The sequence below is a fragment of the Arthrobacter agilis genome (assembly GCF_006494655.1).
In the GTDB taxonomy this organism is placed as follows: Bacteria; Actinomycetota; Actinomycetes; order Actinomycetales; family Micrococcaceae; genus Arthrobacter_D; species Arthrobacter_D agilis.
On record NZ_VHIM01000004.1, the window covers coordinates 284541 to 391922 of the forward strand.

General features: G+C 68.6%; 112 protein-coding genes, 1 tRNA gene, 1 pseudogene and 1 riboswitch (1 of these 115 cut by a window edge). Of the genes and pseudogenes, 52 read left to right on the forward strand and 62 right to left on the reverse strand.

Features of this window, described 5'->3' with window-relative positions:
• The 3 genes from FJV46_RS08235 to FJV46_RS08245 all read right to left on the reverse strand — a co-directional run.
• Positions 1 to 346, reverse strand: the 5' portion of a protein-coding gene (locus FJV46_RS08235; protein ID WP_087028491.1) for a VIT1/CCC1 transporter family protein. Its footprint begins 371 nt before the window's first position; only the first 346 of its 717 coding nucleotides appear in the window; its start codon is at positions 344 to 346; its stop codon lies beyond the left edge, outside the window.
• A 42-nt stretch (positions 347 to 388) separates the two neighbouring features.
• A complete protein-coding gene (gene dcd, locus FJV46_RS08240; RefSeq protein WP_087028493.1) occupies positions 389 to 964 on the reverse strand; it encodes a dCTP deaminase in 576 nt (191 codons plus the stop codon).
• A 77-nt stretch (positions 965 to 1041) separates the two neighbouring features.
• A complete protein-coding gene (locus FJV46_RS08245) occupies positions 1042 to 1896 on the reverse strand; it encodes a tryptophan 2,3-dioxygenase (RefSeq protein WP_087028495.1) in 855 nt (284 codons plus the stop codon).
• Between the two features lie 80 nt (positions 1897 to 1976).
• On the opposite strand from FJV46_RS08245, the gene FJV46_RS08250 reads away from it, so the two are divergent.
• The 11 genes from FJV46_RS08250 (at position 1977) to FJV46_RS08300 (ending at position 12115) form a co-directional block, all read left to right on the forward strand.
• Entirely contained in the window at positions 1977 to 3026 is a 1050-nt protein-coding gene (locus tag FJV46_RS08250; protein ID WP_087028496.1) for a M4 family metallopeptidase, read from the forward strand.
• Positions 3023 to 3451: a protealysin inhibitor emfourin gene (locus tag FJV46_RS08255; protein ID WP_087028498.1), complete on the forward strand. Its 429-nt coding sequence runs from the start codon at positions 3023 to 3025 to the stop codon at positions 3449 to 3451. The genes FJV46_RS08250 and FJV46_RS08255 overlap by 4 nt, the downstream gene beginning before the upstream one ends.
• 26 nt (positions 3452 to 3477) lie before the next feature.
• A tRNA-Gly gene (locus FJV46_RS08260) sits at positions 3478 to 3548 on the forward strand.
• Positions 3549 to 3668: 120 nt separating this feature from the next.
• Entirely contained in the window at positions 3669 to 4109 is a 441-nt protein-coding gene (panD, locus tag FJV46_RS08265) for an aspartate 1-decarboxylase (RefSeq protein WP_179195210.1), read from the forward strand.
• 176 nt (positions 4110 to 4285) lie between these two features.
• The gene (locus FJV46_RS08270; protein WP_087028500.1) at positions 4286 to 5605 is read left to right on the forward strand and encodes an extracellular solute-binding protein; all 1320 of its coding nucleotides are present in this window, start codon (positions 4286 to 4288) and stop codon (positions 5603 to 5605) included.
• A 56-nt stretch (positions 5606 to 5661) separates the two neighbouring features.
• Complete coding sequence (locus tag FJV46_RS08275) at positions 5662 to 6603, forward strand: carbohydrate ABC transporter permease (RefSeq protein ID WP_232008717.1); 942 nt, start codon at positions 5662 to 5664, stop codon at positions 6601 to 6603.
• Positions 6603 to 7451: a carbohydrate ABC transporter permease gene (locus FJV46_RS08280; protein WP_087028502.1), complete on the forward strand. Its 849-nt coding sequence runs from the start codon at positions 6603 to 6605 to the stop codon at positions 7449 to 7451. The genes FJV46_RS08275 and FJV46_RS08280 overlap by 1 nt, the downstream gene beginning before the upstream one ends.
• Positions 7452 to 7481: 30 nt before the next feature.
• Positions 7482 to 8879 carry an ABC transporter ATP-binding protein gene (locus tag FJV46_RS08285; RefSeq protein ID WP_087028504.1) on the forward strand — a complete coding sequence of 466 codons (1398 nt, stop codon included), beginning with the start codon at positions 7482 to 7484 and terminating at the stop codon, positions 8877 to 8879.
• A gap of 92 nt (positions 8880 to 8971) precedes the next feature.
• Positions 8972 to 10681, forward strand: a complete 1710-nt coding sequence (locus tag FJV46_RS08290; RefSeq protein ID WP_087028506.1) for a helicase HerA-like domain-containing protein — start codon at positions 8972 to 8974, stop codon at positions 10679 to 10681.
• Between the two features lie 13 nt (positions 10682 to 10694).
• Positions 10695 to 11105: a hypothetical protein gene (locus FJV46_RS08295; protein WP_104150520.1), complete on the forward strand. Its 411-nt coding sequence runs from the start codon at positions 10695 to 10697 to the stop codon at positions 11103 to 11105.
• 26 nt (positions 11106 to 11131) lie between these two features.
• Positions 11132 to 12115: a hypothetical protein gene (locus tag FJV46_RS08300; protein WP_232008502.1), complete on the forward strand. Its 984-nt coding sequence runs from the start codon at positions 11132 to 11134 to the stop codon at positions 12113 to 12115.
• 52 nt (positions 12116 to 12167) lie between these two features.
• Here the strand turns inward: FJV46_RS08300 and FJV46_RS08305 are convergent, their stop codons facing one another.
• The 10 genes from FJV46_RS08305 to FJV46_RS08350 all read right to left on the reverse strand — a co-directional run bounded on the left by FJV46_RS08305 (position 12168) and on the right by FJV46_RS08350 (position 22019).
• A complete protein-coding gene (locus FJV46_RS08305) occupies positions 12168 to 13262 on the reverse strand; it encodes an SDR family oxidoreductase (RefSeq protein ID WP_087028510.1) in 1095 nt (364 codons plus the stop codon).
• Between the two features lie 236 nt (positions 13263 to 13498).
• A complete protein-coding gene (locus tag FJV46_RS08310) occupies positions 13499 to 15487 on the reverse strand; it encodes an NHL domain-containing thioredoxin family protein (RefSeq protein ID WP_087028512.1) in 1989 nt (662 codons plus the stop codon).
• On the reverse strand, positions 15484 to 17634 hold the full coding sequence (locus FJV46_RS08315) for a bifunctional copper resistance protein CopD/cytochrome c oxidase assembly protein (protein ID WP_087028514.1): 2151 nt from the start codon (positions 17632 to 17634) through the stop codon (positions 15484 to 15486). The genes FJV46_RS08310 and FJV46_RS08315 overlap by 4 nt, the downstream gene beginning before the upstream one ends.
• 130 nt (positions 17635 to 17764) lie before the next feature.
• Positions 17765 to 18043, reverse strand: coding sequence for an HU family DNA-binding protein (locus tag FJV46_RS08320; RefSeq protein WP_055767099.1), 279 nt, complete (start codon positions 18041 to 18043; stop codon positions 17765 to 17767).
• A 278-nt stretch (positions 18044 to 18321) separates the two neighbouring features.
• Positions 18322 to 18627, reverse strand: coding sequence for a 30S ribosomal protein S14 (gene rpsN, locus FJV46_RS08325; protein WP_026532176.1), 306 nt, complete (start codon positions 18625 to 18627; stop codon positions 18322 to 18324).
• A gap of 2 nt (positions 18628 to 18629) precedes the next feature.
• Positions 18630 to 18797, reverse strand: a complete 168-nt coding sequence (gene rpmG / locus FJV46_RS08330; RefSeq protein WP_019481734.1) for a 50S ribosomal protein L33 — start codon at positions 18795 to 18797, stop codon at positions 18630 to 18632.
• Positions 18797 to 19033 carry a 50S ribosomal protein L28 gene (rpmB, locus tag FJV46_RS08335; protein ID WP_043441573.1) on the reverse strand — a complete coding sequence of 79 codons (237 nt, stop codon included), beginning with the start codon at positions 19031 to 19033 and terminating at the stop codon, positions 18797 to 18799. The genes rpmG and rpmB overlap by 1 nt, the downstream gene beginning before the upstream one ends.
• A gap of 307 nt (positions 19034 to 19340) precedes the next feature.
• Positions 19341 to 20483, reverse strand: a complete 1143-nt coding sequence (locus FJV46_RS08340) for a glucose-1-phosphate adenylyltransferase family protein (RefSeq protein WP_087028515.1) — start codon at positions 20481 to 20483, stop codon at positions 19341 to 19343.
• 17 nt (positions 20484 to 20500) lie between these two features.
• Positions 20501 to 21136 carry a MarR family winged helix-turn-helix transcriptional regulator gene (locus tag FJV46_RS08345; protein WP_087028517.1) on the reverse strand — a complete coding sequence of 212 codons (636 nt, stop codon included), beginning with the start codon at positions 21134 to 21136 and terminating at the stop codon, positions 20501 to 20503.
• A gap of 100 nt (positions 21137 to 21236) precedes the next feature.
• A complete protein-coding gene (locus FJV46_RS08350) occupies positions 21237 to 22019 on the reverse strand; it encodes an SGNH/GDSL hydrolase family protein (protein ID WP_087028709.1) in 783 nt (260 codons plus the stop codon).
• 80 nt (positions 22020 to 22099) lie between these two features.
• Here FJV46_RS08350 and FJV46_RS08355 point away from each other — a divergent pair, with 80 nt between their 5' ends.
• Positions 22100 to 23113 carry a diacylglycerol/lipid kinase family protein gene (locus tag FJV46_RS08355; protein ID WP_087028519.1) on the forward strand — a complete coding sequence of 338 codons (1014 nt, stop codon included), beginning with the start codon at positions 22100 to 22102 and terminating at the stop codon, positions 23111 to 23113.
• A 69-nt stretch (positions 23114 to 23182) separates the two neighbouring features.
• Here FJV46_RS08355 and FJV46_RS08360 read toward each other — a convergent pair whose 3' ends face one another.
• The 6 genes from FJV46_RS08360 to FJV46_RS08385 all read right to left on the reverse strand — a co-directional run bounded on the left by FJV46_RS08360 (position 23183) and on the right by FJV46_RS08385 (position 29672).
• Positions 23183 to 24235, reverse strand: a complete 1053-nt coding sequence (locus tag FJV46_RS08360; RefSeq protein ID WP_232008503.1) for a siderophore-interacting protein — start codon at positions 24233 to 24235, stop codon at positions 23183 to 23185.
• The gene (locus tag FJV46_RS08365; RefSeq protein ID WP_087028521.1) at positions 24232 to 25212 is read right to left on the reverse strand and encodes an ABC transporter ATP-binding protein; all 981 of its coding nucleotides are present in this window, start codon (positions 25210 to 25212) and stop codon (positions 24232 to 24234) included. The genes FJV46_RS08360 and FJV46_RS08365 overlap by 4 nt, the downstream gene beginning before the upstream one ends.
• On the reverse strand, positions 25212 to 26162 hold the full coding sequence (locus tag FJV46_RS08370) for a FecCD family ABC transporter permease (protein WP_232008719.1): 951 nt from the start codon (positions 26160 to 26162) through the stop codon (positions 25212 to 25214). The genes FJV46_RS08365 and FJV46_RS08370 overlap by 1 nt, the downstream gene beginning before the upstream one ends.
• A gap of 113 nt (positions 26163 to 26275) precedes the next feature.
• Positions 26276 to 27355 (reverse strand): FecCD family ABC transporter permease, encoded by a 1080-nt coding sequence (locus FJV46_RS08375; protein WP_087028522.1) that lies wholly within the window; start codon positions 27353 to 27355, stop codon positions 26276 to 26278.
• Between the two features lie 131 nt (positions 27356 to 27486).
• Complete coding sequence (locus FJV46_RS08380) at positions 27487 to 28500, reverse strand: glutathione S-transferase family protein (RefSeq protein WP_087028524.1); 1014 nt, start codon at positions 28498 to 28500, stop codon at positions 27487 to 27489.
• A gap of 80 nt (positions 28501 to 28580) precedes the next feature.
• Entirely contained in the window at positions 28581 to 29672 is a 1092-nt protein-coding gene (locus FJV46_RS08385) for a YihY/virulence factor BrkB family protein (protein ID WP_232008505.1), read from the reverse strand.
• Between the two features lie 146 nt (positions 29673 to 29818).
• On the opposite strand from FJV46_RS08385, the gene FJV46_RS08390 reads away from it, so the two are divergent.
• Complete coding sequence (locus FJV46_RS08390; protein WP_087028526.1) at positions 29819 to 30901, forward strand: NAD-dependent epimerase/dehydratase family protein; 1083 nt, start codon at positions 29819 to 29821, stop codon at positions 30899 to 30901.
• 22 nt (positions 30902 to 30923) lie between these two features.
• Here FJV46_RS08390 and FJV46_RS08395 read toward each other — a convergent pair whose 3' ends face one another.
• From FJV46_RS08395 to FJV46_RS08410, 4 genes are all read right to left on the reverse strand, one after another.
• On the reverse strand, positions 30924 to 33008 hold the full coding sequence (locus tag FJV46_RS08395; protein ID WP_186336549.1) for a sensor histidine kinase: 2085 nt from the start codon (positions 33006 to 33008) through the stop codon (positions 30924 to 30926).
• A gap of 263 nt (positions 33009 to 33271) precedes the next feature.
• Entirely contained in the window at positions 33272 to 34315 is a 1044-nt protein-coding gene (locus FJV46_RS08400) for an NAD(P)-dependent alcohol dehydrogenase (protein WP_087028531.1), read from the reverse strand.
• A 105-nt stretch (positions 34316 to 34420) separates the two neighbouring features.
• The gene (locus tag FJV46_RS08405; RefSeq protein ID WP_087028532.1) at positions 34421 to 35389 is read right to left on the reverse strand and encodes a helix-turn-helix transcriptional regulator; all 969 of its coding nucleotides are present in this window, start codon (positions 35387 to 35389) and stop codon (positions 34421 to 34423) included.
• A 92-nt stretch (positions 35390 to 35481) separates the two neighbouring features.
• Positions 35482 to 36273 carry a DUF7793 family protein gene (locus tag FJV46_RS08410; RefSeq protein WP_087028535.1) on the reverse strand — a complete coding sequence of 264 codons (792 nt, stop codon included), beginning with the start codon at positions 36271 to 36273 and terminating at the stop codon, positions 35482 to 35484.
• Between the two features lie 157 nt (positions 36274 to 36430).
• Here FJV46_RS08410 and FJV46_RS08415 point away from each other — a divergent pair, with 157 nt between their 5' ends.
• On the forward strand, positions 36431 to 37801 hold the full coding sequence (locus FJV46_RS08415) for a dihydrolipoyl dehydrogenase family protein (RefSeq protein WP_087028537.1): 1371 nt from the start codon (positions 36431 to 36433) through the stop codon (positions 37799 to 37801).
• A gap of 102 nt (positions 37802 to 37903) precedes the next feature.
• On the opposite strand, the gene FJV46_RS08420 is transcribed toward FJV46_RS08415, so the two are convergent.
• Positions 37904 to 38500 (reverse strand): nitroreductase family protein, encoded by a 597-nt coding sequence (locus FJV46_RS08420; RefSeq protein WP_087028539.1) that lies wholly within the window; start codon positions 38498 to 38500, stop codon positions 37904 to 37906.
• 119 nt (positions 38501 to 38619) lie between these two features.
• On the reverse strand, positions 38620 to 39252 hold the full coding sequence (locus tag FJV46_RS08425; protein WP_087028541.1) for a GNAT family N-acetyltransferase: 633 nt from the start codon (positions 39250 to 39252) through the stop codon (positions 38620 to 38622).
• 209 nt (positions 39253 to 39461) lie between these two features.
• Between FJV46_RS08425 and FJV46_RS08430 the strand changes: the two genes are divergently transcribed.
• The 3 genes from FJV46_RS08430 (at position 39462) to FJV46_RS08440 (ending at position 40681) form a co-directional block, all read left to right on the forward strand.
• Positions 39462 to 39800 carry a hypothetical protein gene (locus FJV46_RS08430; protein ID WP_087028543.1) on the forward strand — a complete coding sequence of 113 codons (339 nt, stop codon included), beginning with the start codon at positions 39462 to 39464 and terminating at the stop codon, positions 39798 to 39800.
• A 174-nt stretch (positions 39801 to 39974) separates the two neighbouring features.
• Positions 39975 to 40322 carry a hypothetical protein gene (locus FJV46_RS08435; protein ID WP_087028545.1) on the forward strand — a complete coding sequence of 116 codons (348 nt, stop codon included), beginning with the start codon at positions 39975 to 39977 and terminating at the stop codon, positions 40320 to 40322.
• 92 nt (positions 40323 to 40414) lie between these two features.
• Positions 40415 to 40681 carry a DUF6480 family protein gene (locus FJV46_RS08440; protein ID WP_087028547.1) on the forward strand — a complete coding sequence of 89 codons (267 nt, stop codon included), beginning with the start codon at positions 40415 to 40417 and terminating at the stop codon, positions 40679 to 40681.
• Between the two features lie 72 nt (positions 40682 to 40753).
• Here FJV46_RS08440 and FJV46_RS08445 read toward each other — a convergent pair whose 3' ends face one another.
• The 3 genes from FJV46_RS08445 to FJV46_RS08455 all read right to left on the reverse strand — a co-directional run bounded on the left by FJV46_RS08445 (position 40754) and on the right by FJV46_RS08455 (position 42761).
• Complete coding sequence (locus FJV46_RS08445; RefSeq protein WP_087028716.1) at positions 40754 to 41080, reverse strand: PRC-barrel domain-containing protein; 327 nt, start codon at positions 41078 to 41080, stop codon at positions 40754 to 40756.
• An 80-nt stretch (positions 41081 to 41160) separates the two neighbouring features.
• Entirely contained in the window at positions 41161 to 42216 is a 1056-nt protein-coding gene (locus FJV46_RS08450; RefSeq protein ID WP_087028549.1) for an iron-siderophore ABC transporter substrate-binding protein, read from the reverse strand.
• 110 nt (positions 42217 to 42326) lie between these two features.
• Positions 42327 to 42761, reverse strand: coding sequence for a ChaB family protein (locus FJV46_RS08455; protein ID WP_087028718.1), 435 nt, complete (start codon positions 42759 to 42761; stop codon positions 42327 to 42329).
• 249 nt (positions 42762 to 43010) lie between these two features.
• On the opposite strand from FJV46_RS08455, the gene FJV46_RS15695 reads away from it, so the two are divergent.
• Both FJV46_RS15695 and FJV46_RS08460 read left to right on the forward strand, forming a co-directional pair.
• Positions 43011 to 43136, forward strand: a complete 126-nt coding sequence (locus FJV46_RS15695; protein ID WP_256940812.1) for a hypothetical protein — start codon at positions 43011 to 43013, stop codon at positions 43134 to 43136.
• The gene (locus tag FJV46_RS08460) at positions 43133 to 43519 is read left to right on the forward strand and encodes a hypothetical protein (protein ID WP_087028551.1); all 387 of its coding nucleotides are present in this window, start codon (positions 43133 to 43135) and stop codon (positions 43517 to 43519) included. The genes FJV46_RS15695 and FJV46_RS08460 overlap by 4 nt, the downstream gene beginning before the upstream one ends.
• A 78-nt stretch (positions 43520 to 43597) precedes the next feature.
• Here the strand turns inward: FJV46_RS08460 and FJV46_RS08465 are convergent, their stop codons facing one another.
• The gene (locus FJV46_RS08465; RefSeq protein WP_087028552.1) at positions 43598 to 44545 is read right to left on the reverse strand and encodes an ATP-grasp domain-containing protein; all 948 of its coding nucleotides are present in this window, start codon (positions 44543 to 44545) and stop codon (positions 43598 to 43600) included.
• A gap of 189 nt (positions 44546 to 44734) precedes the next feature.
• Here FJV46_RS08465 and FJV46_RS08470 point away from each other — a divergent pair, with 189 nt between their 5' ends.
• Positions 44735 to 45646 carry a hypothetical protein gene (locus FJV46_RS08470; RefSeq protein WP_087028554.1) on the forward strand — a complete coding sequence of 304 codons (912 nt, stop codon included), beginning with the start codon at positions 44735 to 44737 and terminating at the stop codon, positions 45644 to 45646.
• A 43-nt stretch (positions 45647 to 45689) separates the two neighbouring features.
• Here the strand turns inward: FJV46_RS08470 and FJV46_RS08475 are convergent, their stop codons facing one another.
• Together FJV46_RS08475 and FJV46_RS08480 are read right to left on the reverse strand one after the other, a co-directional pair.
• Positions 45690 to 47261 (reverse strand): AbgT family transporter, encoded by a 1572-nt coding sequence (locus tag FJV46_RS08475; RefSeq protein ID WP_087028556.1) that lies wholly within the window; start codon positions 47259 to 47261, stop codon positions 45690 to 45692.
• A 57-nt stretch (positions 47262 to 47318) separates the two neighbouring features.
• Entirely contained in the window at positions 47319 to 48638 is a 1320-nt protein-coding gene (locus FJV46_RS08480) for an amidohydrolase (protein WP_087028558.1), read from the reverse strand.
• Positions 48639 to 48812: 174 nt separating this feature from the next.
• On the opposite strand from FJV46_RS08480, the gene FJV46_RS08485 reads away from it, so the two are divergent.
• Entirely contained in the window at positions 48813 to 49034 is a 222-nt protein-coding gene (locus FJV46_RS08485) for a hypothetical protein (protein ID WP_087028560.1), read from the forward strand.
• 24 nt (positions 49035 to 49058) lie between these two features.
• On the opposite strand, the gene FJV46_RS08490 is transcribed toward FJV46_RS08485, so the two are convergent.
• Positions 49059 to 49628: a dihydrofolate reductase family protein gene (locus tag FJV46_RS08490; RefSeq protein ID WP_232008506.1), complete on the reverse strand. Its 570-nt coding sequence runs from the start codon at positions 49626 to 49628 to the stop codon at positions 49059 to 49061.
• A gap of 133 nt (positions 49629 to 49761) precedes the next feature.
• Between FJV46_RS08490 and FJV46_RS08495 the strand changes: the two genes are divergently transcribed.
• The 3 genes from FJV46_RS08495 (at position 49762) to FJV46_RS08505 (ending at position 52660) form a co-directional block, all read left to right on the forward strand.
• Positions 49762 to 51399 carry an ABC-F family ATP-binding cassette domain-containing protein gene (locus FJV46_RS08495; protein WP_087028562.1) on the forward strand — a complete coding sequence of 546 codons (1638 nt, stop codon included), beginning with the start codon at positions 49762 to 49764 and terminating at the stop codon, positions 51397 to 51399.
• A gap of 45 nt (positions 51400 to 51444) precedes the next feature.
• Positions 51445 to 51510, forward strand: a riboswitch (guanidine-III (ykkC-III) riboswitch).
• Between the two features lie 10 nt (positions 51511 to 51520).
• Positions 51521 to 51835: a DMT family transporter gene (locus tag FJV46_RS08500; protein WP_087028564.1), complete on the forward strand. Its 315-nt coding sequence runs from the start codon at positions 51521 to 51523 to the stop codon at positions 51833 to 51835.
• A gap of 183 nt (positions 51836 to 52018) precedes the next feature.
• On the forward strand, positions 52019 to 52660 hold the full coding sequence (locus FJV46_RS08505; RefSeq protein ID WP_126130646.1) for a hypothetical protein: 642 nt from the start codon (positions 52019 to 52021) through the stop codon (positions 52658 to 52660).
• Between the two features lie 6 nt (positions 52661 to 52666).
• Here FJV46_RS08505 and FJV46_RS08510 read toward each other — a convergent pair whose 3' ends face one another.
• Positions 52667 to 53863, reverse strand: a complete 1197-nt coding sequence (locus FJV46_RS08510) for a TerC family protein (RefSeq protein WP_087028568.1) — start codon at positions 53861 to 53863, stop codon at positions 52667 to 52669.
• A gap of 114 nt (positions 53864 to 53977) precedes the next feature.
• On the opposite strand from FJV46_RS08510, the gene FJV46_RS08515 reads away from it, so the two are divergent.
• A complete protein-coding gene (locus FJV46_RS08515) occupies positions 53978 to 55096 on the forward strand; it encodes an alcohol dehydrogenase catalytic domain-containing protein (RefSeq protein ID WP_087028569.1) in 1119 nt (372 codons plus the stop codon).
• A 76-nt stretch (positions 55097 to 55172) separates the two neighbouring features.
• On the forward strand, positions 55173 to 56036 hold the full coding sequence (locus tag FJV46_RS08520; protein WP_087028571.1) for an aldo/keto reductase: 864 nt from the start codon (positions 55173 to 55175) through the stop codon (positions 56034 to 56036).
• 60 nt (positions 56037 to 56096) lie between these two features.
• Here FJV46_RS08520 and FJV46_RS08525 read toward each other — a convergent pair whose 3' ends face one another.
• The 3 genes from FJV46_RS08525 to FJV46_RS08535 are packed head-to-tail and all read right to left on the reverse strand — an operon-like array spanning position 56097 to position 58574.
• Positions 56097 to 56759, reverse strand: a complete 663-nt coding sequence (locus FJV46_RS08525; RefSeq protein ID WP_087028573.1) for a cyclase family protein — start codon at positions 56757 to 56759, stop codon at positions 56097 to 56099.
• Entirely contained in the window at positions 56746 to 58152 is a 1407-nt protein-coding gene (locus FJV46_RS08530) for a purine-cytosine permease family protein (RefSeq protein WP_087028575.1), read from the reverse strand. Before FJV46_RS08530 ends, FJV46_RS08525 begins: the two co-directional genes overlap by 14 nt.
• On the reverse strand, positions 58149 to 58574 hold the full coding sequence (locus tag FJV46_RS08535) for a YybH family protein (protein ID WP_087028577.1): 426 nt from the start codon (positions 58572 to 58574) through the stop codon (positions 58149 to 58151). The genes FJV46_RS08530 and FJV46_RS08535 overlap by 4 nt, the downstream gene beginning before the upstream one ends.
• 159 nt (positions 58575 to 58733) lie before the next feature.
• Between FJV46_RS08535 and FJV46_RS08540 the strand changes: the two genes are divergently transcribed.
• Complete coding sequence (locus FJV46_RS08540) at positions 58734 to 59438, forward strand: SDR family oxidoreductase (protein WP_087028579.1); 705 nt, start codon at positions 58734 to 58736, stop codon at positions 59436 to 59438.
• 29 nt (positions 59439 to 59467) lie between these two features.
• Here the strand turns inward: FJV46_RS08540 and FJV46_RS08545 are convergent, their stop codons facing one another.
• The 3 genes from FJV46_RS08545 to FJV46_RS08555 are packed head-to-tail and all read right to left on the reverse strand — an operon-like array spanning position 59468 to position 62507.
• Positions 59468 to 60229, reverse strand: coding sequence for a YqjF family protein (locus FJV46_RS08545; protein ID WP_232008507.1), 762 nt, complete (start codon positions 60227 to 60229; stop codon positions 59468 to 59470).
• Positions 60226 to 61389 carry a glycoside hydrolase family 26 protein gene (locus tag FJV46_RS08550; protein ID WP_232008508.1) on the reverse strand — a complete coding sequence of 388 codons (1164 nt, stop codon included), beginning with the start codon at positions 61387 to 61389 and terminating at the stop codon, positions 60226 to 60228. Before FJV46_RS08550 ends, FJV46_RS08545 begins: the two co-directional genes overlap by 4 nt.
• A 50-nt stretch (positions 61390 to 61439) precedes the next feature.
• Positions 61440 to 62507, reverse strand: a complete 1068-nt coding sequence (locus FJV46_RS08555) for a spore photoproduct lyase family protein (protein ID WP_087028581.1) — start codon at positions 62505 to 62507, stop codon at positions 61440 to 61442.
• A 153-nt stretch (positions 62508 to 62660) separates the two neighbouring features.
• On the opposite strand from FJV46_RS08555, the gene FJV46_RS08560 reads away from it, so the two are divergent.
• Positions 62661 to 62873 (forward strand): hypothetical protein, encoded by a 213-nt coding sequence (locus tag FJV46_RS08560; protein ID WP_087028583.1) that lies wholly within the window; start codon positions 62661 to 62663, stop codon positions 62871 to 62873.
• Positions 62874 to 63050: 177 nt separating this feature from the next.
• Positions 63051 to 63413, forward strand: a complete 363-nt coding sequence (locus FJV46_RS08565) for a hypothetical protein (RefSeq protein ID WP_126130647.1) — start codon at positions 63051 to 63053, stop codon at positions 63411 to 63413.
• 50 nt (positions 63414 to 63463) lie between these two features.
• On the opposite strand, the gene FJV46_RS08570 is transcribed toward FJV46_RS08565, so the two are convergent.
• From FJV46_RS08570 to FJV46_RS08585, 4 genes are all read right to left on the reverse strand, one after another.
• On the reverse strand, positions 63464 to 64096 hold the full coding sequence (locus tag FJV46_RS08570; RefSeq protein ID WP_087028587.1) for a uracil-DNA glycosylase family protein: 633 nt from the start codon (positions 64094 to 64096) through the stop codon (positions 63464 to 63466).
• 128 nt (positions 64097 to 64224) lie between these two features.
• A complete protein-coding gene (gene mgrA / locus FJV46_RS08575; protein WP_087028589.1) occupies positions 64225 to 65271 on the reverse strand; it encodes an L-glyceraldehyde 3-phosphate reductase in 1047 nt (348 codons plus the stop codon).
• Positions 65272 to 65336: 65 nt separating this feature from the next.
• On the reverse strand, positions 65337 to 66476 hold the full coding sequence (locus tag FJV46_RS08580; RefSeq protein WP_087028591.1) for a Gfo/Idh/MocA family protein: 1140 nt from the start codon (positions 66474 to 66476) through the stop codon (positions 65337 to 65339).
• Positions 66473 to 67207 carry a sugar phosphate isomerase/epimerase family protein gene (locus tag FJV46_RS08585; RefSeq protein ID WP_087028592.1) on the reverse strand — a complete coding sequence of 245 codons (735 nt, stop codon included), beginning with the start codon at positions 67205 to 67207 and terminating at the stop codon, positions 66473 to 66475. Before FJV46_RS08585 ends, FJV46_RS08580 begins: the two co-directional genes overlap by 4 nt.
• A 113-nt stretch (positions 67208 to 67320) precedes the next feature.
• Here FJV46_RS08585 and FJV46_RS08590 point away from each other — a divergent pair, with 113 nt between their 5' ends.
• Both FJV46_RS08590 and FJV46_RS08595 read left to right on the forward strand, forming a co-directional pair.
• Positions 67321 to 68340, forward strand: a complete 1020-nt coding sequence (locus tag FJV46_RS08590) for a LacI family DNA-binding transcriptional regulator (protein WP_087028594.1) — start codon at positions 67321 to 67323, stop codon at positions 68338 to 68340.
• A 240-nt stretch (positions 68341 to 68580) separates the two neighbouring features.
• Positions 68581 to 69771, forward strand: coding sequence for an ATP-grasp domain-containing protein (locus FJV46_RS08595; RefSeq protein ID WP_087028596.1), 1191 nt, complete (start codon positions 68581 to 68583; stop codon positions 69769 to 69771).
• Between the two features lie 60 nt (positions 69772 to 69831).
• Here the strand turns inward: FJV46_RS08595 and murJ are convergent, their stop codons facing one another.
• On the reverse strand, positions 69832 to 71361 hold the full coding sequence (gene murJ, locus FJV46_RS08600; protein WP_232008509.1) for a murein biosynthesis integral membrane protein MurJ: 1530 nt from the start codon (positions 71359 to 71361) through the stop codon (positions 69832 to 69834).
• Between the two features lie 199 nt (positions 71362 to 71560).
• On the opposite strand from murJ, the gene FJV46_RS08605 reads away from it, so the two are divergent.
• The 3 genes from FJV46_RS08605 to FJV46_RS08615 all read left to right on the forward strand — a co-directional run bounded on the left by FJV46_RS08605 (position 71561) and on the right by FJV46_RS08615 (position 74572).
• On the forward strand, positions 71561 to 72034 hold the full coding sequence (locus FJV46_RS08605; RefSeq protein ID WP_232008510.1) for an aminoacyl-tRNA deacylase: 474 nt from the start codon (positions 71561 to 71563) through the stop codon (positions 72032 to 72034).
• Between the two features lie 116 nt (positions 72035 to 72150).
• Positions 72151 to 73653 carry a four-carbon acid sugar kinase family protein gene (locus FJV46_RS08610; protein ID WP_087028600.1) on the forward strand — a complete coding sequence of 501 codons (1503 nt, stop codon included), beginning with the start codon at positions 72151 to 72153 and terminating at the stop codon, positions 73651 to 73653.
• 13 nt (positions 73654 to 73666) lie between these two features.
• Complete coding sequence (locus FJV46_RS08615; RefSeq protein WP_087028602.1) at positions 73667 to 74572, forward strand: NAD(P)-dependent oxidoreductase; 906 nt, start codon at positions 73667 to 73669, stop codon at positions 74570 to 74572.
• 57 nt (positions 74573 to 74629) lie between these two features.
• Here the strand turns inward: FJV46_RS08615 and FJV46_RS08620 are convergent, their stop codons facing one another.
• A complete protein-coding gene (locus FJV46_RS08620) occupies positions 74630 to 75118 on the reverse strand; it encodes a MerR family transcriptional regulator (RefSeq protein ID WP_370684673.1) in 489 nt (162 codons plus the stop codon).
• Between the two features lie 174 nt (positions 75119 to 75292).
• Between FJV46_RS08620 and FJV46_RS08625 the strand changes: the two genes are divergently transcribed.
• The gene (locus FJV46_RS08625) at positions 75293 to 76816 is read left to right on the forward strand and encodes a SulP family inorganic anion transporter (RefSeq protein WP_087028604.1); all 1524 of its coding nucleotides are present in this window, start codon (positions 75293 to 75295) and stop codon (positions 76814 to 76816) included.
• 16 nt (positions 76817 to 76832) lie between these two features.
• On the opposite strand, the gene FJV46_RS08630 is transcribed toward FJV46_RS08625, so the two are convergent.
• Positions 76833 to 77945 (reverse strand): hypothetical protein, encoded by a 1113-nt coding sequence (locus tag FJV46_RS08630; RefSeq protein WP_087028606.1) that lies wholly within the window; start codon positions 77943 to 77945, stop codon positions 76833 to 76835.
• Between the two features lie 231 nt (positions 77946 to 78176).
• On the opposite strand from FJV46_RS08630, the gene cls reads away from it, so the two are divergent.
• From cls to FJV46_RS08650, 5 genes are all read left to right on the forward strand, one after another.
• The gene (gene cls / locus FJV46_RS08635) at positions 78177 to 79649 is read left to right on the forward strand and encodes a cardiolipin synthase (RefSeq protein ID WP_087028607.1); all 1473 of its coding nucleotides are present in this window, start codon (positions 78177 to 78179) and stop codon (positions 79647 to 79649) included.
• Between the two features lie 89 nt (positions 79650 to 79738).
• A complete protein-coding gene (locus FJV46_RS08640; RefSeq protein WP_197715698.1) occupies positions 79739 to 80335 on the forward strand; it encodes a DUF305 domain-containing protein in 597 nt (198 codons plus the stop codon).
• 218 nt (positions 80336 to 80553) lie between these two features.
• On the forward strand, positions 80554 to 81102 hold the full coding sequence (locus FJV46_RS08645) for a hypothetical protein (protein ID WP_087028609.1): 549 nt from the start codon (positions 80554 to 80556) through the stop codon (positions 81100 to 81102).
• Positions 81103 to 81151: 49 nt separating this feature from the next.
• Complete coding sequence (locus FJV46_RS15210) at positions 81152 to 81322, forward strand: hypothetical protein (RefSeq protein ID WP_158250091.1); 171 nt, start codon at positions 81152 to 81154, stop codon at positions 81320 to 81322.
• A 21-nt stretch (positions 81323 to 81343) separates the two neighbouring features.
• Positions 81344 to 81724, forward strand: coding sequence for an iron transporter (locus FJV46_RS08650; RefSeq protein ID WP_087028610.1), 381 nt, complete (start codon positions 81344 to 81346; stop codon positions 81722 to 81724).
• A 170-nt stretch (positions 81725 to 81894) separates the two neighbouring features.
• On the opposite strand, the gene FJV46_RS08655 is transcribed toward FJV46_RS08650, so the two are convergent.
• Positions 81895 to 82236: a hypothetical protein gene (locus tag FJV46_RS08655; RefSeq protein ID WP_087028612.1), complete on the reverse strand. Its 342-nt coding sequence runs from the start codon at positions 82234 to 82236 to the stop codon at positions 81895 to 81897.
• Between the two features lie 108 nt (positions 82237 to 82344).
• Positions 82345 to 82887, reverse strand: a complete 543-nt coding sequence (locus tag FJV46_RS08660; RefSeq protein ID WP_087028614.1) for an HPP family protein — start codon at positions 82885 to 82887, stop codon at positions 82345 to 82347.
• A gap of 64 nt (positions 82888 to 82951) precedes the next feature.
• Between FJV46_RS08660 and FJV46_RS08665 the strand changes: the two genes are divergently transcribed.
• On the forward strand, positions 82952 to 83437 hold the full coding sequence (locus tag FJV46_RS08665) for a MarR family transcriptional regulator (RefSeq protein ID WP_087028615.1): 486 nt from the start codon (positions 82952 to 82954) through the stop codon (positions 83435 to 83437).
• A 78-nt stretch (positions 83438 to 83515) separates the two neighbouring features.
• Here the strand turns inward: FJV46_RS08665 and FJV46_RS08670 are convergent, their stop codons facing one another.
• From FJV46_RS08670 to FJV46_RS08680, 3 genes are all read right to left on the reverse strand, one after another.
• Positions 83516 to 83977 (reverse strand): hypothetical protein, encoded by a 462-nt coding sequence (locus FJV46_RS08670; protein ID WP_087028618.1) that lies wholly within the window; start codon positions 83975 to 83977, stop codon positions 83516 to 83518.
• Complete coding sequence (locus FJV46_RS08675; protein WP_087028619.1) at positions 83974 to 86463, reverse strand: molybdopterin oxidoreductase family protein; 2490 nt, start codon at positions 86461 to 86463, stop codon at positions 83974 to 83976. The genes FJV46_RS08670 and FJV46_RS08675 overlap by 4 nt, the downstream gene beginning before the upstream one ends.
• A gap of 269 nt (positions 86464 to 86732) precedes the next feature.
• Positions 86733 to 87404, reverse strand: a complete 672-nt coding sequence (locus FJV46_RS08680; protein WP_158250092.1) for a peroxiredoxin-like family protein — start codon at positions 87402 to 87404, stop codon at positions 86733 to 86735.
• Between the two features lie 481 nt (positions 87405 to 87885).
• Here FJV46_RS08680 and FJV46_RS08685 point away from each other — a divergent pair, with 481 nt between their 5' ends.
• Positions 87886 to 89103: a glycoside hydrolase family 26 protein gene (locus tag FJV46_RS08685; protein WP_370684674.1), complete on the forward strand. Its 1218-nt coding sequence runs from the start codon at positions 87886 to 87888 to the stop codon at positions 89101 to 89103.
• Positions 89104 to 89136: 33 nt separating this feature from the next.
• On the opposite strand, the gene FJV46_RS08690 is transcribed toward FJV46_RS08685, so the two are convergent.
• The gene (locus FJV46_RS08690; RefSeq protein WP_087028623.1) at positions 89137 to 89985 is read right to left on the reverse strand and encodes a DNA-formamidopyrimidine glycosylase family protein; all 849 of its coding nucleotides are present in this window, start codon (positions 89983 to 89985) and stop codon (positions 89137 to 89139) included.
• Between the two features lie 222 nt (positions 89986 to 90207).
• On the opposite strand from FJV46_RS08690, the gene FJV46_RS08695 reads away from it, so the two are divergent.
• The gene (locus FJV46_RS08695; RefSeq protein ID WP_087028625.1) at positions 90208 to 90459 is read left to right on the forward strand and encodes a hypothetical protein; all 252 of its coding nucleotides are present in this window, start codon (positions 90208 to 90210) and stop codon (positions 90457 to 90459) included.
• Between the two features lie 106 nt (positions 90460 to 90565).
• Positions 90566 to 90970, forward strand: a complete 405-nt coding sequence (locus tag FJV46_RS08700) for a YtxH domain-containing protein (protein WP_087028626.1) — start codon at positions 90566 to 90568, stop codon at positions 90968 to 90970.
• 214 nt (positions 90971 to 91184) lie between these two features.
• On the opposite strand, the gene FJV46_RS08705 is transcribed toward FJV46_RS08700, so the two are convergent.
• Both FJV46_RS08705 and malQ read right to left on the reverse strand, forming a co-directional pair.
• Complete coding sequence (locus tag FJV46_RS08705) at positions 91185 to 92099, reverse strand: NAD(P)/FAD-dependent oxidoreductase (protein WP_256940813.1); 915 nt, start codon at positions 92097 to 92099, stop codon at positions 91185 to 91187.
• Between the two features lie 102 nt (positions 92100 to 92201).
• Entirely contained in the window at positions 92202 to 94367 is a 2166-nt protein-coding gene (gene malQ, locus FJV46_RS08710; protein ID WP_087028628.1) for a 4-alpha-glucanotransferase, read from the reverse strand.
• 202 nt (positions 94368 to 94569) lie between these two features.
• On the opposite strand from malQ, the gene FJV46_RS08715 reads away from it, so the two are divergent.
• Positions 94570 to 94869, forward strand: coding sequence for a hypothetical protein (locus tag FJV46_RS08715; RefSeq protein WP_087028630.1), 300 nt, complete (start codon positions 94570 to 94572; stop codon positions 94867 to 94869).
• Here the strand turns inward: FJV46_RS08715 and FJV46_RS08720 are convergent, their stop codons facing one another.
• Together FJV46_RS08720 and FJV46_RS15215 are read right to left on the reverse strand one after the other, a co-directional pair.
• A complete protein-coding gene (locus tag FJV46_RS08720) occupies positions 94870 to 95343 on the reverse strand; it encodes a MarR family winged helix-turn-helix transcriptional regulator (protein WP_087028632.1) in 474 nt (157 codons plus the stop codon).
• A gap of 62 nt (positions 95344 to 95405) precedes the next feature.
• Positions 95406 to 96419 carry an MBL fold metallo-hydrolase gene (locus tag FJV46_RS15215; protein WP_158250093.1) on the reverse strand — a complete coding sequence of 338 codons (1014 nt, stop codon included), beginning with the start codon at positions 96417 to 96419 and terminating at the stop codon, positions 95406 to 95408.
• Between the two features lie 192 nt (positions 96420 to 96611).
• Between FJV46_RS15215 and FJV46_RS15220 the strand changes: the two genes are divergently transcribed.
• The gene (locus FJV46_RS15220; RefSeq protein WP_158250094.1) at positions 96612 to 97685 is read left to right on the forward strand and encodes a hypothetical protein; all 1074 of its coding nucleotides are present in this window, start codon (positions 96612 to 96614) and stop codon (positions 97683 to 97685) included.
• A 216-nt stretch (positions 97686 to 97901) separates the two neighbouring features.
• On the opposite strand, the gene FJV46_RS15800 is transcribed toward FJV46_RS15220, so the two are convergent.
• Together FJV46_RS15800 and FJV46_RS08735 are read right to left on the reverse strand one after the other, a co-directional pair.
• Positions 97902 to 98006: an MFS transporter small subunit gene (locus tag FJV46_RS15800; RefSeq protein WP_414973594.1), complete on the reverse strand. Its 105-nt coding sequence runs from the start codon at positions 98004 to 98006 to the stop codon at positions 97902 to 97904.
• A 1-nt stretch (position 98007) separates the two neighbouring features.
• The gene (locus FJV46_RS08735) at positions 98008 to 99396 is read right to left on the reverse strand and encodes an OFA family MFS transporter (RefSeq protein ID WP_087028636.1); all 1389 of its coding nucleotides are present in this window, start codon (positions 99394 to 99396) and stop codon (positions 98008 to 98010) included.
• A 180-nt stretch (positions 99397 to 99576) separates the two neighbouring features.
• Here FJV46_RS08735 and FJV46_RS15805 point away from each other — a divergent pair.
• Positions 99577 to 100903 (forward strand): annotated as a pseudogene (locus FJV46_RS15805) (APC family permease).
• Positions 100904 to 101047: 144 nt separating this feature from the next.
• Here FJV46_RS15805 and FJV46_RS08745 read toward each other — a convergent pair.
• Positions 101048 to 101590: an acyl-CoA thioesterase gene (locus FJV46_RS08745; RefSeq protein ID WP_087028638.1), complete on the reverse strand. Its 543-nt coding sequence runs from the start codon at positions 101588 to 101590 to the stop codon at positions 101048 to 101050.
• A gap of 60 nt (positions 101591 to 101650) precedes the next feature.
• Here FJV46_RS08745 and FJV46_RS08750 point away from each other — a divergent pair, with 60 nt between their 5' ends.
• Both FJV46_RS08750 and FJV46_RS08755 read left to right on the forward strand, forming a co-directional pair.
• Complete coding sequence (locus FJV46_RS08750) at positions 101651 to 102385, forward strand: maleylpyruvate isomerase family mycothiol-dependent enzyme (protein WP_087028640.1); 735 nt, start codon at positions 101651 to 101653, stop codon at positions 102383 to 102385.
• 65 nt (positions 102386 to 102450) lie between these two features.
• Entirely contained in the window at positions 102451 to 103452 is a 1002-nt protein-coding gene (locus FJV46_RS08755) for an NADP-dependent oxidoreductase (RefSeq protein ID WP_087028642.1), read from the forward strand.
• A 174-nt stretch (positions 103453 to 103626) separates the two neighbouring features.
• Here FJV46_RS08755 and FJV46_RS08760 read toward each other — a convergent pair whose 3' ends face one another.
• Positions 103627 to 104259 (reverse strand): GNAT family N-acetyltransferase, encoded by a 633-nt coding sequence (locus tag FJV46_RS08760; RefSeq protein WP_087028644.1) that lies wholly within the window; start codon positions 104257 to 104259, stop codon positions 103627 to 103629.
• Positions 104260 to 104485: 226 nt separating this feature from the next.
• Here FJV46_RS08760 and FJV46_RS08765 point away from each other — a divergent pair, with 226 nt between their 5' ends.
• The 3 genes from FJV46_RS08765 (at position 104486) to FJV46_RS08775 (ending at position 106539) form a co-directional block, all read left to right on the forward strand.
• Positions 104486 to 104770 carry a hypothetical protein gene (locus FJV46_RS08765; RefSeq protein WP_087028646.1) on the forward strand — a complete coding sequence of 95 codons (285 nt, stop codon included), beginning with the start codon at positions 104486 to 104488 and terminating at the stop codon, positions 104768 to 104770.
• A 110-nt stretch (positions 104771 to 104880) separates the two neighbouring features.
• Positions 104881 to 105708 (forward strand): aldo/keto reductase, encoded by an 828-nt coding sequence (locus tag FJV46_RS08770; protein WP_087028648.1) that lies wholly within the window; start codon positions 104881 to 104883, stop codon positions 105706 to 105708.
• 54 nt (positions 105709 to 105762) lie between these two features.
• A complete protein-coding gene (locus FJV46_RS08775) occupies positions 105763 to 106539 on the forward strand; it encodes a sulfite exporter TauE/SafE family protein (protein WP_232008511.1) in 777 nt (258 codons plus the stop codon).
• Between the two features lie 44 nt (positions 106540 to 106583).
• Here FJV46_RS08775 and FJV46_RS08780 read toward each other — a convergent pair whose 3' ends face one another.
• On the reverse strand, positions 106584 to 107246 hold the full coding sequence (locus tag FJV46_RS08780; RefSeq protein ID WP_087028650.1) for a pyridoxine/pyridoxamine 5'-phosphate oxidase: 663 nt from the start codon (positions 107244 to 107246) through the stop codon (positions 106584 to 106586).
• A gap of 9 nt (positions 107247 to 107255) precedes the next feature.
• A partial coding sequence (locus FJV46_RS08785; protein ID WP_140995578.1) for an integrase core domain-containing protein occupies positions 107256 to 107382 on the reverse strand: 127 nt, incomplete at its 5' end.

A 107382-nucleotide genomic window follows, 5' to 3' on the forward strand; every position in this document is an offset into this window, starting at 1 on the left:
GGGTCAGCCCCTTGGCCTCGTACAACCCGATGAGCTCCGCGAGCTCGCCGTCCGGGTCATCCCGCAACTCCTGCCGTTCCTTCTCGATGAGGGATTCCTGGCTGTCCTTCTGGCTACTGACGGAGACGTACTCCCCGAGGGCCATCGACACGGACCCGCCCACCACTGCGGCTGTGCCTGCGACCAGGATCGGCGCCAGCGTGTTCGTGACCCCGGCCACCCCGATCACGGTCGCCGCTGTGGACACTATGCCGTCATTCGCTCCCAGCACAGCGGCACGCAGCCAGTTCAGGCGCGCTGCCACACCACTGTCATGAGGTTCCACGGAGCTCTGCTCACTCGTCACAGCAGCAGTAAAGCACCAACCGCCCGGAGTGTGCGGGGAGGGCTAGATGTCCGTCCGGTGGAAGTTGAGGTGGCTGCGCGACGCCGTCGGGCCCCGCTGACCCTGGTACCGATTCCCGTACTCGCCCGAGCCGTAGGGGTGCTCGGCGGGCGACGTCAGTTTGAAGAAGCACAGTTGCCCGATCTTCGAGCCGGGCCAGAGCTTGATCGGCAGGGTGGCCATGTTGGAGAGCTCGAGGGTCACGTGACCGGAGAAACCCGGGTCGATGAAGCCCGCCGTGGAGTGCGTCAGGAGGCCGAGACGCCCGAGGGAGGACTTGCCCTCCAGCCGCGCCGCGATGTCGTCGGGCAGGGTGACCGTCTCGTAGGTGGAGCCCAGGACGAACTCCCCGGGATGCAGAATGAACGGCTCGTCGGGTGCCACCTCCACCAGGCGCGTGAGATCCGGCTGGTCCTCTGCCGGATCGATGTGGGCGTACTTGTGGTTGTCGAACAGCCTGAAGTACCGGTCGATCCGCACATCGACGCTGGAGGGCTGCACCATCGCGGGATCGTGCGGTTCGAGGACGATCCGGTGGGCGGCGACTTCTGCTCGGATGTCGCGGTCTGAGATCAGCACCGTTCAAAACTACCAGTCTGATGCCGGCCGTTCCCGCAGCGTTCCCCGCGATGATCGGCCGTGCTCGCGTCCGCGCGTCAGGCCCCGATCTCGGTCCGGACCGCGAAGAGTTCGCGGAAGAACGTCAGCTCGAGGGCCCGCTGGAGGAACCCGACGCCGGAGGAGCCGCCGGTGCCCGTCTTGAAGCCGATGGTCCGGGCCACTGTTTTCAGGTGGCGGAAGCGCCACAGCTGGAAGTTGTCCTCGAGGTCCACCAGCTCCTCGCATGCCTCGTAGATGTCCCAGTGGGCGGCGGCGTCCTCGTAGACCTGCTTGTAGACGGCGACGAGCGCGGGCGTGAACTCGTGCGCGAGCGCCACGTCGCGCTGGAGGAGCTCCTCGGGGATCGCGTAGCCCCGGCGCGCCAGCAGTGCGATGAATTCGTCGTAGATGCTGCTCTGCCCGAGCAGTTCCGTGAGCAGCGCCTGCGCTGCGGGGTCCGACGCGAAGACCTGGATCATGGCGGCGTTCTTGTTGCCGAGCAGGAACTCCACGGCCCGGTACTGATAGGACTGGAAACCGCTCGAAGCTCCCAGGTCCTTGCGGAACTCCGCGTACTCGGAGGGGGTGAGGGTCGCGAGGACGGACCACTGCTCGGTCAGCGAACGCTGGATGTGCTTGATCCGGGCCACGCCCTTCATGGCGGCGCGCAGGTCATCCGACCCGAGGTGCAGGCGCACGGCCCGGAGCTCGTGCAGCACCAGCTTCAGCCAGAGCTCGGAGGTCTGGTGCTGGATGATGAAGAGCATCTCGTCGTGGTGCTCGGGGGAACTCACCGGATGCTGTGCCTCGAGCAGCTTCCCGAGCTCGAGGTAGGAGCCGTAGCTCATCTTGTCCGAGAAATCCCGCTCGATGCCCTGCTCGAGATCGCGGGTGTTCCGCTCCACATCCATGCGGACCAGCCTACGGGTCGGCGCTCAGCACAGAATGTCGCCCTGCTGGTCTAGGTTGGGACCACGTCGAGGAGGCATTCATGCACCGTACCCACTGCGGCATCGTCCCGCCGCACCTGCTCACCCGGCTCGCTGCGCTGCAGGACCCGAGGCTCTCGGCCGCCTCGCGGGCGGCACGGCACGCGCTGCTCGAACTGCAGCCCGTGCATCGGATCCGCGCGGACGCGCTGCGGGCGCCCGTGCGCCGCGGCTCCGCCGTCGTCGGAACGCTCGCACGCCGCATCCACGACGCCGGAGGACGGGAAGAGCTGCCCGGGACCGCGGTCAGGCCCGAAGGCGGTCCCGTCACGGGTGACGCTGCGGCGGACGAGGCCTACGACGGCCTCGGTGCGACCTATCGACTGTTCAGCGAGGAGTACGGGAGATCGTCGATCGACGGCGCCGGTAAGCGACTCGACGCGACAGTCCACTACGGCTCCGACTACGACAACGCGTTCTGGGACGGCGAACGCATGGTCTTCGGTGACGGCGACGGCGAGATCTTCGGACGATTCACGGCGTCCCTGACCGTCATCAGCCATGAGCTCACGCACGGCTTCACCCAGTACTCCACGAACCTCGAGTACCAGGGCCAGTCCGGCGCCCTCAACGAGTCCCTGTCCGACGTCTTCGGCGTGCTGGTGGAGCAGCGCGAGCTCGGCCAGGATGCCGCGGCGGCGCCGTGGCTCATCGGCGCGGGAATCTTCACCGAGGACGTGCAGGGCGTCGCGCTGCGCTCCCTGAAGGCCCCGGGGACGGCCTACGACGACGACGTCCTCGGTCGGGATCCACAGCCGGCCACCATGGCCGACTACGTGCGGACGACCTCCGACAACGGCGGCGTGCACATCAACTCGGGCATTCCGAACCACGCCTTCTATCGTGCCGCGACCGCCCTCGGGGGTGAGGCCTGGAAAGCTGCGGGCAGCATCTGGTACGACGCCGTGCTGAGCGGGGACATTCCATCGGACTGCGATTTCCCGACCTTCGCGCGGGCCACGGTCCGTGCCGCGGACAAACGATTCGGCAGCGGGAGCCGGGAGGTCGGGGCGGTGGCGGAGGCCTGGGCGCAGGTCGGGGTCGTGCCGTGAGGATCGAGATCACCCGCTCGGGAGGGTTCGGCGGGCTGACGCGGACGTGGAGCCTGGAGGTGAGCGCGTCCGAAGCCGAGCAGCGCTGGCTTCCGCTGGCGGCAGAGGCGGAACCGGGGCCGGCACCGGAACCGGCACCGGAACCGGGGCCGGCACCGGGCGAGGAACCCACGGCATCCGGCGGGAGCGGTGCGCACCGGGACCGGTTCACCTATCGCATCACCATCGGCTACACGGAGGTGCTCGTCCCGGAAGAGCGCCTCGAGGAGCCCTGGCGGGAACTCATCGACCGCGCGCGTGCCGCTCCCGTTCCCGGCCCGCCGGCGCCGTCCCCCGGCGATTCCGGACCCGGAACGGACTCGAAGCAGCAGGCATCCGACGGCCCCGGCGCGGGTGGGCAGGAGAGCCCCCGCAAACTGTTGTAAGGTGATGAAGCGGTTCCAACTGCCGCGCGGGCGTAGCTCAATGGTAGAGCGCTAGCTTCCCAAGCTCGATACGCGGGTTCGATTCCCGTCGCCCGCTCTTTTCCTCCCCACTCGCGGTTCACTCCGCGGGCCGGCCGACGCGGCACGCATGCGCGATGTGCCCAAGGACACCCGCCGCGATCGGTGTGCGGGTCCTGCCGGACAGTATCCTTGACCCGTGAATCGCACCATGTTCAAGTCCAAGATCCACCGCGCCACGGTCACCCACGCGAACCTCCACTACGTGGGTTCCGTCACCGTCGACCTCGATCTGCTCGACGCCGCGGACATCCTTCCGGGTGAACTGGTCTCGATCGTCGACGTCACCAACGGCGCCAGACTGGAGACGTACACCATCGCGGGAGAGCGCGGCTCTGGCGTGATCGGCATCAACGGCGCCGCTGCGCACCTCATGCAGCGCGGCGACCTGGTCATCCTCATCACCTACGCGCAGATGTCGACGGAGGAAGCGCGGGAGTTCGTCCCCACGGTCGTCCACGTCGATGCCGACAACGGCATTGTGGAGCTCGGCTCCGACCCGGCGGAAGCCGTCACCGATGGCATGGAGCGGCCCCCCTTCGCCCTCGACAATTCCACCGTCTCCCCCGCCACCGCCTGAACCCGGCGTACCGAGGCGCCCGCCGGAACGGGTGGCCATCCGATGCGGGATCGTGAGCGAGCTGTCTAGCGGTTTGGGTCTGCAAGGCATAGGGTCGAAAAGCAAGCTTGCTTAGGCTGTCGATTCGATCGAACCGTCAGCCGGGCTGTCTACGAGGATGTGGAGGCTCGGTACGAATGCAGACAAGTCAACGAACGCGCAACGGCGCGAGGACCCGTCCGAGGGCGATCGTCCTGGGGGGCCTGCTGATCGGCACGCTGGCCATGACCGGCTGCGGGCCGGGAGACGACGACAACTCCCTCACCTGGTACATCAATCCGGACGCGGGCGGCCAGGCCGCCATCGCCCAGAAGTGCAGCGAGGAGTCGGACGGCCGCTACAGCATCCAGACCTCGCTGCTTCCGAGTGATGCCGCGTCGCAGCGCGAGCAGTTGGCCCGACGCCTGGCGGCCGGCGACTCGTCGCTCGACATCATGAGCCTCGATCCCCCCTTCATCCCCGAACTCGCCGAACCCGGCTTCCTGGCACCCGTGCCCGAGGACGTCGCCGAGAGCACCACCGAGAACGTCGTGGAGGGCGCCCTCGCCGGTGCACGGTGGAAGGACGAACTGGTGACGGTCCCGTTCTGGGCCAACACCCAGATCATGTGGTACCGGAAGTCCGTGGCGGAGGCGGCAGGTCTGGACATGAGTGAGCCCGTCACCTGGGACCAGATCATGGAGGCTGCCGAAAGCCAGGACAAAGCCCTCGGCGTCCAGGGAGCACAGGCCGAATCCATGACGGTCTGGGTCAACGCGCTCATCGAATCGGCCGGTGGTTCCATCATCGTCGACCCGGAGGCGACGGCGGACGAGATCGAACTCGGTCTCGACTCCGAGGCAGGGACGGAAGCAGCGCGGATCGTCTCGACCATCGGCAAGGAGGGGCTCGGCGGGCCAGGCCTGCCCACGCAGAACGAGAACGGCTCGCTCATCGCGTTCCAGGGGGATTCCGGCTCGTTCATGGTGAACTACCCGTTCGTCTGGCCCGCAACCGTGGCTGCCGTCGAAGCGGGCACCCTCGACGAGGCCGTGCTCGAGGACATCGGCTGGGGTATTTTCCCCCGGGTCTTCCCGGACCAGGAGGCGGCACCCCCGCTCGGCGGCATCAACCTGGGCGTCGGCGCGGAGAGCGACAATCCCGCACTCGCCTATGAAGCCATCGAGTGCATCGTGTCCGTCGAGAACCAGGCCGAGTACTTCCTGACCAACGGCAACCCACCGTCCAACACCGAGGCCTACGAGGATCCCCGGATCGAGGAGTCCTTCCCCATGGCGGAGACCATCCGGGACTCCCTTCAGGTAGCAGCACCGCGCCCCCAGACCCCGTTCTACAACGAGGTCTCCACCGGCATCCAGCAGACTTGGGCGCCGCCGTCGTCCGTTGATCCGGAGACCACTCCGGAGGCGTCGACGAACTTCATCATCTCGGTCCTCAGAGGGGAGCAACTCCTGTGACCTCCGCCATTCCAGCGAGAACCACGACGGCGTCCTCCGGCGAACCCGGCCCACGGATCGATCCGGACGGCAGCACGACGAAGAAGGCGCGCAAGCAGTACAGCGACCGCGTACGCGCCGAGCGGCGGCTGGGGTGGATGCTGGCAGGACCCGCGTTCGTCATCATGCTGCTGGTGACGCTGTACCCGATCCTGCAGGCCATCTACGAGTCGCTCTTCAAGTTCCGCCTCACCGCTCCGGGGGAGCGCGAGTTCATCGGCCTCGGCAACTACGCCGTGATCCTCTCCGACCAGCTCTGGTGGGAGGACCTGGGCCGAACCGTCCTCATCACCGTGATCACGGTGATCGTCGAACTGATACTCGGGTTCGCCCTCGCCCTCGTGATGCACAAGGCACTCAAATCGGTGCGCGGGCTCCTGCGCACCGCGATCCTGGTGCCCTACGGCATCATCACGGTCGTCTCGGCCTTCGCCTGGTTCTACGCCTTCGACATCAACTCCGGTTACATCAACAGCTGGTTCAGCTGGGTGCCCGGGATCGACGAGAGCACCAACTGGTTCGCGGAGGCGGGTACCTCGCTCTTCGTGATCATGGCGTCGGAGATCTGGAAGACCACGCCGTTCATCTCGCTGCTGCTCCTCGCGGGACTCGCGCAGGTACCCGACGAACTCAGTGAGGCCGCGAAGGTCGACGGCGCCACCTGGTGGGAGCAGATGCGCAAGGTCATCATCCCCAACATGAAGGCGGCGATCATGGTCGCCGTCCTGTTCAGGGCGCTCGATGCCTTCCGCATCTTCGACAACGTGTTCATCATGACCAACGGCGCCAACGGGACGGAAGTGCTGTCCCTCCTCGCCTACCGCCAATCGATCAGCAGACTCGAGATCGGCCTGGGATCAGCGGTCTCCGTCCTCCTGTTCGTCTGCGTGCTGGTGATCTGCTTCGTCGCGATCAAGCTGTTCAAGGTGGATCTCGCCGGATCCCAGGGAGGTAAGTGATGACGAACACGAGTACCAAGAACAAGGTCCTCTGGGCCGTCGCCACCGTCCTGGTCCTGGTCTACGCGCTCTTCCCCGTGATCTCGATCCTCGCCACCTCGTTCAAGAGCCCGAGCGATCTGACGAGCGGCAAGTTCCTCCCCTCCGGAGGCACGGCGACCACCGATAACTACGAGCAGATCCTGGTCGGCGACGCGCAGGGACTGTTCCTCTCGGCGCTGCGCAACTCCATCGGCATCTCCGTGATCGCCACCTTCATCGCCGTCGTCCTGGCCACCCTGTGCGCCTATGCGATCGCACGCCTGGACTTCCCCGGGAAGAAGCTGGTCCTGACCACTGCGCTGGCGGTCTCGATCTTCCCGGTCATCTCCATCGTGACGCCGCTGTTCAACCTCTGGCGCACCATCGGCCTCTACGACACCTGGCTCGGGCTCATCATCCCGTACCTGTCGCTGACGCTCCCCATCTCGATCTGGACCCTCGCGGCGTTCTTCCGCCAGATCCCGTGGGAGCTCGAGCAGGCGGCCCAGGTGGACGGCGCGACGACGTGGCAGGCGTTCCGCAAGGCGATCGTGCCGCTCGCCGCACCGGGAGTGTTCACGACGGCGATCATCGCGTTCTTCATCGCGTGGAACGACTTCGTCTACGGCATCTCGCTGACCTCCACCGAGGCGGCGCGACCCGTCCCGGCGGCGCTCGCGTTCTTCACCGGGGCATCGCAGTTCGAGGCACCGACGGGCGCCATCTCCGCTGCCGCGATCATCGTCACCATCCCGATCGTCCTCCTGGTCCTGCTCTTCCAACGCCAGATCGTCTCAGGCCTGACCTCCGGCGCCGTCAAGGGCTAACGCCCCCGGTTTCAGTAAAGGATTCGCACCATGGCTTCAATCACCCTCAACCATCTGGTCAAGAAGTACGGCGACGGCTTCCCGGCCGTCAACGACATCAGTATCGACATCGCGGACGGCGAGTTCATCATTCTCGTGGGGCCCTCGGGCTGCGGGAAGTCCACCCTGCTCCGCATGATCGTGGGTCTCGAGGACATCACCGACGGCGATCTCCTCATCGACGGGCAGCGCGTAAACGACAAGGCGCCGCGGGATCGCAATCTCGCGATGGTCTTCCAGAACTATGCGCTGTACCCGCACCTGACCGTGTACGAGAACATCGCGTTCCCGCTGCGCCTCGCCAAGGGAAAGCACTCCGAGGACCAGGTCGACAAACTCGTGACCGATGCGGCCGCGACGCTCGAGCTCACCGACCACTTGCAGCGCAAGCCGGCGAACCTCTCGGGCGGGCAACGGCAGCGCGTCGCCATGGGCCGCGCCATCGTACGGCAGGCCGATGCGTTCCTGTTCGACGAGCCGCTGTCCAACCTCGACGCGAAACTCCGCGGCCAGATGCGCTCCGAGATCTCCCAGATGCAGCGCCGCCTCGGCGTCACCTCGGTCTACGTCACGCACGACCAGACCGAGGCCATGACGCTCGGGGACCGTGTGGCCGTGTTGAAGAAGGGCGAGCTGCAGCAGATCGCCTCGCCGCGCGAGCTGTACGAACAGCCCGTCAATCTCTTCGTGGCCGGGTTCATCGGCTCCCCGTCGATGAACTTCCTGCCTGCGACGATCGAGGGCAACACGTTGCAGACGGCCATCGGCGACCTGCAGATCCCGGAGGCCAAGGCGCAGAAAGCGGCGGGGAAGAAAGTGGTCCTCGTGGGGGTCCGCCCGGAGTTCTTCGAGGACGCCAAGCTCGTGGAGGACCACAAGCAGTCCAACGGGTCCACCTTCACCGCCACGCTGACGCACACGGAGTGGCTCGGAAACGAGCAGTACGGATACATCAACTTCGACCCCGCCCCGGAGATGCGCGAACTGCTCAACAGCCTCGCACGGGACATGGATGCCGACGAGTTGCGACCGCAGGTCGTCGTCACCCTCGACGCCGCGAGCCGTATCCGGGGTGGGCGCGAGGCCGAGATCTGGCTCGACACACGCAAGCTCCACCTGTTCGACGCGGAGACCGGCGAGAATCTCACGCGTGATGCGGAGGCCGGCGCCGAGCTGACACGGGAGGCGAACCAGGAGCGGGCAGAAGAGATCGCCACGGCGCAGGGTACCGACGCCAACCGGGACAGCGGGATGGGCGGCGGAACGCCGCAGCACGCCGGCGCATCCGCAGCCTCGCCTGCGGCGTCCCCGGATGCCGCGGGTCGCGACGACGCGGCGGGCCGTCCCGTCGGCGGGACGGGGACCGGCGGCAAGCACGCGGCAGGCTAATCGTCAGCTACCGGGGCGCCCGCATCGCGGGCTGCCCTGGGACGGGACCGGAACCCGGAAGGGTACCGGTCCCGTCTGTGTACTGTGGCCTCATGGCTGAACACGACGACGACGCGCAGGCCTCCGACATCACCGCTGGATACGTCTTCGAGGGACCCACCCTGCACCTCGGGGCGGCGATCGTCGGTGGTGCCCTGCATCCAGAGGCGCAGGTCCGCCTGCCGCTCGCCATGATGAACCGACACGGCCTGATCGCGGGAGCAACCGGCACCGGCAAGACCGTGACCCTGCAGATCATGGCGGAGCAGCTCTCCGCGCAGGGCGTGCCCGTCTTCCTGTCCGACATCAAGGGAGACCTCACCGGACTCGCGGCGCCCGGCACCGCCGGCGACAAACTGGCGAAGCGGACGGAGAGCGTGGGACAGCACTGGACTCCGACGGCCTTCCCCGTGGAGTTCCTGACGCTCGGCGGTGACGGGGAGGGCGTCCCCGTGCGAGCCACCGTCTCCTCCTTCGGGCCCCTGCTGCTCAGCCGCGTGCTGGACCTCAACGAGACGCAGGAGTCCAGCCTGCACCTGGTCTTCCACTACGCGGACACGAACGGCCTGGAACTGTACGACCTGGCGGATCTGCGCGCCGTCATCAGCTTCCTGACATCCGACCAGGGCAAGGCGGCCCTCGAGGCCCTCGGCGGGTTGTCGAAGGCCACAGCGGGCGTGATCCTGCGGGAGCTCATCACCCTCGAGGCACAGGGGATGGGTGCGTTCTTCGGTGAACCGGAGTTCGACACCGCGGACCTGCTGCGGACGACCGCTGACGGACGCGGCATCATCACCGCCCTCGAACTCGTCTCGGTGCAGCAGAAGCCCCGCCTGTTCTCCACGTTCCTCATGTGGCTCCTCGCCGACATGTTCGCCGAACTGCCCGAGGTCGGCGATCTCGACAAACCGCGGCTGGTCTTCTTCCTCGACGAGGCGCATCTGCTGTTCACCGGCTCGTCGAAAGCCTTCCGCGAATCGATCCAGGCCACGGTCAGGCTCATCCGCTCCAAGGGCGTCGGTATCTTCTTCGTCACGCAGACGCCGAAAGACATTCCCGGCGACGTCCTCGGACAGCTTGCCAATCGGGTCCAGCACGCCCTCCGGGCGTTCACTCCCGACGATGCGAAGGCCCTGCGCGCCACCGTCTCCACGTTCCCCATGAGTCGATACGACCTCGAGGAGGTGCTGACGTCGGCCGGCATCGGCGAAGCGGTGGTGACCGTCATGAATGAGCGCGGTGCCCCGACACCCGTGGCCTGGACGCGACTCCGCGCCCCCGAGTCCCTCATGGGCCGAGCGGCCGAGGGAGTCGTCGCAGCTGTCGTCGAGTCGTCTCCCCTGCGCGCGAGATACAACGAGACCGTCGACAGCCACTCCGCCTTCGAGAAGCTGACGGACGTGCCGGCGCCGCCTCCGGACGAGCATCCCTCGCCCGGTACAACGCCCCGAGAGGACCGGGACGCCGAGGCACGCCGCATCGAAGAGGACATCCTCGGCCTGCCGTCACGCCCCGCTCGTAGCCGCGAGGCCCAGCCGTCCGGCCACTCCGACCCCGACGGTCGATACACCGACGGCCGGAGGAACGACGGCCGCGACGAGGCCGGCGACGCGTACGGCCGAAGCAGGAGCCGACAATCATCGTCCCGCGCCCAGGGCAAGGACGAGATGGCCGAACTCGCGCTCAAGGCCGCAGGCGTGATCGGCAAGGAACTTGCCCGAGGGCTCTTCGGCACCAAGCACCGCAAGCGACGGTGGTACTGAGGCCGCCCCGGTGATGGGTGTGGGAACGGACGATGCGATGGCGGTCGTCGTGGAGATCGCAGGATCCACCCTCGTGGCGCTGGGACTGGGCCTCCTGATCGCTGCCCTCGTGATCCGCCTGATCTACGGCGCCTGGACCAGGTCACAGGCCATCGCCTTCCAGCATGAGGGGCACGCCTACCTCCGCTGGCACGACCACCGTTACCGGATTATCGAGGCGCTGTGGTCGAGTGGACGACGGCGGGCGACGACCTCGCCCATCCCGGCCCCTCGACGACCCGGCGAGGAGGTGACGATCTACTACCATGCGCGCGAGCCCACGCAGTGGACGCTCGAGAAGCCGTACCGTGGTACGCGCCTCCTCGCCGTCGTCGGGCTGGGCCTTGCAGCCCTCGGTACACTTGTGGGTTTCCTGCCCGGCTGAGATGCACCAGCCGGTACGGTGGAAGCGTGACGACGACTCCGGTGGTGAAGGTGCTCGCAGCCTGGCTGCTCGGAGTCCTGCTGGTCGCCGCGGCGTTCGTCCTCACCGTCTCGGTGCTCAACGGGAAGCTGTACAGCCCGGAGCACCAGGTGACCCTCTATCTCGAGGCGCTGCGCGACGGCGACGGCGGAAAAGCTCTCGGGTTGCTCAATGCGTCGGTACCCGAGGGCTCGAATGCCACCCTGCTCGATGGCGAGGCGCTCGCCCGAGCGGGCTCGGCGATCGAGGACGTCGAGGTCGGGGACGCGCGCGAGACAGGCAGCGACCGCGTCGAGGTGCCGGTGAGCTACACGCTCGACGGCGCCGCAGGGACGAGTGTCTTCCCCCTCCGTCGGACGGGTACCAACTGGGGGTTCTTCACACTCTGGGACTTCGAGCCGAGCGTCCTGCCGATCATCCAGGTCTCGGCACTGAACAGCGACGAAGCATCGGTCAACGGCGTCCCCGTCGGCCTTCCGGACGGCAAGGCGGCCCTGGCCACCTTCTACCCCGCAGCCGTATCCGCCGAGTACGAGGGCACGTACTTCTCGGCGGAGGAGAGGCGCTCCTCGGTGACGGGCAGCGACGAGCCGCCGCCTCTGGCCCTCGACGCCGAGCCCACGCCTGAACTCACGGACGCCGTCGACGGGAAACTGCGGGGGTTCCTCGACGAGTGCGCGGACCAGACCGTCTTCCAACCCGCCAACTGCCCGTTCTCCTACCCGACCACCGAGCGCCTGGCCGGCGACATCGACTGGTCCATCGAGGAGTATCCCGCGGTGTCCATCACCGCGAAGGACGGCGAGTGGGTACTCCCCCCGCTGAGCGGGACCGCGCGCATCGACACCCGATTGCGCGACCTCTTCTCCGGGTCGGTCCGCGACGTCTCGGAGCGGGTCCCGTTCGAGTTCGACGCCGTCCTCACCGTGACGGACGATTCCGTCACCGTCACACCCTTGGTCAGCTACTGACCGGTATCCGGGCAGATCCCGTGCCGCATCCGGCCGGGCGCGGCACGGCTTCTCAGGGAATGAGCTTCTCGGCCCGGTACCGGTCGAACAGACCGGTGAAGACGTCCAGGGTGTTCCGGTACCCGGTGAACCCGGCGGTACGGCTCTTGGTCATGTCCACCACGGCTTCGATCTCGAGCCCGAGATCGCCGTCGGTGTGCCACCATGACGCCATCCGGCCGAGATCGGGTTCGACGAGCCCGTGCTTCTCGGCCAGGGCCCTCCACTGGTCCTCCCGACCATGCATTGCCTGCTCGAGGGGCCGAGGCGCGCCGGCGTACCCCTCCCACTCGAGACCGAAGTAGGCGGCCAGCCGGGGCCACATCCAGCGCCACCGGAACACGTCCCCGTCCACGATGTTGAACGCCTGGTCCGCACCCTCGTCCGCGGTGGAGGCCCAGAGTATGTGTTCTGCCAGCAGCCCGGCGTCGGTCACGTTCGCCAGTCCGTTCCACTGCTGTTCGGACCCGGGGAACACGAACGGCTCACCCGCGTCCTGTGCGAGCGCAGCCTGGGTGGCAAGGGTCAGCCCCATGTTCATCGCATTGCCCACAGCGTGCCCGAGCACGGTGTGGGCGCGGTGCACGCTCCACGTGAAACCCTGTTCCCCGGCAGCAGCGAACAGTTCGTCCTCCTGCGCGTAGTAGAAATTGCGGGCGGACAGCCGCGGCGCGTCCTCCCGGAACGGGGTGTCGGACATCTCCCCTGAGGCATAGGCCTCGAAGGGGCCCAGATAGTGCTTCATCCCGGTCATGAGCGCAACATGCGCGACATCCTTGCCGCGCAGCGCACCCAGCAGGTCCCGCAGCATGCCCGCGTTGACCCGGATGTTCTCCTCCTCCGTCTCCTGGCGCGACCAGGCCGTGAAGAACACGTGTGTGGGGTGTTCCGCGTCGAGCGCCTGTGACACGGCTTCGGCCGAGGTCAGGTCGGCAGCGAGCCAGCGGACGCCGTCCCGCGCGGGTCCCGGTGTCCGGGAGAGTGCGAGGACCGGCCAGCCCTCCGCCGTGAGCTTCTCCACGAGTGCGGACCCGGCGATGCCGGTGGCCCCCACCACGAGGGCGGTGCGCTGACCGTCTGATGCTGCTGGTCCGGGGTCGATGGTCATGCGTGCTCCTTCTGTGCTGCCGAGCGAATCGGCGTCGACATGGACGGCGGTGGCCCGTCACGGTCCGCCGTCCGTCCGTCTGCTCTCCCCGCCTGCGCGGGGCCGGTGGACGGCGGGTAGCGGGGCCCTCTCTGCGACAAGCCGGTGACCGCCGCCGATATTCCGGCGTGGTGGGCACCGCGCTGCAGCCCATCCCACCTACCAGACGTGTTCCGTGGCGAGGAGCCCCCTCGAGGTCAGTCGAGTCCGCGCAGATCGAGGGTCAGCTGGGTGTCGCCGTCGCCCGCGACCGTGACCGGGATGCCCCAGTCCTGCTGGTACAGGTGGCAGGCTGCGTGATCGGGGATGGCGCCGCCGGGCTCACCGTCGCAGGATGCCGCGCGCGCCGTGATGTGCAGGACGCCCTCGCCCGCCTCGGCGGAGAGGACCAGCTCGCGCGTGAGTCCGGTGGACGTCCCACCACCCGAGAGGAGCAGCGATTCCGGCGATGCGCTGATCTTCAGCTGCGTGGGGTCGCCCCAGCGGTCGTCCAGTTTCTGGCCCTTCGGCGCCGTGAAGCGCACGGTCAGCGCCACGGGTCCGGCGGACATGGGCGACGTCGGGCGCAGTGTCTGTGACGCGCCCTCATCGACGGCGAGCGCCTCCTTGGGCAACGGGACGCGGACGAGCTGGTGTCGGTTCGTCTCGACGACGATCAGCAGCGGGTCCCCGCCGTCGGCCACGGGTGTCATGTCGACGAGGACGTCGGACGGTTCGGACAGGCCTCGAAGCAGCGTGGACACCTGACGCGTCGCGGGATCGTACCTGCGGACGGCACCGTTGTAGGTGTCGGCGATCGCCACGGAACCGTCGGGCAGCGCGGTCACCCCCAGCGGGTGCTGGAGCCGTGCCTGATCGGCGTCGCCGTCGCGGAACCCGAAGTCGAACAGCCCGGTCCCCACAGGCGTCCGGACCTGCATCCGCGGACGACCGTCGACCTCGACGAAGGACAGCTGCCGCACGGAGGACGTCTCCGAGTCGGCGATCCAGATGGTCCCGTCGGCGTCCTCGGCCAGTCCCGAGGACTGGGCGAACCAGGCGGCGGAGGCATCGCCGTCGAGCAGCCCCTCGAGCCCGGTCCCGGCAAGGACCTCGACGGCGTGCGTGCGGGGGTCGTAGCCGAAGATCTGATGCGTGCCGGCCATCGCGATGACCACGCGGTCCAGGACGGTGGAATAGAGCACGTCCCAGGGTGAGGACAGGGAGAGGTTCAGGGAGTCCGTGCCGAGCTGCGTCTCCGTGAGGCGCGGCGTCTCACTCTCCACCCCGACCTCGTGCGCGTTCTCCTGCCGCCCGGTCTTGGTGTGGTTGCCGGCGTCGAGCAGGCGCTGCGTGCCGTTCCCGGCGAGGGTGCGCACCTCGCCGGTGGCGAGCGTCACGCCGCGCAGGCGGTGGTTCACGGAGTCCGCGACGACGACGTCGTACCCGACCTCGACGGCCAGCTCGGCGGGAAGGAGCGCGACTCCCTGCGGCTCGTTGAACTGCGCATCGGTGGCGGGGCCGTCGAGGAAGCCCTTGGTCCCCGAGCCGATGGTGCGGCGCACCGTCACGAGGTCGGCCTCCAACTCGACGAGGCGGTGGTGGCCGGTGTCTCCGACCAGGAAGGTGCCGGTCTCTGGCAGCGCGAGCAGCTTGCCCGGGAACTTGAGATCGCCCGCCGTGCTCTCCGCGGGTACGTACGGGCCGTCCCCGCGGTGCAGTGTGCCCTTCGCCTCGTGCTCGGCGACGAGCTCCTCGACGAGGGAGCCGAGGCCGGCAGCATGCCCCTCCCCGGAAAGGTGGGCCACGATGTACCCCTCGGGGTCGATCACGACGAGCGTGGGCCAAGCACGCGCGGTGTAGGCCTGCCACGTGGTGAGCTCAGGATCGTCGAGCACGGGGTGGTGGATGTCGTAGCGTTCGACGGCTGCGGCGAGCGCCACGGGATCGGCCTCGTGCTCGAACTTGGGTGAGTGCACGCCGACGGTGACGAGCACGTCGGAGTGCTGCTCCTCCAGCGGCCTCAGCTCGTCGAGGACGTGCAGGCAGTTGATGCAGCAGAACGTCCAGAAATCGAGGATGACGATCTTCCCCCGCAAGTCCGCGAGGTCTAGCTGCTTCCCGCCCGTGTTGAGCCAATTACGGCCGGTCAGCGCTGATCCGCGCACGCGGTAGTTAGCGCGAGCGCGCACGGTGGTCTCGGTCATTCAGTGTCTCCTGCGGGGTCTTTCGTGGCGGTCCGTGCTCCGGTCTCCTGACCGGGGCGTCGGGGTCCGGCCCCACGTGCGGCGAGGTCGGCGAACATGGTGTTGTAAGCCGCCAGGTCGGCGTCGTTATTCCTGTCCGCTGCGCGGTCCTTGCGTTTGGTCTCCCGCGCATCGGACCTGGACCACATGACGGCCACGCCGATCGCGAGGAGAAGCGTGGGCAGTTCACCCACGCCCCAGGTCACCGCTCCACCCACCTGCTGGTCGGCGATTGCGGAGCCGCCCCACTCGCGACCCATGTTGCCGAACCAGGAGGCCTCCAGGAGGGACGTGGAGCCCATCAGGGTGACGCCGAAGAACGCGTGGAACGCCATGGTGGCGAAGAGCAGCAGGATGCGCAGGGGGTAGGGAGCCCGGTAGGGCACTGGGTCCGAGCCGATCATCGACAGGACGAAGATGTAGCCCGTGATCAGGAAGTGCGTGATCATCAGCTCGTGGCCCACGTGCTCGCGCAGGGCGAAGCCGAACAGCGGCGAGTAGTAGAACACGATGATGGACGCGACGAAGTTGCCGGCGGCGAAGAGCGGGTGCGTGATGAGCTTCGACGGCCAGGAATGGACGATCACCAGGATCCATTCGCGGATGCCCCGTGTACCGTCCCCTCGCGCGCGGAGCGCCTTGAGCGCCAGGGTCACGGGCGCCCCGAGGACGAGGAAGAGCGGGACCACCATGGTCAGTGCCATGTGGTCGATCATGTGGGCGCTGAACAGGACCATGCCGTAGACCGCCGGGGCCCCGGAGGTGAAGTAGGTCAGGAGGGCAAGGCCCACGAGCCAGGTGATGAGCCGCACCGGGGACCAGCTGTCCCCGCGGCGGCGGAGCTTCAGCATGCCCAGGATGTAGGCCACGCCGAAGGTGAGTGCAACGGTGATCCACAGCCAGTCCGGCCGCCATTCGGTGACCCAGCGGCTCATGGTCGGTTCGGGCGGCAGATCGTAGCCCGTGAGGATGCGCGCGGGCCCTGCCTCGGTGGGCAGCACCTCGGATCGCGGCGGCGCGGTGCGGCCGAGGGCCCCGGCCACGCCCGAGACGGCGCCCATGATGACCAGCTCGACGGCGATCAGCTGCCACAGCACCCGACGCGCCGAGAGTCTGGCATCCGCTGTCCCCGAGGAGACCTCGAGCTGCGGGATGATCCACTGCCGGTGCATCCAGCCGATCCCGCCGAGCAGCAGTGTGGCGATCGTCTTGAAGGTGACGAGCAGACCCCACTCCGAACTCAACTGGGCGAGATCGGTGATGCGGAGACTGGCATTGACCACCCCGGATCCCACGACGAGGATGAAGGCGAAGCCCGCCAGCGCGGAGAAGCGCTTGAGCACAGGGAGCGTCTGCGTGCCCAGTTTGCCGCTGATGACGGCGAGCGCGATGATCCCGCCCACCCAGAGGCACACTCCCACGAGGTGCAGCGCGATCGAGTTGACCGCTGCGTTGTGGTCGTCGCCGCTGGCGGAGTGCCCGATCAGGGCCATGGGCAGCAGGTTCAGGAGTGCGAGCACCAGGGTGAGCGCAAGACCGATCTGCGACCGGACTCCGAAGAGGAGGGTGGCGAGCACGGCGGCCACGATCGATGTCACCAGCCAGGCGCGGCCCGTCGAGAAGTCCGTGAGGAAGGCAGCGAGGCCCTGCGTGTAGGTGGGGTCCGAACTCAGGGGCAGACCGGCCGCGTCCGAGTAGGTGAACACCATCACGCCCAGGGCGCCGAGCGTCCAGCCCACGGCGGAGGTGGAGGCGAGCAGCAGCACGCGTGAGAAAGCGGGGTGCTCGGGAGCCGAGTCCTTCGGCCTCCGTCCGTCCACCCCGACCCTGCGCGGAAGCATGATCACCGCGAAGACGAGGGCACCGATGGTTCCGGCAGCTGCGGTGTTGTTGAGGACCTTCGCGATCGGCAGGCCCCACCGGGTCAGGGCTCCGGGATCGCCGAGCTGACGGGCGGCTGCCGCGCCCGAGTAGAACAGGGCCACGACCAGGGCAGCGAGGACGACGACGCCGGCCAGGACCAGCCAACCGCTGCCGATGCCGCGATCCGCAGGCACCTCGGCGGGAGCCCGGCGCTGGTATTTCGCTGGAGTGGACACATGCACCATTCTCTACCCCCAGTAGAAAATGGGCCAATCTTCCGGGACATGCGGCCGAGGGTGATCGACGATCCGACGACGAAGGGCCGCTGCCGTCACGGCAGCGACCCTCCGGTCACGCATGCAGTGCTTCTGCGAACTACTTGGCGGAAGCCTTCAGCTTGGACCCGGCGGTCAGCTTGACGCTGTGGCCCGCGGCGATCTGGATGGTCTCGCCGGTCTGGGGGTTACGGCCGGTGCGCGCTGCACGGCTGGTGCGCTCGACGGCGAGCCAACCGGGGATGGTGATCTTCTCGTCCTTGGCGACGGACTCGGCGAAGACGTCGAACAGGGCGTCAAGGACGCCGTTGACGGCAGCCTGGCTCGTGTCGGCCTTCGCTGCTACTTCGGCAACAAGTTCACTACGGTTTTTAGCCACTTCAGGTCCTCCTGGACGTCACTCTTCCGAACGAGCTTTTCGCGGTTGTCGAAAAGCCTCTGCCCAAAAACCTATCAGCTTGGGCACCCTCCCCCGCGTGTTTACGCGGCTTTTCAGCATAATCAGGGCGTTTTGGGGGCTGTTTTCCGCCTCACCGACCCGGACGGGCAGCGTTGTCCGGCCGGAACGACAGAAGCCGGCAACCCGAAGGTTGCCGGCTTGGTGTCACCGCCGGAGGCGGCGGGTCTTGCTGACGGGGCGCAGTACCCCGGACGCTGCTACCAGCTCGACTTGGTCACGCCGGGCAGCTCGCCACGGTGTGCCATGTCGCGGAAGCGGACACGCGAGATACCGAACTTCTGGAGGGTTCCGCGGGGGCGACCGTCGATCTGGTCGCGGTTGCGCAGGCGAACCGGCGAGGCGTTGCGGGGAAGCTTCTGCAGGCCGAGGCGTGCTGCTTCGCGGGCCTCGTCGGTGGCGTTGGCGTCGACGAGCGTCTTCTTGAGCTCGAGGCGCTTGGCCGCGTAGCGCTCCACGATGACCTTGCGCTGCTCGTTGCGAGCAATCTTGGACTTCTTGGCCATGGTTAGCGCTCCTCTCGGAATTCGACGTGCTTGCGGATCTTGGGGTCGTACTTCATGAGGACCATGCGGTCCGGATCGTTACGACGGTTCTTCCGCGTCACGTAGGTGTACCCCGTGCCGGCGGTGGACTTCAGCTTGATGATCGGACGTACGTCCTTGTCCTTTGCCATTAGAGCTTCACTCCCCTCGCGAGGATCGATGCCACGACGGCATCGATTCCACGGACGTCGATCGTCTTGATGCCGCGGGCCGAGACCTGCAGCGTGACGTTACGGCGAAGGGAAGGCACGTAGTAGCGCTTCTTCTGAATGTTGGGGTCGAACCGACGCTTGTTGCGGCGGTGCGAGTGCGAAATGCTGTGTCCAAAGCCGGGCTCGGCTCCGGTCACTTGGCAGTGGGCTGCCATAACTCTCCTCCAGATTAGATGAACGTGACGGAATCACTTGTTGAGCGTCCCGCCACCAGTAATGACACCGTTATTACTGCAGCTTTCCGGAGGTTGACCTGGCAGGGTGAGAACCTGCCGAAGCGCCTCGCCGCGGGGAAGACGGTGAAGATTAGGCGGTGCGCGGCATTGCGGCCGACACAGCCTTAAATTCTAGGTAGTCACGGGTAGCCGGGCAAATCCCGCACCACCCCGGAGGGAGGGCAGCACCTGCCGCAGCCAAACGCCTTACCATACTACCGACAGGATCGGGCTCGACCAAAACGGGTCAGTCGTCGATCTCGCCGTCCCGCGTCACCACGACAGGCCGCTCCGGCCCCTCGCCCACACAGGTCCCCGCGACGACGGCGTCGGAGTCCACGATCCCGTACCGCACCCTGGAACCTCCCTCCAGCCGCGCCCGGTCGAGGACCACCGAGTCCTCCACGACAGCCCCCGCCTCGATCAGGGCACCTGCACCGATCACGCTCCGGCGGACCGTTCCCCTGATCACGGCGCCCGGCGCGATGAGTGACGCGTCGACCTCCGCGCCCGCGCCGATCACGGCGGGTGCTACCGAGGGGGGCGCGGTGAGGATCGGCCACTCCGGATCGGCGAGGTCCAGCCCGCGGCCCTCCACCAGGTCGAGGTGGGCACGCAGGTACGAACCGGGGGTCCCGAGGTCGCGCCAGTACCCCTGCAGCCGATGCTCGACGGCATCGTGCCGCTCCACGAAATACGGCACCAGATGGTCGCCGTAGTCGCCCAGGCCGTCATGCTCGTCGTCGAGCCGGCGGAGGGCCTCGAGCAGGGCCTCGGTGGAGTAGAGGAACACCTCCGCCGCGACGACGCCCGAGGCCGGCTCCTCGGGCTTGTACGCGAAGCCCGTCACCCTGCCGTCGCTGTCGGACGTCACCACGCCGTGCTCGGACGCATCGCCGTCGAAGTCCACCGTGACCATCGTGAGGAGCGCACCGGAACGCCGGTGGGTCTCCACGAGGTCGCGGTAGTCGAGGCGGTACAGGTGGTCGGAGCTGAGCACCAGCACGAGGTCGGGGGCGAAGTCACGGATGAAGGCGGACTGCCGCACCAGTCCGTCGGCGTTGCCCTCCGCGAACCCCTCGCCCTCGCGGCCGCTGAACGGCGGAAGGACCAGCAGCCCGCCGCGCGTGCGGTCGAGATCCCAGGGCCGGCCGTTCCGCAGGTGGTCATTGATGGTCTTCGGTTGGTACTGCTCCAGGATCCACACGTCGGAGATACCGCTGTGGTGCAGATTGGTGAGCGGGATGTCGATGAGCCGGAAGCTGCCTCCCACGGGCATGGCCGGTTTGGCGCGATGATCGGTCAGGGCTCCGAGGCGTCCGCCTGCTCCGCCCGCGAGCACGAGCGCAAGGATCCGGGGGTGGTACCCGGCTCGTTCCGGCTGATCCATGGGGCTCCTGTCCTGTGTCAACGGCCGGCGGAGGATGATTCCCGGGCGGCAGAGGCGACGAGTGGTCCGCCGTCGCCCATCGCGGGCGATCCGGCACGGTGGCTGTGATTGTCACCGGCATTGTCAGCGTCATTGGCGCTGTCATTGTCGTTGTCGTTGTCGTTGTCACGGTCGCTGTCACGGTCTGACAGGATCCAGTGCGCGTCATCCAGGCCCCGGAGGATCTTGCGGCCCACGCGATCGAGGTCCGCCACGTCGCGCTCGTCGAGGGAATCGAAGACGAGGGCACGCACCTGTGCGACGTGGGAGACCGCGAGTTCGGTGAGCATGGCCAACCCGTCCCCGGTGATCGACGCCGTTGTGACCCGCCCGTCGGAATCGGACGGGAGCCGGGATACCCAGCCCCGCGCTTCCAGCTTCTTGACCACGTGGCTGAGGCGCGAGAGCGACGCCGTGGAGCGGGCGGCGAGCTCGCTCATCGGGAGCCGCGAATCCTCCGACTCGGAGAGCATCGCGAGTACGTGGTAGTCGAAGAGCGTGATCCGTGCTTCACGGAAGAGGTGCGCGTCGAGGCCCGCCGGGACGAGCGAGGTCAGCGCGTAGAGTGCCAGCCAGGCCCGCCGCTCGTCGGGTGTGAGCCAGTGCGCCGCCATCCGATCATTCTGGCACAGACCCCCGGTGCACCCACGGGCGCGTAGGCAGACGCCGGAGGTTGCGGGCGCGTCTCCGTCGTGCTCGCCTGCTGCCCGGCGATCAGGCCGGGACGGTGGCCCAGTGGGGATGTCCTGGCGTCGGGTACTTGGGGCTGAGGGCGTCTCCCGAGGACACGCCCCGGAGTCGCCGCCCCACCCACGGCGAGAGGTATGCCCGGGCCCACTGCGCATCGGCCCGCAGTTGCTCGACCCGCTTGAGTGCGGGGCGAGCCTCGAGTTCCGGGAGGTCGATGCGGTGGGAGGCCTTCATGGCCTCGAGGACCCGGACAGCCATGAGGGTGTGCCCGGCGGCGGACATGTGCATGCGGTCCACGTCCCAGTAGCCCCAATCCTGGAACTCGCGCAGCCGCCAGTAATCGACCACCGTGGCGCCACGCGTATCGGCGATCTCACGCACCCATTCGTTGTAGACGGCCGTACGTCCGCGCGTCGTGCCGAACACGGCGGAGCCCGAGGCATCGAAGCCGGTGAACAGCACGACGTCCGCGCCGGCGTCGCGGAGGCGGCCCACGCCGTCGTCGTACCGGGCCATCAGGAGGTCGATGTCGACACGCGGCCGCAGGATGTCGTTGGCGCCCGCGTAGATGGTGACGAGCGTCGGTTGCAGCGCCAGGGCGGCGTCGATCTGCTCGTCGAGGATCTGCCGCATCTTCTTCCCGCGGATGGCGAGGTTGGCGTAGTCCCAGGAGGGATCCGCCAGGACGAGCTGCTCCGCCACGCGGTCCGCCCAGCCCCGGACACCGTTGGGGGACGCGGCATCCCAGTCACCCACTCCTTCCGTGAAGGAGTCTCCGAGGGCCGCGTATCGCTGGGTGGTGGTCACGTCCAAAGATTACCCTCGGGCGCGGTGACGTCGCGATAAGCTCGTGCAGGCCACCCGTTGACACCCTCCTGAAGGACACCATGCCCACCGACGCCCCATCCGGAGCCACCACGCCCGTCCCCGCCAGCGACGCCGGCGCGCAGGCAGGGGCCGGCGGTCGGCGCGCCGCGCTGATCATCAATCCCATCAAGGCGACCACCGCGGACGTCGAGGGTGCCGTGCGACGCATCTCGACCGAGGACGGATGGGACGAGCCGCTGATCATCGAGACCACGCAGGACGACCCGGGGCACGGCCAGGCACGCGAGGCGCTCGACGCGGGCGTGGACCTCGTGATCGCGGCGGGCGGGGACGGGACCGTGCGCTGCGTGGCGGAGGAGCTCTCGGGCAGCGGCACCATGATGGCCCTCGTGCCGCTCGGCACCGGTAACCTCCTGGCGCGCAACCTGGACATCGCCGTCGATGATCCGGACGCCGCTGTCGAAGCCGCCTTCCGCGGGACCGAACGGACCATCGACGTCGTCCACCTGATCGTGGACCACGCGCAGGACGCACACGTCTTCCTCGTCATGGCGGGCATCGGCTACGACGCCGCGATCATGTCCGACACCCGCGAGGACCTCAAGGACAAGGTGGGATGGCTGGCCTACGTGGACGCCGGCATCCGGAACCTGCCCGGCAAGCCCGCGCGGACCACCATCTCGATCGACGGCGGACAGCCCTTCGAGCGCAGGCTCCGCAGTGTCATGGGCGGGAACTGCGGCAAGATCATGGGCGGGCTCGAGATCTTCCCGGGGGCCAGGATCGACGACGGTCTGATGGATCTCATGACGATCGCCCCCAAGGGGAAGCTCGGGTGGCTCGCCGTGGTGGGCAAGCTCTTCGCCCGAGGCAAGGGCAAGGACCCCTCGCTCGAATACTTCCAGTGCCGTACCGCCGAGGTCACCCTCCGCGAGCCGCTCGACGTCCAGCTCGACGGCGATCCCCTCGGCAAGGCGACGCACATGTCGTTCGAGGTGCGGCCCGACTCCCTGCGGCTGAGGATGCCGCTCGGATTCAAGGACCCCGCCGTGGTGAGCGACCCCCTGCCGTAGGCGGCTACCCGGGGTTCCTGCGCTGTCCCGCGTCACCGTTCACCCGGACAGGGCAGGACCAGCGGCCGTTCAGGAGAGCTCGGCCCGGCCCTTGCGCCAGTACCCCATGAACGCGACCTGCTTCCGGTCCACGCCCACGTCACGGACGAGGTAGCGCCGTAGCCCCCGGACCACGGCGGCCTCACCGGCGATCCAGGCGTAGAACGGCTGGCTGCCGGGAAGCCGATCCGGGTTCACCGACGACTGCACGATGGTCGCCTCGAGCCGCTGCGGGGTCTCCCAGAGGATGCTCCGCTCGATGTCCACGTCCTCGGGCTCATGGCCGCCGGACACCTCCGGCCCACCGGAGAGGGATACCCAGCCGGGCACGCGCACGGCATCCCGCACCGCGGCGTCGAGGGGCTCGCCGTGAACGCGGTCACCTCGCACGAGCCAGGTGACCGTGACGGACGACCGCGTCTCGATCGCCTGGATGTCGCCCGCGTCCGGCACTTCGAGGAAGGCCCGGCCGCCCATGTCCTCGGGCAGTGACTCGAGAATGGCGCTGATGGCCGGTACCGCGGTCTCGTCCCCCGCGAGGAGCACGTGCTGGGCGAGTCCGGGGCTCCACTCGATGCCGCCGTAGGCCCCGGCCGTGGCACACTGCGCAGCGGAGGAGTTGGGCCCGATGATGCAGACGCGGTCACCGGGCTTCGCCGCCGCTGCCCATTCCGAGGCCGGTCCGCCTCGGCCCTCGGCGTCGAGATGCATCACGAAGTCGACGTCGACCTCGGGACGCGCGCCGCCGCAGCGGGACTCGCGCACGGTGTAGGTGCGCATGGACCCGCGCTCCTCGGCGTCGAGCCCGAGCCACGCCTGGTACCAGCCCGCGGCGGAGCCGCCCCTCATCATGCCGGCGATATCGGGGCAGTCACGGCCCTCGGAAGGTATCACGATCTTGATCCTGAGATCGTGCGTGTCCCCCGCGACGCCGAATGCCTCGAGGCTCGCACCGCCGAAGGTGATGCGGCGGAAATTCGTGGTCAGATCCTGCACGCGGGTGACGACGACGTCGAACGCCAGCACCATCGGTTCCGTGTCCGCGGAAGTCCTCCGCGAGGTCCGTTCTGTCACGTCGGTCATGATGCTGCCTCCACTCGTGCAGGAACGGTGTCCTGCGGATTGGGTCGATACCCCTGGTGCGGCTCGTCGCCGGGCTGGGAAGCCTTGATGGGACCGTCGGCCGGAGCCTGGTGGTGCCGTCCGATGGGAACCACCATCGGCGTGCCCGATACCGGGTCGCTGATGACACGGCAGTCGAGAGTGAACACTCCGGACACGGTCTCCTCGGTCACCACCTCCTCGGGTGGCCCCTCGGCGACGATCCTGCCGTCGCGCATGGCGATCAGGTGGTCCGCGTATCTCGCCGCGAGATTCAGATCGTGCAGCACCATCACCACGGTGGTGCCGTTCCGGCGGTTGAGGTCCGTGATGAGGTCCAGCACCTCGACCTGGTGCGTTACGTCGAGGAAGGTGGTGGGCTCATCGAGCAGGAGGATCCCGGTCTGCTGCGCCAGCGCCATGGCGATCCAGACGCGCTGCCGCTGCCCGCCGCTGAGCTCGTCCACGCTGCGGTCGGCCAGGGTCAGCGTGTCCGTGGCGTCGAGAGCGGCGGCGACGGCGTCGTCGTCGTCCGGCGTCCACTGACGGAACCAGCCCTGGTGTGGGTAGCGGCCACGGCCCACGAGATCGGCGACGCTGATGCCGTCGGGCGCCACGGGTGTCTGCGGCAGCAGACCGAGCACGCGGGCCACGGCTTTGGTGGACTGGGAGTGGATATCGGAGCCGTTGAGCACCACAGTGCCTGCGACGGGCCTGAGCAACCTCGCCAGCCCGCGCAGCAGGGTCGATTTGCCGCACGCGTTCGCCCCTACTATCACGGTGACCTTCCCCGGAGGGAGGTGCACGGAGAGACCGTCGACCACCGTGCGCTCGTCATAGGCGAGCGTCAGACCCTCGGCCGACAGGGTGTCGGGCCTCACGTGCGCTCCCGCGTCCGCGCTGATCCCCGATGCCGCATCCGACGCCGCACCCGTCGTCGATCGTTGCTGGCGGCCCATCATCCGCCTCCCTCGCCTCGGCGGTGGGCCGTGGCCAGCAGCCACAGCAGGAACGGCGCTCCGAGGGCGCCGGTGATCACACCGACGGGCAGGGACGTCCCGGGAATCAGGTTGGCGGCGACGAAGTCGGCACCGAGCACGATCACCGCGCCGACCAGACCCGCCAGGGCGAGCGACGGCCGGTTGCCGAGCAGGCGGCGGGCGATGGGCCCGGACAGGAAGGCGATGGAGGCGACCGGCCCCGCAGCCGCGGTCGCCACGGCGGCCAGGGCCACCGCGGTGGCCATGAGCCCGAGCCGCGACGCCTCGACACGGACACCCAGTCCGGCAGCGGCGTCGTCGCCCAGTTCGAGGCCTGCGAGGCTGCGTGAGAGCACCGCGGCGGCAGGGACGAGGACCGCGAGGCAGGCGAGGAGCACGCTCACGCGGTCCCAGTTGCTGGAGTTCAGCGATCCGTTGAGCCAGAGCAGGGCCTCGGACGCCGTGCGGAGATCGGTACGCGTGATCAGGAAGTTCACAAGTGCATGCATCACGGCCGCGAAGCCGATGCCCACGAGGATGAGCCGGTAGCCCGCGACTCCCCCACGGCGCGAGATCAGATAGATGGCGGCCGCCACCACCATGGCTCCGACCAGCGCGGACAACGAGACGGCCACGCCTGCAGCGCCGAAGAGGACGATCGCCGTGACGGCGGAGGCGCTGGCGCCGTAGCTGATGCCGATGATGTCCGGGCTCGCGAGCGGGTTCCTCAGCATCGTCTGGAACACCGCACCGGAGACGCCGAATGCGACACCGATGAGGAGTCCGATCACGGCCCGGGGCAGCTTATTCTCCAGGACGATGAAACTGGCGCCCGGGATCTCGGCTCCGCCGACGATGCGGAGGAAGTCCGGAATGGTCACGGTGTAGGTGCCGAGGAGGATGTTCACGGCGAAGAGTCCCGCAGCCACACCCGCGACAGCACCGACGCGGACCGCGGTGCCACGGCGACGTCGGGCACGGACGGACTGCAGGCCGGCGGCCGGGGCGGCGGCGGGTGCGGGCGCCTCCTGGACGGACGCGCTCACAGCTGGGCCATCCTGCGGCGGCGAACGAGCCAAATGAACACGGGCGCACCGACCACGGCTGTCATGATGCCGACCTGCACCTCGCCCGGAGGCAGGACGACACGGCCGATGATGTCCGCACTGAGCAGGAGGACGGGCCCGAGCAGTGCGGAGAAGGGAAGGATCCACCGATAGTCCGCTCCGACGACCAGTCGCACCATGTGCGGGATGACGAGCCCCACGAACCCGATGGGTCCCGCAGCAGCCGTCGCGGCGCCGCACAGGATCACGACGCCGAGTGCCGCGAGACCGCGCGCCAGCCCCACATTCTGGCCGAGGGCCCTGGCGACGTCGTCTCCGAGGGCCAGGCTGTTGAGCAGCTTCCCGGTGGCGAGTGTGAGGACGAGACCCACGAGCAGGAAGGGCGAGACGGTCCCGATGACGTCCCACCCGCGTCCGGAGAGCGTACCGACCTGCCAGAAGCGGAAGGTGTCGAGCGTCTCCTGGCTCGAGACGAGCACCGCATTCGTGAGGCTGGCGAGGCCGGCTGCCAGGGCGGCTCCGGCGAGCGCAAGCTTGACGGGCGTGGCGCCTTCGCGTCCGATGCTCGCCACGGCATAGACGACGAGAGCGGCGGCAGCAGCTCCCACGAAGGCGAACCAGATGTATCCCGAAGCACTGCTGAGGCCGAAAACGTAGATGCCCACGACGACGGCGAGGGCGGCGCCGGCGTTGATCCCCAGGATGCCGGGATCGGCGAGCGGGTTGCGGGCGATCCCCTGCAGGGCCGCCCCTGCTGCGGCGAGCGCCGCTCCGACGAGCAGCCCGATCACGGTCCTTGGCACGCGGGACAGGACCACCGCGTGGTCTCCGTTCGCGGGATCGAAGGCGGTCACGGCGTCGATCATGGTGCCGACGCCGACCGATCTCGCTCCGATGGTGAGCGAGGCCGCGCAGACGACGAGGAGGACGAGTGCGACGAGGCCGAGTCGGGCGACCGTGCGGGGGCTGGAGGACCGGCGGCGCCCAACGGGCTCCTGCGTGGGTGACCGCCTGGGTGACGGCGTGGCACGCAGGGGGGAGGCCTGGACTGCCATGATGCCTCCCTCAGCCGGACGATCGGTCTGAAGTAAGGCTAGCCTAGGCTGCGCCGAATTAAGAAACAGCTTTGTTCCCTAATCCCCACACGCGGCGGGGTGCTCCGGGTACCCCACAGCACCCCGCCGGGCTACTCCGCCGCGGGCGGCGTCCCGTCACCGAACGGACGTCCGCCGAGTGCCTCACGCCCGTGGGCGGTCGTCCAGCCGGCGAGGTCGGGCCCCTTGGGCACGATCCCGGTGGGATTGATGTCCTCGTGGACGATGTAGTAGTGCTGCTTGATCTGCTCGAAGTCGATCGTGTCACCGAACCCGGGGGTCTGGAACAGGTCGCGGGCGTACCCCCACAGCGCCGGCATCTCCGTCAGCTTGTTGCGGTTGCACTTGAAGTGCCCGTGGTACACCGGGTCGAAGCGGACGAGGGTCGTGAAGAGCCGCACGTCGGCCTCCGTGATGGTGTCCCCGACGAGGAAGCGCTGGTTCGTCAGGCGCTCCTCCAGCCAGTCGAGAGCGGTGAACAGGCGGTCGTAGGCGGCCTCGTACGCCTCCTGCGAGCCTGCGAATCCGCAACGGTACACGCCGTTGTTGACCTCGGTGAACACCCGCTTGTTGACCGCGTCGATCTCCTCGCGGAGCGCTTCCGGGTACAGCTCCGGAGCACCCTCACGGTGGAAGTCCTTCCACTCGCTCGAGAAGTCGAGGGTGATCTGCGGGAAGTTGTTGGTCACGACGGCGCCGGTGGTCGTGTCCACGACGGCAGGCACGGTGATGCCGCGGGAGTAGTCGGGATCGCGCGCGAAGAAGGCGTCCTGCAGGCGCTCGATGCCGAGGACGGGGTCACGACCGTCGGGATCGAGATCGAAGGTCCAGGAGCGGCTGTCGTGCGTGGGGCCGGGCGTGCCGAGGGAGATCGCGTCCTCGAGCCCGAGGAGTCGGCGGACGATGATGGTGCGGTTGGCCCACGGGCATGCCCGGGCGGCGATGAGCCGGTAGCGGCCTGCCTCGACGGGGTAGCCGTCGGTGCCGTCCCTCGTGATCCTCGTCTCGATGTACTGCGTGTCCCGTGTGAACTCCTTGCCGCCGGTGACGTAGGAACCCTTGGTGCTGTGCTCGGACTGCTGCTCGGACTGCTGCGTGTCGGTCATGCCGTCAGTCTAGGCCGCCGGGATGACAGAGGGCCCGGCCGAACGGCCGGGCCCTCTGGTGGAGCAGGTGCCGGAACCCGCTACTGGTTGCTGTGATCGCGGCCGTACTTCTCGCGGAGCTCGCGGCCTTCGCGGACGAGCTTCAGTTGCTTCTCCCGCTTCTTGTCCGCCGCCTTGGTATCGCGCGGCGGCAGCTGGACGGTCTCCTCGGCCTCGATGCCGCCCTGCAGCTGGCGGCCGCGCTCCATCTCGGCGTCGAACTCGACACCGAACAGGAGCGAGAGGTTTGCGAGCCAGATCCACAGGAGCAGGATGATGACGCCGGCGATGGCCCCGTAGGTCGCCTCGTAGCTGCCGAACCGGGAGACATAGAGGGAGAAGGCTGCCGTGGTGATCGCGAGGACCACCAGCGCGATCAGTCCACCGAGTGTCAGCCAGCGGAACTTGGGCTGCTTGATGTTCGGGGTGCCGTAGTAGAGGACCGCTATCATCAGCACGGCGAACAGCACCATGACGGGCCACTTGGCGATGTTCCACACGGTGACCGCAGTGCTGCCGAGGCCGATGGTATTGCCGACGGCTTCGGCGACCGGGCCGGACAGCACGAGCATGAGGCCCATGATCACGATCAGGACGAGCACGACGACGGTGATGAGGAGCATCTGCGGGCGCAACTTGAGGAAGCCACGGCCCTCTTCCACCTCGTAGACGCGATTCGTGGCGCGGGAGAACGCGTTCACGTAGCCCGACGCCGACCAGATGGCGCCCAGGAGACCGATGACGAACGTCAGTCCGGCGGCCTGGTTGGACGCGAGATTCTGGATCGTGGGGCGGATGGTCTCCAGCGCCTCGTCCGGAGCGAACTCGCCGATGACGTCCATGACGGCGTTGGTGGTGCTCTGCGCCTGGCCGAAGAGCCCGAGGAGGGAGAGCAGGGCCAGGATGCCCGGGAAGATCGCGAGCACGGCGTAGTACGTCAGCGCAGCCGCCAGATCGGTGCACTGATCCTTGCCGAACTCGCTCGCCGATCGCTTGAACACGTACTTCCAGGCCGGCTTCACGACGTCCTTCGGATCGTCCGGCTTGCGGGAATCATCCGGATGGGGCGCGGTCCGTGCCTTCTCCGACGCGTCGCTGCGCGCCTCGCTGCCTACCCTGCTGTTGCTGCTCACGGATCTCCTCCAGGTGTGGCCCCGGAACCGGAGCGGGCTGATCATTCGGCTGTACGTCTGCTTCAACTGCACCATAAGCTTACTTAGTAGTCCAGCATCTTCCGCACACCACCGTGTCGCGGAACCACCCCGCCCAGGAGATCCCCATGCGAATTGCAGTCATCGGCGCCACCGGCAACGTGGGAACGGCCCTGCTCACCCGGCTGCAGCGCGCCGCACGGGATCGGGAATCAGTGCAGGCCGCGGGCTTCGACACGTCGGGTGACACGGCCGGCATCACGATCACGGGCGTTGCCCGTTCCCTGCCCGACACGTCCGTGGCCCCGTACGACGGCGTGGACTGGCACGCCATCGATATCGGCACCGACGAGGGCCGGGAGTCCCTCTCCACGGTACTGGCGGGCGTGGACGCCGTCGTGCATCTCGCCTGGGCCATCCAGCCCAATCGCGACGAGGACTTCATGCATCGGACCAACGTGGACGGCACCGCCAACGTCCTGGCCGCTGCGGCGAGCGCGGGCGTCCGGCAGGTGGTGTGCGCCTCCTCCGTGGGCGCCTACTCACCCTCCGACAAGACGACACGGAAGGACGAATCCTGGCCCACGGGGGGTATCGACTCCTCGCACTACAGCCGCCACAAGGCGGAGCAGGAGCGGTTGCTCGACTCCTTCGAACACGAGTACCCGGAGATCCCGGTGGCACGCCTGAGGCCAGGACTGATTTTCCAGTCACAGGCCGGCAGCGAGATCGGCCGCTATTTCCTGGGACCGCTCGTGCCGAAGATCGTCCTCGGCGGTCTCCCGCTGCCCCTGCTGCCCGTACCGAAGGAGTTCGTCTTCCAGGCGGTGCATGCCGCCGACGTCGCCGACGCCTACTGGCGCGTCGTCGCGCGGCGCGCATCAGGCGCGTTCAACATCGCCGCGGAACCCGAACTGACTCCCGAGCGGGTGGCCGACCTGCTCGGCGCGCGCCGCCTGATCGGCCTGCCGGTTCGCGTCCTGCGGTGGATCGTCGGTGCGAGCTGGGGGCTCGGCCTCCAGCGCACCGACCCCGGCTGGATCGACATGGCATCCCAGTGCCCCGTCATGGACACGTCGAGGGCGCGCTCGGTACTCGGGTGGTCGGCGGAGCACTCCTCACGGGAGGCGATGGCTGAGGTCCTCGCAGGCCTGCGTGCGGGCCGCGGCCGCGCGGCCTCCCCCAAGCTCTACCCGCGGTCGGCGGACTAGCGGCACGATCCGACCCGGCGGGTCAGCCCGCTCCGGGAGCCGGAACGCCCCGCAGGCGTGCCGGAGCAGCATGGGTCTCCTCGGACACCACGAGGGGAATGCCCTCCGGCAGCTGGTCGGGCGTCCCGGGGAGGCTCACCGTGAACTCGGCGCCGCCCTGGTCGGTGTTGCGGACGCTGATCGTCCCCCCGTGGCTCTCGGCGATACGGCGGCAGATGGCCAGCCCGAGCCCGGTTCCGGTCGCCTGGCTCAGACCGTTCTCCGAGCGGTGGAACTCCTCGAAGACCTTTTCGAGATCACTGTCGGGGACGCCGATCCCGTTGTCGCTGACCTGCACGAGGATGCGGGAGGTGGCGGCGTCCACCGTCGTCGCCACCCTGACCTCCCCCGAACCGTCGGTCTTCCCGTACTTCATGGCGTTGCCCACGAGGTTCTCCATGAGCTGGAGGAACAACCGTTCATCGGCGTACACGGCGTGGGGGGCATCGACGTCGAAGGCCACCTCGGGCAGTTGGGTGCCGGGCAGGGCCGTACGCAGATCGATGATGCCCTCCACCATCCGGCCGACGTCGATCCGGGTGGCCGTGAGCCTCTCCTCCTTGGCCAGGCTGTAGGCCAGCAGATTGCGGATCAGGGTCCGCATGCGCAGGCTCGCCTGCTGGAGGCGCTCAATGCTGGCGAGGCGCTCGGCCTCCGGGAGGTCGGGATCCTCGAGCAGTTCCAGCCAGCCGTCGAACACCGTCAGCGGCGTGAGGAGGTCGTGGGCCACGACGGAGGCGAAACGGGTCAGGTCGCGCTGGTGCAGACGCTCGTCGGTGACATTCCGCAGGACCACGACGGCGCCGCGATCGCCGGGCAGTGGCAGTGCGTCGACGGACAGGTGGATCACTTCTCCCGAGCGATGCGTCAGGTCGACGTCCATCCGCTCGGTGGGCACGCCGCGAAGGGCCATGTTCAGGGGATTGTCCGCCTCCGACAGACCCTTGCCGTCCGGCGTCGTGACCTCGTAATCGCGCCGCCAGACCTCACCGGGCTGCGCGGTGCCCGAGCCGAGCCACCGCTCGCTCGTCTCGTTCTGGAAGATGAGCCGGCGGTCGGCGCCAGCCACCAGGACGCCGTCGTTCATGCGCCCGATCACCAGGTCGCGCAGGTCCGCGGCAGCCTTGGCCTCCTCGGTGGCCCCGTAGAGCCTCTCGATCAGCCGTCGTCGCTCATCCATGCTGAGCGCCAGGACGGCCGAGACCGAGAACGCGATGAACATGAAGGATTGCGCCACGTAGGCCGCGATGCTGGGATCGAGATCCTGGAAGGGACCCCTCCGCTGGAGCGTGAAGAAGACCAGGAAGACGCCACTCACCAGGCCGTGCAGCATGGCCCAGCCTGCGCGCAGACGCAGGCCGGCCCACATGTGTGCCGGGATGGTGGTGTAGGCGACGGGAAGTGCGGACGTCGCACCGAAGGCGGCGACGTAGGCCGCGGCCGAGACGAGGGCGAGCGCGCCGTACTCGATGCGTCGAGCGGAGACGAGCGGCGGTCGCGGCCCCTCGGCGGCCCGTACCCGGATGCCGGAGGCGACGACGATCCCGAGCGAACCGAGAGCGGTCAGGGACACGGCGTGCCGGACGAGCCACGGCAGGAAGGCTGCGACGGGATCGGCCGCACCATCGACGGCGCTGCCCGCGACGATGAAGAGGGCTCCGATGGAGCAGGCTACGATCGCGACGGCGCCGAGGCGGAGGTACTCCCCGACCGTGCGCACGGTCAGATCGGGTACGAGTCGCCGGAACAGCAGGACGGCGACCAGCGTCTGCACCACGCTGCCGATCGCGACAGCCAGTCCGAGTGCAGCAGAGAGGCCCGTGACGATGTTGACGAGCGCGAGCACGGGGAACATCGAGACCAGGGCGATCGTCACGTCAGCCCGGGTACGGGAACCCCACAGGCCCCAAAGGAACGCCACACCGGCAGCCGGCCAGATGAGCGCCAGGCTCGACGATTCCAGATTGGTGTTGCGGCCCACTACGGCGGCCACAGCGAGCACGACGGCGAAGAGGAGGTGAACGATCACCGGCGGCAGCACCGCCAAGCGCCCCACGACCGTCTGCATCCGCCCGTTGCCCATCGCACTACCCGTCAGAAGATTCTTCGACCGCCGCGGCCGGACCAGGTCCGCGGGAACGCGGCCCGAGGGACCGTCGTGAGCCTCAGCCTATCTGTTGCTCATCCCCCGGGACGCCTGCCGCTCCGGACGGACCGCGACGAGCCTCGGTACGCCGGTCGCTGCGGGCCAAAGACGCCTCCCCGCCGTCCAGCCCCGGCGCGTCGCACGGGTGGGCGGGACCCCCGCCCACCCGTGGATGGCGCGTCGGCTCAGGCGAGCGTCGACGTGTCGATCACGAAGCGGTAGCGGACGTCGGAGGACAGGACGCGCTCGTAGGCCTCGTTGATGGCGTCGGCGGAGATCACCTCGACCTCTGGGGAGATCCCGTGCTCGGCGCAGAAATCGAGCATCTCCTGGGTCTCGCGGATACCGCCGATACCCGACCCGGCGAACGAGCGCCGCTGGTTGAACAGCGTGAACACGTGCAGGGGCAGCGCGTCCGCAGGGGCTCCGACGTTGACCATGGTGCCGTTGAGGCACAGGAGCGAGAGGTAGGCGTCGAGGTCGATCTTCGCGCTGACCGTGTTGATGATGAGGTCGAAGTTCATCGCGAGCTTCTCGAAGGTCTCGGGGTCGCTCGTGGCGTAGTACCCGGTGGCTCCGAAGCGCTTCCCGTCCTCCTTCTTGCTGAGGCTCTGCGACAGGACGGTGACCTCGGCGCCCATGGCGTGGGCGATCTTCACCGCCATGTGACCGAGCCCGCCGAGCCCGACCACGGCGACCTTCTTGCCGGGTCCCGCGTTCCAGTGGTTCAGCGGCGAGTAGGTGGTGATGCCGGCGCACAGCAGCGGCGCGGAGGCTTCGTAGGGGATGCTCTCCGGGACCGAGAGCACGAAGTCCTCGACCACCACGATGTGGGTGGAGTATCCGCCCTGGGTGATGGTGCCGTCGCGGTCCTCGGCGCCATAGGTGCCCACGTTGCCCTTCAGGCAGTACTGCTCCTCGCCCTCCGTGCAGTTGGCGCACTCCCCGCAGGAGTTGACCATGCAGCCGACCCCCACGCGGTCCCCGACCGCGTGGCGCGTGACCTCCGCCCCGACCTCCTCGACGATGCCGACGATCTCGTGGCCGACCGTCAGCGGGTACTGCTGGGGTCCCCACTCGCCGCGCACGGTGTGGATGTCGGAGTGGCAGATACCGGCGTAGTCGATCTTGATGAGGACGTCCTGCGCCCCGACGTCGCGACGCTCGATCGTGGTGGGGATCAGCGGGTCCGTGGCGGACGGTGCTGCATAGGCTTTGACGGTTGTCATGGGTTCCTCCTGGAGGATGGCGCGGGACGACACGCGGGATTGCGGGCCGTGGGTCTGTGGGTGGTGGGTCTGTGGGTGGTGGGTCTGTGGGTGACGAGGGGCCGGCTAGCGGCCGTCCGGGGCCGAGCCCCGCACCGGTAGCGGGACACTTCCGGGACCGGCCCGCCCGACGTCGTCGCCCACGGTCCCTGACGCTGGACCGGCTGCGGTGTCGCCGGACGTGTCCGGGCGCGCCCCGGCGCTCCAGCTTGCCAGCAGCGCCAAGGCGTCCGACGACGGCGAATCGGGCTCGGCGGTGTAGGCGAACAGGGTGAGATGCGGGTCCGCCGCGAGCTGCAGGCCCTCGAAGGCGAGGGTGAGCTCGCCGACGACCGGATGCCGGAAGGTCTTGGACCCCGTGGTGTGCAGGTGCACGTTGTGCGCCGCCCAGCGCGTCCGGAACGTCTCGCTGCGCGTGGCCAGCTCGCCTATCAGGGAGGTGAGTTCGCGATCCTGCGGATTGCGTCCCGCCTCGAGGCGCAGCAGGGCCACACTGTCATTGGCCGCCCGCTCCCAGTCGCCGAAGAAGTCGTGCGAGCGCGGATCGAGGAAGGTGGCGCGCACGTAGTTCACCGGCCGCCGCCCGCCGTCGGACAGCGGCGCGTAGAGCGCCCGGCCGAGATGGTTCGCGGCCAGGAGGTCCAGCCGCCCGTTCTGCACCACCGCCGGGGCTCCCACCATGGCGTCGAGCAGCCGCTGGACGCCGGACCGGACACGGCGCGACACCGGCTGCCGACGCACGCGCACGTCGGTGGTGCCGGATCGGGCCAGGTGGTAGAGGTGCGACCTCTCGGCGTCGTCGAGCTGGAGGGCTGTGCACAGGGATTCGAGCACGCCGTCCGACACGCCCGCGAGATTGCCGCGCTCGAGCCGGATGTAGTAGTCGACACTGACGCCCGCGAGCATCGCGACTTCCTCGCGGCGCAAACCCGGCACCCGGCGATTGGTGCCGAAAACCGTCAGCCCCGCCTGGCGCGGGGTGATGCGGGCGCGCCGGGACCTCAGGAAGTCGTGGATGTCGCTCTGAGTACTCACTGACCCAAGCTTAAGCCGGATCCCGCGTGCCCGGGAGGCCCTGCTGGTACCTGCATCGGCGTACCCCTGGTGCCGCGCTGCCGTCGGGCCCTCTACCGGCCGGGCGGCCGCACCGGCCAGGAGTCCTGCGGGCCGGGCCGGGCCCTGCCCTGCAGGAGCCAGGTCCTGCCCTCCGCCGCCGTCCCGAAGAATCGTGTGGGGTAGGGCGGTTTGTGCTTCTGCTTGTAATAGGCAGCGATTACGCTGTCCCCCTCGGCCCCGACGATCGCGAGTGCCGAGACGCTCAGCCGGTGGGCGAACACCTCGAAGGCACCCGGCGTGAGCGAGACCATGCTGTTGTTGAGGGCGAGCATCGGCGGCCGCTCGCCGGGCGCCAGGGCGGCGACACCGGCCACGAGCGCTTCCGCCGCGGCGGTACTCACGCTCACGCCGTGCTCCCACCGCACCACGGCGACGCCGCCCTCGAGCTGCGCGCAGAACGGGTTCGCCTCCTCACTCGCGCGGCTCGTGGTGTCCCCTGCATCGGCCCGACCCGTCAGCCATGCGATCGCGTCCGACTCGTCGGTGAAGAACCTGCTCGGGGTGACGGACCGATAGTTGAAGGCGGTGAGGACCCGGCCGACCTCGTCAACCCCCACCACTCCCGTTCGCAGGGAGCACGTGTCCTCGATGAGCAGGTGCCGGGCCTCGAGTGAGATGGCGTCCACGAGACCGATACTGACCAGCAGCGGGCGCTTGCCGTGCGGCGAAGCCGCCGTCACGGCGGCCATCGTCTCCCGGACGTCCGACGCCTCGATCGTGACACCCGCTGCCCAGGCAAGGCGCAGCACATCGCCGTCGTCTGTCAGCGTGAATCGAGGCTGCTCCCCAGCGTCCCCAGCCATGCACATCCATTCGTGTCGCTCCGGAGCTTCGATCCTAGGCGCTGGAGCGCCGCGGGAACACTCCCCCGCTCCGACGGTCTCCCGGACGTTGTGGGGCCGGCGGCATCCGGTGGAGGATGGGAGCACCCAGCCGCATGGACCGAAGGAGCTCATCCCCATGGACTACACGTTCGACGTCCTCGTCATCGGCGGTGGGCCCGCCGGTATGGCGGCAGCCACACGGGCCGCGGAACTCGGGGCACGCACCGCCGTCGTCGAACGATCGGTGCTCGGAGGAACCTGTGTGAACTCCGGCTGCGTCCCCACGCGTGTCCTTGCGAAAACCGCACGCCTGTTCCGGGAGGTGCGGACGGCCTACGACTACGGGATCGTGGTGGACGAGCCCTCGGTCGACTGGGACCGGACCGTGCAGCGAGTGCGGGCCACCGTCGCGCGTGTCCTCGACGCCAAGGGGTACGGGCCCACGATGGAGCGGCTGGACATCGAGCTCATCGAGGGTGACGCCGAACTCACAGGGGAACACAGCGTCGTCGTCGACGGCCGCGAACTCACTGCTGCGTCGATCATCCTGTGCATCGGAGGGAGCGGGCGCCGGCTGCCCATCGAGGGAGCCGAGCACGCCGTCCTTCCACACGAGGTCCTGGATCTCACGGACCTCCCGAAATCAGTGGCCATCATCGGCGGCGGCCACACCGGAGCGCAGATGACCACGATCTTCGATGCGCTGGGATCCGACGTCCTGCTCCTCGACCTCGCCCCCAGGATCCTCATGACCGAGGACGAGGACGTCGCCACCGCCGTGACAGCCAGTTTCCGCGGCAAGGGCGTCCAGGTGGAGACCGGCATCGGCGGGATCGACAGCATTCGCCGCGAGGGCGGGACGCTGATTCTGACCTGGGAGCGCGACGGCGACCGGCTGACGCGGACGGTGGACGCCGTCATCATGGCCGCGGGCTGGCCGGCGAACCTCTCCGGGCTCGGGCTCGAGGCCGCGGGCGTGGAGACCGCCCGGTCCTTCATCCCGGTGGACGACTATCTGCGCTCGAACGTGCCGTCCATCTTCGTGGCAGGTGACGCCAACGGCAGCAGCATGCTGGTGCAGGCCGCGGTCTTCGAGGGCGAGACAGCCGCGGAGAACGCCGTCCTGGGTGCCACCCGCAGCACCCCGCACCACCTCCTGCCGGAGGGCGGCTTCACCGACCCGGACTATGCCGGAGTGGGCCTGACCGAGGCGAAGGCCCGTGAACGGGATGCCGAGTGCCATGCCGTCACGGTGCCCTACGCCCTGGTGGAGCGGCCCATCATCGACGACCGCGAGCAGGGGTTCCTGAAACTCGTGGTGGACCGGCGGCGCGAACTCATCCTCGGCGCCCACGCGGTGGGCGAGAACGCGGTCGAGGTGGTCACCGCGGTCGCGTCCGCCATGGCAGGCGGGACCGATCTCGCCACCCTCGCGCGGGTGAAGTTCGCCTACCCCACGTACAGCGCGGTCATCGGGCATGCGGCGAGGGCGGCCCTGCGAGGCTGAGGACCCCGCGAACCCCTCGCCCGCGGTGCGTCGTCCGACTGCGTCCGATGGTCCTCGGGGCGCCCCCGCACCGGCCACGCGTCGTGGCCGGTACGGCACGGGCTAGGCGCGCAGGAGGACGATCTCCTCGAGCGGCAGACGTGTGCGCGGTGCCGCCTCGCGCTCGGCCAGTGCAGCAGGGAGATCCGCCGCGTCCGCGAGTGTACCCACGGCCGTGACGGTCAGGGGCTTGAGGTTCTCGGTGAGCTCGAACGCCGCGATGATCCTGTCCCACTCGACCCCGGCCATCTGATGGGTGACGAGCCCCTCGCTCTCGGCCTGCACACTCAGGTGCGCGATGGCCGCGCCCAAATCGTATTCGGCGTAGGGACGCTTGTCGCCGTCCACAGTGGACGTCTCGGCGACACCGACGATCAGGGCCGAGGCCCGGTCCGCCCAGGCGGCATTGAAGCCGACGAGGGCGGAGACGATCGAGCTGAAGGCGGCGGTACCGCGCCTGGCGACGATGAAGCGACGGGGTTGGTGGTTGCTCGCGGAGGGCGCCCAGCGCGCTGCCTCCAGCAGCGCGTCGAGCTGCGCGTCGGTGATCACGGCGTCGGCGTCGAACGAACGCGGACTCCAACGCCGCGCGAGTGCGTCGACGATGGGTACGCGGGTATCAGCGAGGCGGGGGGTCTCGGTGGCAGGACTGAGGGACATGGTGCTCCTGTGCTCGTCGGATCGGATCGGCGCGCCATCGGGCCTCAGCTCCCACAACACCCCGCCGGGCCGAGTCATTCCGGCGGGGAACCGGCAGGGAACCGGCAGAAGAGCCCGTGCTACCGCGGCATCCGCGCCAGGAGGCGGTACTGCGGGTTCTGCTCGATGAACGCCTCTGCGGGAGCACACCCGGGCACCACGCTGAGTCGGCGCTTGTGCGCGTTGAGCATGGCGTGCCGCAGCAACACCCGACCGAGGCCCCTGCCTTCGAAGCCGGGCTTCTCGACGAGGGCACGCAGGGTGAGCTGCCCGCCGAGCATGGAATAGCGGAGATACGCGGCGAGGGACCCGTCGAAGTACAGCTCGAAACGGGAGGTGAAACCCGAGTCCTTGAACACCTCGCGGAGCCCCGGTCCGTCCCCGCGCGCGGCGATCCGGCGTGAACGGTCCTCGATCTCGTCGATGGCTGCCGCGTATCGCTCCGAGGCCTGCAGCGGCGGCCGATCGGAATCGAGGATCCGGAACATCCGGTTGGCAAGGACCCGCAGATCCGCGAGGGACACAGCCGTGAGGTCCGGCATGTCGAGGGCCGCACTCATCCACTGCGCCTCGCGCTCCCGCTTGGTGAGGGGGACGGCGGACGACGACGGGGCCGCAGCGGCGGTGCCGGGGCCGGACGGTACGTGATCGGGGTGCAGGAGAGCTTCGACGTCTGTGCCGGTGAGCTCGGGAAGGGTGATGGGCTCTGTCATGGGGAGGTCCAATGATGGTTGCTCGCCGAAGCCTGCTTCAAGACCGTGGCGTTCCGAACACTAGCGGCCCCCACCCCCAAAAAAAACGAGGAGCCGTCGAGGGGCGGGCGGAGGACAGGGGCCCGCACTCGACGTGGATGGCGCCTGCAGGAATCGAAGATGTGTTCTATTCTGGGAAACGAAAGCGACACCGGAACGGAGGACCCACCATGTCAGCGGAGATCATCGGCATCAATCGTGATCGGCGCACGCTCGACGAACCGGCGGCCGTGCGCTTCGCTCCTTCCGGCCGCCCACTGGCACTCCGATGGCACGGCAGCATCTGGCAGGTCGTCGGCACCCCGACCGCACTGTCGGACGGAGCACCCGAAGCTCCCCGAGCTCCCCGGGTGCGGTCGACAGGACGGCCGACAGGACCGGCGGGCGTGTCGGGCTGGCGGTTCACCGCCCAGACAGGCCCCGCATCACCCGTGCTCGAGTTCTCCCTTCGCAGCGATGCCGGCCCGGAGGCATGGCGACTCGTCGGGGTGCGTGGAACCGGCGACTGACCAGAAGCCCGGTCCTGCGTGCCGCGATCCTGAAGTCCTCGCACCCCTGCCACGGGAGCACCCGCCTGCAGGTCGCTCACGCGGGATGCCGTTCTCCTGCGTGTGACGCACTGCTAAAGTTGGCACACCTGAAAGGCAAGGGTACTTAGTTCCTCACTGACGGCAGGGAAGACAATGGCGACGACCGACAGGAAATTCACGGCGACCGAGGAGTCGACGAGCAAGCATCCTCATGACTGGGGACGGGCCATGGCAGTGGCGATCTGCCGACTCACCGAGATGGCACGGGAAGCCGGCGATCCCGTCCACCACGAAGAGCTCATCGGCGAGGATCTCCACCTCTTCGTCGAGGACACGGACGACGGCGTCAACATCACGATGTCCTGGACGCCGAGGGAGCGGACGGAGCCTCCCGCTGACAAGGCGACGAGCGACGACGGCCCCGACGAGGAATCGGAGCACAGCGCAGCAGGCCAGCGGTTCGATCCCACCGGTGGCAGCACCGCAGGGGTCGGCCAGTAGGGGGGGCTGAGCGGCCCGGCAGATCGCTAAGTAGACTGATGATTTCCGGAGTAGGGTGGTGAAGGAGACCGACCCAACCCCTGGAGGACAGCATGAGCGAAAACCGTCCCGACCCTTCGAACGCAGGCAACCCCGACCCGGAGGCCGGCAACGTCACCGGACTCGAGCCAGGAGGCGGAGTCCCGCCGGGAGAGACTCCACCGGCGGAGGCCAGCACCACCTGGCAGCAGGGACACGCGGAGGACGAGGGGACGTCGAAGGGTTTCCCCGCCGTCTGGCTGGGGATCATCGGGTTGATCGTGCTCCTGGTCCTCGTGTTCATCATCGGCAACATCGTCGGGATCTTCCAGATGTTCTGATGCCCCGACCGTGTATGCAGGAAGCCCCTCTCCGCCCGTAGGCGGAGAGGGGCTTCGTGTGTGCGGCAGGGATCAGGCAGTCGTCGCGTCGTCCCTCAACCGGTAGTAGTCGATCAGCGCGGACTCCTCCTCGGGGGACAGCTCCGCACTGTTGACGAATCCCGGGGCGTCCGTGATGAAACTCTTCGTCCAGGCCAGGTGGAGATCGTCGCCCTCGAAGCGTGAGTTCGCGAGGGGGACGAAGTGCTTGCGCGAGTTGAGCAGTCCGAGCGACACCGTGACCCACGCGGGAATTCCCGACTCCTTCTCGAGGTGCACGTCGTTCACGTCGCCGAGCTTCTTCCCCTTGCTGTCCCAGGCGGTGGCTGCCTGGAGTTTGTTGATCTCTGCCTGAGACATCGGATTCCCTTCGTGGACTGCGTGCGGGTCGTCTTCCATTCCAGCCCAGATAGGGCCTGAGGGCAATCAGGAACCGGCCGTCAGGCCTGGTCGGCCGCCTCGCCCAGCATGGGCAGGAAGCGATCCAGCGCCCAGACGAGGCTGAGCGGATTGGCGGCAGAGATCGAGAGCGTGAGCGTGTTGTCGCTGTCCGCGACGAGAGCACCGCTCTTGACCGCGGGGATCTGGCCGAGGAGGGGATCACCGGCGATGGCCTCCTTGGTGCCCTCGTCGGGCACCCAGGTGACGAAGATGTCGGAATCGAGTTCGTTGGCCCGCTCCGCCGACCAGGGAATGAAGAACTCGGTGGAATCCTTGGTGTTGTCCGTGACCACGTCGGCCTGCACCATGCCGAGTTCGGTGAGGAACCGGGGGCGATTGTCATTGGCGGTGTAGACATTGACGCCTTCGGCACTGGCCGGCTCGAGGTTGCCGTAGATGAAGGTCTTGCCCTCGAGCTGCGGGTAGTCGGCGGCGGCATCGGCGATCGTCTGCTCCGTTTCGGCGACGAGCTCCTCGGCGTCCTCGGACATGCCGAGCGCCTCTCCAATGATGCGCGTCGAGTCCTGCCAGGCCGTGCCGTAGGCGACCTCGGGATAGGCGACCACGGGTGCGATCTTGCTGAGGGTGTCGTAGTCCTCCTGTGAGAGCCCGGAGTAGGCCGCGAGGATGACGTCGGGATCGGTGGCTGCGATGTCGTCGAACGCGATGCCGTCCGTCTCGGAGTACTGCGCCGGAGCGTTGTCCGTGCCGATCGCGGCGTCGAGCTCTTCGAGCCGCGCATCCTTCCAGGGCGTGGACCCGTTCTCGTTGCCACCATAGGAGTCGATGGGCATTCCCACGGGAACCACCCCGAGGGCGAGGGACACATCGGCGTTGACCCACGACACCGTCGCGACGCGCTCGGGCTGTTCCTCGATGGTGGTCTCCCCGAAAGCGTGCTCGATCGTGACGGGGAAGGCCCCCGCGGCTGCGGAGGCGCTGCTCCCACTGCCGGCGGTCGAACCACCGTCGGCCGGACCTGTGGAGCAGGCGGAGAGGGAGAGGACGGCGACGGCGGCAGCGGCGATCAGTCCGCGCAGGCGTGAGGGGGCCATGAGGCTCCTTGACTTCGATGGCCTCTGGGAGGCCGGGGACGGGGTAGAAGTAAGGCTAGCCTAAGGGCGGTTCGATTAGGAAATGCTTTTGTTGCGTAATAGGTAGGCGCCTACTTCTCTCTCGCCTTGCGCGTCTCGCGGTCATTCGCCTTCTGCAGGGCCGTCACGAGCTGGTCCTTGGTCATGGTGGAGCGGCCCGGCACATCGAGCTTCCGCGCGAGGTCGTAGAGGTGCTTCTTCGACGCGTTGGCGTCCACACCGCCGGCCGTCGGTGTGGCGTCGGAAGCGCTGTCGGCTCCCTGACCGGCCGCCTGGTCGTCCGACGGGCCCTTCGACCCCTTCGCCTCCCAGTGGTCTCCCACTTTCTCGAAGCCGTGCTTGAGCGAGGCGAAGGCCGTGCGGCGTGCTCGTTGGCCGTCGCCGTACTGGTCCTCCGCCGAGTCGAGGGTCGCCGCGAACGTGTCCTGGGCCTTCACCTCCGAGCGCTGGAGCGTACTCGGGAGCGTCTCCGCCTTGACCTTGCCGTCCTTCGTGAAACGGGACATCGCTACTTCCTCGTCGTCGTCGTGCTCGATCCGGGCCACCCCGGTCCTGCCCGCGCCGGGCGCCGATGGTCTTGTTGTGCCGAAGATACCCTGTCCCGGCGGGGTCGTGGGGTCCGGAGGGATGTCGGTGCAGGCCTTCCGCTTTCACCATCCCGGAGGTCGGCCTGCGCAGGCGACCTCGGCCGTTCTTGAGACTTCCTCGTGTGTCTCATGGGTACGAACCGTCGGTCGATACCCCAGACTGGATGTATGACCCTGCTCGACCGCCCTCGTCCATCACCGGCCATCCGCGCCACCGGTCGGACCGGGACCCTCGACCAGAAACCGGCATCCTTCCGGCACATGGCCACCGCCATCAGCGGCGGCGCCGCGTGAAGCCGCCGTTCGATCACGGAACCTACGACAAGCTGGTCGATGCACTCGGATCGCAGGATCTCGCTGCGGCGTTCCTCGACTCGTTCACCTCGATGCTCGAGAGCCGCATCCGCCGCATCGAGCAGGCGCTGATCACGCAGGATCGCGAGGAGGCCATCACGGCGCTCCTGAGCCTGCGCTCCAGCGCCTCGATGGTCGGTGCGGCCCAGCTCGAGGAATCGACGACCAAGGCCCTGGCCGGTGAGCGGATCGAGAGCACACCCGTCGGCCCGCTCGTGCGGAAGCTGCAGGGCCAGGCCGACCTGTTCACCAGGGCCACGCTCCAGCTGAGCCGTACCGACGCGGCTCCGCAGGCCGTTCGAGGTGCCCGGAAGAGAGCCTGACCCGCTGCGACCGGCGTCCCGGCACCCCGGGCTGCTCGTCAGGTCGTCTGCTCGTCTGCTCGTCAGCTCGTCAGCTCGTCAGCCGAGGGTCTTGAGATATCTGACCAGTTCGCGTGGGGCCGAAGCAGGCGCCACCGCCTCGACCGCGGCGTTGTAGTTGGTGTTCGTGTTGACGTCGTAGGTCAGCACGCGGCCGTCGGCGGTCTCGATGAACTCGATGCCGCACACCTCGAGGTTGTTGAGCCGGGCGAACTGCTCGAACTGTGCCACCAAGCGGTGGTCGATGTTCTGGCGGAGGGCGAAGAGCTGCTGGTCCGGCTCGGGCGCGATGGTCGCGCCCGGCGGCATGATGGGGCGGCCCGTGTGCGGGTCGATCGCGCACGCATCCGCAGGGCACAGCTGGAATCCGCCCCGGGCGGTATCCGCCGTGATCGCATAGACGAATCGCCCGCCCACGATCTCGGCACGTGTGATGAACGGCTCGGCAGCCTGGATGAACTCCTGCACCAGTGTGATGCCGTCCGCCGGCTCCTCGAACCCGTCCGAGCCGACGTACTCGGCCAGCTCGTCGTGGGACTCGAACTTCCGGACGCCGAGCCCCTTGCCACCCTGGTTGTGCTTGACGATGAACGGAGCCTCGAAGCTCTCCGCGGCCTCGAGGATCCGGTTGCGCCCCACCGCCGCGATGGTGCGCGGCGTGTCGATGCCTGCAGCCTTCAGCGCGGTCAGCTGGTCCACCTTGCTCATCTCGAGTTCGAGCACACGGCGGCCGTTGACCGTCCGCCGACCGTGCGCCTCGAGCCAGGAGAGGACCGATCGGGCGTAATCCTTGGACAACCCGTGGTCCCGCGTGTGCGCCGAGGCGCTGATGCGGGACCAGAAGATGCCTTCAGGCGGCACGGAGTCCAGATCCAGCACGCCGTCGGTGAGCAGCCACTCCACCACGTCGACTCCCTCGGCCTCGAAGGCGCGGGCGAAGGGCGGGAACCATTCGGGGTTCTCGTGCAGCGCGTAGACCGTGGTCACGGGGGTTCCTTCCGATGGGCGAGCGGGTCTCTGGGGTAACCGGTTCGCCAGGGCCGCTATTCCGACGGCGGTCCCGAGACCCGCGTCTGCGGACGGTCGCCGGGTCGGGACCGAGGCGCTAGGGTCGAGTCCGAGACCGGCCGATGCCGCTCGGACGTGGCCCGGCGCTGGCCGGCGGGAGGGGACACCATGCAGCGGACCGGCAGGGGCTGGACGTGGGAGCTGTGGATCGTGCTCGGAGGAGTTCTCGCGGCGTCCGCCGGCGCGGTGCTGCTGGGTCGCAGCGTCGAGCAGCACACGGCGAGTTTCGGCTGGTTCGCCTACGCCCCGCTCTCCTCCGGGACGCTCTCCCCTGCGTCGGGTGTGCCGACCGCCGGTGAGCTGTTCGGCTACGGGATCGCCGTCGTCGGCTTCACCATCCTCGCGTGGACCCTCGGCTTCCGGGTGAGCCCTCGGGCCGCACCGGCACTGCCCGTCGCTGCTTCCCGACGACTGCGTGTCGCGGCCTCCTGCCTCGCGGGCGCCGCTCTCCTCCTGGTGCTCGGTGGCGGGGCGCTCCTCGCAACCGCCCCGCCGTCCGTGCCCTTGCTGGGGCCGCTGGCGGAGCCGGGCCTCGAGGTCAGCAGCGCCTACGGGTCCTCCCTCGTGGTCGCGTACGACGGCGGATCGGGCTCCCCGTGGATCCCGGGGGTGGTCCTGCTCCTCGTCGGCCTCGGCACGAGCGCGACGGCGCTCGGCCGGCGCGCAGGCCGTGGTCCAGGAGGCAAAGGCCCAGAAGGCAAGGGTCCAGGACCAGGAACCGTTGGGCAGGGCATCGGCGCGCCCGGAGGCAGCGACGACGGAACGGACGGCGCCGGCGCGGTGGGTGCGATGAGCACCCGATCCCTGCGACCGTTCGCCCTCGGGGGTTCCGGCTGTCTGCTCGTGGGTCTCCTGATCGCACTGGTCGCCGGGCGGACAGGCCGTGAGGTCCTGCCCGCAGCGGGCCTGACCGATCCGGTGACGCTCGGCTGGAGCCTGCTGGTGGTCGGCGTCGCGCTGGGCTCGGGCCTGGCCGGCTACGTCGTGGGCGCGCACCCAGGGGCTGCCCGCCGACCCTGACGGCACGGACGCGGCGAGCCCTTCCCCTACCCCTGGAGGAACCTCAGCCCCTGATGAAGATGCCGTTACCCGGCCCCAGAGGCAGGTCGAGGTAGAAGAAGACCGTGAGGATGGCGACCCAGGCCAGCCAGAACGGCACCACGAACGGCAGCATCCGGGCCATCAGGGTGCCGAGCCCGGCGTTCGGCTCGTACTTCCGGAGCATCGTGAGCAGCACGATCATGTACGGGTTCAGGGGCGTGATGACCTGCGTGGCCGAATCGCCGACGCGGAAGGCGCCCTGGATGAAGGCGGGCTCGTAGCCGAGCAGGGCGAACAGCGGCACGAAGACCGATGCCATGAGGGTCCACATCGAGGAACCCGAGATGATGAACAGATTGAGCACGGAGGCCAGCAGGATGAACGCGATGATCGCCGGATAGCCGGTCAGGCCGATGGCCTCGAGCCCGGTCGCCCCCGCGACGGCGATCCAGGAGCCGATCCCCGACCAGTTGAAGAGCGCGATGAACTGGCCGAGGATGAAGGCCAGCACCAGGAACCCCGCCATGTCCTTGATGGCCTCGCCCATGACGCGCGGGACGTCCCGACCCGTGGTGATGGTCCCCACGATCCGCCCGTAGACGAGGCCGGGAATGGTGAACAGCAGGAAGACGATGAAGACGATCGAGCTCAGCAGCGGCGAGCGCGGGAGGAACCCGCCGGTCTCGTTGCGCCACGGCGACCCGGGCACGAGCACTGCCACCAGTATCGCGAGGACGACGACGGCGCCCGCGATCACGGACCACCGCAGGCCGCGTGCCTCCTCCGGGTCGAGTTCCGCTGTGAGGACCACGGGTGCCGACGCAAGTTCGCCGTCCTCCACCACCTCGTCGACGGGGACGGACTGGCGGGTGAGCCGTGGCTCGAGCACCTTGTCGATGATGAAGCCTGCGATCACGATCAGCACCACCGAGGACACGGCATTGAAGTAGTAGTTGGAGAGCGGAGTGACGGCGGCGCCGGCGTTCGGCAGGTTCTCCGTGACCGCCGTCGTGATCCCCGCGAACAGGGCATCGAGGCTCGTGACCAGCAGATTCGTGGAATAGCCTGCTCCCGCGGCTGCGAAGCCGCCGAGCAGGCCTGCCACCGGGTGGCGCCCCGCCGCCTTGAAGACGAGTGCGACCAAAGGCGGGATGATCACGAACGCGGAGTCGGACATGACCGAGCCCACCACGCCCACGAAGCCGACGGCATACGGCAGCGCCCAGCGTGGCGCTGATCCGAAGACCCGCCGGATGAGCGCCCCGAGGAGCCCGGACTTCTCCGCGACGCCCACGGCGAGCAGGATGGGCAGCACCGTGGCGAGCGGCGGGAAGCCGAGATAGTTGGCGCCGAGGTTCTCCGTCAGCCAGGTGAGACCCTCGGCGGTGAAGAGTCCACGGATGACCGTGGCCTCCTCGGCGCCGGGCACCTGGACGGTCACGTTCGCGAGGGCCATGCCGGTGGTGACCACGGCCGTGATGGCGAACAGGATGAGGAACAGCATGAACGGATCGGGCAGCTTGTTGCCCACCCTCTCCACACCGGTGAGGAAGCGGTCGCCCAACCCGGGGCGGACTGCTGCAGTGGATGACATGCGTTCTCCTTGGCGGTGGGTGCTGCGGATGGGGCGGATGCTGCTGGTCGGGGCGGGTCAGGCGAAGTAGGCCGGCACGTCGATCGCGCCGCCCTGCGCCACGAACTCCTCGTGCACCGCGGCGCGGAGGGACGGGTCGCTCAGGTAGTCGAGGGCGGTCAGGGCGAGCCCGACGGCGCCGTCGAGCGCCCCCTGCTCCGCCGCCTCACTGCGCGCAGCCTCCGCGAAGCCGCGCGTGTGCAGCGCCGTGGCCGGCTCGGCGATGCGGATGAGCGGGTGGATGCCGGGAACGCGATAGCTGACGTTCCCGAAGTCCGTCGACGCGGCCAGGGTGTCCGAGACGACGCCGAGCGGAAGCGGTGAGCGCCCTCGCCGCTGCTGGGCAGCGACCCACCGGCCGGTGAGCGCGGCGTTGGTGCGGATGGGGAGCGACGGCGGATGCTCGTCCCACTGCAGCTCGACCCCCGTCCCCGTCATCAGTGCGGCACCCCGCGCCACGTCCTCGAGCCGTGCGCTGAGGTCCCTCAGCGTGGCCGGCTGCTGGGACCGCGCGTAGAGCTTCAGCACCGCGCGCCCCGGGATGATGTTCGGGCTCTCCCCGCCCTCGGTGATGTTGGTGTGCACGCGGTCCGACGGCGGCAGTTGCTGCCGCAGCAGACCGATACCCTGGTACGCGAGGTTGGCGGCGTCGAGCGCGTTGCGTCCCATAAAGGGCTGCGCGGATGCATGCGCCTCCACCCCCGTGAACGTCATGGTGAGCAGGCGGCGTCCGAGCCACACCTGGTCGGCGAGGTCGTAGCCGTACGGGTGCACCATGACGGCGGCGTCGACGTCGTCGAAGGCGCCGTTGCGTGCCATGACCTCCTTGCCGGAATGTCCCTCCTCTGCCGGCGTGCCGAGGAACACGACGCGGCCGGGCAACCGGCCCGCCACCGAGGCCAGGGCAAGGAACGCTCCGAGTCCGGCCGCGGCGATCACGTTGTGCCCGCAAGCATGGCCGATCTCCGGGAGGGCGTCGTACTCGGCGAGGATCGCGATGGTCGGCCCGCTGTCCGCGGCACCGATCTCCGCGCGCACCGATGTCTCGACCCCGTGGACACCGAGCCGCGCATCGTGGCCGTGGCGGGAGAGCTCCTGATGCAGGAACATCGCGCTGTGATGCTCCCTGAAGGCCGTCTCGGGGTGGGCGTGCAGGTGCTGGACCACGTGCCGCAGACGGTCGGCCACGCGGTCGGCGCCGCGCTCGACGTCGCGGCACAGATCTTCGGGTGCGCCCGTGAAGGTCGAGGGCGTCGGCGCGGCGTGGGCGAGGAGCCGACGCGTGCGGTCGTCGATGGACTGCAGGTAGGCGTGGTCGGGCTCGGAGGGTCGGCTCATTCGAGTAGCTTAGGCAACGATCAGCAGGCTGGGCAGTCCCCGGAGGGAACGCTACGCCGGGTGGTGCAAAAGATAACGCCCCCGAAATATCCCGGCAACACCGCTCGCGAACCATGGAGGCAGCGGGCCGACGGAATCAGCGGCGCGCACCACGCTTACCACCAAGGAGCACGCATGACCGCCACGGCCCTCCCCACCACCGCCCGAATCCTCGATCTCACCACGGTCGGCACCGGGACCGTGGTCGAGGCGCGCCGCAAGAACGAGGTGCATTACCGCGGCTGTGTCGAGGACGCGGCGCCAGGGCTCGGCGTCGTCTGGATCCGCGACGACATGGCCGGCCACCGGGCCATCCTCCACCTCGACGAGTACAGCATCTGGCAGGTCGGCGCCTGAGGTGGCCGTCCGTGCGGCCGGTGATCACCGGGCCACGCGGTAGCGCAGATAGGTCACGCCCGAGCCGAAGGGGCGCTGTTCCACGAGGTCGAGGTCGGTGCGCTGCTCCGCCCGCGGGAAGAACGGGACACCGCCGCCCACGATCACCGGGTACACCCTGATGCGGTACTCGTCGATCAGACCCGACGCAGCGGCGCTCGCTGCCAGGCGCGCGCCTCCGATCGCGATGTCGCCCGTACCCGGTTCCCCGGAGAGCTGCTCGATCTCGTCCGTCACGGCTCCGGAGGCGAGACGCGTGTTCGTGCCGGTCACGGACTGCAGGCTCGTGGAGAAGACGACCTTGCGCAGCTGGTTCCAGACGTCGGCGAACTCCCGTTCCTTCTCATCGAGCGCCCCGTCCCGGCCGACCGTCTCCCAGTAGAGCATCGTCTCGTACAGGTTCCGGCCGAGGAGGTGGACGTCAGCGCCCCGCACCTCGTCGAGGGCCAACTGGAACACGTCGTCGTCCGGGACCGACCAGTCGAAGCGGCCGTCGGGTCCCACGATGTAGCCGTCCAGCGACATGCTCATCGAATATGCCACGGTGCGTGCCACGATCCTCCTCGTTGCTCGGACTCGCGCTCCCGCCGGTCGGGTGCAACGGGATGCGACAGGTGCGTCAGCGTGCTGCCCGAAGGCTACGCCGGGAGCGCCACGAGGACCAGAGCCGCCCTCCTAGACTGGGAGTATGACTGCAACCCTCGTGGCGAAAGACCTGTCCGGGGGCTACGCCCACCGCACCCTGTTCTCGAAGCTCGACCTGACGGTCTCGCCCGGGGACGTCGTCGGTGTCGTGGGAGCCAACGGTGCCGGCAAGACGACCCTCCTCCGCCTGCTCGCCGGAGCCGACGTGCCGATCGCAGGAACTGTCCGCACCACACCGCCCGAGGCCTTCGTCGGCTGGCTCCCGCAGGAGCACGAGCGGCTCGACGGCGAGACGGTGGCGGGTTACCTCGGCCGACGGACCGGCACCACGGCGGCCACCCTCGCGATGGAGGAGGCCGCAGCGGCACTCGGCAGCGGGGCCAGGGGCGCGGACGACGCCTATGCCCTCGCGCTCGACCACTGGATGTCCTCCGGTGCGGTGGACCTCGAGGACAGGATGCCCGCCGTCCTCGCGGATGTGGCCGGCGCGATCGCCCCTGCCACCCCCACCACGGCGCTCTCCGGCGGGCAGCTGGCGCGCGTGGCTCTCGCCGCCCTCCTGCTCAGCCGCTTCGACATCGTGCTGCTCGACGAGCCGACCAACGACCTCGACCTCGCCGGACTCGAACGTCTCGAGTCCTTCATCCGGAACCTGCGGGGCGGTGCCGTCCTGGTGTCCCACGATCGCGAGTTCCTGGCACGCTGCGTGACCACCGTCGTCGAGCTCGACCTGGCGCAGAACCGGGTAGCCGTGTACGACGGCGGGTACGACGCCTTCCTCGAGGAGCGTGCCGTCGCACGGCGGCACGCACGGGAGGCCTACGAGGAGTACGCCGAGAAGAAGCAGGATCTCGTGGGACGGGCGCGGACGCAGCGGGAGTGGAGCTCGCAGGGCGTGCGCAACGCGATGAAGAAGAGCCCCGACAATGACAAGATCCGCCGGAAGGCGAGCGTCGAGTCCTCGGAGAAGCAGGCACAGAAGGTCCGCCAGATGGAATCCCGGATAGCCCGCATGGAGGAGGTGGAGGAGCCGCGCAAGGAATGGCAGCTGCAGTTCACCATCGGGGCCGCCACGCGCTCCAGTTCCGTGGTCGCCACCCTCAACAACGCCTCTGCGACGCAGGGGACCTTCACCCTCGGTCCGGTGTCCCTGCAGGTGAACGCGGGCGAGCGCATCGGCATCACCGGACCGAACGGTGCCGGGAAGTCGACCCTCCTGCGCCTCCTGCTCGGCCACCAGGAGCCCGACGACGGCACAGCCGCCCTCGGCTCCAGCGTGGCGGTCGGTGAGATCGATCAGGCCCGCGGCCAGCTCGACGAGGCCCTACCCCTCGGCGCGGCCTTCGAGGCGCTCGTCCCGGAGATGAGCCAGGGCGAGGTGCGGACGCTGCTGGCCAAGTTCGGCCTCAAGGCGGACCAGGTGCGCGCCGCGGTCGGCTCGCTGTCCCCCGGCGAGCGCACGCGGGCCGGCTTGGCCCTCCTGCAGGCCCGCGGGGTGAATCTCCTCGTCCTCGACGAACCGACCAACCACCTGGACCTGCCCGCCATCGAACAGCTCGAGGACGCCCTCGAGTCCTACACCGGAGCCCTCCTGCTCGTCACCCACGATCGGCGGCTCCTGGAGAACGTGCGGCTCGACGAGCGCTGGCGGGTCGACGACGGTCGCGTCACCGTCGGCTGACCCGCTCCACGCCCGCGCCGGGCAGGTCGTGACACGATGGACGACGAGGCGGGGCCACCCCTCCTCCCGGACGAGGGGTGCCGTACCCGGTGTGCGACAAGACGGCCCGTGGGAGTGCATCATGGCCTGGCTCGTCCTCATCGTCTCCGGTGTCCTCGAAGCCGTCTGGGCAACGGCCCTCGGCCGATCAGAGGGTTTCACACGGTTCGCGCCGACCCTCGTGTTCGGCGTGGCGATCGTCGCCAGCATGGCGGGGCTCGCCTTCGCGATGCGCACCCTCCCCGTCGGGACGGCCTACGCCGTCTGGGTCGGTATCGGCGCGTCCCTCACCGTGGTCTACGCGATGGCTGCCGGGACGGAGCCCGCGTCGCTCCTCAAGATCGTGTTCCTCCTCATGATCGTGGGCGGTGTGATCGGGCTGAAGCTCAGCTCCTGACCGGCCTGCTCGGGGGCGTGCGCCCCGGCCGGCCTGTGCGTAGCTCGCAGCGATCCGGTCGGTCGGTCTTGAGGCACGGGCTCGGCTTGCGCCAAAACTGAGCCTGTCCGACCCTTTCACTTGACCTGCGCCGGAGAAGATCGATGCAGGCCCCGCCTGGAGCCGCCAGGAGGAGTGACCACCATGCAGCACGAGGACACGCTGACCGCGATCGAGTTCGCGGGATTGTCCGTCTACGAGACGTGGATGCACTACTGCAACATGGGTGGCCGGCTGGACTACCTCGAGTTCGACGCCTACCTCCACGGCCTGTATCTCCTCCCCTGCGAGGAGTCCGATGTCGTCTCGCAGTCCGTCAACGAACTCATTGACGACCTCTGCGGCGCCGACGATCCCGGGATGTGCCGTGCGCCGTACTCGACGAACCGCCGCGCCGATACGGGTGGGTTCGTCGACCTCGAGCCCGGCGATGTCGCCTACGACGACGGCGACTGGACGCTCACCGGCATCGGAGCGGGCGGGATGCCCGGGATCGACGACGGCGACTGGCAGCTCGTCTGCGACGGACCGGGCGGGATCGCCGGAATCACCGGGATGCCGGGGACCTCCGGGATCGACGACGGTCCCTTCACGGTTCCCGTGGACGACCTCGCGGGGCCGCACAGCCCCGCGACCTTCGGCTCCCGGTTCCTCTCGGGTGTCGACTTCAGCACCCTGACCGGACGGCCCGGTGTACCGCTGCCCCCCGGCTGCACCCTCGACCTGCTGGGCGAGGTCCTGGACAGCGGCGTGATCGGGCGGATCCTCTCCTTCGATCCGCGGTAGCCGCCCCTATCCGCCGGGTGCCCGCTGCAGGGCGTCGCCGTGCTCCTCGTGTGCCCTCCTGATCAGGTCCATGACCTCGGTCTCGTTGCGGATGAGGCGCCTGAACTTCTCCGGCAGCTTCTTCAGGTCCTGCTCCTCGGCGCACAGCTTCGCGTAGATCTTCTCGCGCTCGGCGAGGTCCGTCTCGTAGGTCAGGTCGAGGTACTCGGCGGCATGGCGCTTCGCACCCGAGACCGCATTCTTGGCCCTGCCCTTGGGACTGAGGACCGAGGCCAGCACCGTCACGATCAGCACACCCAGGATCACGCCGAGGGAGAGCCCCGTGCCGATCTCGACGACGTCGACGTGCTCGCCGTTGTTGATGAAGGGGAGGTTGTTCTCGTGCAGGGCGTGGAGGATCAGTTTCACGCCGATGAAGCCGAGGATCACGGCCAGACCGTAGGAGAGGTAGATGAGGCGGTCGAGCAGCCCGTCGATGAGGAAGAACAGTTGGCGGAGGCCCATGAGCGAGAACGCCGTGGCGGTGAACACGATGAACGTGTTCTGCGTCAGCCCGAAGATCGCGGGGATCGAATCCAGTGCGAACAGGATGTCCGTGGCGCCGATCGCCACCATGACGATCAGCATGGGCGTCAGGACACGCTTGCCGTTCTCCACCGTGAACAGCTTGTCGCCGTCGTAGTGCTCCGAGGCCGGCAGGAAGCGCCGGGCGAGCCGGATGATGGTGCTGTCTCCGCCGTCGTCGTGCCCGCCCGGCTTCAGCAGGTTGCCTGCCGTGAGGAGGAGGATCAGGCCGAAGATGTAGAACACCCAGGCGAAGCTGTTGATGAGGGCGGCGCCCAGGAAGATGAAGCCCGTGCGCGCTATCAACGAGAAGACGATCCCGAAGAGGAGTACCTTCTGCTGATCCGCCCTCGGCACCCTGAAGCTGGACATGATGATCAGGAAGACGAAGAGATTGTCCACGGACAACGCCTTCTCCGTCACGTAGCCCGCGAAGTATTCCGTGCCCATCGTCGCGCCGCCGAAGACGAGCACCCCGACGCCGAAGAGGAGCGCGAGCCCCACGTAGATGGAGGACCAGATGGCCGATTCGCGAAGGGTCGGGGTGTGGGCCTTGCGGACGTGGAAGAAGAAGTCGAACAGCAGCAGCCCCGCGATCCCCGCCACCGTGGCTGCCCAGACGTAGAACGGAACTTCCATGCGCTGGTCTCCTCGTGGGGATTGCCGGCCGGTGTGTGCTCGTAACGGTACTGGCCCCCGCCTAGACTGGCGCCGTCCGCACCTTTATGACGAGGGGATGCCATGAGCCCGACCATGCGAGCCGCGGTGCTGCGCGCCGCGGACCTGCCGGCCCCCTATGCGGACAGCCGGCCCCTCTCCCTGGAGTCCGTCCCGGTGCCGTCGCCGCGCACGGGCGAGGTGCTGGTGCGGGTGGAACGGGCCGGTCTCTGCCACTCCGACCTCTCGGTGATCGACGGGTCACGCGTCCGCCCCCTGCCCATGGCGCTCGGCCACGAGGCGACCGGCGTCGTCGAACGCGTGGGAGACGGCGTGGACGATGTGCGCCCCGGCGACCACGTGGTCCTCGTGTTCGTCCCCTCGTGCGGCTCCTGCCGCGCGTGCTCGGCCGGCCGGCCCGCGCTCTGCTACCGCGGGGCCGACGCCAACGGGACCGGGGACCTGCTGCACGGTCCGGCCGTCCTGGCGACCTCCGAGGGCGAGCGCATCAACCACCATCTCGGCGTGTCCGCCTTCGCCCGGTACGCCGTCGTCGCGCGTGAGTCCGTGGTGGTGATCGACGACGACGTCCCGTTCGACGTCGCCGCGATGTTCGGCTGCGCAGCCCTCACGGGGATCGGCGCCGTGCTCAACACCGCGCACGTCACGGAGGGTCAGTCCGTCGTCGTGTTCGGTCTGGGCGCCGTGGGACTCATGGCTGTGATGGCGGCGGCCCAGGTGGCGGGAACCACGGTGATCGCCATCGATCCGCTGGCCGCCAAGCAGGACCTCGCCCTCCGCTGCGGTGCCCGGCAGGCGGGAAGCCCCGAAGAAGCGGCGGGGCTGGTCGCGGCGGCCACGGACGGTGGCGCCGACGTCGTCATCGAAGCGGTGGGCAGCGGCCGGGTCCTCGAGGCAGGCCTGCAGCTGCTCGCGCGCGGCGGCGCGGTCGTGTCCGTCGGCCTGCCGCACCCGGACCAGCAGATCTCCGTCCAGGCCCTGCAGTTCGCCGGTATGGGACGCCGCCTCCTCGGCTGCTACATGGGCGACGCCGTCCCGGGGCGGGACATCCCCGCCTACCTGGACCTCTGGCGGCAGGGGAAACTCCCCGTCGAGCTGCTCCACACGGACACACGCCCGCTCGATGACCTCAACGAGAGCCTTGACGCCCTCGCCGAAGGACGGGTGGTGCGGCGCATCTTCACCCTCGGCTAGAACTTTGTTGTCATTGGCACCAAATCCTGAAGCGTGCTTACCATTGGGCAGCACGTCTATCCAAAGGAGAACGACAATGCAGCAACGCTCACTCGGCGGTATCCAGGTCGGCTCGATCGGTCTGGGAGGCATGCCCATGTCCATCGAGGGTCGTCCTGACGAGGACCGCTCCATCCGCACCATTCACGCAGCACTCGACGCAGGTGTCACCCTGATCGACACCGCGGATGCCTACCACCGTGACGCGGACGAGGTGGGCCACAACGAGTCCCTCATCGCCAAGGCGCTCGCGAGCTACGGGTCCGACACCTCGGGCATCCTCGTGGCCACCAAGGGCGGGCACCTGCGGCCCGGCGACGGCTCATGGACGCTGAACGGTCATCCGGACTACCTCAAGGAAGCCGCCCGGGCCTCGCTCTCCCGGCTCGGCGGCGACGCCATCGACCTCTACCAGTTCCACCGTCCGGATACCGAGGTCCCCTACGAGGACTCGATCGGGGCACTCAAGGACCTGCTGGACGAGGGCGTGATCCGCATGGCGGGCATCTCGAACGCCACGACGGACCAGATCCGCAAGGCCAACCAGATCCTCGACGGCAAGCTGGTCTCGGTGCAGAACCAGTTCTCCCCGGCATTCCGTTCCAGCCAGGACGAGCTGCGCTACTGCGGCGAGAACGGCATCGCGTTCCTCCCCTGGAGCCCGCTCGGCGGCATCCAGAAGGCCGGCGGTCTGGGCGAGAGCTTCGCCCCCTTCCAGGAGGCCGCGGACAAGCACGGCGTCAGCCCGCAGCAGATCTGCCTCGCCTGGGAGCTCGCGCTCGCACCCACGGTCATCCCGATCCCGGGCGCCTCCCGCCCCGAGAGCATCACGGACTCGGCAAAGGCCTCGGAGCTGCAGCTCTCCTCCGAGGAGATCGACGCACTCTCGGCGACCGCCTGACCGGTTGCTCCACCGGACGCCCGCCCTTCCCTCGGGGGGCGGGCGTCCGTGCGCCGGCGGTCAGCTGTCCAGCTGCAGGGCGACGGCGCGCACCGGAGAGCCGTCCACGCCCGCCAGGGCGAGCGGCAGGACGGACACGACGGGATGTGACCAGTCCACCGCGGCGAGGTTCGCCAGATTCTCGAGGATCAGCCCGCCCTCGCCCTGGAAGCGCGCGTGGAACGGCAGGACGCCCTCGTTCCGCAGGGTGGAATCCGGGTTCAGGGTGTCCGTCCCCATCAGCGTGACCCCCCGAGCCAGCAGGCCATCGGCCACGTCCGCCGCGAGGACCGGGTGGTCGAGGTAGCGCTGCGTTCCGAAGTGCACGGACCAGTCCGTGCGGAAGAGCACCATGGCCGTCTCCGGCCCGCCCTGCAGGCGGTCCACGAGCGGGCCCCGGACGTCCTCCCACGTGATCGTGGCGTGCGGTTCGCGTCCCGTGCAGTCCACCACGATCGCGGGCCCGACCAGCCGACCGAGCTCGATGTCGTCGACCGCAGCACCCCCGGTCACCGAGTGCAACGGCGCGTCCAGATGTGTCCCGGTGTGCGAACCGAGCCGTAGGGATGCCACCTGGTAGCCGTCCTCCTCCACCGTCGCGACGGTGCCCACCGCGACCTCCGGGTCCCCGGGGTACACCTGCATCCCCTTGCGGATCGGCTGGCTCAGATCAACGATCCGCATGGGTCTCCTTTCGTTCCGGCAGATCGAGCAGGTGGGCGTGAGCCCGCTTCGTCCGGTCGATGCGACCGGTGGCGGCAGCCCAACCGAGGTACAGCAGCGCCGACAGCACGAAGGTGGGAATCGTGGCGCCGATCGGACTCGGCACCACGTAGGTGAGCAGGAGGGAGGCACCCGCGCCGGTCAGCCAGACCAGGACTGCGGCGATGTTGACCCCTCCGGTGAACCAGTACTCCCCGCCCCTGCCGCGGAGGATGTCCCGCCCGTAGTGGCGCGCGCGCACGAGGTAGTAGTCGACGAGCATGATGGCGAACACGGGGATGAACAGCGAACCGATCACCACGAGGAAAGCCGTGAACTGGTCGAGGAGCGCGAGCCAGGTGGACCCGAGGATCGAGATCGTCCCGAGGACGATGGCCGTGGGCAGGAACGTCACCCGGCGCGACGGCGCCATGTTGACGACCGACGCCACCATCCCGTAGACCACCATCGTGTTGGTGGCCATGACGGACAGGAAGATCACGAGGGCCAGGGGCGCTCCGAACGCGGCGACGATCACGGTCGGATCGAACGCGAGGGCCTCGCCGCCGTCGAGCACCACATAGCCGATGGCCGTGGCGCCGAGTGTCATCGCCAGCACGGTGGACAGCGTGTAGCCCACTCCCGAGCCGATCATCCCGGCCGCCTGCGTCCGCGCGAGCCTGTTGAACTCCGCGGACAGGACGGTCCAGGAGATGGCTGTGGCGATGACGACGTCGAGCGCCGCCACCGGCGTCCAGCCCGCCTCCGTGTCCTGCGGGATGGCCACGAAATCGGCCGGCCCGTGCGCGAGGAAGGCTGTCACGAAGATGTAGGCCATGAAGGCCAGGATCACGAGGGCCAGCCATGGTTCGACCCGCGCGATTCCCGTGTGGCCGAAGATCGCCAGGCACACCACGAGGAGCTGGCAGAGCACCGAGAACAGGACGGGGCTCGAGAAGCCCGTCGCCTGCTCCACGAGGAAGTTCACGGTCACGCCGGCCAGCATCGCCTGGACCCAGCTCCAGCCCATGAGCGTCACGACATTCGCGGCGACCGGCAGGAAGGAGCCCCGCAGGCCGAAGGAGCCCTTGGTGAGGGACATCGTGGGCAGGCCCGTCCGGGTGCCCATGTTGCCCACGAGCACCAGGACGGAGCCGCCGAGCAGCGTACCCAGCACGATCATCGCGATCGCGGTCCCCCACCCGATCCCGGGCACGAACAGCGTGCCGGTCAGCAGGGTGGTCACCACGAGGTTGGCGGCGAGCCAGATCATGCCCATGCGCGCCGTCCCGAGGGTTCCGCGCAGCGGACCGTAGCCGTCGGACTGCTGGTCGAGGTGGTTGGCGAGGCGCCGGTAGGCGGAGGTCGTGCTCATGCTTCACTCTTCTCGGGGGAGTCGTCGGGGACAGGGCTGAGGTGCTCGTGGACGGCTGTGACGCCGTCCGCACTGCGACGGAACACGATGGTTTCCCGCTCCTGGGTCGTCTCGGCGACACCGCCCGTCGAGGTGGTCGTGCGGACGTCATGGGTGAACACGGCCACGGACCCCATCAGCTGGACGCGCTGATGAGTGCTGACGCAGGCGGTGACCCGCCAGCCCTCGTCGAGCCAACCCGCCCACAGCCGCTCGTAGTCCGCGCGGCTCTCGAGCCGGTGGGGTTCGGTGTGGAACAGGAAGGTGGCGTCCTCGGCGAACCACCCGAAGTAGCCGGCGGTCTCCGTGGCCCCGAATGCGGCGACGAGGGCCGCGGCGGCCTCGAGGACTTCGGGTTCGGTCAGGTGTGCAGTGGTGGTCATGCGGCTACCTCCCGGCATTTGGTTGCCCCCCGGTCAACAGATGTTGTCCACCAGAGTCTGTGTGATCCGCACAACACGCGTCAACCCCGCCCCGCTCCACGGGTCCCGACCGTGCAATCCGACGCCGCGTCCCGCCCGCGGCGTTGCTAGGGTGACCTCATGTCCCAGCACCCCGTCGCCCTCATCACCGGCGCGTCGCGCGGCATCGGCCGCGCCATCGCCGACGAGCTCGCCTCCACCCATCACCTGCTCCTCGGCGGGCGCGATCTCGCTGCGCTCGCCGACCTCTCGTCGTCGTTCCCGTCCGCTGAACCGTTCGCTGCGGAATTGCGCGATGCGGGACAGGTGGCGGCCGCGGTGGCCGGCATCCCCCGGCTGGACGTCCTCGTCCACTCGGCGGGCGTCCTGCGCATGGGTTCCGTCGGCGACCTGCCCGACGAGGCCTGGCGTGAGAGCTTCGAGGTGAACGTCTTCGCGGTGGCTTCCCTGACGCGTGCCCTGCTGCCCGCGCTGCGTTCAGCGCGGGGCCAGGTCATCGCGATCAACAGCGGCTCGGGCTACTCCTCGGGTGCAGGGTCCTCGGTCTACAGCGGGACGAAGTTCGCGCTGCGCGCCCTGACGGACGCGCTGCGCGAGGAGGAGCGGGAGCACGGCGTACGGGTCAGTTCCATCCACCCGGGCCGCGTCGCGACCGACATGCAGGAGGAGCTGCATGCCTGGGAGGGCAAGGACTACCGCCCCGACGCCTGGATCCGGCCGGACCAGGTGGCCAGGGCCGTCCGGCTCGCGGTCGACGCGAGCCCGGAATCGACGATCGAGACGCTGAGCATCCGCCCGTCCGGCATCACCCTCGACCACGCCTGACGCAGCCCGTCATCCCTGGGGACCTCCGGTCACGGGCCGGCGACCACACGCGGCCTGCCGAACTGCGTCTGCACGCCGGGAGAGAAGAGCACGGACGCGGGCGGGCCCTCGACGCGGAGGCCCGCCGCCCCGAGGAGTCCGTCGTCGAACTCCGTCAGCGCTGCCGGATGAAGCGGCCAGGGCGTATGCGTGTTGGGGATGTAGAGGGTGCGGCCGGCAAGACAGCTGTGCAGGCCGAACCGCGCGGTCAGCTCCAGGGACAGCGGGTCGGCCGCCGTTCGTGCGGTGTCGGGGCGGACGGCGAACCGAGAGCTCGCCTGGCGCCTGTACCGCACGACGTCGTACCCGTACTCCCGCTGCCCGCCCTCCCCCCGCGTCACGGGTGAGCACCTGGACCAGACGTAGGGGATGCCGCCGCCGCGCGCGGCGATCACCACGGCCAGTCGCGAGGCGTCGAGGGTCACGAAGACCACCCCCCGCGTGCCGTCCGGGCCGCGCGAGTAGAGCCGTACGTTGACCTCGGTGAAGGACCCGAAGTACGGAACCGGCAGTCCCCGCCCCAGGCCTGCGCCGACCATGCGGAAGCCGATGAGCCCTACCCACGATGTGCCGTCCACGATATCGGGCACGACGCCGGGGGGCATGTAGCGCTCGACGGCCGCGGCCTCGATCCGCCAGTGCAGGAACACGGCGTCGGCCCAGCCCTGGTCCATGATGATCGGTCGGGGCAGGTCGGGGGCGAGATGCCAGGCAGGATCGCGTGGTCCGTCGATGTGCTGGAAGTCCGTCATGTGATCGGCTCTCCGCAGGTGGCGGGTTCCCCCGCGAAGCGGTACCAGGAGGGCAGCGCCGCCCTGAACTCGTCGCGGATGGCGGGGTCCTCAGCCACCGTCCAGTCCACGGCGGCTCCGACCTCGGGCTCCACCTTGTTCCACTCGAACCAGTTGACCATCCTCAACTCGGGGAAGCGCTCACGGACGGCGGGATCGAACACCTGCGCCCACCAGGCGCGCTTGATGTTGATCGTCCGCAGGTCGCCGATGTCGTCGGTCACGAGCGCCGCCGTCTCGGGGATGGCCACGGGCTTCCCGTGGCCCACGGCGTAGTCGGCATAGAAGTCCGGGATCATCGAGCCGTCACCGTTCTTCCCGTTGTAGGTGCCGGTGAGTTGGTCGATGAACTTGCCGTCCTCCGGCATCTCGCTCTCCCCCCAGGGGTAGGTGGAGCCCCAGTGGTAGAGGGACATGCCCACCCAGTCCACGACGTCGTCGCCCGGGTAGTAGGGCGCGTAGGGGTCGTCCGCAGCGGTCAGCTCGCCGTCGGCCGTCGTGTCGAGCGCCTCGAAGCCATCCGTGCCCGGCAGCGATTCGTAGGTACCACCGGCAAAGGGATAGCCGCCGGCGTAGTTCGGAGCCCACATCATCGCGGATCCGGGGGCCTGCGCGTGGACGGCGTCGGCCACGCGCCGGAAGGCGGCGATATAGGCGTCAGGCTGCTGACCCCACGGGTACCAGGAGCCGTTCATCTCGTGGGCGAACCGGACGATGACCGGGACCCCGTTGGCGTTGAACCGCTCGAGCATGGCGGCGAGATCGTCCGCCCGCTCAGCCGTCACCGGTGCCAGGCCCTGCTGCGGTTCGAGGGTCAGCAGGAGTATCCCGCCGTCCTGCCGGACCTGCTCCGCCGCGGCGGCGATGAGCTCCGGGTCCTCGTCGGAGAACGGGAAGTCCGCGAAGGAGACCGCCACCGCCGGGCGTTCACCGAGCTTGTCGGTGTACTCGGCGAGCGTCTCCTTGCCCCATTCGAGATTCACGCCCATGAGCGTGCCGTCCTCCGGTGCGAGATGACGGCCGTCGATCGGGTCACACACGACGGCGGCCGGATTGATGTTGCAGGCGCAGAGCGTCAGCAGGAGCAGGGCGACGAGCGCACGGGAGAGGGTTGAGACCACCCCGCCAATCTACAACCGCAGCGCATCCCCTCCGTCCACCGGCCCGGGCGTCAGAAGGCATAGCGGATCCGGCAGTACGGGAGACCCGCAGCCGCGAGGCGGAGGAACTCGTCGAGGTATCCCCGTTTCTCGTAGGCGATGTACCGCACGTTGGCGAACCCGTTCTGGGAGCGCTTAATCTCCTGCAGGTCGGGACGCCACAGGATCTCCTCGGCCAGGGGGTGCCAGCCCAGGTTCACCTCGTGCAGTTGCTGGTTGTGCGTGAGGAAGATGACCTCGGCCGCGAGTTGCCGCTTGGCCGCGGTCGAGAGCGCGGCATCCAGCTGGGCGAAGAGTTCCTGCCACTCCTCCTGCCAGTGCGGCGTGATGATGACCGGCGAGAAGTTCACGTGGACCTCGTACCCTGCCTCCACGAAGTCGTTGATGGCTGCGATCCGCTCGGCGACGGGCGTGGTGCGAACATCGAGCATCCGCGCGAGCTTCTCCGGCATCAGGGAGAACCGGACGCGGGTCTGTCCCCGCGGGTCCCAGGAGAGGAGGTCCCGGTTCACGTACTTCGTGGCGAAGGAGAGCTTGGCCGTGGGCAGGTCGCGGTAGAGCGAGACGAGATCCTGCACGTTGTCACTGACGAGAGCGTCCACGGAGCAGTCACTGTTCTCCCCGATGTCGTAGACCCACGCGGTGTCATCGCACTGATTCGGTTCGAGCTTGATCCCCTGGCGCGCCACATGCCGCTCCAGGTAACCGCTGATCTCCTCGATATTGGCGAACACCGTGATGGGGTTGCTGTAGCCCTTGTGCCGGGGCACGTAGCAGTAGGCGCACGCCATGGCACAACCATTGGCCGTGGACGGCGCGATGAAGTCCGCGGACCGGCCGTTCGGTTTCGCCGTGAGGGATTTCTTGACGCCGACCACGAGGGCCTCCGTCTTGATGCGCACCCATCGGTTCACGTTCGCCTCGTCCCCGCTCAACTCGGGGATGCGCCAATGGCTCGCCACCTCGACGACGTCCGCCTGCGGCCAGCGGGCCAGGATCTCCTGGCCTCTGGGAAGTGCTGCTGCTGCCGGCTCCACATAGATGCGACTGATCTGGAGCAGCTTGTCGGCCTGAAGCATGGGACCTCTCATCGCGGGGCGAAGACTTCACGGTACCGAGCACCACCGACACTTCCCGACGGCGGTGAGGCCCGCGGGGAGTGCTTCCCTCTCCAGCGAGCGCGCGAACTGTTGGTACCCTGAGAGCCGGAAGATCGGGAGGAGGACGCGACGATGACCGGCAAGGAACCGTTCTCCGCCCGCTTCATGAAGGCCACCGGCAAGCTGCGCATGTTCTTCGGGCCTGCGCAGGGCGGCTCGACCGAGGGCCCTGTGGTCTATGTCGATGACGAGGCGCACCGGCGGCGCCAGGCCGAACTCCAGCAGTGGACCGTCGTGCGGAATGCGGACGGCTCCACCTATCTGAAGCCCCGGAAAGAGCCGTAGGGCCGGGCGAACAGCACCCTCTGCACAGAACCGGTGAAAATACCGGGGAATTTGCGTATATCCTGCGTCGATCGCATGGGGTATGGCCTATTTCGAGTGGCAGACTGATCCTGTCAATGCTTGATCGCCCGCGGGGACGCATGGGCGCCATTGCACTCCAGGAAAAGGTCTCACATCATGACTGCACAACGCCCTCCTGCTATGGTCCGCACGGACGACGCAGGTCTGCCGCGCACCACGCTCCTCGTGATGCCCGGTGGACAGAATGCCCGTGGGATGGGCGCCCTGGCCGAATCCCTCGCACACGAGACCGACGGCCTGCTCGAGACCCTCGAGGTCACGATCGCCCGCCTCGCCCTCGCGCACCGCTCCTGCGTCCTGGATCCCGAGGGTCAGACCATGGACGACGACGCCTTCGCGTGGGTTCAGCAGTGCCTCGAGGACATCTCCGCGACATTGCGGGGGCTCTCGCTCGGCCGCGCGGACCTGACAGCGTTCGAGGCCGATGTGCCCGTCCGGGCCCTCACCGGGCTGGCCTGACCGCCCGGCTTTTCCATGGCTGCCCGGCCCCGAGGGGCCGGGCAGACCAGCTAGATGGACTGGCGGGCGCGGATCCCCGCGCGTCCCATCGCATCGGTGTAGGCGGACTGGATGTCCTTCAACCAGAGTTCCTGGTTCGCGGGAGTTCCCTTGAACGCGCGTTCCCCCGGGGACCGGACCTCGTAGATCTTGAAACCGCGCTTGACGATCGCCCGGTTCTCCAGCTTCATCAGCCTGCGGGCGGCCTTGTGCGCGTCGGCACCGTGCGCCACCAGCGCGGAGGCGCGCGGAACCTGCTGCAGGAACGTGAGCAGGGGCTTCACGCCGTCGGAGATCTGGTCCATCGTCAGTGCTCGCTCCTTGCCTTCCGGCAGGTACCACGGGTGCGCGTTCCACGGCATGACCGCGTCGGGGCGCAGGCCCACGGCCTCGTAGATGCCAGCCATCCGCACCGAGCTGGGGTCGTCGTTCTCGAACGAGACGAAGCCCGAGGGCAATGATGCTCCCGGGCTGGAGAAGAGACTGACGATCTTGCAACCGTCGACATCGTGGATGGGGTCGATGTACGGCACCGCTGATCCCGGCTTGGACTCGGCCAGGGTGTCACAGAGCCGGTTCACGTCCTCGATCTGTGGATCGTAGCGTTGTTCCCATTGCTGGGCCCGATACGTGGGGTCTGCCATGCGCTGTACCAATATTTCGCCTCCTCGCGAACTGCGCCAGAGGTGGCGCGAACGTGTTCGCTGCCTTCCAGCCTACGCCAGTCCGCCGCGGGGCTCCCCGAGGCCGGGCGCAGCCCATCGCCGGCGCGCTACGCCTCGAGCGCGCCGGCCCAGAGGTTGATGTCGGACTCGACGGCGAATTCGTCGATCGCGTGCAGCTCCTCGGCCGTGAAGGCGAGGTTCTGCACGGCCGCGAGGCTGTCCTCGAGCTGCCGGACACTCGAGGCGCCGATGAGCGCCGAGGTGACCGGCGTCCCCCTGGTCCGGGGACGGAGCACCCAGGCGATCGCCATCTGCGCGAGGCTCTGCCCGCGACCCTCGGCGATACCGTTGAGGCCCCTGATGCGGCGCAGGTTCTCCTCACTGAGCTGCCCGGCGTCGAGTGACGAGTCAGCCGCAGCGCGCGAATCGTCGGGGATGCCGTCGAGGTACTTGCTGGTGAGCAGGCCCTGGGCGAGGGGGGAGAACGCGATGGAACCCGCGCCGGTCTGCTCGAGCGCCTCGTACAGATTCGGCTCACCCTCCTCCGTCCAGCGGTTGAGCATCGAGTAGGAGGGCTGATGGATGAGCAGCGGCGTGCCGAGATCCGCCAGGATCGCCGCAGCTTCCACCGTGCGCTGCGGCGAGTACGAGCTGATTCCCGCATACAGGGCCCGCCCGGAACGGACCGCGGTATCGAGCGCACCCATCGTCTCCTCCAGCGGCGTCCCAGGATCCGGCCGGTGGCTGTAGAAGATGTCCACATAATCCAGGCCCATCCGCTCCAGCGACTGATCAAGACTCGCCAGCAGATACTTGCGGGACCCGAAATTCCCGTACGGACCCGGCCACATGTCGTACCCGGCCTTGCTGGAAATCACGAGCTCGTCACGGAACGGCCGGAAATCATCCCGCAGATGCCGACCGAAATTCGTCTCCGCACTCCCGTACGGCGGACCGTAATTATTCGCCAGATCAAAGTGCGTGACACCGAGATCAAACGCACGACGCAGGATCTCCCGCTGCACACCGAAGGACCTGTCATCCCCGAAGTTGTGCCACAGACCCAACGACACAGCAGGCAACAGCAAACCACTCCTGCCCACCCGGCGATAAGGCATCGAGTCATAACGGTCTTCTGCAGGGTGGAAGGTCATGGTGTCATCCGTTCGGTCGGCGGTCTGGCAAGGAGACACCGCGGCAGGCCGCGGCGCCTCGGGGATCAGGAAAGGGTGGAGACGTGCGGGTCCCAGTCCTCCGGCAGCGGCTCGGCGGCCGTAGCCGTACTCGACAGCGTGACGAACTCCCCCGTGGCGATGCTCTCGGAGATCGATACCATCGCGTCGAGCACGTGATACGCCGTCTCGCCCTGCGCACGATGCGGGCGCCCCGCACGCAGTGCCCGCGCCATCTCGAGGACGCCGCTGCCGCGCGTCGACGTCGCGCCGATGGCGGGGATCACCTCGGCGTCGTCCGAACCGCGGCGGGTCAGGGTGAGGTGGCCCGTGAACTCGTTCGGATCGGGGAAGGCGAGTGTGCCCTCGGTCCCGGTGACCTCCACGAAGCCTGCGCGCTTCACCGGCGAGTCGAAACTGAAGATGCTCTGCGAAGACTCGCCGTTGGCGAACTGCGCGATCGCACTGACGTGCGACGGCACGGTGACGTCGAAGACCTCGCCGGCCCTGGGGCCTGAGCCGATGGTGCGCGTCGCCCTGGACGTGGAGCCGAGGCCCGCGACCTTGGTGATGGCGCCGAACGTCTGTACCAGGGTAGTCAGGTAGTAGGGGCCGATGTCGAAAAGCGGGCCGGCGCCCTCCTGGAAGAGGAAGGCGGGGTTCGGATGCCAGGATTCGGGGCCGGGCGACTGCATCAGGGTGAGCGCCGTCAGGGGTACCCCGATGTCGCCGCGTGCCACGAGCCGCAACGCGGTCTGGAGGCCCGTTCCGAGGAAGGTGTCCGGTGCGCAGCCGAGGCGGACACCGGCGGCGTCGGCCGTCTTCAGGAGCCCGATGCCGCTCTCGCGGTCGAGGGAGAAGGGTTTCTCGCTCCAGACGTGCTTGCCAGCGGCGACCGCGGCGGTGGCCACCTCGACGTGCGCCGCGGGAATCGTCAGATTGACCACGATCTCCACGTCGGGGTGGTTCAGGGCATCCTGCACGCCTCCGGAGGCGGCCACGCCGAACTCCGCTGCGCGTGCCGCAGCGACCTCCTCGAACATGTCGGCGACGATGTGCACCGTCAGGTCGGGGAAGCTCGTGAGGTTGGTGAGGTATTCCTTGCTGATGACGCCGGCGCCGATGACCGCGACGCCGACGGGTCCACTACGGCGCTCCGCCGCGGGCCCGGTGGTATCCGCGCTCATTTCTTCCCCTCCTTCAGGTAGGCCAGGCTGTCGGCGACCGCAGTGAAGACATCGCCGTCGAAATCATCGAGCTCCACGACGGCGGCCTCGAGCCCGGGAGCGGCACCGAGAACGTCCCAGACACGCATGGCGCCCCGTCCTACCGCCACCTGTTCCTTGTCGTTCCTGGTGAGCGGGCCGTCCTTGATATGGACGAAGCGCACGCGGTCGCCGAGGCGGCCCAGGAGTTCCACGGGGTCCTCGCCTCCGACAGCGGCCCAGTAGGTGTCCACCTCGAGGACGACCTCCGGATCCAGATGGCGTGCGAGGACCTCGAGGGCGGACGAGCCGTCGATACGCTCCTCGAGCTCGAATTCGTGGTTGTGGTAGCCGACCGTGATGCCGTATCCGGCGCCCTTCGTCGCCGCCGCGTTGAGCGCTTCGGCCGTCGCTCTGATGTCGGCCTCGGACGTCCAGTGCCGGCGCTCCACGTGGGGGTCGATCACGGTGCCGATCCCGAGGGTTCGGGCGGCTTCGAAGATCTCGTCCTGGTCGTCGCGGAGCAGGGGCGCATGACCGGACGGTGCGCTGAGGCCGTTGGCCGCGAGTGCTTCGGCGAGCTCCTGTGCGGTCGCCACGAAGTTGTAGGGCTCCACGGCCGTGTAGCCGAGTTCCGCGACTCTCCGGATGGTGCGGGGCAGATCCTCCGCCATCGCTGTCCGCAGTGTGTAGAGCTGGAGTGAATAGGTCACGGGGGTTCTCCTCGCTGAGAAAAGGCGGCGTACTGAACCGGTTCAGATACTAGGAAGAACCTAGGGGATAGCGAGGGGCCGGTCAAGGAAAACCTGAGGCTATTGTGTTAGCCATGGCCAAGGAAACCATCGCCGGTCTGGCGAAGAGGCTGGGCATTTCGAAGGCATCCGTCTCCTATGCCCTGAACGGTCAGCCGGGTGTCAGCGAGGTGACACGGCGCCGTGTCCTCGACCTGGCCGAGGAACTGGACTGGTATCCCAGCTCCTCGGCGCGTGCTCTCTCCCGCTCCCGCGCGGGGGCGGTCGGCATGGTGCTGTCCGCCGATCCGCTGCTCATCGGCACCGAGCCCTACTACATGGGACTCCTGGCCGGGATCGAGTCCGCCCTCGCGGAGGGAGACATGGCCCTGATGCTGCGCATGGTGGGCAAGGACCCGCTCCAGGAACACGCCATCTACGAGCGCTGGTCCGGTGAGCGCAAGGTCGACGGCGTGCTCCTGTTCGACCACCTGCACGACGATCCGAGGCCCGCCCTCCTCGAACGGCTGGGGCTCCCGTTCGTCCTGCACAGCGCGCCCGAATCCGCCCGCCCCACATCTTTCTCCGGAACCACGACGGACCATGATTCCGATTCCGCGAGGATCGTCGACCACCTGCACGCGACGGGGCACCGGTCCATCGCGCACGTCTCCGGCCCCCACTCGTTCGTGCACGAGGAAGAGCGCATCCGCGGCGTCCGCGAGCGGGCCGACGGGTACGGCATGACGGTGGTGCAGTACGAGGGGAGCTACGCGCTCGAGGCAGGACACGACGCCATCGCCCTGCTCCTACGGGCTGCTTCCGCACCGCCCATCAGCGCCGTGGTGCTCGGTAACGACCTCATGTCGATGGGCGCCCTCCTCGCCCTGCGTGAGCTCGGGCTGCGGTGCCCGGAGGACGTCGCGATCGTGAGCTGGGACGACTCCCTCCATTGCCAGCTCGCCTCGCCGTCGGTCACTGCACTGTCCCGCAACACCGTCCTGCAGGGCAGGGTGGCAGCCGAACTCCTGCTCCTGCTCCTCGACTCGGGGACGCTGCAGACCCGGTCCATGCCGAGCAGCGAGCTGGTGGTGCGGGCGAGCACCGGGGGCTGACGCCGACCACCGCTACACCGCCCGCTCGTCGGCCTGGTCACCGGCCTCCTGTCCCTGCTACTGGGCCTGACCCTGCTCGCCGCACCCGTGCTCGGACATGCAGGTGGAGGAGAAACCGCGGCACGGAGCTGTGTCGCAATTTCTCCCCCGGCTCGCGCTCGCTAGTCTGGGGAAGGGCAGTTCTGCCCCGACGACCGTCGCGGTGATCGGGGAGCCGCGGGCCGATCTATCGAGGTACCCATGCATCGACCGCACCTGACCGTAGCCGAACAACCCTCCCCTCGAACCTCCCCCTCCGCTGTCCGGCCGCGGGTCCTGGTCGTCGCCACAGGTCGGGACCGCGGCGCACTGGCCGCCGTCCGCGCCTTCAGCGCAGCCGGCTGGTACGTGGGAGTGGGCACCCCGGAGGGCGGCGGGGTCCTCGGCTCCTCCCGCGCCTGCGATGTCACCTACCGCGTGCCCCGCCCCCGACACGACGGCACCGCGTTCGTCGACGGGGTTCGCAGGGCCGTGTCCGCAGGTGGCTTCGACGTCGTCTTCGGTGGCGGCGACGACTGGATGGCTGCCCTCTCCGCGTACCGTTCCCAGCTCCCCCTCCCGGTCGCGCATCCCGCCTTCGACGTCGTCGAGACCATCCTCGACAAGGTCCGGCTCGCCGAGTACGCGGAGAAGGCGGGCATCACCTCCCCGCACACCGAGCTGGCCTCCGACCAGGCGCTCGCGGACTGGCAGGGGCCCGTCGTCGTGAAGTGCAAGGAGCACTGGGCGCCGAACCAGACGCGCCCGCTGCGGATCGAGGCGAAGCTCTTCGCGACGGCGGCCGACGCCCGCCCGCAGGTGGAACGCATCCGGGCCGCGGGCGCACAGCCGATCCTCCAGGCGCCCGTGGACGGCTCGCTGGGCGCGCTCATCGGCGTCTTCCACGACGGGCGGCTGCACGGACGCACGCAGCAGGAGTCCACGCGGTTGTGGCCCACCCCGAACGGAGCGTCGGCTCGAGCGCGCACGGTCCCGGTGGACGAAGAGCTCGCGGCCAGGGTGGAGGCCATGCTCCTGGAACTCGGGTGGCACGGCCTCGTCGAACTGCAGTTCCTCACCGGTGACGACGGCGTCCCGTACCTGATCGACTTCAACGGCAGGTTCTACGGGTCGCTGGCACTGGCGGAATCCGCGGGGCACGGGCTTGTGCGCACGTGGGGAGAGCTGACGCTCGGCCTCGAGCCTCCTGCCCTCCCCGACGCGACGCCGGGCAAGCGCTACTCCTGGTTCGCCGGGGACCTGAGGCGTGCACGGCGCGAGCGGCGCGGCGGTCTCGTGCGCGATGTCGCCGAGACCCTGCGGTGGTCCCTCACAGCCCGGCACAGCACGTGGGACGTGACGGATCCCCGGCCGTCGGTGGCCCTGGCGCTCGGTCGGTTGCGCAGGCATTGACCGCGCGGCCCGCCGAAGCACAAGCGGCCCGACGACGCACACGCAGGCTGTCCCGGGTGCCTAGCGGCGCCGGACGGCCCGGAGCATCTCGAGGGGCACCAGGCGCTCCGGCGCGCGCAGCAGCATCAGTCCGAGCACGTAGGCGCCGAGCATCATGCTGCCGATCAGCGCGCCCTCGAGCAGCGGGCCCACCTCCGGGAGCATCGCCGCCAGGAAGCGCCCGGTCAGGTGTCCCACGGCCACCGTCGCGGCCCCGATCACGGTGGCCCGCACGAGGAGCTTCCGGGTAGCTGCGCCGTCGACCGCCCCGTGGCGGCGGGCCAGCAGCACCCCGTTGGCGATGGCCGCGAAGACGAGCGACATGCTCGTGGCGACGGCGATGCCTGCAACCCCCAGGACGGGTGCGAGGAGGATGTCTCCCACGACATTGATGACCATCGCCACCACGGAGACCAGCACGGGAGCCCTCGCATCGCCGAGCGCGTACGACGTGCTCACGAGCACCTGCCGCACCCCCATGGCAACGAGCGCGGGCGCGTACCAGAGCACGGCGACAGCTGTTGCGGCGGAGTCATCGGCCGTGAACTCGCCGCGCCCGTAGGCGACGCGCACGAGGGGCAGGGCAGCGACCATGAGCACGAGCGTGAGGGGCACGAGTACCGTCACCGTCACCGACAGTCCCCGGGAGACGAGGCGGCGCACCTCCGGGAGATTGCCCGCGGCAGCGCCGAGCGCCGGGTAGAGGGGTACCAGGAGGGATGCGATGAGCAGGGTCTCGGGCAGGTTGACGAGGCGCCACCCGTAGGAGAGCGCCGTGATGGCGCCGTCGCCGAGGGTGGAACCCACCGCGCGGTCCACGAGGGAATTGACGTTGCTGATCGCGCTCCCCACGAGCAGCGGGGGCATGAGCCGCGCGATCTCCCGGAAGCCCGGGTGGCGCAGACCGAGCCGTGGCCGCACCCTCAGCCCCAGCGCGGCGAGCGGCGGGAACTGCAGCACGAGCCGCGCGGCGGAGCCGATGACGAAGCCGATCGCCAGCGCCTGGATCCCGTAGCGCGGACCGAACAGGCCGGCGGCTCCGATCATGATGATGTTGAACGGCACGCCCTGGAGCGAGGACCACACCACCCTGCCGTGGGCCTGTGCCACGGCGGCGAGGAGGTCGGTCCCGGCGATGAGCACGGTGGCCAACAGCACGATCCGCGTGAGCATCACCGCGAGCTCCGCCTGCTCCCCTTCGAAACCGGGGGCTAGAAGGGCCGTCACGGGTGCCGCCAACAGACCGACGACGACGGCGCCCAGGCCGAGCACCACCATGGTGACGGTGATGGCCGTGTCGAAACTACGGTGGCTGCGGCACGCCGCGCCCTCGGCTTTCACCTCGCGGGCGATCACGGGGGTCACCGACCGGGCCATCGCGTACGCCACCAGGCCGAGCACCACGTTCATGAGGCCCTGAGCCACGAGATAGGCATCGAGGTCCGGGCCCGCACCGTACACCGCCGCGATGACGACATCCCGCAGGAAACCGAAGATGGTCGACACCGCGGTGAGCGCAGTGACCACGACGGCGGCACGCGAGACGCTCACTCGGCCGCCTCCTGATGTTCCGTGCCCGTTCCGAACCCCGCTCATCTAAGCATGGGAAGGCAGGACGGGTCATGTCGGGGGCGTGCCCGCCCCGCGCTCCTGCGCTCACCGGACGGTCCGACAGGTACCGGACCGGCATCGTCGCATCGTCGCTTCGTACAGCCATCTCCGTCAGCCACCGGCCTCTACGATGAGCATCATGGACAGCCCCGGACAACGCCCCCTCCCGTCGGAGCGCGACGCCGAGGAGCGGCAGCTCGCGATCACCCTGGTGCCACGGGATTCCGACGGCACCTTCGACGGCGCCGCAGCCGCTCTGGGCCTCACGGCGTCAGCCGGGGTGAAGACCCTGGTGGTCAAGGTGAGCGGAGGCGCCACCGTCTTCGTCCTGATCCCCGGGACACGCCGCCTCGACTGGACGAAGCTGAGGGCATTGCTGCAGGTGAACAAGGCGGCGCTGGTGACACCGGAGGCCGCGCTCGAGGTGACGGGCTACGAGCCCGGCACCATCACGCCCCTCGGCAGCCGGAGCATGCTCCCGGTCTATGCGGATGAGCGCATCGCCGGCGGGCGGATCGGCATGGGGTCCGGCTCGAGCGGGTTCCTCCTGTTCACCGACGCGGATCCCCTGCTGGCGTCCCTGGAGGCTGTGAGCGGGGACATCACGTCCTAGCAAGCACGGCGTGTGCGCGGTCCGCTGCTGCCCGCCGAACTCCAGTGCCCCTCTTGAGGATCGTGCGCAGGCTGCATACCGTGAGACATGGACGCCCGACGACGAAGGAGTTGCTGATGCTGCTTGCCGAGGCCCTCGAGGGGTTCCCCCCGCCGGTCGCCGTTCCGGCCTCCGACGTGGCCGGACGATCGGCAGGAGCAGTCTTCGTCGTCCTGGATGACGACCCCACGGGGACCCAGTCCGTCGCCGATCTGCCCGTCCTCACGTCCTGGGCGGTCGAGGACATCGCCTGGGCACTCGAGCAGGGACTTCCCGCGTTCTATGTCCTGACCAATACACGCAGCCTCTCGCCGTCGGACACTGCAGTGCGCAATCGCGAGATCGCCGCCAACGCCCTGCGGGCAGCACGCCCCTCCGGCACGCAGCTCCTCTTCGTCTCCCGCAGCGATTCCACGCTGCGCGGCCATTTCCCGCTCGAGACGGATACCCTCGCGTCCACCATCGCGGAGACGACCGGCGCCACCATCGACGCCGTGGTCCTGGTTCCGGCCTTCCCGGACGCAGGACGGGTGACGATCGGCTCGGAGCACTACATGCTCGCCGGCGAGGAGCTCACGCGGGTGTCGGACACCGAATTCGCCCGGGATGCGACCTTCGGCTTCCCCTCCTCGAACCTCCGCGCCTACGTCAGCGCCAAGACGGGCGGGCGTCTCGCCGCGGACGACGTCCTCTCCCTCACGCTGGACACCATCCGTGGCGGCCCCGAGCAGATCGCGGACCTGCTCGGGACGGCGACCGACGGACGAGCGGTGGTGGCCGACGCCGTGACGGAGGACGATCTCCGCCTGATCGCTCTGGGCTGCCACCTCGCCCGCACGCGGGGAAGCCGGATCCTCTTCCGCGTCGGCCCGCCCTTCGTCCGGGCGGCGATCGGACAGGAACCGCACCCACCCCTCACGGCGTCCGAGGTCTACGGGGACAACGCCCCCGGAAGCGGAGGGGGCCTGGTCGTCGTCGGCTCCCATGTCGGCGTGACCAGCCGGCAACTCCACCACCTGACACTGGCCCGCCCGCAGTGCTCCACCGTGGTGATCGAGGTGGAACAGGTCATCAGCGACACCTCCAGGCCGGCGCACCTGGACGACGTCGTCACCCGGGCGATCGACGGCCTCGCCACGGGAGACGTGATCGTCCACACCAGCAGGACACTCGTCACCGCATCCGACGGCGAGCAGAGCCTCGCGATCTCGCGCGCCGTCTCCGCCGCCGTCGTCGACGTGGTCCGCCGGATTCTCGAGTCCGCGCCACCCCGCTTCGTGATCGCCAAGGGCGGGATCACCTCCTCCGACGTCGCCGTCCACGGGTTGTCCATCCGCCGCGCCATGGTCCGGGGGCCCATGCTGCCCGGCATCGTGTCCCTCTGGGAACCCACGGACGGTCCGGCGCGCGGCATCCCGTACGTGGTGTTCGCAGGGAATGTCGGCTCCGATGCCTCGCTCACCGACGTCGTCCGCACACTCGCGGCGCACGCCGGTGACGGTGTCAGTGATGGTGCCGGTGATGGAGATCCACCTTCGCCTGCGAATTCGACGCACCCGCCTGCACCCTCCGACCCCTGAAGAAGGACACACCATGACCTCCCAGCACTACACGGCCGCCGTTCTCGGACTCGGTGCCATGGGGCTGCCCATGGCGCGGCGCCTGGCCTCGGGGCTCACGGTCCACGGCTTCGACATCTCCGCCGAGCGCGTCGACCTCGCCGAGCAGGCCGGCGTGCGCCCCTTCGGGACCGCGGCGTCAGCGGTGGACGGCGCCGACGCCGTCCTCCTGGCCGTGCGCAACGCCGAGCAGCTCGACACGGTGCTCTTCGGCACGGACGGCATCGCGTCGGCCCTGAAACCAGGAGCAGTGGTCATCATGACCAGCACGGTCGGCGTCGACGCCGTGGTGGATGTGGCCCGGCGTCTCGCGGACCTCGGCGTGGAGCTCGTCGATGCGCCACTCTCGGGAGGGCCGGTCCGTGCGGGCGAGGGCGATCTCCTGATCGTCGTTGGCGCCTCGGCGGCTGCTCGCGACACGGCCGCCCCGGTCCTGGACCTGCTGGCCTCCACGCTCACGGTCGTCGGCGACAGACCGGGTGACGGCCAGGCCCTGAAGACCGTCAACCAGCTTCTCTGCGGTATCCACATAGCTGCTGCCGCCGAGGCACTGGCTCTCGCCCACGCCCTGGGCCTCGATGGCGAGAAGACCCTTGAGGCGCTGCAGGCCGGTGCCGCGGCCTCCTTCATGCTGGGCAACCGCGGGCCGCGCATCCTCCAGGCCTGGGACGAGGACGGCGCGGAGGTGCTCAGCCGGCTGGACATCTTCGTGAAGGACCTCGGGATCGTGACGACCGCCGCCCGGGCGGCAGCGCTGCCGACCCCGCTCGCCGCGGCGGCGGAACAGGTGTTTCTGCAGGGCCAGGCGCAGGGCCGGGGTGCACTGGATGATTCCGCCGTCGTCACGGTGGTGGCACCGCGCAAGCCGTCGGGTTCCTAGGCGCTCCGGATCACCACGCCGGAAGCAGCGCTTCTACGGGCGGCCCGAGCGGTTCGGTCAGTAACGCGTGAGCACGTCGATGAACTCGTCGGCCCGGGCAAGGGTCTCGACCATCTTGGCCCGCCGCTCGACAGCGGTGGCCCGGTAGGCGGCCAGGCGGGCTCGCAGGCCCTCGGCCGATGCCTTATCGCTGTCCTGCTGCAGGGCGTCGAGCACCGCCAGCAGATCGGTCATCTCTTCGAGCGAGAACCCCAGCGGTTTCATCCGGCGGATCACCATCAGCCGCTCGAGATCATCCTCGCTGTAGACCCGGAACCCGCCCTCGGTGCGGGACGTCGCCGGCAGGATACCCACCTCGTCGTAGTGCCGGATCGTCCTGAGGGACAGACCTGTACGTTCCGCAAGCTCACCGATATGCATGGTGCGCGTCGAGGACGGCGCACCCCCGCCGGTATCAGACGCTTCCGCATCGACTGCCAGCCGATCATCGGTCCGATCGGCGTGGCGCCCGGACCGTGCGGCGACCCCCGCTGAGGCATCGTCCATCGTTGCCCTTCTTCCCATCGCAGTTACAACCTCACGTGACGTCAGGTTAGAGTTTAACGGTTACTGCGCCTCCCGCAGGCCTTCTGTACACCGGCGTACAGCCTAGCTTCCACGCTCGACCGGCGAACAAGCTCCTCCCGCCGCCCTGTACTCCGACGCATGAAGGAATCTGTCATGTCAGCAGCCGCGCCCACCGCGACACCAGAACTCACCCCTGTCGAACGCCAGTCCGTCGCGCGTACCCTCAGGAACCCTCGCCTGCTCAAGACCGAGGTCCTCGCAGGGCTCGTGGTGGCGCTCGCCCTCATCCCGGAAGCGATCGCGTTCTCGATCATCGCCGGCGTCGATCCCCGCCTCGGCCTGTTCGCCTCCTTCACCATGGCTGTCTCCATCGCATTCCTCGGCGGCAGACCGGCGATGATCTCGGCCGCCACCGGCGCAGTCGCGCTCGTGATCGCACCGTTGGTGGCAAGTCACGGCGTCGACTACTTCATCGCGGCCGTCATCCTCGGCGGCCTGTTCCAGGTGATCCTCGGGATCACGGGGGTGGCGCGCCTCATGCGCTTCATCCCACGGTCGGTCATGGTCGGATTCGTCAACGCCCTCGCCATCCTCATCTTCATGTCGCAGGTGCCCGAGCTCATCGGCGTCCCCTGGCTCGTGTACCCGATGGTCGCCGTGGGACTCCTCATCGTCTTCGGCCTGCCCCGCGTCACCCAGGTGGTACCGGCCCCGCTCGTCGCCATCGTGGTGCTCACCGTGTTCGCGGTTCTGGCGAACGTGCTCGTACCGACGGTCGGGGACAAGGGCGAACTACCCGAGAGTCTGCCCTCCCTCTTCTTCCCGAACGTCCCGCTGACTCTCGAGACGCTGCAGATCGTCGCCCCGTTCGCCCTGGCCCTGGCCGCCGTCGGGCTCCTCGAATCCCTCATGACGGCCAAACTCGTCGACGACATCACCGACACCCGCTCGAACAAGACGCGCGAGTCGTGGGGACAGGGGGCAGCGAACATCATCACCGGGTTCTTCGGCGGCATGGGCGGCTGCGCCATGATCGGCCAGACGATGATCAACGTCAAAGCCTCCGGAGCACGCACCCGGATCTCGACGTTCCTCGCCGGGATCTTCCTGCTCATCCTCGTCGTCGCCCTGGGCGGCATCGTCGCGCTCATTCCCATGGCCGCCCTCGTCGCCGTCATGATCTTCGTGTCCATCGCCACCTTCGACTGGCACAGCATCCAGCCCGCCACCCTCAAGCGCATGCCCAAGAGCGAGACCACCGTCATGCTCGCCACCGTCATCGTCACGGTGTGGACCCACAACCTCGCCATCGGCGTGGGCGTCGGAGTCCTCGTCGCCATGGTGGCCTTCGCCCGCCGGGTCGCCCACTTCGTCACGGTCGACCGCACCGAGGAGACCGTCGACGGCGAGCGTCACGCCACCTACACGGTGAACGGTGAGCTTTTCTTCGCTTCCTCCAACGACCTCTACACGCAGTTCGACTACGCCCTCGATCCGCAGCGCGTCACCATCGACCTGCACGGCTCGCACCTGTGGGACGCCTCGACCATCGCCGCACTCGACGCCATCCAGGAGAAATACCACTCCCACGGCACCGAGGTGGACGTCGTTGGCCTCAACGAGGCGTCGTCCATGATGCGCGAACGTCTCGGAGGGAAGCTCGGCGCGGGTCACTGATGCGCGCGACGCTCGCTCACGAATTGGATTCGTCCTGTTCCGCGAGCTCACGCCGTTCGCGCTCCCGTCTGCTGTACGTGGCGTCACGCACAGCGGCATCACCGTCGAAATTCGATCCGAGTGCGCCTGCGAAGATGCCCAGCGATGCCGACAACCAGCTGAGGTTCGCGTAGTCGGCGAGCGAAACGGGATGCCCGAGCTGTGACCGCAGATAGCCGCCCGAGATGATGGCGAGGGAGCCGAGCAGCACCGCCAGGTAGAGACCCGCGTACATCACCATCACGCTCAGGAACACCGTGACGACTGTCGCCGTGTTGTCCAGCGCCGCGGGTGTCCGATCGACCTCGGTCTGATGGGTGGACCACAACCCGTTGTGGACGATCAGCCAGCCGGTCAGGGTGAGGACCGCCAGCACGCTGACCAGGAGGAGCCGTAGCGCACTCGAGGAATCCGCCATGTTCCAGATGGAGGCATAGAAAATGCCGAAGGCTCCTGTCGCCATCGCGGCCGCGGCCGCACTGGACAGGGAACCTACGAGTCTGCCCGGCCGGTTGCTGCGGACCATCCCGCCCAGCAGGCGCCATCGGCCCCACCGTCCAGCGATGGTCCGGTAGTTCGTTTCCGGTCCGGCCTGCGGATCTCCCGGTCCGTGCGCTTCGCCACTCGCCGAGCCGTCACCCGCCGACCTGCCTGCACGGTTCGGATCGCCGTCATGATCGGCAGCAACCTGCGGGCCGGCCAGTTCCGCGATGACCCGCAGCAGTTCGGTCCGCAGCTTGTGCCGGATCCGGAAGCCACCGAAGGCGGGAAGCGAGATCAGCGCCCCTCGACAGGTCGCGTCCCATTCGGTCACGAGGGTCCGGTGGTCATGGGTGCGGGGCAGGTCGGTGAGGTACACCACGAGATCCCACCCGTGGGTGGCCCGGAGCCCCTCCGCCCGTTCCATGAGGGCGATCCGCCCGTTGGTGTCCAGTGGCAATGTCTGGCGGCTGACCTGCACTTCCCACGACGGCTCCGACGATTCCCGGTCACCGGTCACCCAGCCGATGTCCTCGCGGATCGTCGCTTCGAGCTGACGGGCGAGCCGCTCCGGAAGCCCCGGGTCCGCCATCAGACCGAGAACAGCCATCGTGTGCACTTCCTCCTCTAGGTCCTGCCCGGCATGCCGTCGCTACCCTTCCACTGTTGGTCCCCGGTGCCAGCCGTCGTCCCGTTCTATCAATGAAACGGCCCACTGTCGCAGTGCTTGCGGAGACGCAATTGTGCCTTGACCCTCCTGGCATGCCCCTGTTTGGTTGGCTGCGGGTCCACCCGGCGTGCAACGCCGGCCCGTCGAATCGTCCCCGAGGTCAGAGTCAGCATGGATTTTCAGCAGTGGTGGGGGTCTGTGCCGGCTTCGATCACCGTCGGCGTGACGATCCTGGACATGGCGATCCGGCTCGCGGCTCTCGGGATCGTGCCGCACAATCGCCGGCCGGCCGCAGCTCTGGGGTGGCTGACTGTCATCTTCTTCATGCCCGTCATCGGTCTGGTCCTGTTCCTGCTGCTCGGCACGTCCACCCTCGGGAAACGGCGGCGGACCCTCGAGCAGCACGTACCGGAGCAGCACTTGCCTGCGGGAACACTCCAAGGGGCGAGCACCGTGGTCGACGCCCTGCCGGAGTGGGCGAGTGCCATGGTCCGGATGAATGAGAGCAACGGCGGGCTTCCCGTGACGACAGGCAACAGCGCCGATCTGCTTCCCGACTATGAAGCCAGTATCGACGCGATGACCGAGTCCGTCCGGCAGGCGGTGTCATTCGTCCATGTCGAGTTCTACATCGCGGTGTCCGACGACACCACCGAATCCCTGTTCCACGCCCTCGAGGAAGCACACCACCGCGGTGTCCAGGTGAGGGTCCTGCTCGATCACGTCGGCAGCGCAGGATTTCCCGGGTACAAGGCGGCGACCAGGCGGCTCGATGGGGCGGGAATCGCCTGGCGGCTCATGCTTCCCGTCGCCTCCCCCCGCTTCCACTACCAGCGCCCGGACCTGCGCAACCACCGGAAGGTCCTCGTCATCGACAATCGAGTCGGTTTCACGGGCTCGCAGAACATCATCGACGCCAGCTACAACAAAAAGTCGAACAAACGCCGCGGGTTGCAGTGGCGCGACCTGATGGTGCGCATCGAAGGGCCCGCCGTCCCGCAGCTCAACGCGGTCTTCCGCGCCGACTGGACCGCGGAGACCAACGAGGACATCCCCGACAATGCACCACCCATCGCCGGTCCGCCGCCGGGCCACCTGTCCTGTCAGATCCTGCCCAGTGGGCCCGGGAACACCAACGAGTCGAACCTCCGACTGTTCCTCGCGATGATCTACAACGCCCGGGATCAGGTCACGATCTGCAGCCCGTACTTCGTCCCCGACGAATCCCTCCTCCTGGCCGTCACCTCCGCCGTCCAACGCGGTGTGGAGGTCCGGCTGCTGATGGGCTCCACCTCGGATCATTTCCTCACCCACCATGCCCAGCGCTCCTACTACGAGATGCTCCTCGCCGCCGGGGTCGCCATCCACCTCTACCCCGAGCCGTTCGTCCTGCACTCGAAGTTCGTCGTCATCGATGGGCAGGTCAGCGTCGTCGCGTCCTCCAACATGGACATCCGCTCCTTCGCCCTCAACCAGGAAGTCAATCTCCTCGTCCTCGACGCCGACTTCGCCCGGCGCCTGGGCTCACTCACCGATGAGTACATCGACGGGAGCCACCAACTGCACCAGGACACCTGGGCCGAACGCCCCCTTCACGCGAAATTCCTCGACAACGCGTGCCGCCTCACCGCCAACCTCCAATGACACCGCCTCCGGGCGCCGATGCAACCAACCAGAAACCAGGAAACAGAGAACAGAGAACAGAGAACAGAGAACAGAGGAAGGACATCACGATGAACGCGAACCCGAAGGACCAGCAGCAGGGTGACCAGCCCTCGGCTCAGGCGAAAGAGGACGACGGCCGTCGTCGTGAACGCCGCATGTACCTGAGATTCGGCATCATGATCGCCACGTCGACCGTGGTGATGTTCGTGCTCACCTACACGAACGTCTTCCGCATCGATCACGTGCGCTGGAGTGAGGAACGCTTCTACATGGCCCTGCTCATGGGTAGCGCGATGGCCATCGTGATGCTGTGCTTCATGTGGTCGATGATGTACAAGAACGTCAAGATCAACTTCGCGATCATCGTGGGCGTGGTCATCCTCGGCGGTGCGGCGCTCGGCCTGTCCAGGTCCCAACTGCTGGTCGACGACCTGGCGTACATGAAAGCCATGATCCCGCACCACTCGATCGCGATCCTGACCAGCGAACGCGCCGGCATCGACGACGTCCGGGTCCGTGAACTCGCGGACGAGATCATCGAAGCCCAACGTCGGGAGATCGCGGAGATGAACTGGCTCATCGAGGACATCCAGGAAAACGGCGTCGTCACCACCGAGGAGGACGCCGGCCTCCGGCCGGTCCCCGAGTTCACGGTCAGCCCGTAGGCGCCGGAAGTGCCGCAGGATGCCACAGAAAACACCGCCACGGGGTGAAAATTGCCCAGCGGGCGTGGCAGGTTTCGGCCGAATAACGATGCGGCACAACGGGCGCTCTGTGCTTGCGCCGAAAAAGTAAGGCTGCTTACGGTTGGTTGGTACCGCCCCGGGTTTCACCGCACGCAGGCAGAGCCCGGGGACACTTTCCACCACGTTGGAGGATCACCATGACGACACGCAACCGCCACAGCACCCGCCTGGCCATCGCAGGTATTGTCGCCGCCGCAGGGCTCGGCCTCGCAGGCTGCAACACGGAAGGGCCCGAAGAGGGCGTCGATGTCGAGGACATCAGCGAGGGCGAGATCGCCGAGTCCTCCCCCGCAGCCGACCCGGAAGTGTCCGGCGTCCCCGAAGCCGCTCCCGGCCTGGGATACAGCGGCCTCTACGACCAGAACTTCTACGACGAGGCCGACGCCTACGTGGGCCAGGAAGTGACGGTCTCCGCCGAGGTGACCGAGAACATCTCCGACGACACGTTCGTGATCGCGGGTGCCGATGACACCGCAGTCGACCCGCTGCTGATCGTCGAAGAAGTTGAGGTCCCCTCCCTGAACGAGGGAGAGGTCGTCCAGCTCACCGGCACCGTCCAGGAGAACTTCGACGTCGCGGCTGCCGAGGAGACGCTCGGCATGGATCTGGAGGACGAACTCTACGCCGACTACATCGGAGAGCCCTACCTCTCTATCACCAGCGGCGAGGTCCTCGAGGAAAACTGAGCCGACCCGATCCAGCACCCAGAAAGGTCACCGGGAAGGGAGCCTGACAATGCAGCAGCAGAAGCTACCCATGTACCCGACGTCCTCCGAGGCCACCGGTCCGCAACTGGACAGGGCGCGCGCCCAGGGAGAGGCCTATCGGGACGCCCTGACCTACCTGGTCGAGGAGGTCGCCCACGACGGCGGAACCTGGCAGGCCGGCGAGTACACGGTGGGCTAAGCCATCAAGGACGCCGAAGGCATGTACCGCTTCGACCACGGCCAGTTGACGTGGCAAAACCCGGACGACGGGAACGCCCACGTGGAGATCGCCGTCCAGGACGCGTCCGACGGCCGGTTCGTGCCGGCCCTATCGGTCAGCGCGACCCTGATAACACCCGGAGGGCAGGGACTGGGACCGCACGCGCAGGAGCTGGTATGGCACCCCATGCTCTATCACTACGCCCGGAACCGGACCCTGCCCGAGGACGGCGAGTACACCCTCAGGGTGCACATCGAACCGCCCACCTTCATGCGCCACGACGAAATCAACGGTCGCCGTTTCACCGAAGCGGTCGACATCGAATTCACGGGCGTCCAGATCGAACGCGGAGCCGAATCCGTCACCCCGCCCACGCCGTGACCCCCGGATGCCACCGCGTCCAGTCGCTGAAGCGCCGTCCGCGCTGCCAGCCCCGGTCAGGGGTTGGCAGCGTGGTCCGGTCGCGACGGAGAGCGGGCTTCCTCGTGTTCTGGTCCTCTCCGGTTGCACTCAGGGAAAGCAGGAGGCACACACCCGGAGCCCGGCGTCGTTCAGTCCCGCACTCCCGCCGCAGAACTGGTGAGGAACACACCATCATCCTTCACCCGGTCGATCGCGTCTGCAGCTTCGAAGCTGTTGTTGCCCAGACCGGAACCGTCGATCTCGATGTAGCCGAGCCGGAGCAGACGCTCCCTCCGCTCCTCGGGCAGGTCGGATCGGGCATCGAAGGCAGAAACCAGGGCCCCTGCGATGCCGCCTAGGCCCTCCGATTGCTGGCCCTCAGCCGTCACCGCCTCAGGATCTCCCATCTTGACTCCGGCAACTGTTCCGACGGCGTCTCCCGACGCGTCGAAAACGGTCATTCCTTCACGGACGGACTCGAGGGTGTTCATGACGGTCCTTTCGAGGATGTCGGTCGATATACATGCCGTGGAACCTGTCTATCCGGCGGTTCGTCGAGTTGTCGAGGACAATTTGTCCCGATCCGGGCATTGCCGGCCCTAACCGGACGTCGCCGGAGCAGGCTTCGTCCCGAGGAGGATGTTGAGACCCCATCCCACCGCCGTGATGAGGACGATGGCTCCCAGCATGGACAACAGTTGCGCGGGAGCTGACAGGATCCCGAGGCTGATGATGAGTGTCGTCGCCCCTGCAGGCGGGTGCGGCTTCTTAGCCCACGTCAGCACGAGCGTGGTCAGGGCGACCGAGAGGGCCCCGGCCGCCAGATGGGCCGGTGTGAGCCCACCGGCCGGCGCCGACGGATCGTCCTGCAGGCCGAAGCCGTAGAGGCAGGCGGCTCCGGCGAGAAAGCCGACACCATGGCCGATCAGGGCATTGGACGGACGGGATGATTTCTCTCCGGGTGACTCGAAGAACAGCATGACCGTGGGACCCAGGCTGGGGAACAGCCATGGCGCATGCAGCGCCAGTCCGACGGCGCCGCTGGCGGCGAGGACGATCAGCGACAGCAGGGCAGCGTAGAGGGCGCTGCCCACCCTGTGGTGGGATGCGCGCAGCCGGGCGTGGAGCGAGTGCGGGGACATGGTCGGGATTCTCTCGGTCGTAGGGTTTTTGCGCCCGACCAGCGGGCCATCCGATACTGGAGACATGGGCGCAGAGGACGAAGCGACGAGTGGGGAGACCGACCTCGACACCGTTGTCCGGGCGTCCAGGGTGTTCGTCGCCGTCGTAGCGAAGTCGATCGCCGAGGTGGACGACCTCGTGACCCCGCCGCAGTGGCGGGTGCTGGTCCTCATCGCGACGCGGGGGCCGCAGACTCTCGGCGCGGTGGCGGTGGACCTCGGGGTGCATCCCTCCAATGCCACCCGGACGGGCGACCGCCTCGAGGCTGCCGGTCTGGTCCGGCGAGTGGACGACCCCGATGACCGCCGTCTTCTCCGCCTCGCACTGACCGATGACGGGCGGGCGCTGGTCGATCGGGTGATGTCCCACCGGAGGCGGGCCCTCGGTGAGGTGGTTTCCCGGATGAGCCCCGATGACCGGCACATGCTCGAATCTGCACTTGCCGCTTTCGCGGAGGCCGCCGGCGAGACGCCCGACGACACGATGAACGCAGCGCTCGGGCTGGGCTGACCGGAGGACCACGCCGGTCGCTGCAACTGCACTGCACGCCACCGGTGAGCCAACCGTGCAGGACGCCGGAGCACACGGTCACTCGGCGACAAGCAGAGCCTGCGGAGCAGCCTGCTTCATCCGGGTCTTCAGCCACTTCAGCTGCGTACTCGTCTGGCCGTCGCACGCCGTCACCACCGCGAGGAGTTCCTCGTCCCTCAGCCCTTGGGCGGCCTGCTTGATCATCGTCCAGGTGATGTCCACCAGGCTGGCCAGGAGGTACAGGTCCTGAAGGTCCCGAAGGAGTCCGACGGGACCGGTGCGCGTGTCCTCCAGCCCATCCGCGTGCAGGCGCTCCGGCTCGTCGTCGTCCGCCACCTCGCCGTACCGCCGGATGACGGGTGCGAGCGCTTCCTGATGCTGATCGCACTGGGCGGCGAGCGATTGGCAGATGAAATGGATGTCGGGCTCGTCGCCGTGGCCCTCGGACACCTGCCGGAACGAGTCCGCCAGGGTGCCCTCGGACGTGTGGAGAAGCCCGAGATACACAGGGAGTTTCATGAGCGCTCCTCCTTCGTCGCGACCGCCGGCGGGTCGACCGGCGCTAGGGTCTCGGACGCCTGCGCTGCCGGCCCGCCGATGGTCGGCAGCACGGCCCTGCGGCGCCCTCCCCTCCCGGCCGGGCGGGAGGCCGTCGTCGTCGGGGCCATGGATTGCCCCACCCCGTCGGCAACCGTCTCCACCCGCACGGCGGCGTTCTTCAGTACGGGCTGTTTGGACACCGGGTCCCACTCGGTGATGGTGAGCTCGTTCGCTGCCCGGTACCGCCCATGGGGCTCGCCCTCCTCGTCCCAGTAGCCGTAGTGGAACGGCGCGAAGATGCTGCCGTCACGGATGCCACTGACCCGCACCGACGCGGTGATGTGACCACGGCGTGATTCCACCCGCACGACGTCGCCCTCACCGAGTCCGTAGGACTCGGCGTCGGAAACCGACATCTCCACCCAGGCGTCGGGGGCTGCGCCGTTCAGCTGGGGAGAACGCCCGGTCTTGGTGCGGGTGTGGAACTGATAGACCGTACGGCCGGTGGTGAAGCGGAAGGGGTACTCGTCGTCAGGGGTCTCGTGTGCCGGATGGTAGGGAGCTGTCTTGAAGATCGCGCGCCCGGCCGGATTGTTCGCCTTGTACGTCTCGGGTCCGACCGTCGCCCCCGTCAGCAGGTCGTGCCCGTAGCTCTCACAATAGCCGGGATCCGTGGGGAACACCCCGTCCCCATACAGGCGCACCGTGCCCTCGGGATGCTCCTCGTTGCACGGCCAGGGCACCCCACTGCCGCCGCGCAACGTGTCGTACGTGATGCCGGTGTAGTCGCACGGGCGCCCGCGGCTGCACTCGGTCCACGCCGTGAACGCCTCCTCCGGCCCGCTCCACTGCAGCAAGGGGGTGCCGTCCAAACGCGTGAATCCCATGCGCCGGGAGTAGTCCAGGAAAGTATCGAGATCGCTCCGGGCCTCACCGGGTGGCTCGACGGCCTTCTCCGACAGGTGCACCGTCCGGTTGACGTTGGTGAACGTCCCGGTCTTCTCTCCCCACGCCGCGGCGGGCAGCACGACGTCGGCGTACTGCGCGGTCTCGGTCAGGTACAGGTCCTGGACCACGAGGAACAGGCTGTCGGCCGTGAGGATGTCCCGGATACGGGACAGCTGCGGCAGGGAGACCGCCGGGTTGGTCGCCGAGATCCACAGGAACTCGATCGAACCCTGCTCGACATACCGGAAGATCTGCATGGCGTGCGTCGGCGGGGCCCAGTGCGGGATGATCGCTGCATCGACCTTCCAGAGGTCCGCGAGTTCCTGCACGTGCTCGGGGTTCTCCCAGTTCCTGAACCCCGAGAGGTCACCGTCGGCGCCGCACTCGCGGTTGTTCTGGGCCGTGGGCTGTCCGTTCATCTGCAGGATGCCGCACCCGGGCTTGCCGAGCAGCCCACGGAGCAGGTGCAGGTTGTTGACGGCGCAGGACGACGCCGTTGCCTGCGACGACTGGTAGAAACCCTGCAGCACCGTGGACAGCACCCGATCCGAGGTCCCGAAGATCTCTGCCGCCCGCCGCACGTCGCCGGCATCGACTCCGCAGGTCTCCGCGACGGCGTCGGGCGTCCACGGCTCCACCGTCGCCCGCAGTTCATCCACGTTCACGGTGTGCTGATCGATGTACTCCTGGTCGATCCACCCGTTCACGAAAAGTTCCCGGACCAGCCCGTGCATCAGCGCCAGGTTGGTGCCTGGGCGGACCCGCAGGTGGACCTCCGCGTGGCGGGCGACCTCCGTCTCCCTCGGATCCACGCACACGATCCTCGGCCGGTCCCGGCCCGCGATGCGGTCCAGGACCCGCATCCACAGGACGGTCTGCGTCTCGGCCATGTTGTGCCCGAACAGGAACATCGCATCACACTCGTCGATGTCGACATAGCTTCCCGGCTGGCCGTCGGAGCCGAACGATTCCTTCATCGCGGCCGCCGCCGACGCCGTGCACAGCCGGGTGTTCCCGTCCATGTGGGGTGTGCCGATACCCGCCTTCCCCACGATCGCCTGGGCGTAGTACTCCTCGAGGAAGAGTTGGCCGCTCGTGTAGAAGCCGTGCGAGAGAGGTCCTTTCCGATCCAGCAGGTCCTTGCTGCGGGAGACGATGCGCTCCATCGCGGTCTCCCAGTCGGACTCGACCAGGACCCCGTTCTCGCGTACCAGCGGTCGCGTCAACCGATCCTTGTTGTCCACTCCCTGCCAGCTCGCGAACAATCCCTTCGGGCCGAGCCGCCCGTGATTGACGATGTCCGCCGACCGGCCGCGGACCCCCACCATCGAGCCGTCCTTCACGGCGATGTCGATGCCGCAGCCGTTGCTGCACAGCACGCAGGCCGACTGCACCCACCGCTCCACCTCGGACTCCCGGACACCCTCGGCCAGTACCTGGTCCACGCGGACGGGCCACCGCTCGTGCCGCGCGTACGGGGTGCGTGTACCCCAGACCTCTGCAATGCGGTCCACCATGTCGAACTCCTCATATGTCAGGCGTCGGCGGCGAGGTCGTGCCCATCATCACGTCACCTCCGGCGCACCTGCGAGCAAACATATTCCTGATAATTGCACCCTCGCAACCAGTTATTTCGGGGTTGCAGAAGCGAGGATCGAGGGGTGGGAGAACGCCGGAACAGGGCCGGGTGGCCGGCCGAGGGGTGTGTCTGCGTTGGACTGCCGGCCGCTCAGATCCGGTCAGGCACCATCTCGGGCTCCGGTCCCGCGGCACCGCTGCGGACGGGTCAGAGCGCCACGAGGGTATCGATGATGTCGCAGGTCTCCGTGCGCGAGGTGTAGTCCACGCGCACGTCGATAAGGCGGATGGTGCCGGTGGCGTCGGCCACGACCACCGCCGGGTAGGGTATCGCCGCGGTCCGATCCATGTTGGAGCCGACGACGTCGATGCCGAGGGCTGAGCGTGCCTGCATCGAGTCCGCGCTGGGCGTGGTGACGATCCCGAGCCGGGCAGCGAGCCGGTTCCCGCCGTCGGAGTAGATGTCGAGGTACAGCCCGGCGTCCCGCGCCGCCCGCGCGGCCCGCTCCGGGGCTTGGGGGCTGATGGCGATAAGCCTGGTCCCGAACGCCTCGACGACAGGAAGAAGCTCCCTCTGGTAGGTCTGCAGCGCGATGTTGCAGTACGGGCACCAGGAGCCGCGGTAGAAGACGAGGATCGCTGCCGCTGAGTCCAGCAGGTCCGCCAGGCTCACCGCCTGACCATCCGCCGCGTACAGCACGGCGTCGGGCAGTGGATCGCCTATCCGGGCCACGCCGTCGGGTAACCCCTCACGCCGCAGGTCCTCCTGCTCGCGCGCGAAGACCGCAGCCAATTCCGGTCCCACCTGGGCCTCGAACGCCGGCTGGAACTCCCTGACCTGCGACGCGATGGTTTCCGTGAACGCCGCTCGTTGCCTCATTCGTTCCCCTCCGGGCCGGCAGCGGAAGCCGCCCCTGCGCATCCGACACCATTGTGGGTCAGGCCCCATCGATGCACCACCCTCCGCTCGGTACCGCCCCCGTACCGTGACCTCGCCGATCCGCGCGCACGAGCACGCTCGGCCGGTATCCGGTATCCGGTATCCGGTGTCGGCGGCCAAGCCTTTTCTTGAGCTTCCTCTCGAGCTTTTTCTTGAGGTCCCTGCACGGCCGACACCATGTTCGGGCCCTTCCCGGGACACCTGCTGCGCAAAATCTGCAGAAATCCTTGGCCACACTTCGGCGCAAACCTACTTTCGGCGGATACGCCACCCCGCACAATGGAAGAGGACCTGCGGCCAGGCGGGACCGATTGACGCCCGGGCGACCGCCCGGCGACGACGGCAACCCCGGCACAAGACCGGAATGCCAGGCCACGGGGCCCGGAGTCAGCCGGGCCCCAGGAACAGCGAGGACACGATGATGCACACTTCCTACGTTCACGGACTCGGTGTCCGCCTGTTGCTCCTGACGTCCGCCGTCGCCCTCCTCCTCGTCGGGCTGACCCCGCCGCCCGCCGACGCGGCAGCGATGGTTACACTCAGCAGCACGTCGGGCCCCGCAGGAACATCGGTCACCGTCACAGGTGCCGGTTTTCCGAAGAAGACGCAGGGGACGCTGGTGACGGGGACCACCAGCGTGACCATCACGACGACCGGGGCAGGCGCCTTCCAGTCCGCCATCACGGCTACGGGATCGGGTGACCTCACCATCACTGCGACCGCCGGCGGCGTCTCCGCTGCGGCCCGCTTCACCGTCGTCGCGCCGGTTCCCACACCGACGACGACGAAGGCCATCCGGTTCGGGGTTGGGACCGCAGGAGGGCCCGCGGCGAACGGCGAGCTGGACGAGGTGGCGGCTCTCGCGGGCGAGGCGCCGTCGATGGTCCTCTCCTACAAGGACTTCAACCAGCCGGCTCCCATCGCCGAGCTGAATGCCGTCCGGGCGCGCGGCGCCGACACGCTCCTGACCTGGGAACCGTGGACCTGGGGTGGCGGCACGCAGCAACCCGCCTATGCGTTGGACCGCATCACCGCCGGGGACTTCGACGCCTACCTCCGGCAGTGGGGACAGGCACTCGGCCAGTGGGGGCAGCCGGTGTACCTCCGCTTCGCCCACGAGATGAACGGCGACTGGTACCCCTGGGCAGAGGGCGTGAACGGTAACGGCGCCGGAGACTATGCCGCCGCCTACCAGCACGTGCACGACGTCGTGGAGTCCACCGGCGCCACGAACATCAGCTGGGTGTGGAACCCCAACGTGCCCTACTGGGGCTCCACGCCACTTCCGCAGCTCTACCCAGGAGCCGAGTACGTGGACTTCGTGGCGCTCGACGGCTACAACTGGGGCACCTCGCAGTCGTGGAGCTCCTGGCAGGAGCCTTCGAACCTGTTCGGTGACGGCCTCGCGCAGCTGCGGCAGCTGGCCCCCGGGAAGCCGATCGTCATCGCGGAAACCTCGTCCTCCGAACTGGGCGGGTCCAAGGCACAGTGGATCAGCAATCTCGTCGGCTATCTGTCCGCCCAGCCGGACGTGGTCGCCCTGGTCTGGTTCCACATCAACAAGGAAGCCGACTGGCGCATCAACAGCACGACCTCGTCCGCCGACGCGTTCCGGTCGGCACTGGCGACGCGTCGCTGACGGCGGCCCTACGGCGCCTCCCCGGGCCGACGGCTACTCTTCCGACGGCGCGGGGTCAGGAACTCTGTCAGGAACTCCGTCCGCGGATGCCAGCGGCTGGCACCGTGGACACCACCAGGTGCGGCGTCGGCCCGGATCACCCGGCACCTCCGCCCTGACCCGGATGCCTTCGCCGCACCGCAGGCACGGCTTCCCCGCCCTGCCTGCCACCCAGTGCCGCTCACCCCTCCTCGTGTTCCCCGTGGTCACCTGGTAGGCGCCGGTGTGGGTCGCCGAGAAGCGGAGGCAGCGGGCGCCGAGCGCGACGAGCGCAGGTACGTCGACGGCGCCCATCGGCGAATCCGGATGCGTTCCTCGCAGGAAGCACAGTTCGTTGGCCCACAGATTGCCGAACCCGGCAACCTTTCGCTGATCGAGCAGCGCCGCAGCGACACGTTCGGCCGGATCGCGCTGCAACCGCAGTACGGCCTCCTTCGCCGACCAGTCCCGGCGCAGCGGATCCGGTCCCAGATGCCCGACGACGTCGACCTCGGCCCGCGTGAGCAGCAGCCCGACCACGGGGAGATCGAGCCCGTAGGCCGTCGGGCCGTCGCGGACCCCGAGGATCACCCGCGCGTCCGGGAGAAGCGCGCGCGGCAGGGTGCGCCCGCGAGCGGTGACGGTCCAGGAGCCCTGCATGCGGAGGTGTGTGTGGAGTGTGAGGCCGGTGTCGAAGCGGGTCAGAAGGTGCTTGCCGTGCGTTTCGTGGCCGATCACCCTCATCCCGTCCAGGGCGTCGGTGGCATGGGCGGGAACCCGGAGGTCTCCTCTCGCGAGCACCCGGCCGTCGAGCGATCTCCGTAACCGCACCGCGAGCCGGAAGACGCTGTCGCCCTCAGGCAAGGGACCTCCCCGATCGTTGCTTCCGCCTCGAACAGTAGCTGCTGCCTCCGACACCCCGGCAAGCGCTCGGGGCCGGGCCCCGCCGGGCAGAGCCCGGCGAGGAGCAGCTTCCGTAATACACGGCCTGCCGATATTCTTTTCCCGTGCCGGCCCAGCCGGCATGCGTGGTCCAGAAGCGGGCCCGGTCCCCGTGTCCGCGTCCGTACCACCGAACAGGCCCCCATGAGCACCAGACTCTCCCCCGCCGATGACTTCCCCGACGACCTCACCGCACTCGATCTGCCCGATGTGGAGGTCCTCAACAGCAGGATCCACCGCGAGCTCGACTACGAGTACGAACACGACGGCGAGCCCGCCATGGAGACCGAGATCCGGCACGAGGAGGTCACCGAGGAACTCGACCGCCGCGAACAGCAGCCGGAATCCGCTCCGCTACGGCCCGAGATCGTCGGGTCCGCCCACCGCACCTCCTGATCGGGCGCACCTCCCCGGGGTGGTCACCAGGGGAAATTCCTCCTCCACGTGTCGGCCCGCGTGCACTAGATTCGGAAAGAACGCAGTCCATCGAAGGGAGCACCGCATGAAGAACAAACTTGTTTTCGCTGCAGGCATGGCCGTCGGGTACGTCCTCGGGACGCGCGCCGGACGTGATAGCTACGAGCAGATCCGGTCCAAGGCCCAGGACCTCTGGAACAGCCCCAAGGTCCAGGACACCGTCAGCAGTACCACCGAGACGCTGAAGAACAAGGCGCCCGAGGTCCAGGATTCGTTGAAGGGCGCCCTCAAGAAGAAGGGGTCCGGGGACGCCACGAGCGGCGGCGGTTCGGGCGACTCGGGTGACTCGGGTGACTCATCGTCCGGGGCGGACAAGACGACCGGCGGCAGCGCCGGAAGCACCGGTCCCAGCGGCGGCGATCCGCGCTCCGTCGAGGAGACCCCGTTCCAGACCCAGGAAGACGACACGCGACCCGACCTGAAGGCGTAGCGCCTCCCGCTGAGCAGCGTCCTCGCGGCGTGCCGCAGCCTCAGCTGCGGGATGCCGTGACGTCGGCACCGCGGCGTGACGTCAGCGCCGCATCGTCATGTCGGCAAAGGCCCCGGCGACCGTTCGTGTCGCCGGGGCCTTTTTGCGCGTTGTCGGCTGTCCCGCGTCATCGGCTATCCACGGGCAGCACGCCGAGGCGTCCGGCTGCATCGCGCTACACCCGCCCGCCGATCGATGTCGCGTCGAGCGCCGTCGCGCATTCCTCCTCCACCAGCCGCGCGTTGAGAGCCACGGCCAAACGATAGGCATCGCCCGCCGCCGGGAGCAGCTGCGCGGCCGGGTCCGCGGCATTCCCGACGGCCCAGACGCGGTCCACCGACGTCCGGCCGCTGCCGTCCGTCACCACGCACCCATCCTCCCGAAGACACCCGAGGGCGTCGATGACGGGCAGCCCTGCGTCGGCTCCCGGCTCGCAGAACAGGGCCTCGCACGGCACCTCCGTCCCGTCGTCGAGCAGGAGCCCCGCGAGCGCAGCCGGCCCCGTGCCCGCGTCGGGCACGGTGATCAGTTCCTGCACCAGACCCTCGACCACCCGGACCCCGCGCGTGCTCAGGCGCCGCTCGTCGTCGTCGGACAGTGGGCGCGAGGAGTGCGCGAAGAAGGTGACGTCGTCGGACCACTGCCGGACGAGCAGCGCCTGGTAGACGGAGGTGGGGGCGAACCCGAGTACCCCCAGAGCGCGGTCGCGCACCTCCCAGCCGTGGCAGTAGGGGCACTGCAGGAGTCCGCGCCCCCAGCCCTCCCGTGCTCCCCGCAGCTCCGGCAGGACATCGCGGAGCCCCGTCGCGAGAACCAGGTGACGGCCCTCGACCACGGAACCGTGACCGAGAGTCACGCACCAGCCGTCCCGGGTACTGCTCGCGCCCTCCGCCGTGCCGTCGAGGAACGAGACCCCGTAGGGCTCGAGGTCCTCGCGGGCGAGCGCGACGAGTTGGCGGGGCGGGGTGCCGTCACGGGTCACGAACCCGTGCGCGGCATCAGCGGGAGCATTGCGCGGCGTGCCCGCGTCGATGACCAGGACGGTGCGCCGAGAACGTCCGAGCACCAGGGCCGCGCTCAGGCCGGCGATGCCCCCCGCCGACGATCACGACGTCGAATGTGTTCTGTGGGTCCATCGTCCCATCCGACCATCAGGGGAATCCGGTGTTCCAGCCCGAACTTCCCCTTGCGGTCAGGCGGTCGAACCGGCAGGGTCGGCGCCCTGCGTGGCAGGACCCAGTGCGGCGACGAGCGACGCGAACCGCTCGTTCCGCGCGAGGTCGTCCACCAGCACGGCGGCTCCGTCGGCATCCGCGAGCGGGATGCGCCAGTTCGGGTACTCGTCGTTGGTGCCGGGCTGGTTCTGCGTCCGCTGCTCCCCGACGGCGTCGGCGAGCGCCACGCCCAGAAGCACCGAGGGCGTCTCCGCGATGAAGGCGTGCAGGGCCTCGACCGTCTGCTGCACGGATACCGCTCCGGCCGGCAGCAGCCCTCGCGATCGCAGCAGGGACAGGAACTTCTCCTGGACCGCACGGTCCTCGGCCTGTTCCTCCTCCACCGGACGGCTGAGCAGACCCAGGCGATCGCGCAGCTTCACGTGCTCACCGGCGAGGTAGCCCGCGCTGGGCGGCAGATCGTGGACCGTCACCGTGGTGAGGCAGCCCTGGCGGTAGGACTCCGGCGGAAGCGGGCCGTCCTCGTCCTGCTCGAACCAGAGGATCGAGGTCCCGAAGATGCCGCGCTCCGCGAGGTACTCCTGTACTCCCGGCTCGAACACGCCGAGGTCCTCCCCTATCACGACGGCCCCGGCACGCTCGGCCTCCAGGGCGAGGATGCCGATCAGTGCGCGGTGGTCGTAGTACACGTACGCTCCGGCGCTCGGCGCCTGGCGCTGCGGGATCCACCACAACCGGAAGAGTCCGAGGATGTGGTCCACCCTGATGCCCCCGGCGTGCCGGAGGATGTTGCGGAGCATGTCACGGAATGGTCGGTAACCGGCTTCCGCGAGGCGTTCGGGGTGCCACGGCGGCTGACTCCAGTCCTGCCCGTGCTGGTTGAACATGTCCGGCGGGGCCCCGACGCTGATCCCCGTGGCCAGGACGTCCTGCAGCGCCCAGGCGTCGGCACCGCTCGGGTGGACCCCGACCGCGAGGTCGTGCACCACGCCGATCGCCATGCCCGCGCCTGTCGCCTCGAGCTGGGCCTCCTGCAGCTGCTCGTCGATCAGCCACTGCAGCCACTCGTGGAAGCCGATGCGGTCCGCATACTCCTCGGCCAGGGCACGAGCACCGTCGGAGCCCGGGCGTCCGACGTCGTCCCACTCCGGCGCGCCCGGCTGGAGTGTCTCGGCGAGCGCGGACCACAGCGCGAAATCGGCCAGCCCCTGCCCCTGGTGGGTCCTGTAGGCGTCGAAGTCCTGCTGCCGCTGCCCGGGGAGCTCGACGGCGTACACCAGTTCCAGTGCCTCGAGCTTGGCCGCGTAGGCGGAGTCGCGGTCGAGCAGGTCGGTGGTCCGGTTGGCCGGCCCGAAGCCCGCAGCCAGCTCCTCGACCCTCCGGCGTGCGGCGTCGTCGAGCCGCGCGTGTTCGGGGATGTCCTCGATGCGGAGGTAGAGCGGGTGGAAGAAGCGCCGCGTGGTGGGGAGGTAGGGCGAGGGCTCCACGGGAGGTTTCGGTTCCGCCGCATGCAGCGGGTTCACCAGGACGAACCCGCCGCCGTGCTCCGCGGCCGCCCGTGCGATCCCACCGAGGTCCGCGAGATCGCCGATACCCCAGGATGCGGAGGAGCGGACGGAGTACAGCTGCGCCATGAGGCCCCAGGTGCGGCCGCCCATGAGGGCCGCCGTGGTACTCAGGCGGTCCGGCGTCACCACGAGCGTGCAGGAGGACTCCACGCCGTCGACGCTCGCGTGGATGGTGTGCCAGCCGAGCGGCAGGGCGTGCGGCAGGGTACCTTCGCGCCGCTCGATGTCCTGTCCGTCGACGTAACGCGTGCCGACGGCGTCGCCCATCATGCCGGTGTAGCGGACGCCGTCCTCGTCGACGGCCCAGAAGTCGACGTCCGAACCCACCGGGACGTGCAGGCGGACGGGGTCGGCATCGCTCTGCCGAACGACGACGACGGCGGGCAGCACCGAACGCCACGGCCCCGCCTCGACCTCCGCCAGGGCGTTCCCGACAGCGGCGTCGGACGACGCGTCCACACCGAGGGCACCCAGGACGGTCACGAGTGTCTCCGGCGCCACGCGAGCAGGTTCGCCGTCCCACCCCTTGAAGGTGGTGCCGACGCCGTGCGCCTCGGCCAACTGGTCGAGCCGGGTCTGGGGTGCGGGTGCTGGGTGCTGCGTCGTGTCGGCCATACTCCCAATCTAGGCGTCCATCAGCATGCTGCGCATTCTCCGCCTCGTTGCATGACCCGGTGCGCGTGCTCGAACGTGACCCGCCCTCCGCTTCTCCAGGCCTCACGGCTGGTCCGCCTAGCAGGATCGCCGACGCGCGGCAAGGCCGGGACGGATGCCCTGTCGATCGACCGCGCCTCCTCGGCCGGTGCGACGGTGGACCATGGCCTACTTCCTCGAGTACCTCATCCCTGCGGAGAACGGCGGCGCGGACGTCCCGGTCGGGGACGCCGCCGTCGTCGGTGGAACGCCGCAGGGCGTCGTCCACCTGGACACCCTCCCTGCACGGAGCCGTATCGCGGCCGAGGCGATCGAGGGCGCGAGGACCGAGGCCGAGAACCTCCTCCAGCACAGCAAGGCGGAGACCGGCGAACTCTACGACGATCCCAGCGACTCGCTCGAGGCGGGGTCCGGGCGGAAAGTGGCTACCTTCCGCCCGGGCGCGGGGTGGAGCGAGAGCTGATCACCAGGTGTCCCTGGTGTAGGTGCTGTTCAGCCGGGCGATGAGCGATCCGAGGACCTCCACATCCTCCGGACTCCAGCTGCGCATCAGGGCCGTGAATGCGCTGCGGCGGCCCGTCTGGGCAGCAGCGAGCTGCTGCTCGCCGAGCGGCGTCAGCAGGACGCGCTGCGAGCGCGCGTCGAAGGGGTCGAGTTGCCGTTCGACGAGGCCGAGTCCTTCGAGCGCTGCGAGCTGTCGGCTCACCGAGGGCTTGCCGACACCGATGCTCAGGGCGATGTCCGTGGCGCGCAGGGACCCCTCGCGCTGCAGGAGCGTCAGAATCCCGTACGCGGCGGGCTCCATGGCGGGGTGCACGTTCTTGGCGAGAGCATGGGACGTGGTGCGCTCCCGCCGCCACAGCACGCTGGTCTGCTCCTCGAGCACCTCGATGGCGCGATCGAACTCCGGGGCATCGTGTCCGTCCGCTGTCTCCATGGAGGCATCGTATAGATGCCCCGGGCAAGCAGGGTAGGAATCAGCGGAAAAGTCCGAGTGTGTCAGCCGTCGGACAGCCCGCCTGCCCGGACGAAGTCGCGGTGCATCTCGGTCTGGTTGAGTGCCGAGAGGAGCTGGAAGCCGTGCAGGCCCTCCCAGCCGGCTGTCCAGGTCAGGCGCGATGCGATCTCCCACACGCTCCGCTCCGGCCCCGGCTCCCCGAGGACCGCATCGACCTGCCGGGCCCGCGTCAGGTGGTGCTCCGCGCACTCCGTTGCCCGCTCCGCCAGCCCGGTGAACCGGAAGCCGTGCCCCGGCAGCACCTCGTAATCACCGAACGGGGCGAGCGCCGCGACCGACCGGACGTAGTCGGACAGTGGATTGGACGACGTCGGCCCGCCGAGGCCGAGTCCCGGGAACACCGTCGGCAGGACGTGGTCGCCGGTGAGGATCAGTCGACGTTCGTCGTCGCGCAGGCAGAGGTGCCCCGCGGTGTGCCCGGGAGTGGACATCGCCACGAGTCCGAACCCGGGAACGGGTAGCTGCTCACCGTCCTGAAGGTCGCGATCGACAGCCACGACGAGCCCCTCGGGCGATCGGTCCACGTACTGCGCGAGTTCGGCCCGGCGGGCCTCGGGCACACCCCAGCACTCGAGCCGGCCGAGTGCCTCGTCAAGGTCGAGGAGGCGCGTGCTGTGCCTCGCCAGGGCTGCGCGCTCGACGGCATGCATCGAGAGCTGCGCGCCGGACGCTCGGCGGAGCCGTGCGGCCATGCCCACATGGTCCGGGTGGAGATGCGTCCCGGTGATGCCGGAAACGGCAGCCGCGCCCAGGAACTCCGGGGCGACGACGGCGAGCGCCGCGAGCAGCCTCTCCCAGTTCTCGTCGGAGTCCCACCCGGGGTCCACGACGTGCACCCCGCCGTCGTCGGCCACCAGGAGGTAGGTGAACGAGTACGCCAGGTGCCCGCCGGGCATGGGCTGGGCGAGGGACCACACGTCATCGCGCACGCGGTCGAGCGGCGGTAGCTCCCCGCGCCCGATGGCGTCCGTCTGCTGCGTGCTCGTGCTGTCCATACATCCCTCCTCGGCGTTCGTCCATTCAAGCAGGGCACGGCGGCAGGCGCTGCTCCTTCGGGGTGGCAGCCCGGCTCGGGCCGTCAGACCCGCGGGGGCGTCACACCGGGTGTGACACTCCGGCGCGGGTTTGCGCCCGATGCCGGGGCCACTCGCCGTAGACGCCGCAGACGCCCGTGCGAGGATGGCCGCATGACGGTGACCCCGGAGATGCTCCTCGACGGTCCGCGCGGGAGACGGCTCTGCCTGAACCTGGCTCTGGAACTCATGCCGGCGCTTTGGCAGCCCGTGATGCAGTGCGGCGGCGCCCTCGACCCTGCAATGGGAACGGGCCGCGTCCACCTGACCCTGATGGTGCCCGACGACGACGCCGGTCGCCCCCTCGACGACGGCCCGTGGAAACCCGGTGACGTGGCCCGGCTGCTCCGCTCCTGCGATCCCGGCGGTGTGACCGAACGCCTCATCGGGCGGGCCTTCGACGCGTCGGTGTCCGTGGCGCGCGGCTGGCAGGAACCCGAGGGCGAGGACTTCCTCGCCGCGCTTCCCGAGATCCGCGAGGCGCTGATCCCACTGGCCCGAGCCGTGCTCGCGACCGCCGCCGGGGCCTCCTACGACGCTTTGCGACAGGCCGAACAGTGGCATCTGGACTGGCGGGTCCCGGAGGACCCGGTGCGCCTGCCGTCGTCGCCCCGCCCTCAGCTCGCGGCCTGGGCAGCCGCGACCCGAGCCGAGGAGGAGCGCGCCCACCACGACCGTCCGCGGGATCCCCGCGCCCCCTACTCGGGGACCTGGTGGTCGCATCCGGAGCGCCTCCTGCAGACCGTCGGGCACATCCCGTCCTCCTTCGACCGCGTCGAGGACCTCCCGTGGGAGGAATTCATGACGGCAGTTCCGATCCGGGGAACAGGCCGCACCTACGAGATCGCGGCGGAGGAGGACTGGGCGGCTCTGTGCCGTGACTTCCCCCTCGACGTGACCGCTTCCCGACGCCACAGCTGGTTCAGCGTGACCGGCCGCGACGGTGACTGGGTCATTCCGGACTGGGAGAGCGTTGCATCCGTCTGGGACGCCGTGCATCTTTCCTCACTGGCCTACCTCCGCTGCGCGACGAGGTCCATCACGGTCGACGACGCGCGGGCGTCCGTGATCGCCGGGTGGAACCCGGACACGACCATCTGGCTGACCGACGTCGCCCGCGAACGGGTGGAGCCCCGCCAGTCGTGGCGACGGTCCCGAGCATCGGACGAGTGGGAGCGGACTGCGTAGGCCGAGCGCTCGACGTCGCCCGCCAGACCCGCGGCAGAGCGTCAGACCCGCGGGGGCTTCACCGCGGGTCTGGCAGCCCGGCTCGGCGTGCCCCCAGGAAGGGCCGCAGCCCGGCTCGGCGCGCCCCCAGGAGGGCCGCCTCCGGGAGGGGCCTACACGCAGGAACGCCCGCCGGCGGACGGGTGTCCACGGGCGGGCGTCCGGTGATGCGTGCGGTCAGCCGCCGAACAGGGCCGCGACGCGCGTCAGGGTCTGGAAGATCCCGTAGACGAGCGGCACTCCGACGAGCGCCCAGACGACGGCGATACGTGCTCCGGTCATGTCAGGCCTCCTTCACTGATTCGCGCTGGGTGCCCTCGACCGGCTCGTGGAAGCGGGGGTCGACGGGCTTGATGAGCAGATTGGCGATGAACCCGACGATCAGCAGGCCCACCATGGTGAGCAGGGCCGGCTGGTAGGCGTTGGCCGTGAGCTCGCCGGGTGTGCCCTGTGCGTCGAGGAAGGCGTTGACGATCAGCGGTCCCGCGATGCCGGCGGCAGACCACGCGGTGAGGAGCCGTCCATGGATGGCACCGACCTGGTAGGTGCCGAACAGGTCCCGGAGGTAGGCCGGCACGGTGGCGAACCCGCCGCCGTAGAAGGAGATGATCACGAAGGCCAGGGCCACGAAGAGAAGCGTCGTGGAGGATCCGGCCAGGGCCAGGATCAGGTAGAGGGCAGCGCCGACGCCGAGGTACACCATGTAGATGCGCTTGCGGCCGATGATGTCCGACGTCGTCGACCAGACGAAGCGCCCGCCCATGTTGCCGATCGACAGCAGACCCACGAACCCGCCGGCGATCGCGACAGACACCGCCGTGGTGCCGTCCGCGCCGCGGAAGAAGTCCTGGATCATCGGGGAGGCCTGCTCCAGGATGCCGATGCCCGCCGTGACGTTGCAGAACAGGACGATCCAGACCAGCCAGAACTGCCGCGTCTTGATGGCGTTCGTCGCGGAGACGTTGTCCGAGGTGACCAGGGCCTTCGACTTCAGCTGCGACGGATCGAAGCCTGCCGGCTTCCAGCCCTCCGCAGGCACCTTGATGGTGAAGGCGCCGAACATCATGTAGATGAAGTAGACGACGGCGAGGGTCAGGAAGAGCTTGCCGACGGCGTCACCGCTGGCCACCCACCCCTCCGCACTCGAGTTCGGATCGTACATGCGCAGGAGCTGCGTGGAGAGCGGGCTCGCGATGAGCGCCCCGCCGCCGAAGCCCATGATGGCCATGCCGGTGGCGAGTCCGGGACGGTCCGGGAACCACTTGATGAGCGTCGACACGGGCGAGATGTACCCGATGCCGAGGCCGATCCCGCCGATCACGCCGTAGCCGAGATACACGAGCCACAGCTGGTTGGTGAAGATGCCGAGCGCGCCGACGAGGAACCCGGAGGTCCAGAACAGGGCCGAGGTGAACATGGCCTTGCGGGGTCCGTTGCGGTCCACCCAGGTGCCGAGGACGGCGGCGGACAGGCCGAGCATCACGATCGCGATCGAGAAGATGATGCCGATCTGGGTGAGCGTCGCGTCGAAGTGGGCCACGAGCGCCGTCTTGTAGACGCTCGTCGCGTAGGCCTGGCCGATGCACAGGTGCACGGCGAGAGCCGCCGGTGGAATGAGCCAACGGTTGAACCCCGGTGGCGCGATGGTGTGGTCGCGGTCGAGCCAACTCATCGAGTACCTCTCTGTCAGAATGAGTGGCCGCCCCCCGGCCATCGTTGATGAGGGCAATTATGCTGTGCGTCACACCAAACAGCGAAAACGCCACGATCGGCGGTAGTTCTTGCGCGCCGAGCGGTATGGGGTGGAAATCACGTAGACAGCAGGCTTAGCAGTTCACCTACACTGACGCTCATGGCCACGCAACAGACCACTGACACCCGACTCAAACAGGGCATCTCGGGCCCGCTGCTCTACCTCTTCATCCTCGGGGATGTCCTCGGGGCGGGCGTGTACGCCCTGGTGGGCGTGATCTCCGCGGAAGTGGGCGGAGCGATCTGGATGCCGCTCATGGTGGCCCTCGCCCTGGCGCTCCTGACTGCGGGCTCCTATGCCGAGCTCGTCACCAAGTACCCGAAGGCGGGAGGCGCCGCGGTGTTCGCGGAACGCGCCTTCAGGAAACCCTTCATCTCCTTCCTCGTCGGCTTCTGCATGCTTGCTGCGGGCGTGACCAGCGCCGCCGGCCTCGCCCAGGCCTTCGCGGGCGGCTATCTCACCACGTTCATCGACGTACCGGCGGTCCCCGCAGCCCTGGTGTTCCTCGTCCTGCTGGCACTGCTGAACATGCGCGGCATCAAGGAATCGGTGCGCAGCAATGTGGTCATGACCGTCATCGAGGTCTCCGGGCTCGTCCTCGTGATCGTGGTGGTCGGCATCTTCATCGCCGGCGGCAACGGCGACATTTCCCGCGTCAACGACTTCCCACCCGGCGTCGGCGCCGCCTCCGCCGTCCTGTCGGCATCGCTCATCGCCTACTACTCCTTCGTCGGGTTCGAGGTGTCCGCGAATGTCGCCGAGGAGGTCCGCGACGTCAGCCGGGTGTACCCGAAGGCCATCTTCGGCGCACTCCTCACGGCCGGCGTCGTCTATCTGCTGATCGGGCTCGCCTCCTCGGCTGCCCTCCCCCCCGGAGGAGCTCGCAGGGTCGAGCTCACCGCTGCTCGACGTCGTCGCAGCGACCGGCGCGGGAATCCCGAACTGGCTGTTCAGCCTCGTGGCCCTCATCGCCGTCGCGAACGGCGCCCTGCTGACCATGATCATGTCCAGCCGCCTGACCTACGGAATGGCCGAGCAGGGCCTGTTCCCCTCGGTGTTCAGCCGCGTGCTGCCGCATCGCAGGACGCCGTGGGTGGCCATCGTCGCCACCACGCTGGTGGCCATGATCCTCAGCCTGACGGGCGGTCTCGAATCCCTCGCCTCGACGGTGGTCCTGCTGCTGCTCTTCGTGTTCCTGAGCACCAACATCGCGGTGATCGTGCTGCGGAAGGACGAGGTCTCGCACCGGCACTTCCGCATCCCCGCGGTCTTCCCGTACCTCGCGATCGCCTCGTGCATCCTGCTCCTCACCCAGCAGACGGGCGAGATCTGGCTGCGCACGGCGATCCTCCTGGCCGTCGGCCTGGCCCTCTACGCCGTCCAGACGCTGGTGCGCGGCGGCGCAAGAGCCACCCGCGCGTCCTGACGCCCGACACCAGGTCCGAGAACAACGCCGGGCGTAAAGCGCCGGGATCGACGCCGGGTGCCGGGTGCCGCTGCAGGCTCGGCCAGATCGGCAGGCTCGGCCCGCCCGGTGGGTTCGGCCCGGTCGGCCCGAGGGCCGGGCACGTCACCAGGCGTGGGGCGCGGGTCTCCGGGTACTCGGCAGCGCGTTGTTGACGCGCCACTCGTGGATCCACTCCGGCAGCACGAGATCTGCGGGCGGAGCACCGAAGGCCGCGATGATGTCCTCGTTGCTCACCGGTCCGGCCTTCGAGACGAGCCGCGTCGCGATGAAGGCCCGTGCATAGATCTCGCCGTCGGCCACCGTCCGGTGCTCGAAGTAGATGGCGCGGTCGTCGAGGCCGATCACGCGGGTCTCGATGCTGTACTTCTGCCCCAGGGTCAGCGACCTGCGGAAGCTGATGGTCTCCCCCGCGGCCACCGGGCTCCAGCCGCGCCGCCTCATCCGGCGCCAGACACCGCTCCGCACCATGAGATCGAAGCGCCCGAGGTCGAAGACCGAGAAGTACATGCCGTTGTTCATGTGCATCGCGATGTCGATGTCGGTGGGCAGAACCCGCAGACTGATGCTGCCGGGCTCCCACATGGTCAGGGGCGAGCGGCGGCGCGAGCGGAACAACTGCAGCAGCGTGCGGAGGATCAGGTGCATGCCGCTACATTACTCGTCGGTAACATCGCCGCCCGGACGGCCCGCGCCTACACTCGGTTGATGCAGACCTCCCCCTACGCTCTTCCCTTCGAACGCTATCGGGAGTTGCTGGATCAGGAGTACGCAGCGCTCTCCGACCTCGTGCAGCCGACCCTGGACCGGCCGGTCCCGGCATGCCCCGGGTGGAACGGCGAGGATCTCGTGCGGCACACCGCGATCGTCTTCCTGCAGAAGGCGGAGACCATCAGGACCGGCACGCGGCCGAGCCACGGATGGCCGCCCGTCAGCGTCGGCAGTCTGCCGCCGCAGCCCCTCCTTGCGCACTGCTACACCCGGCTCGTGGAGGAGTTCGACGCCCACCCGACGTCGGACCCGGCGGAGACGTGGGTCCCGGAGGACCAGACGGTGGGTTTCTGGGTGCGGAGGTTGACCCATGAGACCGCGATCCACCGCGTCGACCTGGAGCAGGCAGCGGGCCGGTCCGTCAGACCACTGGATCCCGCACTCGTGATCGACGGCATCGACGAGGTGCTGACGGTCATGCTGGGCCGGGGACGACCGGACCCGGCGGCCTCCGGTGACGTGGCCAGGCTCGAGGCCGGCGGCCACAGCTGGGACGTCCGGCTCTCACCCCAGCGCGCTACTGTGCAGCGCGACGCTGAAGTGGACGGACGCACCGCCGTCGCGTGCGATCCCGAGCAGCTCTTCCTCTGGCTGTGGGGCCGCACTGCAGCCCCCGGCGTCGTTCCCGCCGCCGCCACGGAACTGCGGTCCCGTCTGGCGCGTGCGCTTTAAGTGGAATAGATCCTCCGGATAAGGTGTTCCCGCCTGCAGGACACCGATCAGCATCAGGAGCAGCCATGACCACCAGCACGCAGATCCAGCTCACCACGCGTCCCGCTGGGAGCCCCACGCCGGAGAACTTCTCCACGGTGTCGGTGGAACTCCCCGACCTCGGGCCCGACCAGGTGCGCGTCCGCAACGAGTTCGTGTCCGTCGACCCCTACATGCGCGGACGCATGAACGATACGAGGTCCTACGTACCGCCCTTCGGCCTGGACGAGACCATGACCGGCGGTGCAGTGGGTCGCGTGGTCGAATCGACCGCGGAGTCGCTGCCGGTCGGCACCGCCGTCCTCCACGGACTCGGGTGGCGCGACCTCGCCCAGGGCCCAGCCGCCCAGTTCTCCGCCCTGCCGGACACGGAACTCCCCCTGTCGGTATTCCTCGGTGCGGCGGGCATGACCGGCCTGACCGCCTACGCAGGCCTCACGCGTATTGCGGCGCTGAAGAAGGGGGACGTCGTGTTCATCTCGGGCGCGGCCGGCGCGGTCGGGTCCATCGCGGGCCAGGTGGCCCGGAAGCTCGGCGCCTCCCGCGTCATCGGCTCGGCCGGCTCTGCGGACAAGGTCACGCTGCTGAAGGAGAAGTACGGGTACGACGACGCGTTCAACTACAAGGACGCGCCCGTCCGGCAGCAGCTGCGCGCCGTCAGCCCCGAGGGCATCGACGTCTACTTCGACAACGTGGGCGGGGATCACCTCGAAGCAGCCCTCGATCGACTCACCACGGGCGGACGGGCGGCCCTCTGCGGCGCGATCTCGCAGTACAACAACACCGAGCGCACTCCCGGACCGGACAACATGGCCAATCTCGTGACGCGCTCCCTGAAGCTCGAGGGATTCATCGTGGGGCAGCATCAGGACCTGCAGCCCGAGTTCGCGGAGAAGATGACGGGCTGGCTGACCGACGGCAGCGTCGTCTTCGACGAGACCGTCGTGGACGGCATCGATCATGCCGTGGAGGCCTTCCTCACCATGATGGCCGGAGGCAACACCGGCAAGATGCTCGTCCGGATCTGACCGCGGCACCGCCGGTATCGCCGTCGGTCAGGCCGAGCTGTTCGATCGCCGGGGTCACGGCACGGTTCGGCGTCGTTGGACGTGTGGCGGAGCGAATCCTGCTCCGGCCCTACCTCCACTGCCTGATCGGCAGACGCGATCGGTACCTGGTCACCCACCGGCACCGTCCGGGTCCTAGTCGTCCCTGGCGGAGCGGAGCGTCGTCTCGAACCGCCTGCGCTGGTCCGCCGGCAGGAGGGACCGGTACTGCGGGAACTCGGCGAGGAACTCACGGACCCTCGGGCAGTAGGGAACGACGGCGAGGCGCCGACGGTGTGCGTTCAGGAACACCTGGCGGATGAGTGCAGGCTCCACATCGACGGCGTCGAACCGTGGATCGACGACGGCCTGGACGAGGACGGCGTGCGAGCCCTTCATCTCGTACTTGACGTGGCCCACCATGGTGCCGTCACTGAAGAGTTCGAACCGGGAGAACAGCGCGTTGTCGCGGAACCCGCTCCGTGTACGGACCGGTTCCGTGCGGGCTTCCGCCTGCACCTCCCGCCGCTCGATCTCCTCCACCAGTTGCTCGTACTGGTGGATCGCCTCCATGGGCGGAAAATCGCGGTCGAGCTGCCGGTAGGTCTGGTTGCACAGCACGCGCAGTTGCCGGGTGGACACGACCGCGAGATCCTCGGGGAAGTCCGCTTCCTCGGCACGGGGTGCGGGGTGCGGCACGGCTTTCGGAGCCACACTCCACCCGAGCTGCTCCGACTCGGGGACCGGTACGGACTGGGGGCGGTACTCGACGAACGGGGTGGTTTCCATGATCAGCTCCACGATGGTGGTTCGATGGCCCGCTGCTAGGCTCTGCCGAAAACTATAGAGTCAAACCCGCCGGAAGGGAAATTAAGTACCCTTACCATCCGCCCCTTCGCGTGCTGCACTTGATCGAATCTTGCGGTACCGCCCCGCCGGAGTTGAGCCGGCGGCCAGTAGTGTGACCGGACAGCCGTCGCGTCGACCAGGGGCGGACACGGATCGAGGAGTCCCCTTGCAGTCAGCCACCGCCCGCACCGCCATGAGGGCGTCGTCCCTGTCCCTGCGCGAGGTCCATCTCCACTACCTCAATTCCGGCGGCTCCGCCGACGAGTTCGAGCTCGACGCCTATCTCCACGACCTGGTGAACCTGCCCCGCGACGAGCGCGACTGCATTGCACAGGCCGTCAACGAGCTCATCGACGACCTCCTCGCGGACGGTCTGGCCGGCCTCCCGCCGCGGGCGGACTACAGCGACAGCGCGGCCACGCCGACCGACGGCCAGCGCCTCGTCGGCTGATTCCCCGACGACCGACGGATCGCGCGAGGGATCGGTCGGGTCCGTGTTGACTCCCCCCCACCGCAGGGACAGGCTGGTGCTGATCCGACCCCTCGAGCAGGAGCTTCCCCATGCCACTCGCCCCCACCGTCCAGCTGCACAGCGGCGCCCACCTCCCGCTCCTGGGGCTCGGCACGTGGCCACTGGACGACGCCGCGGCCGCCGACACCGTGAACCTGGCGATCGAGACGGGGTACCGACTGATCGACACGGCTGAGAACTACCGCAACGAGAAAGGCGTGGGCGAGGGGATCCGCCGCTCTGGTGTCGCGCGGGAGGACCTCTTCATCACCACCAAGTTCAACCGCGAGCACCACAGCGTGGACGGCGTGCGGACCGCCTTCGAGACGTCAGCGAGCCTGCTCGGCGTCGACTACGTGGACCTGCTGCTGGTGCACTGGCCCAACCCCGACCAGGGCAGCCACGTCGAGGCCGTCCGGGGCATCGCAGCCCTCCTGGAGCAGGGCTTGGTCCGTGCCATCGGGACGTCCAACTACAAGCCCGCCCACCTCCGGGCCGTCCTCGACGCGGGAATCGTGCCGGACGTGAACCAGATCCAGCTCGATCCGCAGCGCCCCCGCATCGAGGAGCGCGCGTTCCACAACGAGCACGGGATCGTCACGGAGTCCTGGAGTCCGCTGGGCCAGGGCAGCGGTCTTCTCGACGAGCAGGCCGTGCGCGCCATCGCCGACGCCCACGGCCGCACACCCGGGCAGGTGGTGCTGCGCTGGCACGTGCAGCAGGGTCTGGTCGCCATCCCGAAGTCGTCCAACCCGGAACGCCTGGCCCAGAATCTCGAGATCTTCGACTTCGAGCTCTCCGGTGAGGAACTCGCGCGGCTCTGCCTGCTCGGATCGGACAGTGCAGACGTGATCGATGCGGACGAGTTCGGCCACTGATCGATCCCTCGCCCGCGTCGTGGCGGCACCACCCAGCCGAGAGGAACTCCCCGCGTGATCGAGATCGCTGCGATCCTCGCGGCCGGGTTCTGGGCCGGGATGATCAACGTCGTGGTGGGCTCCGGGACGCTCGTGACCTTTCCCACCCTGCTGCTGTTCGGTTATCCACCGATCGTCGCGAACATCTCGAACAACATCGGGCTCGTCGGCGGCGGGCTGTCGGGCTCCTGGGGGTACCGCAGGGAGATCAGGGCCAACACGGGGCTCCTGCTGCGCCTTCTGCCGCTCTCCGTCCTCGGCGGCCTGGGCGGCGCCCTCCTGCTCCTCGTCCTGCCCGCCGAGGCCTTCCAGGCCATCGTCCCGATCCTCATCATCATCGGCCTGGTGATGGTGGCGCTTGCCCCGCGCGTCCAGCGGACCGCAGCAGCGAAGGCCGGTGACGCCGTGCCGGACACCGCACCGTCCCGGCGTCGCGCCGTCCTCCTGCTCGCCGGGATCGGCGTCCTCGGCATCTACGGCGGGTACTTCGGAGCAGCCCAGGGCATCCTGATCGTCGGGCTCATGAGCATGGTGACGGTCGAGAGCCTGCAGCGGATCAACGCGATCAAGAATGTGCTCACCACCGCGGTCAATGCCGTCGCCGCGGTCACCTTCATGCTGTTCGCGTGGGAGTCCATCGACTGGGGGATCGTGCTCACCATCGCCGTCGGTGCAACCCTCGGCGGTCTCGTCGGCGCGAAGGTGGGGCGTCGGCTCCCGCCGCTCGCGCTGCGCGCCACCATCCTCGTCATCGGTGCCGCCGCCCTGATCCGCATCGCCTTCTTCCCCTGACCCTGCCCGGCCCTCCCCCGAGCCGGCCACCTGTCTCAGGACTTCTAGGGCCAGAGCATCTCCTGGCGCCAGCCGGCCCCGAAGCGTGAGTAGAGCAGGCGGGTATGGCGCCGCTCCTGATCCGCCTGCCAGAACTCGACGGCGTCCGGGGCCACCGTGAACACCGTCCAGGTGGTGGATGCCGGCCCGTCCGCCGCCTCGATGCGGCGGACCTGGTCCTCGACGGCGGAATCGAGCTCCGCCCGGCCCTGCAGCACCGAGCTCTGGCTGCCGGCCAGCACCAGTGCCCGGGCCACGGGGTGACGTCGCTGGAAATCGGCGTCGTTCTCCTCGGTGGTGCCTGTGGTCACCCCGCCCCGGATGCGGATCTGGCGTCCGGCCGCCGGCCAGAAGAAGGTCAGCGCGGCCCGCGGATTCGCTACCAGCTGACGCCCCTTCGGGCTGTCCGTGCTCGATGCGACCTGGAACCCGTCCGCCGTCGCGTCCTTGAGGATCACCACGCGGGAGTCCGGCGCGCCGTCGTCCCCCACGGTGGACAGGTGGACGGCGTGCGGCGCCGCGACGCCGTCGTCCACGGCCCGCTGCAGCCACTCGTGGAAGAGCCCGAGCGGTGAGGCCGGCGCCACCGCCGGGTCGAAGGGCGGCATGTCCTCGGGGAAGACGGGGACGCCACGGACGATGTCGCGGATACTGCCTGAAGGGCTCATGCCGCCACCCTAGCTGTACTGCCCAGGGAGGTTGGTTAGCCGGGTGATGGGTGGTTTGCCTCCGATGGCGGTGTGGGGCCTGTGGTGATTGTATTCGTGGAGCCAGCCCGGTAGTGCTGCCCGGCGGGCTGATTCG

Bases quoted from the DNA above. Each gene is read 5' to 3' on its own strand.
- mgrA (WP_087028589.1), bottom strand. From the start codon at position 65,271: ATGACCTTCCACCCTGCAGAAGACCGTTATGACTCGATGCCTTATCGC.
- FJV46_RS08380 (WP_087028524.1), bottom strand. From the start codon at position 28,500: ATGACCGACACGCAGCAGTCCGAGCAGCAGTCCGAGCACAGCACCAAG.
- FJV46_RS15220 (WP_158250094.1), top strand. From the start codon at position 96,612: ATGACGGTGACCCCGGAGATGCTCCTCGACGGTCCGCGCGGGAGACGG.
- FJV46_RS15215 (WP_158250093.1), bottom strand. From the start codon at position 96,419: ATGGACAGCACGAGCACGCAGCAGACGGACGCCATCGGGCGCGGGGAG.
- FJV46_RS08625 (WP_087028604.1), top strand. From the start codon at position 75,293: ATGTCAGCAGCCGCGCCCACCGCGACACCAGAACTCACCCCTGTCGAA.
- FJV46_RS08755 (WP_087028642.1), top strand. From the start codon at position 102,451: ATGACCACCAGCACGCAGATCCAGCTCACCACGCGTCCCGCTGGGAGC.
- FJV46_RS08630 (WP_087028606.1), bottom strand. From the start codon at position 77,945: ATGGCTGTTCTCGGTCTGATGGCGGACCCGGGGCTTCCGGAGCGGCTC.
- FJV46_RS08620 (WP_370684673.1), bottom strand. From the start codon at position 75,118: ATGGACGATGCCTCAGCGGGGGTCGCCGCACGGTCCGGGCGCCACGCC.
- FJV46_RS08655 (WP_087028612.1), bottom strand. From the start codon at position 82,236: ATGAACACCCTCGAGTCCGTCCGTGAAGGAATGACCGTTTTCGACGCG.
- FJV46_RS08310 (WP_087028512.1), bottom strand. From the start codon at position 15,487: ATGACCGAGACCACCGTGCGCGCTCGCGCTAACTACCGCGTGCGCGGA.
- rpmG (WP_019481734.1), bottom strand. From the start codon at position 18,797: ATGGCAAAGGACAAGGACGTACGTCCGATCATCAAGCTGAAGTCCACC.
- FJV46_RS08360 (WP_232008503.1), bottom strand. From the start codon at position 24,235: ATGACCGACGTGACAGAACGGACCTCGCGGAGGACTTCCGCGGACACG.
- cls (WP_087028607.1), top strand. From the start codon at position 78,177: ATGGATTTTCAGCAGTGGTGGGGGTCTGTGCCGGCTTCGATCACCGTC.
- FJV46_RS08595 (WP_087028596.1), top strand. From the start codon at position 68,581: ATGCATCGACCGCACCTGACCGTAGCCGAACAACCCTCCCCTCGAACC.
- FJV46_RS08555 (WP_087028581.1), bottom strand. From the start codon at position 62,507: ATGCTTCAGGCCGACAAGCTGCTCCAGATCAGTCGCATCTATGTGGAG.
- FJV46_RS08485 (WP_087028560.1), top strand. From the start codon at position 48,813: ATGACCGCCACGGCCCTCCCCACCACCGCCCGAATCCTCGATCTCACC.
- FJV46_RS08780 (WP_087028650.1), bottom strand. From the start codon at position 107,246: ATGAGCCCTTCAGGCAGTATCCGCGACATCGTCCGTGGCGTCCCCGTC.
- FJV46_RS08395 (WP_186336549.1), bottom strand. From the start codon at position 33,008: ATGCAGACGGTCGTGGGGCGCTTGGCGGTGCTGCCGCCGGTGATCGTT.
- FJV46_RS15695 (WP_256940812.1), top strand. From the start codon at position 43,011: ATGACCCTGCTCGACCGCCCTCGTCCATCACCGGCCATCCGCGCCACC.
- FJV46_RS08770 (WP_087028648.1), top strand. From the start codon at position 104,881: ATGCCACTCGCCCCCACCGTCCAGCTGCACAGCGGCGCCCACCTCCCG.
- FJV46_RS08530 (WP_087028575.1), bottom strand. From the start codon at position 58,152: ATGAGCACGACCTCCGCCTACCGGCGCCTCGCCAACCACCTCGACCAG.
- malQ (WP_087028628.1), bottom strand. From the start codon at position 94,367: ATGGCCGACACGACGCAGCACCCAGCACCCGCACCCCAGACCCGGCTC.
- FJV46_RS08590 (WP_087028594.1), top strand. From the start codon at position 67,321: ATGGCCAAGGAAACCATCGCCGGTCTGGCGAAGAGGCTGGGCATTTCG.
- FJV46_RS08660 (WP_087028614.1), bottom strand. From the start codon at position 82,887: ATGTCCCCGCACTCGCTCCACGCCCGGCTGCGCGCATCCCACCACAGG.
- FJV46_RS08670 (WP_087028618.1), bottom strand. From the start codon at position 83,977: ATGAAACTCCCTGTGTATCTCGGGCTTCTCCACACGTCCGAGGGCACC.
- FJV46_RS08245 (WP_087028495.1), bottom strand. From the start codon at position 1,896: ATGGATGTGGAGCGGAACACCCGCGATCTCGAGCAGGGCATCGAGCGG.
- FJV46_RS08735 (WP_087028636.1), bottom strand. From the start codon at position 99,396: ATGAGTTGGCTCGACCGCGACCACACCATCGCGCCACCGGGGTTCAAC.
- FJV46_RS08525 (WP_087028573.1), bottom strand. From the start codon at position 56,759: ATGCGGATCGTTGATCTGAGCCAGCCGATCCGCAAGGGGATGCAGGTG.
- FJV46_RS08665 (WP_087028615.1), top strand. From the start codon at position 82,952: ATGGGCGCAGAGGACGAAGCGACGAGTGGGGAGACCGACCTCGACACC.
- FJV46_RS08430 (WP_087028543.1), top strand. From the start codon at position 39,462: ATGTCAGCGGAGATCATCGGCATCAATCGTGATCGGCGCACGCTCGAC.
- FJV46_RS08580 (WP_087028591.1), bottom strand. From the start codon at position 66,476: ATGAGCGCGGATACCACCGGGCCCGCGGCGGAGCGCCGTAGTGGACCC.
- rpmB (WP_043441573.1), bottom strand. From the start codon at position 19,033: ATGGCAGCCCACTGCCAAGTGACCGGAGCCGAGCCCGGCTTTGGACAC.
- FJV46_RS08435 (WP_087028545.1), top strand. From the start codon at position 39,975: ATGGCGACGACCGACAGGAAATTCACGGCGACCGAGGAGTCGACGAGC.
- FJV46_RS08535 (WP_087028577.1), bottom strand. From the start codon at position 58,574: ATGACCACCACTGCACACCTGACCGAACCCGAAGTCCTCGAGGCCGCC.
- FJV46_RS08760 (WP_087028644.1), bottom strand. From the start codon at position 104,259: ATGGAAACCACCCCGTTCGTCGAGTACCGCCCCCAGTCCGTACCGGTC.
- FJV46_RS08520 (WP_087028571.1), top strand. From the start codon at position 55,173: ATGCAGCAACGCTCACTCGGCGGTATCCAGGTCGGCTCGATCGGTCTG.
- FJV46_RS15800 (WP_414973594.1), bottom strand. From the start codon at position 98,006: ATGACCGGAGCACGTATCGCCGTCGTCTGGGCGCTCGTCGGAGTGCCG.
- FJV46_RS08270 (WP_087028500.1), top strand. From the start codon at position 4,286: ATGCAGACAAGTCAACGAACGCGCAACGGCGCGAGGACCCGTCCGAGG.
- FJV46_RS08390 (WP_087028526.1), top strand. From the start codon at position 29,819: ATGCGAATTGCAGTCATCGGCGCCACCGGCAACGTGGGAACGGCCCTG.
- FJV46_RS08645 (WP_087028609.1), top strand. From the start codon at position 80,554: ATGACGACACGCAACCGCCACAGCACCCGCCTGGCCATCGCAGGTATT.
- FJV46_RS08400 (WP_087028531.1), bottom strand. From the start codon at position 34,315: ATGACAACCGTCAAAGCCTATGCAGCACCGTCCGCCACGGACCCGCTG.
- FJV46_RS08365 (WP_087028521.1), bottom strand. From the start codon at position 25,212: ATGGGCCGCCAGCAACGATCGACGACGGGTGCGGCGTCGGATGCGGCA.
- FJV46_RS08715 (WP_087028630.1), top strand. From the start codon at position 94,570: ATGGCCTACTTCCTCGAGTACCTCATCCCTGCGGAGAACGGCGGCGCG.
- FJV46_RS08545 (WP_232008507.1), bottom strand. From the start codon at position 60,229: ATGACGGACTTCCAGCACATCGACGGACCACGCGATCCTGCCTGGCAT.
- FJV46_RS08510 (WP_087028568.1), bottom strand. From the start codon at position 53,863: ATGGAAGTTCCGTTCTACGTCTGGGCAGCCACGGTGGCGGGGATCGCG.
- FJV46_RS08605 (WP_232008510.1), top strand. From the start codon at position 71,561: ATGGACAGCCCCGGACAACGCCCCCTCCCGTCGGAGCGCGACGCCGAG.
- FJV46_RS08250 (WP_087028496.1), top strand. From the start codon at position 1,977: ATGCACCGTACCCACTGCGGCATCGTCCCGCCGCACCTGCTCACCCGG.
- FJV46_RS08440 (WP_087028547.1), top strand. From the start codon at position 40,415: ATGAGCGAAAACCGTCCCGACCCTTCGAACGCAGGCAACCCCGACCCG.
- FJV46_RS08455 (WP_087028718.1), bottom strand. From the start codon at position 42,761: ATGTCCCGTTTCACGAAGGACGGCAAGGTCAAGGCGGAGACGCTCCCG.
- FJV46_RS08470 (WP_087028554.1), top strand. From the start codon at position 44,735: ATGCAGCGGACCGGCAGGGGCTGGACGTGGGAGCTGTGGATCGTGCTC.
- FJV46_RS08680 (WP_158250092.1), bottom strand. From the start codon at position 87,404: ATGAGGCAACGAGCGGCGTTCACGGAAACCATCGCGTCGCAGGTCAGG.
- FJV46_RS08700 (WP_087028626.1), top strand. From the start codon at position 90,566: ATGAAGAACAAACTTGTTTTCGCTGCAGGCATGGCCGTCGGGTACGTC.
- FJV46_RS08560 (WP_087028583.1), top strand. From the start codon at position 62,661: ATGACCGGCAAGGAACCGTTCTCCGCCCGCTTCATGAAGGCCACCGGC.
- FJV46_RS08495 (WP_087028562.1), top strand. From the start codon at position 49,762: ATGACTGCAACCCTCGTGGCGAAAGACCTGTCCGGGGGCTACGCCCAC.
- FJV46_RS08515 (WP_087028569.1), top strand. From the start codon at position 53,978: ATGCGAGCCGCGGTGCTGCGCGCCGCGGACCTGCCGGCCCCCTATGCG.
- FJV46_RS08285 (WP_087028504.1), top strand. From the start codon at position 7,482: ATGGCTTCAATCACCCTCAACCATCTGGTCAAGAAGTACGGCGACGGC.
- FJV46_RS08315 (WP_087028514.1), bottom strand. From the start codon at position 17,634: ATGGTGCATGTGTCCACTCCAGCGAAATACCAGCGCCGGGCTCCCGCC.
- FJV46_RS08450 (WP_087028549.1), bottom strand. From the start codon at position 42,216: ATGGCCCCCTCACGCCTGCGCGGACTGATCGCCGCTGCCGCCGTCGCC.
- FJV46_RS08750 (WP_087028640.1), top strand. From the start codon at position 101,651: ATGCAGACCTCCCCCTACGCTCTTCCCTTCGAACGCTATCGGGAGTTG.
- FJV46_RS08745 (WP_087028638.1), bottom strand. From the start codon at position 101,590: ATGCACCTGATCCTCCGCACGCTGCTGCAGTTGTTCCGCTCGCGCCGC.
- FJV46_RS08615 (WP_087028602.1), top strand. From the start codon at position 73,667: ATGACCTCCCAGCACTACACGGCCGCCGTTCTCGGACTCGGTGCCATG.
- FJV46_RS08420 (WP_087028539.1), bottom strand. From the start codon at position 38,500: ATGTCCCTCAGTCCTGCCACCGAGACCCCCCGCCTCGCTGATACCCGC.
- FJV46_RS08475 (WP_087028556.1), bottom strand. From the start codon at position 47,261: ATGTCATCCACTGCAGCAGTCCGCCCCGGGTTGGGCGACCGCTTCCTC.
- FJV46_RS08720 (WP_087028632.1), bottom strand. From the start codon at position 95,343: ATGGAGACAGCGGACGGACACGATGCCCCGGAGTTCGATCGCGCCATC.
- FJV46_RS08280 (WP_087028502.1), top strand. From the start codon at position 6,603: ATGACGAACACGAGTACCAAGAACAAGGTCCTCTGGGCCGTCGCCACC.
- FJV46_RS08570 (WP_087028587.1), bottom strand. From the start codon at position 64,096: ATGGCAGACCCCACGTATCGGGCCCAGCAATGGGAACAACGCTACGAT.
- FJV46_RS08480 (WP_087028558.1), bottom strand. From the start codon at position 48,638: ATGAGCCGACCCTCCGAGCCCGACCACGCCTACCTGCAGTCCATCGAC.
- FJV46_RS08295 (WP_104150520.1), top strand. From the start codon at position 10,695: ATGGGTGTGGGAACGGACGATGCGATGGCGGTCGTCGTGGAGATCGCA.
- FJV46_RS08415 (WP_087028537.1), top strand. From the start codon at position 36,431: ATGGACTACACGTTCGACGTCCTCGTCATCGGCGGTGGGCCCGCCGGT.
- FJV46_RS08425 (WP_087028541.1), bottom strand. From the start codon at position 39,252: ATGACAGAGCCCATCACCCTTCCCGAGCTCACCGGCACAGACGTCGAA.
- FJV46_RS08290 (WP_087028506.1), top strand. From the start codon at position 8,972: ATGGCTGAACACGACGACGACGCGCAGGCCTCCGACATCACCGCTGGA.
- FJV46_RS08305 (WP_087028510.1), bottom strand. From the start codon at position 13,262: ATGACCATCGACCCCGGACCAGCAGCATCAGACGGTCAGCGCACCGCC.
- FJV46_RS08355 (WP_087028519.1), top strand. From the start codon at position 22,100: ATGCCCACCGACGCCCCATCCGGAGCCACCACGCCCGTCCCCGCCAGC.
- FJV46_RS08565 (WP_126130647.1), top strand. From the start codon at position 63,051: ATGACTGCACAACGCCCTCCTGCTATGGTCCGCACGGACGACGCAGGT.
- FJV46_RS08695 (WP_087028625.1), top strand. From the start codon at position 90,208: ATGAGCACCAGACTCTCCCCCGCCGATGACTTCCCCGACGACCTCACC.
- FJV46_RS08675 (WP_087028619.1), bottom strand. From the start codon at position 86,463: ATGGTGGACCGCATTGCAGAGGTCTGGGGTACACGCACCCCGTACGCG.
- FJV46_RS08345 (WP_087028517.1), bottom strand. From the start codon at position 21,136: ATGGCGGCGCACTGGCTCACACCCGACGAGCGGCGGGCCTGGCTGGCA.
- FJV46_RS08500 (WP_087028564.1), top strand. From the start codon at position 51,521: ATGGCCTGGCTCGTCCTCATCGTCTCCGGTGTCCTCGAAGCCGTCTGG.
- rpsN (WP_026532176.1), bottom strand. From the start codon at position 18,627: ATGGCCAAGAAGTCCAAGATTGCTCGCAACGAGCAGCGCAAGGTCATC.
- FJV46_RS08340 (WP_087028515.1), bottom strand. From the start codon at position 20,483: ATGGATCAGCCGGAACGAGCCGGGTACCACCCCCGGATCCTTGCGCTC.
- FJV46_RS08375 (WP_087028522.1), bottom strand. From the start codon at position 27,355: ATGGCAGTCCAGGCCTCCCCCCTGCGTGCCACGCCGTCACCCAGGCGG.
- FJV46_RS15210 (WP_158250091.1), top strand. From the start codon at position 81,152: ATGCAGCAGCAGAAGCTACCCATGTACCCGACGTCCTCCGAGGCCACC.
- FJV46_RS08505 (WP_126130646.1), top strand. From the start codon at position 52,019: ATGCAGCACGAGGACACGCTGACCGCGATCGAGTTCGCGGGATTGTCC.
- FJV46_RS08410 (WP_087028535.1), bottom strand. From the start codon at position 36,273: ATGGCTGGGGACGCTGGGGAGCAGCCTCGATTCACGCTGACAGACGAC.
- FJV46_RS08650 (WP_087028610.1), top strand. From the start codon at position 81,344: ATGTACCGCTTCGACCACGGCCAGTTGACGTGGCAAAACCCGGACGAC.
- FJV46_RS08445 (WP_087028716.1), bottom strand. From the start codon at position 41,080: ATGTCTCAGGCAGAGATCAACAAACTCCAGGCAGCCACCGCCTGGGAC.
- FJV46_RS08610 (WP_087028600.1), top strand. From the start codon at position 72,151: ATGCTGCTTGCCGAGGCCCTCGAGGGGTTCCCCCCGCCGGTCGCCGTT.
- FJV46_RS08540 (WP_087028579.1), top strand. From the start codon at position 58,734: ATGTCCCAGCACCCCGTCGCCCTCATCACCGGCGCGTCGCGCGGCATC.
- FJV46_RS08685 (WP_370684674.1), top strand. From the start codon at position 87,886: ATGCACACTTCCTACGTTCACGGACTCGGTGTCCGCCTGTTGCTCCTG.
- FJV46_RS08640 (WP_197715698.1), top strand. From the start codon at position 79,739: ATGAACGCGAACCCGAAGGACCAGCAGCAGGGTGACCAGCCCTCGGCT.